This is a genomic window from Oscillospiraceae bacterium NTUH-002-81, from assembly GCA_032620915.1.
Taxonomy (GTDB): Bacteria; Bacillota; Clostridia; order Lachnospirales; family Lachnospiraceae; genus JAGTTR01.
Map to the genome: position 1 here is coordinate 731,083 of CP136052.1, position 115,343 is coordinate 846,425.

118 protein-coding genes, 7 pseudogenes, 1 riboswitch and 1 other annotated feature (1 of these 127 running past the window's edge) are annotated in these 115,343 nt (G+C 47.9%); of the genes and pseudogenes, 110 read left to right on the plus strand and 15 right to left on the minus strand.

The genetic code is table 11. The annotated features are described in order from the left end of the window. Positions 1 to 605: 605 nt before the first annotated feature. From RJD28_03525 to RJD28_03590, 14 genes are all read left to right on the plus strand, one after another. The gene (locus tag RJD28_03525; protein WNV58610.1) at positions 606 to 1,985 is read left to right on the plus strand and encodes an SPFH domain-containing protein; all 1,380 of its coding nucleotides are present in this window, start codon (positions 606 to 608) and stop codon (positions 1,983 to 1,985) included. A 95-nt stretch (positions 1,986 to 2,080) separates the two neighbouring features. Further along, positions 2,081 to 2,488: a hypothetical protein gene (locus RJD28_03530; GenBank protein ID WNV58611.1), complete on the plus strand. Its 408-nt coding sequence runs from the start codon at positions 2,081 to 2,083 to the stop codon at positions 2,486 to 2,488. Between the two features lie 55 nt (positions 2,489 to 2,543). Continuing rightward, positions 2,544 to 3,413: a DUF4428 domain-containing protein gene (locus RJD28_03535; protein ID WNV58612.1), complete on the plus strand. Its 870-nt coding sequence runs from the start codon at positions 2,544 to 2,546 to the stop codon at positions 3,411 to 3,413. 32 nt (positions 3,414 to 3,445) lie between these two features. Further along, positions 3,446 to 3,787: a DUF5640 domain-containing protein gene (locus RJD28_03540; protein ID WNV58613.1), complete on the plus strand. Its 342-nt coding sequence runs from the start codon at positions 3,446 to 3,448 to the stop codon at positions 3,785 to 3,787. A 28-nt stretch (positions 3,788 to 3,815) separates the two neighbouring features. Continuing rightward, complete coding sequence (locus RJD28_03545; GenBank protein ID WNV58614.1) at positions 3,816 to 5,657, plus strand: DUF5067 domain-containing protein; 1,842 nt, start codon at positions 3,816 to 3,818, stop codon at positions 5,655 to 5,657. 308 nt (positions 5,658 to 5,965) lie between these two features. Further along, on the plus strand, positions 5,966 to 6,697 hold the full coding sequence (locus RJD28_03550) for a hypothetical protein (GenBank protein WNV58615.1): 732 nt from the start codon (positions 5,966 to 5,968) through the stop codon (positions 6,695 to 6,697). Positions 6,698 to 6,740: 43 nt separating this feature from the next. After that, the gene (locus tag RJD28_03555) at positions 6,741 to 7,271 is read left to right on the plus strand and encodes a hypothetical protein (GenBank protein ID WNV58616.1); all 531 of its coding nucleotides are present in this window, start codon (positions 6,741 to 6,743) and stop codon (positions 7,269 to 7,271) included. A gap of 33 nt (positions 7,272 to 7,304) precedes the next feature. After that, entirely contained in the window at positions 7,305 to 8,213 is a 909-nt protein-coding gene (locus tag RJD28_03560) for a hypothetical protein (protein WNV58617.1), read from the plus strand. Between the two features lie 26 nt (positions 8,214 to 8,239). Then, on the plus strand, positions 8,240 to 8,419 hold the full coding sequence (locus RJD28_03565; protein ID WNV58618.1) for a hypothetical protein: 180 nt from the start codon (positions 8,240 to 8,242) through the stop codon (positions 8,417 to 8,419). A gap of 24 nt (positions 8,420 to 8,443) precedes the next feature. Next, on the plus strand, positions 8,444 to 9,760 hold the full coding sequence (locus RJD28_03570; protein ID WNV58619.1) for a TPM domain-containing protein: 1,317 nt from the start codon (positions 8,444 to 8,446) through the stop codon (positions 9,758 to 9,760). Between the two features lie 14 nt (positions 9,761 to 9,774). Continuing rightward, on the plus strand, positions 9,775 to 10,959 hold the full coding sequence (locus tag RJD28_03575; protein ID WNV58620.1) for a hypothetical protein: 1,185 nt from the start codon (positions 9,775 to 9,777) through the stop codon (positions 10,957 to 10,959). A 23-nt stretch (positions 10,960 to 10,982) separates the two neighbouring features. Continuing rightward, on the plus strand, positions 10,983 to 12,074 hold the full coding sequence (locus RJD28_03580; GenBank protein WNV58621.1) for a hypothetical protein: 1,092 nt from the start codon (positions 10,983 to 10,985) through the stop codon (positions 12,072 to 12,074). Between the two features lie 10 nt (positions 12,075 to 12,084). Next, a complete protein-coding gene (locus RJD28_03585; protein ID WNV58622.1) occupies positions 12,085 to 13,104 on the plus strand; it encodes a hypothetical protein in 1,020 nt (339 codons plus the stop codon). A 16-nt stretch (positions 13,105 to 13,120) separates the two neighbouring features. Then, on the plus strand, positions 13,121 to 13,609 hold the full coding sequence (locus RJD28_03590; protein WNV58623.1) for a hypothetical protein: 489 nt from the start codon (positions 13,121 to 13,123) through the stop codon (positions 13,607 to 13,609). A gap of 19 nt (positions 13,610 to 13,628) precedes the next feature. Here the strand turns inward: RJD28_03590 and RJD28_03595 are convergent, their stop codons facing one another. Next, positions 13,629 to 14,549 (minus strand): zinc ribbon domain-containing protein, encoded by a 921-nt coding sequence (locus RJD28_03595; protein ID WNV58624.1) that lies wholly within the window; start codon positions 14,547 to 14,549, stop codon positions 13,629 to 13,631. A gap of 242 nt (positions 14,550 to 14,791) precedes the next feature. On the opposite strand from RJD28_03595, the gene rpmG reads away from it, so the two are divergent. The 15 genes and pseudogenes from rpmG (at position 14,792) to tuf (ending at position 34,463) form a co-directional block, all read left to right on the plus strand. Next, positions 14,792 to 14,941 (plus strand): 50S ribosomal protein L33, encoded by a 150-nt coding sequence (gene rpmG / locus RJD28_03600; protein WNV58625.1) that lies wholly within the window; start codon positions 14,792 to 14,794, stop codon positions 14,939 to 14,941. A 26-nt stretch (positions 14,942 to 14,967) separates the two neighbouring features. Further along, on the plus strand, positions 14,968 to 15,174 hold the full coding sequence (secE, locus tag RJD28_03605; protein WNV58626.1) for a preprotein translocase subunit SecE: 207 nt from the start codon (positions 14,968 to 14,970) through the stop codon (positions 15,172 to 15,174). A gap of 47 nt (positions 15,175 to 15,221) precedes the next feature. Then, positions 15,222 to 15,737, plus strand: coding sequence for a transcription termination/antitermination protein NusG (gene nusG, locus RJD28_03610; GenBank protein WNV58627.1), 516 nt, complete (start codon positions 15,222 to 15,224; stop codon positions 15,735 to 15,737). Positions 15,738 to 15,840: 103 nt separating this feature from the next. Further along, entirely contained in the window at positions 15,841 to 16,269 is a 429-nt protein-coding gene (gene rplK, locus RJD28_03615) for a 50S ribosomal protein L11 (GenBank protein ID WNV58628.1), read from the plus strand. A gap of 106 nt (positions 16,270 to 16,375) precedes the next feature. Next, positions 16,376 to 17,068, plus strand: a complete 693-nt coding sequence (rplA, locus tag RJD28_03620; GenBank protein WNV58629.1) for a 50S ribosomal protein L1 — start codon at positions 16,376 to 16,378, stop codon at positions 17,066 to 17,068. Positions 17,069 to 17,277: 209 nt separating this feature from the next. Next, positions 17,278 to 19,032 carry a hypothetical protein gene (locus RJD28_03625; protein WNV58630.1) on the plus strand — a complete coding sequence of 585 codons (1,755 nt, stop codon included), beginning with the start codon at positions 17,278 to 17,280 and terminating at the stop codon, positions 19,030 to 19,032. Positions 19,033 to 19,076: 44 nt separating this feature from the next. Continuing rightward, positions 19,077 to 19,213: a sequence feature (ribosomal protein L10 leader region), on the plus strand. Between the two features lie 32 nt (positions 19,214 to 19,245). Then, positions 19,246 to 19,735: pseudogene (rplJ, locus tag RJD28_03630) on the plus strand (50S ribosomal protein L10). A 469-nt stretch (positions 19,736 to 20,204) separates the two neighbouring features. Continuing rightward, positions 20,205 to 20,579: a 50S ribosomal protein L7/L12 gene (rplL, locus tag RJD28_03635; GenBank protein WNV58631.1), complete on the plus strand. Its 375-nt coding sequence runs from the start codon at positions 20,205 to 20,207 to the stop codon at positions 20,577 to 20,579. 357 nt (positions 20,580 to 20,936) lie between these two features. Continuing rightward, a pseudogene (locus tag RJD28_03640) lies at positions 20,937 to 24,777 on the plus strand (DNA-directed RNA polymerase subunit beta). 15 nt (positions 24,778 to 24,792) lie between these two features. Then, complete coding sequence (rpoC, locus tag RJD28_03645; GenBank protein WNV58632.1) at positions 24,793 to 28,494, plus strand: DNA-directed RNA polymerase subunit beta'; 3,702 nt, start codon at positions 24,793 to 24,795, stop codon at positions 28,492 to 28,494. A 229-nt stretch (positions 28,495 to 28,723) separates the two neighbouring features. Continuing rightward, entirely contained in the window at positions 28,724 to 29,599 is an 876-nt protein-coding gene (locus tag RJD28_03650) for a DMT family transporter (GenBank protein ID WNV58633.1), read from the plus strand. A gap of 300 nt (positions 29,600 to 29,899) precedes the next feature. Further along, complete coding sequence (gene rpsL, locus RJD28_03655; protein ID WNV58634.1) at positions 29,900 to 30,322, plus strand: 30S ribosomal protein S12; 423 nt, start codon at positions 29,900 to 29,902, stop codon at positions 30,320 to 30,322. Between the two features lie 188 nt (positions 30,323 to 30,510). Next, on the plus strand, positions 30,511 to 30,981 hold the full coding sequence (rpsG, locus tag RJD28_03660) for a 30S ribosomal protein S7 (GenBank protein WNV58635.1): 471 nt from the start codon (positions 30,511 to 30,513) through the stop codon (positions 30,979 to 30,981). Positions 30,982 to 31,018: 37 nt separating this feature from the next. Beyond that, positions 31,019 to 33,136, plus strand: coding sequence for an elongation factor G (fusA, locus tag RJD28_03665; protein ID WNV58636.1), 2,118 nt, complete (start codon positions 31,019 to 31,021; stop codon positions 33,134 to 33,136). Between the two features lie 133 nt (positions 33,137 to 33,269). Next, positions 33,270 to 34,463: an elongation factor Tu gene (gene tuf / locus RJD28_03670; protein ID WNV58637.1), complete on the plus strand. Its 1,194-nt coding sequence runs from the start codon at positions 33,270 to 33,272 to the stop codon at positions 34,461 to 34,463. Between the two features lie 209 nt (positions 34,464 to 34,672). Here the strand turns inward: tuf and RJD28_03675 are convergent, their stop codons facing one another. From RJD28_03675 to RJD28_03705, 7 genes and pseudogenes are all read right to left on the minus strand, one after another. After that, entirely contained in the window at positions 34,673 to 36,400 is a 1,728-nt protein-coding gene (locus tag RJD28_03675) for a recombinase family protein (protein ID WNV58638.1), read from the minus strand. Beyond that, a complete protein-coding gene (locus RJD28_03680) occupies positions 36,400 to 36,702 on the minus strand; it encodes a hypothetical protein (protein WNV58639.1) in 303 nt (100 codons plus the stop codon). Before RJD28_03680 ends, RJD28_03675 begins: the two co-directional genes overlap by 1 nt. An 18-nt stretch (positions 36,703 to 36,720) precedes the next feature. Continuing rightward, the gene (locus tag RJD28_03685; protein WNV58640.1) at positions 36,721 to 38,010 is read right to left on the minus strand and encodes a plasmid recombination protein; all 1,290 of its coding nucleotides are present in this window, start codon (positions 38,008 to 38,010) and stop codon (positions 36,721 to 36,723) included. Positions 38,011 to 38,087: 77 nt separating this feature from the next. Then, the gene (locus tag RJD28_03690; protein ID WNV58641.1) at positions 38,088 to 38,273 is read right to left on the minus strand and encodes a hypothetical protein; all 186 of its coding nucleotides are present in this window, start codon (positions 38,271 to 38,273) and stop codon (positions 38,088 to 38,090) included. A 63-nt stretch (positions 38,274 to 38,336) separates the two neighbouring features. Further along, complete coding sequence (locus RJD28_03695) at positions 38,337 to 38,552, minus strand: LLM class flavin-dependent oxidoreductase (protein ID WNV58642.1); 216 nt, start codon at positions 38,550 to 38,552, stop codon at positions 38,337 to 38,339. A 399-nt stretch (positions 38,553 to 38,951) separates the two neighbouring features. Then, positions 38,952 to 40,298, minus strand: coding sequence for a phage/plasmid primase, P4 family (locus RJD28_03700; protein WNV59554.1), 1,347 nt, complete (start codon positions 40,296 to 40,298; stop codon positions 38,952 to 38,954). A 1-nt stretch (position 40,299) separates the two neighbouring features. Next, positions 40,300 to 40,921, minus strand: a pseudogene (locus RJD28_03705) (CHC2 zinc finger domain-containing protein). Between the two features lie 221 nt (positions 40,922 to 41,142). On the opposite strand from RJD28_03705, the gene RJD28_03710 reads away from it, so the two are divergent. From RJD28_03710 to RJD28_03740, 7 genes are all read left to right on the plus strand, one after another. Beyond that, a complete protein-coding gene (locus RJD28_03710; GenBank protein WNV58643.1) occupies positions 41,143 to 42,246 on the plus strand; it encodes a DUF6076 domain-containing protein in 1,104 nt (367 codons plus the stop codon). A 25-nt stretch (positions 42,247 to 42,271) separates the two neighbouring features. Then, the gene (locus tag RJD28_03715) at positions 42,272 to 43,216 is read left to right on the plus strand and encodes a DUF3658 domain-containing protein (protein ID WNV58644.1); all 945 of its coding nucleotides are present in this window, start codon (positions 42,272 to 42,274) and stop codon (positions 43,214 to 43,216) included. Positions 43,217 to 43,280: 64 nt separating this feature from the next. Beyond that, complete coding sequence (locus RJD28_03720; protein WNV58645.1) at positions 43,281 to 44,450, plus strand: hypothetical protein; 1,170 nt, start codon at positions 43,281 to 43,283, stop codon at positions 44,448 to 44,450. A gap of 96 nt (positions 44,451 to 44,546) precedes the next feature. Beyond that, the gene (locus tag RJD28_03725) at positions 44,547 to 45,314 is read left to right on the plus strand and encodes an ABC transporter ATP-binding protein (GenBank protein ID WNV58646.1); all 768 of its coding nucleotides are present in this window, start codon (positions 44,547 to 44,549) and stop codon (positions 45,312 to 45,314) included. After that, positions 45,304 to 47,376 (plus strand): ABC transporter permease, encoded by a 2,073-nt coding sequence (locus tag RJD28_03730; GenBank protein ID WNV58647.1) that lies wholly within the window; start codon positions 45,304 to 45,306, stop codon positions 47,374 to 47,376. Before RJD28_03725 ends, RJD28_03730 begins: the two co-directional genes overlap by 11 nt. Before the next feature lie 19 nt (positions 47,377 to 47,395). Further along, positions 47,396 to 48,073, plus strand: coding sequence for a response regulator transcription factor (locus RJD28_03735; GenBank protein WNV58648.1), 678 nt, complete (start codon positions 47,396 to 47,398; stop codon positions 48,071 to 48,073). A 146-nt stretch (positions 48,074 to 48,219) separates the two neighbouring features. Continuing rightward, a complete protein-coding gene (locus tag RJD28_03740; protein ID WNV58649.1) occupies positions 48,220 to 49,071 on the plus strand; it encodes a sensor histidine kinase in 852 nt (283 codons plus the stop codon). Positions 49,072 to 49,145: 74 nt separating this feature from the next. Here the strand turns inward: RJD28_03740 and RJD28_03745 are convergent, their stop codons facing one another. The 3 genes from RJD28_03745 to RJD28_03755 all read right to left on the minus strand — a co-directional run bounded on the left by RJD28_03745 (position 49,146) and on the right by RJD28_03755 (position 51,675). Beyond that, positions 49,146 to 49,394 carry a DUF6061 family protein gene (locus RJD28_03745; protein ID WNV58650.1) on the minus strand — a complete coding sequence of 83 codons (249 nt, stop codon included), beginning with the start codon at positions 49,392 to 49,394 and terminating at the stop codon, positions 49,146 to 49,148. Positions 49,395 to 49,558: 164 nt separating this feature from the next. Then, on the minus strand, positions 49,559 to 50,959 hold the full coding sequence (locus tag RJD28_03750) for a HAMP domain-containing sensor histidine kinase (protein WNV58651.1): 1,401 nt from the start codon (positions 50,957 to 50,959) through the stop codon (positions 49,559 to 49,561). After that, complete coding sequence (locus RJD28_03755) at positions 50,956 to 51,675, minus strand: response regulator transcription factor (GenBank protein ID WNV58652.1); 720 nt, start codon at positions 51,673 to 51,675, stop codon at positions 50,956 to 50,958. The genes RJD28_03750 and RJD28_03755 overlap by 4 nt, the downstream gene beginning before the upstream one ends. Positions 51,676 to 51,836: 161 nt before the next feature. Between RJD28_03755 and RJD28_03760 the strand changes: the two genes are divergently transcribed. The 3 genes from RJD28_03760 to RJD28_03770 are packed head-to-tail and all read left to right on the plus strand — an operon-like array spanning position 51,837 to position 54,257. Beyond that, positions 51,837 to 52,763 carry an ABC transporter ATP-binding protein gene (locus RJD28_03760; GenBank protein WNV58653.1) on the plus strand — a complete coding sequence of 309 codons (927 nt, stop codon included), beginning with the start codon at positions 51,837 to 51,839 and terminating at the stop codon, positions 52,761 to 52,763. Between the two features lies 1 nt (position 52,764). Then, a complete protein-coding gene (locus RJD28_03765; protein ID WNV58654.1) occupies positions 52,765 to 53,517 on the plus strand; it encodes an ABC transporter permease in 753 nt (250 codons plus the stop codon). 5 nt (positions 53,518 to 53,522) lie between these two features. Continuing rightward, complete coding sequence (locus tag RJD28_03770) at positions 53,523 to 54,257, plus strand: ABC transporter permease (protein ID WNV58655.1); 735 nt, start codon at positions 53,523 to 53,525, stop codon at positions 54,255 to 54,257. Positions 54,258 to 54,324: 67 nt separating this feature from the next. Here the strand turns inward: RJD28_03770 and RJD28_03775 are convergent, their stop codons facing one another. After that, on the minus strand, positions 54,325 to 54,564 hold the full coding sequence (locus RJD28_03775; protein WNV58656.1) for a polya polymerase: 240 nt from the start codon (positions 54,562 to 54,564) through the stop codon (positions 54,325 to 54,327). Positions 54,565 to 54,756: 192 nt separating this feature from the next. On the opposite strand from RJD28_03775, the gene RJD28_03780 reads away from it, so the two are divergent. The 8 genes from RJD28_03780 to RJD28_03815 all read left to right on the plus strand — a co-directional run bounded on the left by RJD28_03780 (position 54,757) and on the right by RJD28_03815 (position 61,670). Continuing rightward, positions 54,757 to 55,728 (plus strand): carbohydrate kinase, encoded by a 972-nt coding sequence (locus RJD28_03780; protein ID WNV58657.1) that lies wholly within the window; start codon positions 54,757 to 54,759, stop codon positions 55,726 to 55,728. A gap of 135 nt (positions 55,729 to 55,863) precedes the next feature. Continuing rightward, a riboswitch (cyclic di-GMP riboswitch) is annotated at positions 55,864 to 55,939 on the plus strand. A gap of 142 nt (positions 55,940 to 56,081) precedes the next feature. Next, complete coding sequence (locus RJD28_03785; protein WNV58658.1) at positions 56,082 to 57,950, plus strand: PAS domain-containing sensor histidine kinase; 1,869 nt, start codon at positions 56,082 to 56,084, stop codon at positions 57,948 to 57,950. Then, a complete protein-coding gene (locus tag RJD28_03790; protein WNV59555.1) occupies positions 57,865 to 58,197 on the plus strand; it encodes a response regulator in 333 nt (110 codons plus the stop codon). The genes RJD28_03785 and RJD28_03790 overlap by 86 nt, the downstream gene beginning before the upstream one ends. A gap of 142 nt (positions 58,198 to 58,339) precedes the next feature. Further along, positions 58,340 to 58,834: a sigma-70 family RNA polymerase sigma factor gene (locus RJD28_03795; GenBank protein WNV59556.1), complete on the plus strand. Its 495-nt coding sequence runs from the start codon at positions 58,340 to 58,342 to the stop codon at positions 58,832 to 58,834. Continuing rightward, complete coding sequence (locus RJD28_03800) at positions 58,831 to 59,127, plus strand: hypothetical protein (protein ID WNV58659.1); 297 nt, start codon at positions 58,831 to 58,833, stop codon at positions 59,125 to 59,127. Before RJD28_03795 ends, RJD28_03800 begins: the two co-directional genes overlap by 4 nt. Next, positions 59,063 to 59,641, plus strand: coding sequence for a DUF3298 domain-containing protein (locus RJD28_03805; protein ID WNV58660.1), 579 nt, complete (start codon positions 59,063 to 59,065; stop codon positions 59,639 to 59,641). The genes RJD28_03800 and RJD28_03805 overlap by 65 nt, the downstream gene beginning before the upstream one ends. A 170-nt stretch (positions 59,642 to 59,811) precedes the next feature. Further along, positions 59,812 to 60,315 carry a hypothetical protein gene (locus RJD28_03810; GenBank protein ID WNV58661.1) on the plus strand — a complete coding sequence of 168 codons (504 nt, stop codon included), beginning with the start codon at positions 59,812 to 59,814 and terminating at the stop codon, positions 60,313 to 60,315. 356 nt (positions 60,316 to 60,671) lie between these two features. Beyond that, on the plus strand, positions 60,672 to 61,670 hold the full coding sequence (locus tag RJD28_03815) for a nitronate monooxygenase family protein (GenBank protein WNV59557.1): 999 nt from the start codon (positions 60,672 to 60,674) through the stop codon (positions 61,668 to 61,670). Positions 61,671 to 61,717: 47 nt separating this feature from the next. Here the strand turns inward: RJD28_03815 and RJD28_03820 are convergent, their stop codons facing one another. Further along, positions 61,718 to 62,653 carry a LysR family transcriptional regulator gene (locus RJD28_03820; GenBank protein WNV58662.1) on the minus strand — a complete coding sequence of 312 codons (936 nt, stop codon included), beginning with the start codon at positions 62,651 to 62,653 and terminating at the stop codon, positions 61,718 to 61,720. A gap of 263 nt (positions 62,654 to 62,916) precedes the next feature. Between RJD28_03820 and RJD28_03825 the strand changes: the two genes are divergently transcribed. The 5 genes from RJD28_03825 (at position 62,917) to RJD28_03845 (ending at position 68,285) form a co-directional block, all read left to right on the plus strand. After that, positions 62,917 to 63,927 carry a M14 family metallopeptidase gene (locus RJD28_03825; GenBank protein WNV58663.1) on the plus strand — a complete coding sequence of 337 codons (1,011 nt, stop codon included), beginning with the start codon at positions 62,917 to 62,919 and terminating at the stop codon, positions 63,925 to 63,927. A 37-nt stretch (positions 63,928 to 63,964) separates the two neighbouring features. Further along, complete coding sequence (locus RJD28_03830) at positions 63,965 to 65,041, plus strand: TRAP transporter substrate-binding protein (GenBank protein ID WNV58664.1); 1,077 nt, start codon at positions 63,965 to 63,967, stop codon at positions 65,039 to 65,041. A 98-nt stretch (positions 65,042 to 65,139) separates the two neighbouring features. Beyond that, positions 65,140 to 65,658 (plus strand): TRAP transporter small permease, encoded by a 519-nt coding sequence (locus RJD28_03835; protein ID WNV58665.1) that lies wholly within the window; start codon positions 65,140 to 65,142, stop codon positions 65,656 to 65,658. Beyond that, complete coding sequence (locus tag RJD28_03840) at positions 65,655 to 66,935, plus strand: TRAP transporter large permease (GenBank protein WNV58666.1); 1,281 nt, start codon at positions 65,655 to 65,657, stop codon at positions 66,933 to 66,935. The genes RJD28_03835 and RJD28_03840 overlap by 4 nt, the downstream gene beginning before the upstream one ends. Positions 66,936 to 66,965: 30 nt before the next feature. Next, a complete protein-coding gene (locus tag RJD28_03845; protein ID WNV58667.1) occupies positions 66,966 to 68,285 on the plus strand; it encodes an L-serine ammonia-lyase, iron-sulfur-dependent, subunit alpha in 1,320 nt (439 codons plus the stop codon). A 98-nt stretch (positions 68,286 to 68,383) separates the two neighbouring features. Here the strand turns inward: RJD28_03845 and RJD28_03850 are convergent, their stop codons facing one another. Beyond that, positions 68,384 to 69,505, minus strand: a complete 1,122-nt coding sequence (locus RJD28_03850; protein ID WNV58668.1) for a DUF3048 domain-containing protein — start codon at positions 69,503 to 69,505, stop codon at positions 68,384 to 68,386. A gap of 278 nt (positions 69,506 to 69,783) precedes the next feature. Between RJD28_03850 and RJD28_03855 the strand changes: the two genes are divergently transcribed. Together RJD28_03855 and RJD28_03860 are read left to right on the plus strand one after the other, a co-directional pair. Continuing rightward, the gene (locus RJD28_03855; GenBank protein ID WNV58669.1) at positions 69,784 to 70,632 is read left to right on the plus strand and encodes an acetoacetate decarboxylase family protein; all 849 of its coding nucleotides are present in this window, start codon (positions 69,784 to 69,786) and stop codon (positions 70,630 to 70,632) included. 264 nt (positions 70,633 to 70,896) lie between these two features. Beyond that, complete coding sequence (locus tag RJD28_03860) at positions 70,897 to 71,934, plus strand: LysR family transcriptional regulator (GenBank protein ID WNV58670.1); 1,038 nt, start codon at positions 70,897 to 70,899, stop codon at positions 71,932 to 71,934. On the opposite strand, the gene RJD28_03865 is transcribed toward RJD28_03860, so the two are convergent. Further along, positions 71,856 to 72,716 carry a class I SAM-dependent methyltransferase gene (locus RJD28_03865; GenBank protein WNV58671.1) on the minus strand — a complete coding sequence of 287 codons (861 nt, stop codon included), beginning with the start codon at positions 72,714 to 72,716 and terminating at the stop codon, positions 71,856 to 71,858. The two genes, RJD28_03860 and RJD28_03865, sit on opposite strands and share 79 nt — an antisense overlap. 689 nt (positions 72,717 to 73,405) lie before the next feature. Between RJD28_03865 and RJD28_03870 the strand changes: the two genes are divergently transcribed. The 56 genes and pseudogenes from RJD28_03870 to RJD28_04145 all read left to right on the plus strand — a co-directional run. Next, a complete protein-coding gene (locus tag RJD28_03870; GenBank protein ID WNV58672.1) occupies positions 73,406 to 74,065 on the plus strand; it encodes an amino acid ABC transporter permease in 660 nt (219 codons plus the stop codon). Beyond that, the gene (locus tag RJD28_03875) at positions 74,046 to 74,720 is read left to right on the plus strand and encodes an amino acid ABC transporter permease (GenBank protein WNV58673.1); all 675 of its coding nucleotides are present in this window, start codon (positions 74,046 to 74,048) and stop codon (positions 74,718 to 74,720) included. The genes RJD28_03870 and RJD28_03875 overlap by 20 nt, the downstream gene beginning before the upstream one ends. Before the next feature lie 6 nt (positions 74,721 to 74,726). After that, positions 74,727 to 75,515, plus strand: a complete 789-nt coding sequence (locus RJD28_03880) for an amino acid ABC transporter ATP-binding protein (GenBank protein WNV58674.1) — start codon at positions 74,727 to 74,729, stop codon at positions 75,513 to 75,515. Positions 75,516 to 75,551: 36 nt separating this feature from the next. After that, entirely contained in the window at positions 75,552 to 76,451 is a 900-nt protein-coding gene (locus tag RJD28_03885) for a transporter substrate-binding domain-containing protein (protein WNV58675.1), read from the plus strand. 146 nt (positions 76,452 to 76,597) lie between these two features. Continuing rightward, on the plus strand, positions 76,598 to 77,185 hold the full coding sequence (locus RJD28_03890) for a helix-turn-helix domain-containing protein (protein WNV58676.1): 588 nt from the start codon (positions 76,598 to 76,600) through the stop codon (positions 77,183 to 77,185). Between the two features lie 217 nt (positions 77,186 to 77,402). Next, a complete protein-coding gene (locus RJD28_03895) occupies positions 77,403 to 78,944 on the plus strand; it encodes a sodium/proline symporter (GenBank protein ID WNV58677.1) in 1,542 nt (513 codons plus the stop codon). A gap of 466 nt (positions 78,945 to 79,410) precedes the next feature. Next, positions 79,411 to 79,728, plus strand: a complete 318-nt coding sequence (gene rpsJ, locus RJD28_03900; GenBank protein WNV58678.1) for a 30S ribosomal protein S10 — start codon at positions 79,411 to 79,413, stop codon at positions 79,726 to 79,728. Positions 79,729 to 79,875: 147 nt separating this feature from the next. Continuing rightward, a complete protein-coding gene (gene rplC, locus RJD28_03905; GenBank protein ID WNV58679.1) occupies positions 79,876 to 80,511 on the plus strand; it encodes a 50S ribosomal protein L3 in 636 nt (211 codons plus the stop codon). Positions 80,512 to 80,539: 28 nt separating this feature from the next. Then, entirely contained in the window at positions 80,540 to 81,160 is a 621-nt protein-coding gene (gene rplD / locus RJD28_03910) for a 50S ribosomal protein L4 (protein WNV58680.1), read from the plus strand. Continuing rightward, positions 81,160 to 81,459 (plus strand): 50S ribosomal protein L23, encoded by a 300-nt coding sequence (gene rplW, locus RJD28_03915; protein ID WNV58681.1) that lies wholly within the window; start codon positions 81,160 to 81,162, stop codon positions 81,457 to 81,459. Before rplD ends, rplW begins: the two co-directional genes overlap by 1 nt. Before the next feature lie 228 nt (positions 81,460 to 81,687). After that, positions 81,688 to 82,531 (plus strand): annotated as a pseudogene (gene rplB, locus RJD28_03920) (50S ribosomal protein L2). Positions 82,532 to 82,542: 11 nt separating this feature from the next. Further along, positions 82,543 to 82,824 carry a 30S ribosomal protein S19 gene (gene rpsS, locus RJD28_03925; protein ID WNV58682.1) on the plus strand — a complete coding sequence of 94 codons (282 nt, stop codon included), beginning with the start codon at positions 82,543 to 82,545 and terminating at the stop codon, positions 82,822 to 82,824. A 29-nt stretch (positions 82,825 to 82,853) separates the two neighbouring features. Further along, positions 82,854 to 83,240 carry a 50S ribosomal protein L22 gene (gene rplV, locus RJD28_03930; GenBank protein WNV58683.1) on the plus strand — a complete coding sequence of 129 codons (387 nt, stop codon included), beginning with the start codon at positions 82,854 to 82,856 and terminating at the stop codon, positions 83,238 to 83,240. Between the two features lie 12 nt (positions 83,241 to 83,252). Beyond that, the gene (rpsC, locus tag RJD28_03935; protein ID WNV58684.1) at positions 83,253 to 83,909 is read left to right on the plus strand and encodes a 30S ribosomal protein S3; all 657 of its coding nucleotides are present in this window, start codon (positions 83,253 to 83,255) and stop codon (positions 83,907 to 83,909) included. Next, positions 83,909 to 84,346, plus strand: coding sequence for a 50S ribosomal protein L16 (gene rplP, locus RJD28_03940; GenBank protein WNV58685.1), 438 nt, complete (start codon positions 83,909 to 83,911; stop codon positions 84,344 to 84,346). The genes rpsC and rplP overlap by 1 nt, the downstream gene beginning before the upstream one ends. After that, entirely contained in the window at positions 84,336 to 84,545 is a 210-nt protein-coding gene (rpmC, locus tag RJD28_03945) for a 50S ribosomal protein L29 (protein WNV58686.1), read from the plus strand. The genes rplP and rpmC overlap by 11 nt, the downstream gene beginning before the upstream one ends. Positions 84,546 to 84,627: 82 nt before the next feature. Next, positions 84,628 to 84,882 carry a 30S ribosomal protein S17 gene (gene rpsQ / locus RJD28_03950; GenBank protein WNV58687.1) on the plus strand — a complete coding sequence of 85 codons (255 nt, stop codon included), beginning with the start codon at positions 84,628 to 84,630 and terminating at the stop codon, positions 84,880 to 84,882. 44 nt (positions 84,883 to 84,926) lie between these two features. Beyond that, positions 84,927 to 85,295, plus strand: coding sequence for a 50S ribosomal protein L14 (rplN, locus tag RJD28_03955; protein WNV58688.1), 369 nt, complete (start codon positions 84,927 to 84,929; stop codon positions 85,293 to 85,295). An 11-nt stretch (positions 85,296 to 85,306) separates the two neighbouring features. Continuing rightward, positions 85,307 to 85,618 carry a 50S ribosomal protein L24 gene (rplX, locus tag RJD28_03960; protein WNV58689.1) on the plus strand — a complete coding sequence of 104 codons (312 nt, stop codon included), beginning with the start codon at positions 85,307 to 85,309 and terminating at the stop codon, positions 85,616 to 85,618. 23 nt (positions 85,619 to 85,641) lie between these two features. After that, positions 85,642 to 86,181, plus strand: coding sequence for a 50S ribosomal protein L5 (rplE, locus tag RJD28_03965; GenBank protein WNV58690.1), 540 nt, complete (start codon positions 85,642 to 85,644; stop codon positions 86,179 to 86,181). Between the two features lie 15 nt (positions 86,182 to 86,196). Continuing rightward, complete coding sequence (locus RJD28_03970; GenBank protein ID WNV58691.1) at positions 86,197 to 86,382, plus strand: type Z 30S ribosomal protein S14; 186 nt, start codon at positions 86,197 to 86,199, stop codon at positions 86,380 to 86,382. 20 nt (positions 86,383 to 86,402) lie between these two features. Further along, positions 86,403 to 86,805: pseudogene (gene rpsH, locus RJD28_03975) on the plus strand (30S ribosomal protein S8). A gap of 271 nt (positions 86,806 to 87,076) precedes the next feature. Then, entirely contained in the window at positions 87,077 to 87,619 is a 543-nt protein-coding gene (rplF, locus tag RJD28_03980; GenBank protein WNV58692.1) for a 50S ribosomal protein L6, read from the plus strand. A gap of 17 nt (positions 87,620 to 87,636) precedes the next feature. Beyond that, on the plus strand, positions 87,637 to 88,005 hold the full coding sequence (rplR, locus tag RJD28_03985; GenBank protein WNV58693.1) for a 50S ribosomal protein L18: 369 nt from the start codon (positions 87,637 to 87,639) through the stop codon (positions 88,003 to 88,005). 20 nt (positions 88,006 to 88,025) lie between these two features. After that, complete coding sequence (gene rpsE, locus RJD28_03990) at positions 88,026 to 88,535, plus strand: 30S ribosomal protein S5 (protein WNV58694.1); 510 nt, start codon at positions 88,026 to 88,028, stop codon at positions 88,533 to 88,535. A 14-nt stretch (positions 88,536 to 88,549) separates the two neighbouring features. Beyond that, the gene (gene rpmD, locus RJD28_03995) at positions 88,550 to 88,732 is read left to right on the plus strand and encodes a 50S ribosomal protein L30 (protein WNV58695.1); all 183 of its coding nucleotides are present in this window, start codon (positions 88,550 to 88,552) and stop codon (positions 88,730 to 88,732) included. Between the two features lie 30 nt (positions 88,733 to 88,762). Then, a complete protein-coding gene (rplO, locus tag RJD28_04000; GenBank protein WNV58696.1) occupies positions 88,763 to 89,206 on the plus strand; it encodes a 50S ribosomal protein L15 in 444 nt (147 codons plus the stop codon). Then, on the plus strand, positions 89,206 to 90,525 hold the full coding sequence (secY, locus tag RJD28_04005) for a preprotein translocase subunit SecY (protein ID WNV58697.1): 1,320 nt from the start codon (positions 89,206 to 89,208) through the stop codon (positions 90,523 to 90,525). Before rplO ends, secY begins: the two co-directional genes overlap by 1 nt. A 174-nt stretch (positions 90,526 to 90,699) precedes the next feature. Beyond that, positions 90,700 to 91,344, plus strand: a complete 645-nt coding sequence (locus RJD28_04010) for an adenylate kinase (GenBank protein WNV58698.1) — start codon at positions 90,700 to 90,702, stop codon at positions 91,342 to 91,344. Positions 91,345 to 91,427: 83 nt separating this feature from the next. Continuing rightward, a pseudogene (map, locus tag RJD28_04015) lies at positions 91,428 to 92,106 on the plus strand (type I methionyl aminopeptidase). A gap of 18 nt (positions 92,107 to 92,124) precedes the next feature. Beyond that, complete coding sequence (locus RJD28_04020; GenBank protein WNV58699.1) at positions 92,125 to 92,394, plus strand: KOW domain-containing RNA-binding protein; 270 nt, start codon at positions 92,125 to 92,127, stop codon at positions 92,392 to 92,394. Next, entirely contained in the window at positions 92,387 to 92,605 is a 219-nt protein-coding gene (infA, locus tag RJD28_04025) for a translation initiation factor IF-1 (protein WNV58700.1), read from the plus strand. The genes RJD28_04020 and infA overlap by 8 nt, the downstream gene beginning before the upstream one ends. A gap of 260 nt (positions 92,606 to 92,865) precedes the next feature. Next, positions 92,866 to 92,980: pseudogene (rpmJ, locus tag RJD28_04030) on the plus strand (50S ribosomal protein L36). Between the two features lie 423 nt (positions 92,981 to 93,403). Continuing rightward, the gene (rpsM, locus tag RJD28_04035) at positions 93,404 to 93,772 is read left to right on the plus strand and encodes a 30S ribosomal protein S13 (GenBank protein WNV58701.1); all 369 of its coding nucleotides are present in this window, start codon (positions 93,404 to 93,406) and stop codon (positions 93,770 to 93,772) included. A gap of 66 nt (positions 93,773 to 93,838) precedes the next feature. Next, positions 93,839 to 94,234: a 30S ribosomal protein S11 gene (rpsK, locus tag RJD28_04040; protein WNV58702.1), complete on the plus strand. Its 396-nt coding sequence runs from the start codon at positions 93,839 to 93,841 to the stop codon at positions 94,232 to 94,234. Between the two features lie 24 nt (positions 94,235 to 94,258). Then, on the plus strand, positions 94,259 to 94,852 hold the full coding sequence (gene rpsD, locus RJD28_04045) for a 30S ribosomal protein S4 (GenBank protein ID WNV58703.1): 594 nt from the start codon (positions 94,259 to 94,261) through the stop codon (positions 94,850 to 94,852). A 62-nt stretch (positions 94,853 to 94,914) separates the two neighbouring features. Beyond that, complete coding sequence (locus RJD28_04050; GenBank protein ID WNV58704.1) at positions 94,915 to 95,877, plus strand: DNA-directed RNA polymerase subunit alpha; 963 nt, start codon at positions 94,915 to 94,917, stop codon at positions 95,875 to 95,877. Positions 95,878 to 95,955: 78 nt separating this feature from the next. Continuing rightward, positions 95,956 to 96,492 carry a L17 family ribosomal protein gene (locus RJD28_04055; protein ID WNV58705.1) on the plus strand — a complete coding sequence of 179 codons (537 nt, stop codon included), beginning with the start codon at positions 95,956 to 95,958 and terminating at the stop codon, positions 96,490 to 96,492. Positions 96,493 to 97,068: 576 nt separating this feature from the next. Further along, the gene (locus RJD28_04060) at positions 97,069 to 98,034 is read left to right on the plus strand and encodes a glycosyltransferase family 2 protein (GenBank protein ID WNV58706.1); all 966 of its coding nucleotides are present in this window, start codon (positions 97,069 to 97,071) and stop codon (positions 98,032 to 98,034) included. Positions 98,035 to 98,257: 223 nt separating this feature from the next. After that, the gene (locus RJD28_04065) at positions 98,258 to 100,120 is read left to right on the plus strand and encodes a nucleoside-diphosphate sugar epimerase/dehydratase (GenBank protein WNV58707.1); all 1,863 of its coding nucleotides are present in this window, start codon (positions 98,258 to 98,260) and stop codon (positions 100,118 to 100,120) included. A gap of 18 nt (positions 100,121 to 100,138) precedes the next feature. Further along, complete coding sequence (locus RJD28_04070; GenBank protein ID WNV58708.1) at positions 100,139 to 101,341, plus strand: DegT/DnrJ/EryC1/StrS family aminotransferase; 1,203 nt, start codon at positions 100,139 to 100,141, stop codon at positions 101,339 to 101,341. A gap of 46 nt (positions 101,342 to 101,387) precedes the next feature. Then, positions 101,388 to 102,038, plus strand: coding sequence for a sugar transferase (locus tag RJD28_04075; GenBank protein ID WNV58709.1), 651 nt, complete (start codon positions 101,388 to 101,390; stop codon positions 102,036 to 102,038). Between the two features lie 11 nt (positions 102,039 to 102,049). Next, the gene (locus RJD28_04080) at positions 102,050 to 103,036 is read left to right on the plus strand and encodes a glycosyltransferase family 2 protein (GenBank protein ID WNV58710.1); all 987 of its coding nucleotides are present in this window, start codon (positions 102,050 to 102,052) and stop codon (positions 103,034 to 103,036) included. 10 nt (positions 103,037 to 103,046) lie between these two features. Beyond that, positions 103,047 to 103,928, plus strand: a complete 882-nt coding sequence (locus tag RJD28_04085) for a LicD family protein (GenBank protein WNV58711.1) — start codon at positions 103,047 to 103,049, stop codon at positions 103,926 to 103,928. A 2-nt stretch (positions 103,929 to 103,930) separates the two neighbouring features. Continuing rightward, the gene (locus RJD28_04090) at positions 103,931 to 105,088 is read left to right on the plus strand and encodes a CDP-glycerol glycerophosphotransferase family protein (GenBank protein ID WNV58712.1); all 1,158 of its coding nucleotides are present in this window, start codon (positions 103,931 to 103,933) and stop codon (positions 105,086 to 105,088) included. Between the two features lie 2 nt (positions 105,089 to 105,090). Further along, the gene (locus tag RJD28_04095; protein ID WNV59558.1) at positions 105,091 to 106,098 is read left to right on the plus strand and encodes a glycosyltransferase family 2 protein; all 1,008 of its coding nucleotides are present in this window, start codon (positions 105,091 to 105,093) and stop codon (positions 106,096 to 106,098) included. A gap of 18 nt (positions 106,099 to 106,116) precedes the next feature. After that, positions 106,117 to 107,625, plus strand: coding sequence for a hypothetical protein (locus RJD28_04100; GenBank protein ID WNV58713.1), 1,509 nt, complete (start codon positions 106,117 to 106,119; stop codon positions 107,623 to 107,625). Positions 107,626 to 107,630: 5 nt separating this feature from the next. Then, a complete protein-coding gene (wzy, locus tag RJD28_04105) occupies positions 107,631 to 108,107 on the plus strand; it encodes an O-antigen polysaccharide polymerase Wzy (GenBank protein ID WNV58714.1) in 477 nt (158 codons plus the stop codon). Next, positions 108,040 to 108,537 carry an O-antigen polysaccharide polymerase Wzy gene (wzy, locus tag RJD28_04110; protein WNV58715.1) on the plus strand — a complete coding sequence of 166 codons (498 nt, stop codon included), beginning with the start codon at positions 108,040 to 108,042 and terminating at the stop codon, positions 108,535 to 108,537. The genes wzy (RJD28_04105) and wzy (RJD28_04110) overlap by 68 nt, the downstream gene beginning before the upstream one ends. A 22-nt stretch (positions 108,538 to 108,559) precedes the next feature. After that, positions 108,560 to 109,000, plus strand: a complete 441-nt coding sequence (wzy, locus tag RJD28_04115; GenBank protein ID WNV58716.1) for an O-antigen polysaccharide polymerase Wzy — start codon at positions 108,560 to 108,562, stop codon at positions 108,998 to 109,000. Positions 109,001 to 109,130: 130 nt separating this feature from the next. Beyond that, positions 109,131 to 109,847, plus strand: a complete 717-nt coding sequence (locus RJD28_04120) for an IspD/TarI family cytidylyltransferase (GenBank protein ID WNV58717.1) — start codon at positions 109,131 to 109,133, stop codon at positions 109,845 to 109,847. Further along, entirely contained in the window at positions 109,835 to 110,869 is a 1,035-nt protein-coding gene (locus RJD28_04125; GenBank protein WNV58718.1) for an NAD-dependent epimerase/dehydratase family protein, read from the plus strand. The genes RJD28_04120 and RJD28_04125 overlap by 13 nt, the downstream gene beginning before the upstream one ends. An 11-nt stretch (positions 110,870 to 110,880) precedes the next feature. Next, positions 110,881 to 111,939: a DUF6077 domain-containing protein gene (locus RJD28_04130; protein ID WNV58719.1), complete on the plus strand. Its 1,059-nt coding sequence runs from the start codon at positions 110,881 to 110,883 to the stop codon at positions 111,937 to 111,939. Then, complete coding sequence (locus RJD28_04135) at positions 111,939 to 112,736, plus strand: hypothetical protein (GenBank protein ID WNV58720.1); 798 nt, start codon at positions 111,939 to 111,941, stop codon at positions 112,734 to 112,736. Before RJD28_04130 ends, RJD28_04135 begins: the two co-directional genes overlap by 1 nt. 43 nt (positions 112,737 to 112,779) lie before the next feature. Further along, the gene (locus tag RJD28_04140; protein WNV58721.1) at positions 112,780 to 114,195 is read left to right on the plus strand and encodes a glycosyltransferase family 39 protein; all 1,416 of its coding nucleotides are present in this window, start codon (positions 112,780 to 112,782) and stop codon (positions 114,193 to 114,195) included. A 14-nt stretch (positions 114,196 to 114,209) separates the two neighbouring features. Further along, positions 114,210 to 115,343, plus strand: partial view of a GBS Bsp-like repeat-containing protein gene (locus RJD28_04145; protein ID WNV58722.1) — the 5' portion only. 3,213 nt of this gene lie beyond the right edge of the window; the window shows 1,134 of its 4,347 coding nt (coding positions 1-1,134); its start codon is at positions 114,210 to 114,212; its stop codon lies beyond the right edge, outside the window.

Below are 115,343 nucleotides of genomic sequence, written 5' to 3' on the forward strand. Positions count from 1 at the left end.
GGCCTGTCCGCGCAGAAACACAGGAGCAGGAAGTAGAAATTGCCTGGGAGGATGCAAGGAAATATTTTAACCGATGCCACAAGTGCGGAAAATGGGTATCAAATGCCATGTATAACGCAGATGTAGCGGAATGTGTGGAATGTGCGCCGTGGGAAAATTTTCCCCGTTACTGCGCCTACTGCGGCAAAGAGATTACTTCCGCAGGAATATTTTGTCCGCGCTGCGGCAAACGGCTTCAATACGGAGGAGATGGGTCATGAGATGACAAGGCAGCAAATGGAACAGATCCGCATGGAGAGCATGAAGCAATACGGATTTGGCCCGGAAACGATGAAGCAGCTGAAAGTCTGTGCCAATTGTGGTGCGATCGTCCCCGCGGAGAAGCAAATCTGTGGAGAATGCGGCAGCCGGCTTCCCCGGAAAACGCTTTACCAGGTATATCTTAATTTGCACCGTCGCTGTCCGGTATGTGAAACTGTACTTTCTGACAACGCAATTTTCTGCCCCCAGTGCGGGACAATGCTCACAGCAAAGCGCAAATGAAAAAATGAAAGCATTTTAAACGTCAATGAAGCAAGATGAAACATGAAAGGAAGGATGCAACGATGGGACTTATAAAAGCGGCATTAGGCTCTGCCGGCGGTGTGCTGGCTGATCAGTGGAAAGAGTATTTTTACTGTGAGGCAATTCCAGCCAATGTGCTGGCAGTTAAGGGACAGAAACGAACATCCAAACGCTCCGTCAATACCAAGGGCAGCGAGAATATTATCACCAACGGTTCTGTGATCGCTGTGGCCGACGGCCAGTGCATGATGATCGTAGAGCAGGGCAAGGTAGTGGAGGTGTGTGCTGAACCGGGCGAATTTACTTATGACACCTCTACGGAACCCAGTATTTTCTCGGGTGATCTGGGTGAGAGTATCGATCAGGTATTCCAGAACATTGGCAAGCGCTTTACCTTTGGCGGTGAGGCGCCCAAGGATCAAAGGGTGTATTACTTTAACATCAAGGAGATCATAGGGAATAAGTATGGGACACCCTCGCCTGTACCCTTCCGGGTCGTGGACCAGCGGGCGGGAATCGACATTGATATCGCCATTCGCTGCTTTGGGGAGTATTCTTACCGGGTGGCAAATCCGCTGCTGTTCTACACCAACGTCTGCGGCAATGTGGAAGCGGATTTTGACCGCGGAACCATTGACAGTCAGCTGAAAACCGAACTGCTGACGGCACTTCAGCCCGCTTTTGCCAGGATCAGTGAGATGGGTATCCGCTACTCTGCCCTGCCAGGCCATACCACGGAGCTGGCAGAAGCACTGAACCAGGAGCTGTCTGCAAAGTGGCGGGATCTGCGGGGACTTGAAATCGTCTCCTTCGGCGTTTCCAGCGTCAAGGCCAACGAGGAAGACGAAAAGATGATCAAGGAACTGCAGCGCAATGTGGCTTTCATGGATCCCACACGTGCGGCAGCCCATCTTGTCGGGGCCCAGGCCGGTGCCATGCAGGCGGCAGCTGCGAATACCAATGCCGGTCCCGCCATGGCCTTCATGGGCGTGGGGATGGCCGGTCAGGCCGGCGGTATGAATGCACAAAGCCTTTTCCAGATGGGTCAGCAGCAGGCGCCGCAGCAACAGATGCCGCCACAGCAGCAGGCACCGCAGCAGCAGATGCCGCCACAGCAGCAGACGCCGCAGCAGCAGTCTGATCCGGCAGGGGGAGGATGGAAGTGCTCCTGTGGGGCTACAGCAACAGGGAAATTCTGTCCGGAGTGCGGGAGCCCCAGACCCGTGGACAGCATAGGATGGACCTGCTCCTGCGGAACGTTGAATAAAGGAAAATTCTGTGTCGAATGCGGCAAGCCCAAGCCGGCCGGGGTACCCCAGTACAAGTGTGACAAGTGCGGCTGGGAGCCGGACGATCCCACCCATCCGCCCAAGTTCTGTCCGGAGTGCGGAGATCCGTTTGACGACGGCGACATCCAATAAAAAGCATAGGGCGCCTGCGGCTGCCGGACGAACAGACATAACACCTGAAACGATCAACCAAACAAACAAAAACATAAGATAGGAGGATATTACATATGAAAGGTCAAAAATTTTTGAAGGTTACTTCTATTCTCATGATTATCTGTGGTGTCATCGGTGCCATTGGGGGTGTCATTGCCATTCTTGGCATCAGCGCCCTGGCGGCGTTCATGGAGAGCACCGAAGGTACCGGCCTGCTCTATGCCAGCGCCCTGATTTTGACACTGGCATCTGTCATCGAATTTATCGCAGGCATCAAGGGCGTCGGAGCCTGTAACGCGCCGCACAAAGCGGCAGCCTGCATCAAGTGGGGCGTGATCATTGCCGTCTTAAGTATCATTTCTATGATCATCGGCGTTGCCGGCGGAGGAAAGTTTAATATCACCAGCCTGATCCTGAACCTGCTTGTACCCGGCCTGTACATCTATGGTGCTGTCCAGATGAAAAATGACGCACAGGTGTGATCATCAGAAAGAAAAGGCGGCTTATACCGTTTCATAAATAGGAGGTAAATTGATTATGGCATTGTTCGGAAAACTGTTTGAGAAAAAGGAATGCGCCATCTGCGGCGGCGAGATCGGGTTGCTGGGCAACCGAAAGCTGGAGGACGGGAACTGCTGCAAGAACTGTGCGGCAAAGCTCTCCCCCTGGTTTAATGACCGGAGGCAGAGTACCGTGGAGGAAATCAAAGAGCAGCTGGCTTATCGGGAAGCGAATAAGGAAAAGGTTGCCGCTTTTCATATCACCCGCACGCTGGGAGAGGACACCAAAGTGCTCCTGGATGAGGACGCAGGGCTGTTTATGGTCACTGCAAGCCGAAATCTGGCGGATGCCAATCCGGATGTACTGGCCTTTTCTGATGTGACCGGATGTAAGCTGGATATCGACGAGAGAAAAACCGAGATTGAGTATAGAGACGCGGAAGGGAAACGGCAAAGCTTTACGCCCTGTCGGTATGCGTATTCCTATAATTTCTATATCGTGATCAATGTCAACAATCCTTACTTTAATGAAATCCGCTTTCAGCTGAACGATTCCGCGGTGGACAATGATGCAGAAACCCTGCTGGATGGACCGGATGCTGTTCGCCCGATGCGCGGCGGCACCCGGCCCGGTATGGCCGGCAGAGCACCTGTGGGTGGCGGTATGAGGGTCGGTGTACCTGTCTCCAACGCAGAAGAAGTACGCGCCAGCGTGGAGTACCGGCAGTATGAGGAGATGGGGCAGGAGATCCGGGATGCCTTGCTCCAGGTTCGGGAACAGGTAAGAAATGAAGCGGCCGCAGCTGCAGCTCCGAAAACGGCAGTAACCTGTCCGTTCTGCGGAGCTACCACCACACCAGATGCCAGCGGCTGCTGTGAATTTTGCGGCGGCGCTGTCAATGGATAAGACACTACAAAACACAAAGGAGGAGGATGACAATGAAAATATCAAAAAAGATGATAGCACTTCTTTTGGCACTCATGATGGTTCTGAGTCTGACGGCCTGTGGAGGCAACAAGGATGCCCTTGCAGGTACCTGGTCAGCTGACCTGGGGGATGACGGCGTTATCACATGGATGTTTGACGGGAAAGGCAAATGCACCATGGAGAATGCCTACATGAAACAGGATGGCACCTATAGCATTGAGGATGACCAGCTTACGGTAACGCTGGAAAGCTGGAGCGATCCGTCTGTTTACACGTTTTCTGTGGATGGCAGCAATCTCACCATGAGCGAAAATTCCGGCTACGGCATCAGTGGAACCTTCGAGAAAAAATAGTGATTTTCTGTAAAATTGGGAGGGAATTATGAGACAAACAAAGAAGAAACTTTTATGTTTGCTTCTTGCGGCACTGCTGCTGTTCAGCCTTGCCGCCTGCGGCAAAAACAAGTCGCCGGGAGACTCGAACCTGATCAAGATCGGCGATTATGAACTGCTTTATAAGAGCGCATGTATTGTGGAGGATTCAGATCAAAATGATGCAGTTGTTCTGACGCTGGACTTTACAAACAACAGCAAGGAAAATGCCTCTTATCTGTGGAGCGTTGATGAAACGGCCATGCAGAATGGTGTTGAACTGGACATTGCGTCTATCGTTACCGACTACGATGCCTTTACTACGGTGATAGACGACCAGTTCAAGGAAATTGCTCCGGGTGCAACCCTGGAGGTGAAGACGGCCTTCGTGCTGAAGGACACGACCAGTGAGATCAAGGTGACCTTCGAGGAGCTGCTCGGCAGCAAAAACGGCAGCATCACCATCGATCCGTCCACACTTAGCCGGGAAACAGCCACCAATATCGGATCGAAAGCTGCGTCATCTGATGGGGATGAGGAGACACTGCTTGACTGGTGGAACGGCGATTGGTACGGCTGGTGGCAGATGACCGGCTGCTCCGGTTATTATGAGAGCATGGAAGGACAGTGGTGGGACGTCTGCGGCGTGATCGACATTGGTGCAGATTCTACCGGTACCGTTACGCTGTGGGACGAGAGCTACACAAAGGCAGAACCCATGGCTTCGGCGCAGGTCAGCCTGAATACGTCCGGAACCGGCGAGCACGGCACGATGATGTCCGAGGGCGGCTGGTTTACCAATGTTGCACTGGAACATGCAGACTGGATTGTTGACCCCGGTCTGATGGAACGGGATAACATGATCTGTATTGACGGCTGGTATGAAGATGGTGACGACGAGTATCACTATGAGATTTATCTGCGTCCGTGGGGACTTTACTGGGATGATGCGGGAGAAGATTTCCTTCCCTATTCTTACACGGACTGGTACCTGCCAATGATCGAGGCAGGCAAGTCTATGCCGGACAGCATCAATGCAGATGCACCCGCGTCGAATCCGGGCACGGATATGGCCGGAGGGGACGGCATCGTGACGGAAGAGCAGGTGCAAAAGGGCTATGTCTGGATGAACGAGGTCAACAGAAATATTTTTGACACTACCTACGAGGAGCTTGTTGCTTACTTCGGCGTGGAAGGTTTGTTTGAAAAGGAAGAGTACAGCGACCATATGAAGGCGAACTACCGGTACTATAAGTGGATCTCTGCGGACAATGACTCACATTTTATCTATGTCAATTTCAAGGAGGAGGAGACTGGCGTTTATGAAGTGAGCGCCTACAACACCAGCGGCTTTTCAAGCGAGGAAGCCATTGAGAAGTATCTTGACATCGTAAAGGCCGAAGCTGCCGAAGCAAATAAGGCCGCCTCCGCAAACGCTGTAATGAAGGACTTTTCTGCAAAGATCGCCATGTTTGCCCACGATGAGATCAATGTAACGGTCAAGACAACCATTCCGGAAAGTGGCTGGTCCTTTGACGAGAGTGGTCGATGTCTGGTGGAAAACGATGATCCCACTGCATTCGGCGCGGGCACCATCCAGTTTGAGGTCAGGGAAAAGGTGGAGGATTTCGATTATTACAAGGAAAAATTCGAAAACTATCAGGATATTGAAGACCGCGTCATCGGCGGCATCACCTTCCATGGACGCACCTATAAGTACATCGGTTATGAATGGATCCAGTATATCGCACAGATTGACGACACCCGTGCCTTTTCCATCGGTCTGCGGAATATGGACTGTGTCGAGGGCACGATGCCGGACATCATTCTTACCAACATGAAATTTCAGTAGTGCAGGTCTTTTGCAGGAAAGAAAACAGGTGACGGTTATATGTGACCGACTCCCGCCCCGGTCAGGGGCGGGAGTGCTATGACGATGATGGGACCGGGAGATGCACAGCGGCAGGGTAGCCGGGAAAAATGAAAGGTGGGCAGACGGTTTTATGAACAATGAAAAAGAAAATGGTATGTAAGATAATGGTTATTGTGTCAGTCCTTTCGATGGTTTTCGGACTTTCCGGATGCAGCGGAAACGAAAAATACACGGTCGATGAGATTGTTTCGTTCCATGCGTCTGATTACGGCACGGAAAGATTCCCTGTGTATTCTTTTGCACTGCAAAAGGAAGATGAGAACTGGTTCTTTTCTGCAAGCTGCTATGTGGGAAGCCAAAAGGAGCATTACACATCGTTTGGTTCTTTCCGCATCCCGGCGGAAGATGCAGAAGGATTTCTTGAAGTCATCCGCGAGGATGGTGAGATAAAACGACTCAGGAAATACCGTGAGCCGAAACACCTTTTTCACATATCTGATGCGCCGATGCGAAGCTCCGGCATAACATTCTCTGACGGAAGCAGGATAGATAAGAAAACCGCATGCGGTGATCAGACGCTTGCCTGTCTCTATGCCCTTGCCGACAAGTACTACGGGGCTGCCGAAAAGGTTGAGATCAGTGGTGTTTCCGTCTATAGCAGCAGTATGGATCAGTTTGGTTCCTATTCGTTTGACATCGAAAAGGAGGGAGATGACTGGTTCTTTTCCTTTGATGCGGTGGTCGATTCCGGTGGGGTCCACACGGAAGTGGAAAACCAACGGATCGGAGAGGAAGATGCAAAGGAAATCCTGCGTATTGTAAAGGAGCAGCGGCTCGTTGCAAGCGTGAGCGAGTATAAAGAACCGCCGGACGATGGGATATACGTCCTTGATGAAACGATATACCGGACGTCCTTTACCTTTACAGACGGCCGCTCTGTCTATGCCCCGATCGATGCGGGGAGTGAGCTGACCGATGCATTTTATCGCCTTGCGGCAGAGGAAGTCCGTGAAGACTAAGCGGACACTGCCATTGTGAAACATTTGATTGAGGAGGTTCAATATGGAACTTTATTTAACGGAAAATGTCCGGTTGGGCTACAGGACGGGGGAACTGATCCGTATGGCGGCATTCGCCCTTTTGGGTGTGCTCATCGGGTCATCGGTTTTCGGGGTTGATCTGGAGTTTGACCTGGGCAGTGTGCTTGCGGAGCTGTTCATGCTTTCCATGGGTGTGCTGTGTATCTGGAAAGGCACGTTTGGTCCGATCTGCCGCCAGAGCGACAGCCGGCTTGCCCATCGGCTGGCAGAATGCTTTTACGCCAGCCCTGAACCGGAGATTTCTTTTGACCGGCTCTCCGGCGCCATCGGCGGAAAGAATGTGGAACGCAAGGTGCGCCATTTGATCCAGAAAAAATACTTAAAGAATATCAGCCTTGATATGTCTAACAAACGTATCATGCTGACAGCCTTTGACAAAGCTACGCAGGAAGAGGAATACAAAACGGTTGTCTGTCCTTATTGCGGCGGGAAGAACGTCATCCGGCCCGGATGGGCTTCGTCCTGCGAATATTGCGGCTCTAAGCTGATCTGAGAAGAAAATAAAACCGGAAAGGGGAGATAAAAGATGCCTTCACAAGTAACAAATTACCAGTGCCCGGCCTGCACAGGCCCATTGCATTTTGTCGGGGAATCCGGGAAACTGGAGTGCGATTACTGCGGGAGCGCCTATGAGATCTCCGAGATTGAGGCGCTTTATCAGCAGAAAGAAGAACAGGCCGTGAAAGCCCATGAGGATGCGCAGGACGAAGAGGCGAAAGCCCGTGACGGCTGGGACACCTCCGGCCTGAACGGTGACTGGGGCGAGGATGCCGCGGGAATGAAAGTCTATAACTGCCCTTCCTGTGGTGCAGAACTGATCTGTGATGAAAGTACTGCTGCCACATCCTGCCCTTATTGCGGAAATCCAAACATAGTACCGGGACAGTTCGGCGGTACACTGCGGCCTGATTTTGTGCTTCCGTTCAGGCTCAGTAAGGAAGATGCGGTCGCAGCTCTGAAAAAGCACTATAAAGGCAAGATTTTCTTGCCGGGATCCTTTACTGCCGGGAACCATATCCAGGAGATCAAAGGGGTCTATGTCCCCTTCTGGATGTTTGATGGTGAGGCAGAGGGCGATGCCCTGTATGCAGCCACCCGTTCCCATACATACCGCTCCGGCAATTATGAGGTCACCGAGACAGAACATTATGATGTTTTCCGTTCCGGTTCTGTCACGTTTGAGAAGGTTCCGGTGGATGCGTCCAGCAAGATGCCGGATGATTACATGGATTCTATTGAACCGTATGACTATTCGGAACTGCGACCTTTTTCCACAGCGTACCTGCCCGGCTTTCTTGCCGACAAGTTTGACGTGACAGTGGAACAGAGCAGGGAGCGGGCTGACAAACGCTGCGAGAACACACTGGCTGCCGCATTGCGGGATAGCGTAAAGGGATACGATTCCTGTCTGCCCAAGGGGGCAGCATCTCCCTGAAACGTGGGAAGGTTCACTATGCGCTCATGCCGGTCTGGATGCTTAACACCAGGTGGAATGGCAAAGATTTTCTGTTTGCCATGAACGGACAGACTGGCAGGCTGGTAGGGGAACTGCCCGTGAGCCGCGGCAGATTCTGGGCGCTGTTCGCCGCCATTGCCGTGCCGCTCTCGGTGGTAAGCTCGGTTTTATTTACGCTTTTGTAGATGAGAGATAAGGGGGGAGCGGCTATGAAGAAATTTACATGTTTTGCGTTGTCAGTGCTGCTGTCGCTGAGCTTCTGTATTCCGGCTGCGGCAGCGGAAGATTACGGCGTGATTTACGATGAAACAGAGCAGTTAGGGTCGGAATCGCTGCAGCATGCAGGAGAGGTCACGCTGCCTGCGCTTACAGAGCAGTATGGTGTTGACCTGCGGGTAGATATTCTGACGAAGAGTGATTATGATACAGTATTTGATGCTGCGGAAGGCATTTACGAAAAGTATGGTTATGGCTATGGGGAATACCATTCCGGCATTACCCTGACCCTGCTGCTTCAGCCTTACAAAGATGGGTATACACTGGCTGAGGATGACTGGTGTGTCTATCTGGGCGGTACGGATGAAAATCTGCTCTACGGGGATTGGCTTTATGATCTTACCGAGGTGATGGAGCCTTATTTGTCAGAGGAATCCGGGGCATGGTCAGGCGATATGGATGTGAGTGCTGTGGCGCTTTCCCACGCTGTGAACATGATGGCGGAATTCGTGGAGGATCTTTTCGGATCGGGAGATGGCAGTTATGGAATGACGGAAGAGTCCTTCGAACAGGATGCAGAGAGCCCGGACAGCATTCTGATGAATTATATCTTTGACATCAGCGATCTGCTTCCCTTTGACCAGTGGCAGGAGCTGGAGCAGCGGGCCGGGAACATTTCCCAGCGGTATAGCTGCGGTGTCTATGCGGTTCTTGTGGACGACTATGAGGATTATGGTTCCGGGGATGTTTATGATGTGACTACCCAGATCTATCATTCCGGAGAAAACAGTTTCGGAATGGGCAGCGGACAGGATGGCATTATGATCCTTCTGAGTATGGAGGAGCGGGATTATGCCATGTTTGTTTACGGTAAAACTGCGGAATATGCCTTTAACAAATACGGACAGGAGCAGCTGGAAGGATGCTTTTTGGGCGATTTCGGAAATGATGACTGGTATGGCGGCATTTCCCACTACCTGGACGCATGCGATGAGTATCTTGCCAAAGCGGATGCAGGACATCCGGTGCGGGCCAACCCCTGGTGGGGGATTGGGCTGATGGTATTTCTGTCCTGTCTGGTGGCACTGGCGATCTGTGTGACACTGAGACGGAAGCTGAATAATGTCCGGCAGAAAGTGCAGGCTAACGAATATATTACCCCGGACGGGCTGTGCCTGGCAGACAGTTATGACCGTTACACACATACAACCCAAACCCGTACCAAAATCGAACGGGAAGGTTCGGATGGCGGCGGCCATACAAGCAGTTGCAGCGGCGGCGGCGGTTCGGGCCGCAGCGGGAAATTCTAAGGAGGAACAAATTCATGAGGAGAATGAGCATGCGAATCGCGACTGCTCTTCTGGCGTTTTTATTCCTGCTGAGCCTTGCCGCCTGCAGCAGTGGGACGCAGGACAACACCGGAAGCGGTGACACAGCGCCCCTGTCAGCCGGTGAAAGTCCCGGCAAGGAAAGCCCCGGCAAGGGGGAGCTGGACGGCAGCGGAGGTCATCAGAAAAAGGCTGAAACGGTCGTGTCAGATGAGGAAAAGGCACAGGAGGCACTGACCTGGCTGCAGGAATATATGGAGGAATATGTACCGCAGGCAGCCATGGCCGCAGCATATCTGGGATATCGGGAGGCAGATGACACCACGCCTCTGACAGAATGGCTGTGGAACCAGGTGCCTGGCTTGATGGAGACGATGCCCTTTATCCGGACGATCCCGCCTGAGAACATTTTGGGTTCCGGCTACGGGGATCTTTATTGCATCGTGCCGCGGGATGACAGGACTACCCTTTCTGTGAATCATGTCACATGGAAATCTACAGGTAACGGCGTCTGGCCGGAATCGGATAACGTGCTCTATCGGGAAGAGTATGCCCGGCCGGTGCTGGTATATGTAGGTTATGAGCAATTTTTCGATGAGCCGGATATAGAGATCATTGCCGGTGACGGCGGTGGCGCGGGAGGCCTGGTAACATGGCATCCGGTGTGGAACGCGATGGACGGAGGCTATATGATGATTCCCTTCGGCGAGGGCGATTTGCCTCTGGTTCTGGATTTTACCTATTTTGACGATGCCGCAAGTCTGAATATATGGGGCGATTCGGACAGTTCGGATCCGAGCGGTGATGGCTGGTGGCTGCCGCCCACGGAGGAAGGGCTGGAGGATAGCTACTGGGTGTGTGACGGATGGTCTGTCAACCTGCTTGGCGGAGGTGGTGAACCGGGTTACGCAGGCATTGCGGAACTGTATTACCAGTTCGAGGACGGGCAGGAATATCAGCTGGTCTATTCCGGCTTCTGGCGGATGGTGGATGATTGTCTGCAGCTGAATGTCTCCACGGGAGTAGGAAATTCTCCCAGCGATGCCAGCGGCATCTTCCCCGTCCTGCTCGACCCGTCCGGGGACTACCTGCTTATTTGGCAGGACAGAGATAACGGCATGTGTCCGCCTTTCTTTGAGGATGGCATGAGTTCTGCGGAGCTGATCCGCTCCTATGGATAAATATACCGGAAAGGGGCAATGACATGAAATATAGATGCACGTTTGTACTTTTGCCCGCGTTGCTCCTGTTCCTTACCGCCTGCGGCGGGAAGCAGGTTCAGTCGGGGAAGCCGGTTCAGCCGGGGAAGGAATCCATGTCGTCCATACAGAACCGGCGAGAAAAGAAATCCGATAAATTGGATGTGCTGCGTGCCGGAGCGCAGGCGGAGGGCTGTATCTGTTCCGTGGCTTTTTTGGGTGCCGCTCTGGAGACAGGGGAAGATCTTGCAGATTTTCTGGCATCAGAGGAGGCGACGCAATATCTGGATGCATACCCATTCATCAGGGAGATACCGCCTGATCGATGGATCATTCATCCGGAGGGAGGATATGAGGTCTATTGCATGGTTCCTACGGATCCCAAAGCTTCCGTTGCAGTCAATACATGGGACATCAATGAGGCCAATGCGTTCCGTGGCGAAAGCGGTCAGGTGCTTTACCGCAGTGACTGTGGAGATCCCATCCTCCTTCTGGGAAACATCAGCGATATCATGCCCAGTATGGATGCAGAGATTGTGGACAGTATGGGAGGGAGTGTGAGCTACCAGCCTTTTCTGTCGCTCTATGACGGTTCTCTGTCTGCCCCTTCCGGGATTTTTGATTTTACCCTGTATCATGAAGCAGACGTTGCTGTTCCTCAAACGGAAAATGGTGCGGGTGGGAGCTATTATTATCAGGATCTGCTCCAGGATGCTTACATGGGCCTCATAAACTGCGCTTATGCCGGCACCGTCGGGGATGGAGAATCCCTGGAAGAGCACGCGGAAAAGAGTGTCGCACGTCTGACGGGCAATAAGACGAAGCCCCAGGATCTTTCTGTAGAAAAGAACAGCGGATACAGTGAAGCGCTGGGATGCCCTGTCTATATTCTGACTTATACAACCGGCAGAAACGAAGATACAAGTGTCTGGAAAGTCTTTATGACGGAGGCGGATGGGTATACCTACCTCTATGCCTTCAGCGTATGGGCTGATGCCTATGCAGATAGAGAGGACACCATAGATGAAGTCTTCGGACAGCTGTGTTTTTCCCAGAAAAGTGGCAAAAGGGTGTTATGCACACGGACGAAAAGATAAGGAGGAAGATATGAGAAGCAGTAAATTTGCGGTGGCGATGCTTTTCCTGCTGTTGCTGCCGCTGGTATCCTGCGGGAGAAAAAAGGCTGAAAGTAACACATATGAGGAGATTTTGTCCGAAAATGTTTCGGGACCGGAATCGGAAAATGCGGAAGATGCGGAAACTCCCGAAGATACGAAAAATGCCGAAGATACGGAAGATCCCGAAGATGCAGAAAATATGGAAGATCCGTGGATGAATACTTGCTGGCAGGCGAACAGGTACACAATAAACAGAGAGGGTCAGATCATGGAGGGAACACTGCCCGAGGAAGATTGGACCATAGAATTATATTTGCTGGAAGACGGAGCTGCCCGGTATCGGGAGTGGAGTCCCCAGACATTTGACTACATCGGTACCTGTCATCTTCTGCTTGGGGTTGCCCCGGACTGCTTCTGGTATCCGGATGGGAGCGGTGGCTTTTTCCTGAGTACAGAGGATGGCGGAACAGAGGAAGATGCGGTTTTTGCCCAGGGGCATATGGCGGAGGGCCAGTTGCTGCTGGACTCCTTTGGTGACCGGTTTTGGATGGGGCAGCAGCCCATGCCGGCCAGGGGAGGGGAATATTGTATGGCAGATCTGTTCGGTCAATGGCGCATGGTTTCCGGCGAGACTGTTACGGAAGGGGATCCGGAGGTCTGGAGCTTTACGGCCGATGAAATGGAGATCAACCGTACATTGACATTTCACAGTTCATGGGATAGCGAGGAACCGAACGGTGTGGATTATTACGATGAGTGGCATCCCGGCTATCTCAGGGAGGCCCGGGACATGACGGCAGACTATCAGGAAACACCTGTTTATGAGGGCTGTGGCAACGAGGCATGGCGCCTTCGCTTATCTGCCGCAAAACCGGTATACCAGAACTATATGGAAGAGGAATTCTATGTTACGGTATTGGATGCGGATACGCTGCTGTTTCAAATGCGTCTCAAAGATATAGATGGCATTCTTACCACCAGTACACAGATTTTCAGTCGTTTGAATTAAGAAAGGGGACAGAAAGATGTCGGTTACATTAAATCAGATTCCCGGTACCTTGCAGGAATTCCGGATGTGTCCGCAGATGGATCTTTCCAGGCCAGAAAACACCTGCGTCATGTTCCTGTGCGCATTACAGCTATACATAAAAGACAGGGAAGCCGGGGCGGCGGCAATGAATATGCTGCGGGGTCCCAGGCCCATGACTCCCTACGACAGCCAATTCCTGCGGGACCGCCTGCGTGATAAGGCTTATCTGCCCATGGCCTATTTTGAAGGGGCAATGCCTCAGAACAATTATACCCCGACACAGCCTTATGTGCTGCATGTGCTTCCAGATCCGCGCCCTCAGGACATAGAGGCCGGGTATATTCGGGTATTCCTGAAAACGGCAGGGGCAGATTCTGCCAGGCCGGTGAAACTCCGGCAAAAGGGCGGTCTGTGGTATCTCTGGGAGTATTCCAGTATTCTCAGCGGGATACGGATCCCCGCGGAATACGATCCCTGGGGCTGAGAATAGGAAACGGCTCCGTTTATGATCCCATCAGCTGTGACAGGATGGCGCTGATGATCTGGTTTATACTCAGGTCAAAGAAAATGATCAGGATGGCGTAGCCCATCTTGCATCCGCCGGCGGCCCGCAGGCTCCGGGCAATGCGCTGGTCGGAGACGGCTTCTCTGCCCCGGCAGGACAGCTGATCCATCATTTTCTTTGCCCGTTTCCAGTACATGGAATCACCGATGAGGCCGACAATGAGGCCAACACAGACAGTGAGTGCCATGGAAAACATGTTCAGCTGCAGGTACGTGGAATCTGAAATCTGCGTACCCAGTGACTGGAACAGTGTCAGGATCAGATAGGAAACGATACCGGAAAAAGCATTCAGGATCAGAGAAAAGATCACAGCCTGGCGGAACATGCCGCGATAGGCCATCCAGCGGTTGGAAAAAACAGCTGCGGCCCAGTTGAAGGAGACATGTCCTTCAGATACACGCTGGAATTTCCTCAGATAGGTGTTATAGTTTGGCCCCACGAACTGGGCGATGTCGTCGGCCAGATAGCCATCGATCCGGGTATTGTTCAGTGGATAGGGGGTGTCCGCAGTCTTCGGGAAATGATAGCCGCACAGACTGCAGAAATTCATGTTGGCCGGTACCTCGTTGCCGCACCGGGGACAGGTCAGCGTCCCACCTGCATACTCCTCAGAGCTGTGGCTGCTCTGGCCGTAAGGATCCTCGTCGCGACTGTTATCGGAAAAACCAGCGCCGCCGTTTTCATCGGAAGCATCCGCATAAGAACCATAGGAATCTGTGCGGTCGGCACGGGTGTCGTTCGCATCGGTGTCTTCTGCGTCCGGGCGGTTGGAAAGGTTTTCCTGTGAGGGTTCCTCGTCCCGGGACGGCTTCGGATAATAATCGTCCACGCTGTGTGTTGTTCGTCTGTTATCTTCCATGTAAAATAATCCTCCTTCTGGGGTTCCCTATCAGTATAAACTTTCCATGCTGTTTTCTCAACCTTCTAAATCATAAAATTTCATAAAAAGAATGAAAAAACGTTGACTGGCGGGGCTTCGTATGATATTCTATACAGGCGAATGGAAGTAGGTCTTTTTTTTATGCCTAAAAATATGGCCGACGGGCCATCCCACAATTAGGCGGGGAAGACCGCAATAGAAATCAAGCGGAGGTGGAAGTTGTGCGTACGAGAATTACATTAGCGTGTACAGAATGCAAGCAGCGTAACTACAATACGACAAAGGACAAGAAGAATCATCCTGACCGGATGGAGACCAAGAAGTATTGCAGATTCTGCAAGAGACACACACTGCACAAAGAGACGAAGTAATTGGATACAGTAAAGGAGTGATTCGAATGGGAGATTCTGCCAAGACGGAAAAAGCCCCGAAGAAAAGCTGGTTTACAGGCCTGAAGTCTGAATTCAAGAAGATCATCTGGCCGGACCGCAAGACACTGGCTACCCAGACAACTGCTGTAGTAGTCGTATCCATTGCTGTAGGAATTCTTATTGCAGTCCTGGATTATATAATCCAGTTCGGTCTTAATTTCCTGATCGGCTGACGGGAATTTCTGTTAAGAGAGAACGTGAAGAGGCAAAGGGTGATTTTATGTCAGAGACAAACTGGTATGTAGTGCATACGTATTCCGGGTATGAGAATAAGGTAAAGGCGAATATCGAGAAGACCATCGAGAACCGGCATCTGGAAGATCAGATCCTTGAGGTCAGAGTGCCGATGCAGGACGTTGTCGAGGTGAAGAACGGTGTACAGAAGCAGGCTCAGAAGAAGATGTTTCCGGGCTATGTTCTGATCAATATGGTAATGAATGACGACACTTGGTATGTTGTCAGGAATACCAGAGGTGTTACCGGATTCGTTGGGCCGGGATCCAAGCCTGTGCCGCTCACGGAAGAGGAGATGAGACCGCTCGGCGTTACACCCGCAGATGTGGTGGTTGACTTCGAGGAAGGCGACAGCATCACAGTCATCGGCGGTGTCTGGAAGGATACAGTGGGCGTGATCCAGTCCATCAATCCTGGCAAACAGAGCGTGACGATCAACGTCGAATTGTTCGGCCGTGAGACTCCGGTCGAGATTGGTTTTACAGAGATCAAGAAGATGTAACACATAAGTGGGAGGGATTCCCCCGTGAATACCACAACACTTTCAGTGCTGCCGCGTTTTTTGAAAAAACGCGCATGATTGAAATTATTTAGGAGGTGCCAAGATGGCAAAGAAAGTTACAGGTTATATTAAATTGCAGATTCCGGCAGGCAAGGCAACCCCGGCTCCGCCGGTTGGTCCTGCACTTGGACAGCATGGTGTCAATATCGTTCAGTTCACCAAGGAGTTCAACGCAAGAACCGCTGATAAGGGTGACCTGATCATCCCTGTTGTTATTACCGTATATGCTGACAGAAGCTTCAGCTTTGTAACGAAGACTCCGCCGGCAGCAGTTCTGCTGAAGAAGGCTTGCAACATCAAGTCCGGTTCTGCAGTTCCGCAGAAGAACAAGGTTGCTACCATCAAGAAGTCCGAGCTTCAGAAGATCGCTGAGACCAAGATGCCTGACCTGAACGCAGGAAGCATCGAGGCTGCTATGAGCATGATCGCTGGTACAGCAAGAAGCATGGGCATCACTGTTGTTGACGACTAATATTCAGTGAACTGTACCCCCAAGGGTGATCGACGGATTGCCTGCGGAAATCATACAAAGATGTGGGAGGGTTTACTCCCGATATTACCACTAGGAGGTTTTTAGAATGAAAAGAGGAAAGAAATACACAGAGGCTGCAAAGGCAATCGACCGCGCAACCCTTTATGATCCGGCTGAGGCTATTGCTCTTGTAAAGAAGTCTGCAGTAGCAAAGTTTGACGAGACAATCGAGGTACACATCAGAACAGGCTGTGACGGACGTCACGCTGACCAGCAGATCCGTGGTGCAGTTGTACTCCCTCACGGAACTGGTAAGCAGGTTCGTGTACTCGTATTCGCAAAGGGCGACAAGGTTGCAGAGGCAGAGGCTGCAGGAGCAGAATTTGTCGGCGGCGAGGAGCTGATGCACAAGATCCAGAGCGAGAACTGGTTTGATTTCGACGTTGTTGTTGCAACTCCTGACATGATGGGCGTTGTAGGACGTCTGGGCCGTGTACTTGGACCGAAGGGCTTAATGCCTAACCCGAAGGCTGGTACCGTAACCATGGATGTTACAAAGGCTGTTAAAGATATCAAAGCTGGTAAGATTGAGTACCGCCTGGACAAGACAAATATCGTTCACGCACCGATCGGAAAGGCTTCCTTCACAGAGGAGCAGTTATCCGACAACTTCCAGACGCTTATGGGTGCAATTAACAAGGCAAAACCTGCCGCTGTCAAAGGTCAGTATCTGAAGAGCGTAACGCTTACTTCTACGATGGGACCTGGCATTAAGGTAAACCCGATCAAATTAGCTTAATTGCGAACCGATATATAAAAGAAGAGGGGGGCCGGACTGTGCTTGACTGCGCAGCCCTGCTCCCCTTTTTTGTACTTTTGTACAAATCATTGGCTGAAACCTTTGTTTTATGGTAAAATGTTGTATGTCTCATACGGGGAGAAGCCGGTGTGGCATTGACGAAAACGAAATGTTTTGAAAAATTGGGAAAATATGGAGAAAACAGGGGTATGAATAAGAAAAATGAGAAGTTCTGGCGGATCGTGTTTGTGCTCTTCCTGCTGGGACTGTTTGGCGCCTTTTTCCTCTGGAGCATGATGCAGCCCTTCGGGGCGCCGCCGGATGAAAAAGAGCGGTTTAAAATTGTGGAATTTATTGTAAAACACGGCAAGCTGCCGCATGGCGGAGACCCGGAGATCCTACTCTATGGATGGGGGTTTTCCTACGGCTTCCAGCCGATCCTTTCCTATATATTCTCGGCGGGGATCGTGAAGGTGGTCAGCCTGTTTTCTGACAGCGAATATATCATCGAAGTGGCAGGTCGTTTTTTCAACGTCCTTCTGGGCGTGATGATGGCGGCAGTCGTCTGGAAATTATCCTCCCGGCTGTTTAAGGAGCGCAGCACCTCGCTGTTGTTCACCTTCCTTGTCTGCCTCCTGCCCCAGTGCATGTTCATGCATACGTATGTGAATGTGGATTCTCTGGCACTTTTGTCGTCGGGCATCATCGTATATGCCTGGATCGAAGGGCTGGAGACCAAGTGGAATCGGCGCAGCTGCTGGATTCTTGGCATTGGCATGGGTCTGTGCGCTATGTCCTACTATGACGCTTACGGCTTCCTGCTGTGTAGCATTCCTGTCTTTGTACAGAGCTTTGTCCATAAGAAAACGGATGGCAAAGGCATTGAGATCGAATGGAAAGAGATGATTCGCAAGGGACTGCTGGCAGGCGGCATCGCCTTTGTCATTGCAGGCTGGTGGTTCATCCGCAGCGCGATCCTGTACGACGGCGATTTTCTGGGACTTCGCACCCGGGACGAGTACGCGGAAATGTATGCGTTCAAATGGCTGAAGCCGTCCAGTGCGCCGACCTGGCACAATGCGGGATTCTCCATGTGGGACATGATGACCCAGACCACTTATTTCTTGCTGCTGGCCCGCAGCTTTGTGGGCATGTTCGAGCACATGAGCCTGGTGCTGCTGCCCTGGATGTATCCGGTGTATTATGCGATTTTCATTATCGGATTTGTTGGGGCGGTCATTGCGCTGGTGCAGCGGGGGATCAGGAAAAAGAAAGCTGCTGTTGGTAATGTACAGAAAATAGAAAGCGTAGTGCCTGGGACAGATTCTGCGGTGGAGCGCTTGGAGAGATCAGATATTGCGAAAACTTCGCAGGGAGAACAGAATCAGGCTGCCGAAAAGACAAGGGCGAACGGCTGTGCAATGACCGACGGCATCCTGGCGATGAAGATCGACCGGCAGTCCTCCATCATTTTTCATATTTGTATGGTGGCCTGTATCATCATCCCCAACATCCTGTGCCTGTGGGCATCCTATGATGTGGATTATCAGCCCCAGGGAAGATACATCCTGCCGATGATCATTCCCTTTATGTACGTGGTGGCCTACGGCATCCGATGCCTGGCATCCGCGGCCTTCCGTAAGGATGAGCGGCTGGGCAACGCCATCATTTTCTGCGCAGCTATTTTTGTGCTGGTGCTGGCACTGCTTGTATATAAGAAGATTGTTTTTACAAAATATTACTTTAACTTCATCAACCTGATCAAATCCGACTGGAAAACCTTTTTCCACTTTTTAGGTAGCAACAGTTCGGTCGCGCAATTCGCAGAATCGTGCTTTCGCACTTTTCGCTGCTACACAGCTACTTTCTGCTCATTTTCTTGCGCTCTGTTCATGCCTGCACTCGATCAGCTATTCGTGCAAGCACGATCGCTGTTCTCGTTTGTCATGATTGAACTGTTGTAAAAAAGTTCTTGACGGACGCGGCTGGATATGCTATTCTGTTTAAGGTCATTTTGACCACACTGCCGAAGACAGCAGGTGCCGAAAGGCATAAGTTGAAAACGCCTGCCGAGGAAACATTCATCATACGGAATGATTTTTGACCTCTTATGTCTGCGGATGTAAGAGGTTTTTTGCGGCGGTACATCATCATTTTAAGAAGGAGGTGCACCTATCATGGCAAAGATCGAACTCAAGAAACCTGTCGTTGAGGAGATTAACGGCAACGTGAAAGACGCAGCATGCGTTGTTCTGGTAAGCTATTCCGGAATCACTGTTGAGCAGGATACTGCTCTGCGTAAGGAAATGAGAGAGAATGGTATCACTTATAAGGTTTATAAGAATACCATGATGAGACTTGCTTTCGATGGTACAGCATGTGAGGCTCTGGACAAACATCTGGAGGGAACAAACGCAATCGCAATTTCCAAGGACGATGCAACTGCTCCGGCCAGAATTCTTGCAAAGAATGCAAAAGAACATTAAGTGTCTGGAGATGAAGGCTGGTATCGTTGAGGGCCAGTACTATGATGCGGCTGGAATCAATGCAATCGCAAGCGTTCCGTCCAGAGAGGAACTTCTCGGAAAACTGCTTGGCAGCATCCAGTCCCCTATCGCAAACTTCGCACGTGTCATCAGCCAGATTGCAGAAAGCAAAGAGGCCTAGAGCACTTAGCGAAAGCAAGACGAATGTCGCAGCTTGAGGTTAGTGCGAAGGCCGTTCGCGAACCTTATCGAGCCCAAACCATCAGGAGCGGGGCGAGGTTAGTTGAGCGAACATACGTGAAGGCACTTAGCGAAAGCAAGACGAAAGTCGCAGCTTGAGGTTAGTGCGAAGGCCGTTCGCGAACCTTATCGAGCCCAAGCCGTCAGGCGACGGGCGAAATTAGTTGAGCGAACACACGAGAAGGCACTTAGCGAAAGCAAGACGAAAGTCGCAGCTTGAGGTTAGTGCGAAGGCCGTTCGCGAACCTTATCGAGCCCAAGCCGTTAGGCACCGGGCGAAATTAGTTGAGCGAACATACGAGAAGGCACTTAGCGAAAGCAAGACGAAAGTCGCAGCTTGAGGTTATGCGGCAACTATATCAGGCAGCTTAAGCAGCTGCACAAATATTATTATAATGGAGGAAAATAAAATGGCAAAGTTAACAACCGCTGAGTTTATCGAAGCTATCAAAGAGTTAAGCGTATTAGAGTTAAACGAGTTAGTAAAAGCATGTGAAGAGGAGTTCGGTGTATCCGCAGCAGCAGGCGTTGTTGTAGCAGCAGCAGGCGGCGCAGCTGAGGCAGCTGAGGAGAAGACTGAGTTCGACGTTGAGCTGACTGAGGTTGGCGGCGCTAAGGTTAAGGTTATCAAGGTTGTTCGTGAGATCACCGGCCTGGGCCTGAAGGAAGCTAAGGATCTCGTAGACGGAGCTCCGAAGGTTCTGAAAGAGGGCGTTTCCAAGGAAGAGGCTGAGGGCATCAAGACCAAACTCGAGGCTGAGGGCGCTAAAGTTACCATCAAATAATCAAATGATGATGACCGATCCCGGGAAGAAAATTCAACTTCCCGGGATTATTTTTTTGAAACAGTTCAGCCATGTTTTCATGCAGACCGGATCCGGGCTTGCACGGAAGGCGGCCTGTGTGAAAATATGGACGGAGCGCCAGGTAATGAGCAAAAATGAGCTGCAAAGCAGCGGAGAGCATCGAAGATGCGGTTTTGCGAATGGCGCGTCTGAACTGTGCGTTGAAAAAGAATTATTTAAACGGTAAAAATAATAGTTGACAAGCATAAACACTGGTGCTACAATGTAGGGTGCACTATTGTGGTGGCATATGCCTACGCTTTAGAATGAACAGAAATGAACAAGGGGTGAACGTCAATGGAGAAAAATAGAATCAGTCCAGTTGCTTCCGGGAAGAGTATGAGAATGAACTATTCCAGACAGAAAGAGGTTCTGGAAATGCCCAATCTTATCGAAGTCCAGAAGGATTCCTACCAGTGGTTTCTGGATGAAGGACTCAAAGAGGTGTTCGATGACATCTCTCCGATTGCAGACTACAGCGGCAATCTGAGCCTGGAATTCGTAGACTTTACATTGTGCGAGGAAGACGCGAAGTATTCCATCGAGGAATGTAAAGAGCGGGATGCAACCTACGCAGCGCCTTTGAAGGTAAAGGTCAGACTTTACAACAAAGAGAATGATGAGATCAATGAGCATGAGATTTTCATGGGCGACCTGCCGCTGATGACAGTGAATGGTACGTTTGTGATCAATGGTGCGGAACGAGTTATCGTATCGCAGCTCGTGCGTTCTCCCGGAATTTACTATGCGATCAGCCATGATAAAGTTGGTAAGACACTGTATTCCTGTACTGTGATCCCGAACCGTGGTGCATGGCTGGAATATGAGACAGACTCCAATGACGTTTTTTATGTCCGTGTTGACAGAACAAGAAAAGTCCCTATTACTGTTTTGATCCGTGCTCTGGGCTTCGGCACCAACGCGGAGATTATAGATTTGTTCGGTGAAGAGCCGAAGATCCTTGCAAGTATCGCAAAGGATACATCAGAAAACTATCAGGAAGGACTCCTTGAGCTGTACAAGAAGATCCGTCCGGGTGAGCCGCTTGCTGTGGAGAACGCAGAGAGCCTGATCACCAGCATGTTCTTCGATCCGAGACGTTACGATCTGGCGAAGGTCGGCAGATACAAGTTCAATAAGAAACTTATGCTCCGCAATCGTCTGCGCGGCCAGGTGCTGGCAGAGGATGTGGTTGATGAGACAACGGGTGAGATCCTGGCAGAGGCAGGCACGACACTGAGCCGTGAGCTGGCTGACAAGATCCAGAATGCAGCCGTTCCTTTTGTGTGGATTGAGACAGAGGAGCGCAAGGTGAAGGTCCTTTCCAATATGATGGTAGACCTGGCTGCTTATGTGGATGTGGACCCGAAGGAAGTCGGTGTTACAGAATTAGTATACTACCCGGCTCTGAGAAAAATACTGGAAGAAAATGAGGATCTCGAGGATATCAAGGCTGCGATCCACAAGAATATCCATGAGCTCATTCCGAAGCATATCACCAAGGAAGATATTCTTGCTTCTATTAACTATAACATGCATCTGGAGTATGGCATCGGCAGCGAGGACGACATCGACCATCTGGGCAACCGTCGTATCCGTGCAGTCGGTGAGCTGCTGCAGAACCAGTACCGGATCGGCCTTTCCCGTCTGGAGAGAGTTGTCCGGGAACGTATGACCACCCAGGATCTGGAGGGAATCTCTCCCCAGTCTCTGATCAACATCAAACCGGTGACCGCTGCCGTGAAGGAATTCTTCGGTTCCTCCCAGCTGTCCCAGTTCATGGATCAGAACAACCCGCTGGGTGAGCTGACCCACAAGAGACGTCTGTCCGCACTGGGACCTGGCGGTCTGTCAAGAGACCGTGCCGGATTCGAGGTTCGAGACGTACACTATTCCCATTACGGAAGAATGTGCCCCATCGAGACACCTGAGGGACCGAACATCGGTCTGATCAACTCCCTGGCTTCTTTCGCACGGATCAACGAGTATGGATTCGTGGAGGCACCGTATCGTAAGATCGATAAATCTGATCCGAAGAACCCGCGGGTTACCGATCAGGTAGAATATATGACTGCGGACGAGGAAGACAATTACCACGTAGCGCAGGCGAATGAGCAGCTGGATGAAGAAGGACATTTCGTCCGTAAAAATGTATCCGGCCGTTACAGAGATGAGACCCAGGAGTACGAGAGAACCATGTTTGACTACATGGACGTATCTCCGAGAATGGTATTCTCCGTCGCTACAGCCCTGATCCCGTTCCTGCAGAACGACGACGCAAACCGTGCGCTGATGGGATCCAACATGCAGCGTCAGGCAGTGCCGCTTCTGATTACAGAGGCTCCGGTAGTCGGAACCGGTATGGAAGCGAAGGCTGCTGTGGACTCCGGTGTATGTGTCGTTGCCAAGAAACCGGGTACGGTAGAGCGTTCCGAGTCCAACCAGATTACCATCAAAAATGATGACGGCACCAGAGATGTTTACCGTCTGTACAAATTTGTTCGAAGCAACCAGAGCAACTGCTACAACCAGAAGCCCATCGTGTTCAAGGGCGACCATGTAGAGGCCGGCGAGGTCATCGCTGACGGCCCGTCCACTTCCAACGGCGAGCTGGCACTTGGTAAGAACCCGCTGATCGGCTTCATGACATGGGAAGGCTACAACTACGAGGATGCCGTTCTGTTAAGTGAGCGTCTGGTGCAGGAGGATGTATATACTTCCGTTCATATCGAGGAGTATGAGGCAGAGGCCCGTGACACCAAGCTGGGACCGGAAGAGATCACCAGAGACGTTCCGGGTGTCGGTGACGATGCGCTGAAGGATCTGGATGAGCGCGGCGTCATCCGTATCGGTGCCGAGGTTCGTGCCGGGGATATCCTGGTAGGTAAGGTAACCCCCAAGGGGGAAACTGAGCTGACCGCCGAGGAGCGCCTGCTGCGTGCCATCTTTGGTGAGAAGGCTCGCGAGGTGCGTGATACTTCCCTGAAAGTACCGCACGGAGAATATGGTATTGTTGTGGACGCAAAAGTGTTTACAAGAGAGAATGGCGATGAGCTGTCTCCGGGTGTCAACCAGTCCGTCCGCATTTACATTGCACAGAAGAGAAAGATTTCCGTCGGCGATAAGATGGCCGGACGTCACGGTAACAAGGGTGTTGTTTCCCGTGTACTGCCGGTAGAGGATATGCCGTTCCTGCCGAACGGCCGTCCGCTGGATATCGTGCTGAACCCTCTGGGTGTGCCGTCCCGTATGAATATCGGACAGGTGCTGGAGATCCACTTAAGCCTTGCTGCCAAGGCACTGGGCTTCAATATTTCGACACCGGTATTTGACGGTGCCAATGAGCTGGATATCCAGGATACCCTGGAGCTGGCCAATGATTATGTCAACATGGAGTGGGAAGACTTCGTTGCCAAGCATGGCGAGGAGCTCAAACCGGAGGTGCTTGCTTATCTGGATGAGAACAAGGCACACCGCGCTCTGTGGAAAGGTGTTCCGATCAGCCGCAACGGTAAGGTTCGTCTGCGCGACGGCAGAACGGGTGAGTTCTTCGACAGCCCGGTAACTATCGGACACATGCATTACCTGAAACTGCACCATCTGGTAGACGATAAGATCCATGCACGTTCTACCGGTCCTTACTCCCTCGTTACACAGCAGCCGCTGGGTGGTAAAGCACAGTTCGGCGGACAGCGTTTCGGAGAGATGGAGGTATGGGCACTGGAGGCTTACGGTGCGGCTTACACCCCTGCAGGAGATCCTGACTGTGAAGTCCGACGATGTGATCGGCCGTGTGAAGACATACGAGGCCATCATCAAGGGCGACAACATTCCGGAGCCCGGTATTCCGGAGTCCTTCAAGGTTCTGTTAAAAGAGCTGCAGTCTCTGGGTCTGGATGTGCGTGTGCTGCGTGAGGACAATACCGAAGTTGAGATTATGGAAACCATTGATTATGGCGAAACCGATCTGCATTCCATCATTGAGGGAGACAGAGATTTCAATTACGATGATAATGAGTCCTATCATGATTACGGATTCTCCAAGCAGGAGTTCGACGGCGACGAGCTTGTTGACGTGGAAGAGGAACCGGATGATGATATGATGACAGATTTCGATGATACGATTGACGAAGAGTAGAAGGGAGTGCCGTAAATGCCGGAAGTAAACAACAATGAAGCATACCAGCCGATGACTTTTGATGCCATCAGAATTGGTCTCGCTTCTCCGGAAAAGATTCTGGAGTGGTCCAGAGGAGAAGTGAAGAAGCCCGAGACGATCAACTACCGGACGTTAAAGCCGGAGAAGGACGGACTGTTCTGTGAGCGTATTTTCGGACCGAGCAAAGACTGGGAGTGCCACTGCGGTAAATATAAGAAAATCCGTTACAAAGGCGTTATCTGTGACCGCTGCGGTGTAGAGGTAACGAAGTCCAACGTTCGTCGTGAGCGTATGGGCCATATCAAGCTGGCAGCGCCGGTATCCCATATCTGGTATTTCAAGGGAATTCCCAGCCGTATGGGACTGATCCTTGACCTGTCTCCGAGAACACTGGAGAAGGTACTGTACTTTGCTTCTTACATCGTTCTGGATCCCGGAACAACAAACCTGCAGTATAAGCAGGTGCTGTCCGAGCAGGAATACCAGAAAGCAAGAGAAGAACTGGGAAGCAGCTTCCGTGTCGGCATGGGCGCCGAGTCCATCAAGGAGCTGCTGCAGGCCATCGACCTGGAGAAAGAGGCTGTGACGCTGAAAGCAGAGCTGAAGAACGCTACCGGCCAGAAGCGTGCGAGAATCATCAAGCGCCTGGAGGTTGTAGAGTCCTTCCGCGGCTCAGGCAACAAGCCCGAGTGGATGATCATGGATGTGATCCCGGTCATCCCGCCGGATCTGCGTCCTATGGTACAGCTGGACGGCGGCCGTTTTGCCACCAGTGACCTGAACGATTTATACAGAAGAATCATCAACCGTAACAACCGTCTGCAGAGACTGCTGGAGCTGGGCGCTCCGGATATCATTGTCCGCAATGAGAAACGGATGCTGCAGGAGGCAGTGGATGCCCTGATCGACAACGGAAGAAGAGGACGTCCGGTAACCGGCCCCGGTAACCGTGCGCTGAAATCTCTTTCCGATATGCTGAAAGGTAAGTCCGGACGTTTCCGTCAGAACCTGCTCGGTAAGAGAGTTGACTATTCCGGACGTTCCGTTATCGTCGTAGGACCGGAGCTGAAGATTTATCAGTGCGGTCTGCCGAAGGAGATGGCCATCGAGCTGTTCAAGCCTTTCGTTATGAAGGAGCTGGTTGCCAACGGAACCTCTCACAATATCAAAAATGCGAAGAAGATGGTTGAGCGCCTGCAGCCGGAGGTATGGGACGTTCTCGAGAACGTCATTAAGGAGCACCCGGTTATGCTGAACCGTGCACCTACACTGCACCGTCTGGGTATCCAGGCATTTGAGCCGATCCTGGTAGAAGGTAAGGCAATCAAGCTGCATCCGCTGGTTTGTACCGCATTCAACGCCGACTTCGACGGAGACCAGATGGCTGTTCATCTGCCGCTGTCCGTGGAAGCACAGTCTGAGTGCCGGTTCATGCTTCTTTCCCCGAACAACCTGCTGAAGCCGTCTGATGGCGGCCCGGTGGCTGTTCCTTCTCAGGATATGGTTCTTGGTATTTACTATCTGACCCAGGAGCGTCCGGGAGACGTGGGAGAGGGCAAGGTATTCAAGAGCATCAACGAGGCGATCCTTGCTTACGAGAACAAGGTAGTTACCCTGCATTCCAGAGTGACCGTCCGCGTGACCAAGACCATGCCGGATGGCACACAGCTGACAGGCAATGTTTCCTCCACCGTTGGAAGATTTATCTTCAATGAGATCATACCCCAGGATCTGGGCTTTGTAGACAGAAGCGTTCCGGGCAATGAGCTGCTGCAGGAGATCGACTTCCTGGTAGGTAAGAAGCAGTTAAAGCAGATTCTGGAAAAAGTCATCAACACCCATGGCGCAGGCAAGACCGCAGAGGTGCTGGATAACATCAAGGCAATGGGATACAAATATTCCACCAGAGCTGCCATGACTGTATCCATTTCTGATATGACCGTGCCGCCGGAAAAACCGGAGCTGATCCAGAAAGCACAGGATACCGTTGACCTGATCACCAAGAACTACAAACGAGGCCTGATCACAGAGGAAGAGCGTTATAAGGAAGTTGTCGAGACCTGGAAAGAGACCGATGATATCCTGACGAAAGCCCTGCTGGACGGCCTGGATAAATACAACAACATCTTCATGATGGCTGACTCCGGAGCCCGTGGTTCCGATAAGCAGATCAAACAGCTGGCCGGTATGCGAGGCCTGATGGCAGATACGACCGGTCACACCATCGAGATGCCCATCAAGTCCAACTTCCGTGAAGGTCTTGACGTACTGGAGTACTTCATGTCTGCCCATGGCGCACGAAAAGGTATGTCTGATACCGCTCTGCGTACGGCTGACTCCGGTTACCTGACCCGTCGAATGGTTGACGTTTCTCAGGAGCTGATCATCCGTGAGACAGACTGCAGCGAGGGCAAGGACGAGATCCCGGGCATGATCGTTAAGGCATTCCGCGATGGCCGTGAGGAGATCGAGGGCCTGAAGGACCGTATCACAGGAAGAGTTTCCTGCGAGGATATCTATGACAAAGACGGCGAGCTCATCGTGAAGAAGAATCACATGATCACACCGAAGCGTGCAGCACGGATCATGGCCACCGGCGTAGAGCAGGTGAAGATCCGTACCATCCTGACCTGCCGCTGCCACAGCGGTATCTGTGCAAAATGCTATGGCGCCAACATGGCCACCGGCGAGGCTGTACAGGTGGGCGAGGCAGTCGGAATCATCGCAGCACAGTCCATCGGTGAGCCTGGTACACAGCTGACCATGAGAACCTTCCACAGCGGCGGTGTTGCCGGCGGCGATATCACACAGGGTCTTCCCCGTGTCGAGGAGCTGTTCGAGGCAAGAAAGCCCAAGGGACTTGCCATTATCACAGAGTTCGCAGGAACTGCTGTCATCAAAGATACAAAGAAGAAACGCGAGATCATCGTTACCAACAACGAGACCGGCGAATCCAAGGCGTACCTCATTCCTTACGGTTCCAGAATCAAGGTTCAGGACGGACAGGAGCTGGAGGCCGGCGATGAGCTGACAGAAGGTAGCGTGAACCCGCACGATATCCTGAAGATCAAGGGTGTTCGTTCCGTACAGGACTACATGCTGCAGGAAGTACAGCGTGTATACCGTCTGCAGGGTGTTGATATCAGCGATAAGCACATTGAGGTGATCGTTCGTCAGATGCTTCGTAAGGTAAGAATCGAGGAGAGCGGAGATTCCGAATATCTGCCGGGTACCCTGGTAGACATCCTTGATTTCGAGGATCTGAACGAAGAGCTGATCAAAGAAGGAAAGGCGCCTGCAGAGGGCAAGCAGATCATGCTTGGTATCACCAAGGCTGCACTGGCAACCAATTCCTTCATGTCTGCCGCATCCTTCCAGGAGACAACCAAGGTTCTGACCGAGGCTGCCATCAAGGGTAAGGTCGATCCGCTGATCGGTCTGAAGGAGAACGTTATCATCGGTAAACTGATTCCTGCCGGAACCGGTATGAAGCGTTACCGCAACGTAAAACTGGATACGGATATGGAAGAAACCGACGAGCTGGAATTTGCCGAGGAGCCGGAAGACGACGAGGAGCTGAATTTCAGCGAGAAAGTGGACGACGATGCACTGGCTGATGAGGATTCTGAAAGCGCAGACGAGGCAGAAACATCTGCTGAGGAAGCTGCTGACGAGGACGAAGAGCCGGAAGCATAAAATCAAGCCGAGATACAGGGGCGGGGCTGCGAAGCAGTCCTGCCCTTTTCGTTGCCCTGAATGCAAAAGGAGACATTGTCAACAGGACAGGAACCTTCGCGAGGATACTGTTTATTATGCATCAATAGAAGGAAAATACAGATGTCTTATGGTAAGGTGGCAAAATATCGAAGAATGATCTGTTACAGGATTCTTTCTGGTTTGTTGTAAAATAGGAGAAGTAGAAGAAATGAACCGAGATAAAAAATACATCGGCGGCATCGTTGCCCTGTTTCTGGCGGCTTTCGCCTGGGGCTCTGCCTACACGGTGATGAAATCCAATCTGGAAATCTTTCCGGCCATGTGGCTGCTGGGCATCCGTTTTGCCATCGCCGGAGCGCTGATGGCGGTGATCTGTCTGCCAAAATGGAAAGAACTGGACAGACAGACGGTATGCCATGGTGTCTGGATGGGCATGCTTTTATATATGGAGTTTTTCTTTTTCACGGTGGGGATCCAGTACACCACTGCTTCCCGGTCGGCCTTTGTGGTGGCGGCCTACATCATCTTTGTACCGGGTGCCTACTGGCTCGTATTCCGGAAACGCCCGGGGAAACTGGATGTGGCGGCGTCGGTCACCTGCCTGCTGGGGGCGGCCATCATTTTGCTGGACAGCGCTGGCGGCGGCATCAACAAAGGAGACCTCCTGACCGTGGGCAGCTCCCTGTTCTATGCGGTACATGTCATGTACGGCTCCGTGTATGCCAAGCAGCACAGTCCCTTATTGCTGAACATGCTGCAGATCGGCACCGCCGGGATCATCGGGCTGGCGGCGGCATTTCTCACCACCCCGTTTCCGACGGGGGTGCAGTTCGCGGACTTTGGCGGTGCCATTTACCTGGCGGTGGGCTCCACCATCATCCCGTATCTGTTAAGCCTGGTGGGACAGCGCTACGTGCGGCCCACCACCAGTGCTGTCATTCTTTCTTTTGAGAGTGTGTTCGGCTGCCTGGCCTCTGTGCTCGTGCTGGGGGATCGGCTGACACCCCGGTTTGTGTTGGGGGCCGCTGTGGTGCTGTTTTCATTCTTTGTGGCAGAAGGGATTGTGCCAGGGATGAAGCGTTGATTTGTTTAAAAAGTTCAGTCGCGCCATTCCCACAGCTCATTTTTGCTCATGAACTGGCGCTCAGCCCATCCGTCCACGTTGCCGCTCTTACGTGCGAGCACGACGCCCGGCAGCATGAGACGGCTGGCTGAACTTTTTTCACAAAGGGGCTTGACAAGAAAATGAGGGATTCGTATAATAACTTAGTGTGCGCAAGAATGCATTTTCTTGGCGCGCACGCAATTCAGCAAGAGTCTGAATCAGCAGCCGCGACACAGAGCAGGAAAACCCTGCAACTGAATATTACAGGAGGTGAACAGGATGCCTACATTTAACCAGTTAGTTAGAAAAGGAAGACAGACATCTGTAAAAAAATCTACAGCACCGGCTCTGTTAAAGAGCTACAACTCTTTAAAGAAGAGAGCAACAGATTCCAATTCTCCGCAGAAGAGAGGAGTTTGCACCGCTGTTAAGACCGCAACCCCGAAGAAGCCTAACTCTGCTTTAAGAAAGATCGCCAGAGTTCGTCTTTCCAACGGAATTGAGGTAACAAGCTATATCCCCGGTGAGGGACACAACCTTCAGGAGCACAGCGTTGTGCTGATCCGTGGAGGAAGAGTTAAGGATTTACCTGGTACAAGATACCACATTGTCAGAGGTACACTGGATACCGCAGGCGTTGCCAAGAGAAGACAGGCACGTTCCAAGTACGGTGCAAAGAGACCGAAAGACGCTAAGAAATAAGCAACTGTAGTTTTTTCGTATCACAAACAGAACTATGATTAGTGCGGTGATCCTGATATTGCCCTGACGGCTGCGGGTTTAATAGATAAAGGTTTACGCGCGAACACAGTAGACACATGTGAGTACCGAAGATTTAATTGAAAACGGGCTTTCATAGTCCGCGAATCATAATTAAGGAGGGAAGTAACGTGCCACGTAAAGGACATACTCAGAAAAGAGACGTATTAGCTGATCCGTTATACAATAACAAGGTGGTTACGAAGCTTATCAATAACATCATGTTAGATGGTAAGAAAGGTGTAGCCCAGAAGATCGTATATGGAGCATTTGACAAAGTCGCTGAAAAGACCGACAGACCTGCTCTTGAGGTATTTGAAGAGGCTATGAACAACATCATGCCGGTACTGGAAGTAAAAGCAAGACGTATCGGTGGTGCTACCTATCAGGTTCCGATCGAGGTTAGACCGGAGAGAAGACAGGCACTCGGACTTCGTTGGATCACTCTGTACTCTCGTAAGAGAGGCGAGAAGACCATGGAAGAGAGACTGGCAAATGAGATTCTCGACGCTGCGAACAATACCGGAGCTTCTGTAAAGAAGAAAGAAGACATGCACAAGATGGCAGAGGCAAACAAGGCTTTCGCTCATTACAGATTCTAATTGTTTGCTATTGTTTTAATTTAAGGAGGAAAATACCTTGGCTGGTAGAGAATATCCGTTAGAGAGAACCAGAAACATTGGTATTATGGCTCATATCGATGCAGGTAAAACTACACTGACAGAGCGTATCTTATACTATACCGGTGTCAACTACAAAATCGGTGATACCCACGAAGGTACTGCTACCATGGACTGGATGGAGCAGGAGCAGGAGAGAGGTATTACTATCACATCTGCAGCAACAACCTGCCACTGGACTCTGGAAGACCACACAAAGGTTAAACCGGGTGCTCTGGAGCACAGAATCAACATCATCGACACACCTGGACACGTAGACTTTACCGTAGAGGTTGAGCGTTCTCTTCGTGTACTGGACGGCGCTGTCGGCGTTTTCTGTGCAAAGGGTGGTGTTGAGCCGCAGTCTGAGAACGTATGGCGTCAGGCTGATACGTACAATGTACCCCGTATGGCATTCATCAACAAGATGGATATCCTGGGTGCAGATTTCTACAACGCTGTAGATCAGATCAAGACAAGACTTGGCAAGAATGCCATTCCGGTACAGCTGCCTATCGGCAAGGAGGATGATTTCAAGGGAATCATCGACCTGTTCGAGATGGAAGCTTACATCTACAATGATGAGAAGGGTGACGATATTTCCGTTACCGAGATTCCGGAAGACATGAAGGAAGACGCAGAGCTGTATCGTACAGACATGATCGAGAAGATCTGTGAGCTGGACGACGATCTGATGATGAAATACCTGGAAGGCGAAGAGCCGACCACAGAGGAGCTGAAAGCAGCCCTGAGAAAAGGAACCTGTGAGTGTACAGCAGTTCCGGTATGCTGCGGTTCCGCATACAGAAACAAAGGTGTTCAGAAGCTTCTGGACGCAATCCTTGAGTACATGCCTGCTCCTACAGACATCCCTGCAATCAAGGGTACCGACCTGGATGGCAACGAGATCGAGAGACACTCTTCTGATGACGAGCCTTTCGCAGCTCTGGCATTCAAGATCATGGCTGACCCGTTCGTAGGTAAGCTCGCATTCTTCCGTGTATATTCCGGTACGATGAACTCCGGTTCTTACGTGCTGAATGCAACAAAGGGCAAGAAAGAGCGTGTAGGACGTATCCTGCAGATGCATGCAAACAAGAGAGCAGAGCTGGATAAGGTTTACTCCGGTGATATCGCTGCCGCTGTTGGATTCAAGTTCACAACAACCGGTGATACCATCTGTGATGAGCAGCATCCGGTAATCCTTGAGTCCATGGAGTTCCCTGAGCCGGTTATCGAGCTGGCAATCGAGCCCAAGACCAAGGCTGGACAGGGCAAACTCGGTGAGGCTCTTGCAAAACTTGCAGAAGAGGATCCGACATTCCGTGCACACACCAACCAGGAGACTGGACAGACCATCATCGCTGGTATGGGTGAGCTGCATCTGGAGATCATCGTTGACCGTCTGCTTCGTGAGTTCAAGGTAGAGGCAAACGTAGGTGCTCCTCAGGTTGCATATAAAGAGACCATCACAAAGGCTGTAGACGTAGACAGCAAGTATGCAAAACAGTCCGGTGGTCGTGGTCAGTATGGTCACTGTAAAGTACACTTCGAGCCGATGGATCCCAACGGCGAGGAGACATTCAAGTTCGAGTCCAGCGTTGTCGGCGGTGCGATCCCGAAGGAGTACATCCCGGCTGTTGGCGAAGGTATCGAAGAGGCTACCAAGGCTGGTATCCTTGGCGGATTCCCGGTAGTTGGTGTATCTGCTAACGTATACGATGGTTCTTACCATGAGGTAGACTCCAGTGAGATGGCATTCCACATCGCAGGTTCCCTTGCATTTAAGGATGCTATGTCCAAGGCTAACCCGATCCTTCTTGAGCCTATCATGAAGGTTGAGGTTTCCATGCCTGAGGAGTACATGGGAGACGTTATCGGTGACATCAATGCCCGTCGTGGTCGTATCGAGGGTATGGAAGATGTCGGCGGCGGTAAGATGGTCAAGGGCTATGTTCCGCTGGCAGAGATGTTCGGATACGCAACAGACCTTCGTTCCAAGACACAGGGACGTGGTAACTACTCCATGTTCTTCGAGAAATACGAGCAGGTACCGAAGAGTGTACAGGAAAAGGTTATCAACGACAAAACAAAATAATAGATTCTGCGTAAAATGGGCTTGAAAATATATCGTAATTGAAATATAATCTAAGATAGCCTATATTGAACAGAAACAAGTAAAACAAAGAAAATGCCCAAAGGCGATATCTATTTAAGGAGGACGTTTAAAAATGGCTAAAGCTAAATTCGAGAGAACCAAACCGCATTGTAATATCGGAACCATTGGTCACGTTGACCATGGTAAGACCACTCTGACAGCTGCTATCACAAAGGTACTGTCTGAGAGAGTTGCTGGTAACACAGCTACAGACTTCGAGAACATCGATAAGGCTCCGGAGGAAAGAGAGCGTGGTATCACAATTTCCACAGCACACGTTGAGTACGAGACAGAGCACAGACACTATGCACACGTTGACTGCCCTGGACATGCTGACTACGTTAAGAACATGATCACTGGTGCAGCTCAGATGGATGGCGCTATCCTTGTAGTAGCTGCTACAGACGGTGTTATGGCTCAGACAAAGGAGCACATCCTTCTGTCCCGTCAGGTAGGCGTACCTTACATCGTTGTATTCATGAACAAGTGCGATATGGTAGACGACGAGGAGCTGCTTGAGCTGGTTGAGATGGAGATCAGAGACCTGCTGAACGAGTATGAGTTCCCGGGCGATGACACACCGGTTATCCAGGGTTCCGCTCTGAAGGCTCTGGAAGATCCGTCCAGCGAGTGGGGCGACAAGATCATGGAGCTCATGGATGCTGTTGACAGCTACATTCCGGATCCTCAGCGTGACACAGATAAGCCGTTCCTGATGCCTGTAGAGGATGTATTCACCATCACAGGTCGTGGTACTGTTGCTACTGGTAGAGTAGAGCGTGGTGTTCTGCACCTGAACGATGAGGTTGAGATCCTCGGCGTTAAGGAAGACAAGAAGAAGACCGTTGTAACCGGTATCGAGATGTTCCGTAAGCTCCTTGACGAGGCTCAGGCTGGTGATAACATCGGTGCACTGCTTCGTGGTGTTCAGAGAACAGAGATCGTTCGTGGTCAGGTTCTTGCTAAACCCGGCAGCGTTACTTGCCACAAGAAATTTACCGCTCAGGTATACGTTCTGACTAAGGACGAGGGTGGCCGTCATACACCTTTCTTCAACAACTACAGACCTCAGTTCTACTTCAGAACAACTGACGTTACAGGCGTTATCAACCTTCCGGAAGGAACCGAGATGTGCATGCCTGGTGATAACGTAGAGATGACCATCGAGCTGATCCATCCGATCGCTATGGAGCAGGGTCTTACATTCGCTATCCGTGAGGGTGGCCGTACAGTAGGATCTGGCCGTGTAGCTACCGTTATCGAGTAAGCAAGCACTGAACACTTAGTGAGCGCGTAGCGCGAATTTAGTGTGAAGGCTGTTCTTTGAGCGTAGTGAGAAGAACTACTTCGATATAATCATTATAATTATATAAGTACCGCAAGGTACATTGTGTCCAAACGTAAGATACCCCGGAACCGCAAGGCTTAATAGTGACAAGTAACTATTTTGTCGCAGAGAACGGTGTGACCCGAAGGTCACGCCGTTTTTCTGTGTTCATAGGTTGTTTGCGTGATGATAGGCTCGGAAATAACGGGAATATCTACATCGTCCACGAAGTTGAAGAAAATCTTCACTTTCTGCTTGCGCTTGCCGCTGGATTTGTCCGGGGCATAGACGATGATTTTCTTGATATACTCGTTCACGATGGTCTGTGTCAGCTCCTCCACATCCACATATTTCTGTGTCAGGGCGATAAAGGCATCCAGACCGTCGTTCATTTCTTCCCGCTGTTCCACCCATTCTTCGATAACTTCAATTTCGAGCTTTAACCGTTCCTGCTCCGCTTCATAGTCCGCAGACATCTTTCTGTATCTGTCCTGATTGAGATTTCCAAGAACATAGTCCTCGTACAGCCGGGCGATGATGACATCCAGATCGGCAAGGCGTTTCTTTGCCTGTTCCAGCTTCTTTTTGTCATCCCGGATGCTGCGCTCCTGGTCAGTCCTGCGGCATTGCAGCCATTCCTCCTGAAAACCGTCCACATCGCTTCGGATATACTCATTGACTGCCCGGATGCGTTCCAGAACGATTTCACGAAGCACATCTTCCCGGATATAGTGGGCAGTACAAGTACCACGGTTGCTCTTGTAGTTGTTGCAGACGTAGTGATCCTGCTTGCCCTCAAAGTTTTTGCTTGTGGCAAAGTGGAGCTTGCCGCCGCAATCGGCACAAAACAGAAGCCCGGAGAACAATCCCTGCCGTTCCGCTTTTGCAGGGCGGCGTTTGTTTTTCCTCAGTTCCTGCACCCTGTCAAACTGTGCCTGAGATACAATCGCTTCCTGTGTGTCCGGCAGATAAAACATATTCTCCGGCTCATTGGGAATCCGCTTTTTCAGCTTGTAGGACTTGGAATAAGTCTTGAAGTTGCAGGTACAGCCTGTGTACTCCTGCCGTTCCAAAATCCCTACAATGGACTGGTTGCCCCAGTGGTACGGTCTTTCCGGCATCGGCTTTTTCTTTCGCTTGGCATAGAGTGCCTTTGCAGTCAGAATCTGCTTTTCTTCCAGAATCCTTGCAATCTGCTCCGGGCCTTTGCTGTCAATGCAAAGGTCGAAGATGAGCTTGACTACCGGAGCCGCTTCTTCATCCAGAATCCAGTGATCCTTGTCCTCCGGGTCACAGCGGTATCCGTAGGGCGGTTTGCCCATGTGCTTCCCACTGGTTCCTCTCTGCCGCAAACTGACACGGACTTTCTTGCTGGTATCACGGGGATACCACTCGTTGAACAGATTACGGATTGCGGCGAAGCCCTCGCTGTCTCCCCGGTTGCTGTCTACGCCATCATTTATAGCGATAAAGCGGACATCATAACTCGGAAAGATAATATCCGTATATTGTCCAACAGTCAGATAGTCACGACCAAAGCGGCTGAGGTCTTTGACCAGCCAGCAGCCCACAAGCCCCTGCTTGACAAGCTCAAAGCCTTCCTGCACACCGGGACGATTGAAGTTCGTCCCCGTATAACCGTCATCCACCAGAATTTTCAGGTTTGTATACCCGTGGTCACGGGCATATCGGGTTAAATACTCTCTCTGATTTGCGATACTGTTACTCTCGCCTTCCTGGGCATCCTCGTTGCTCAGACGGCAATAGAGAATGGTAATTTTCTGCTGATCCAACATAATATCCTCCTTCGGTGGTTGGTCAGCCGACAGTACCGTTGTGCATATTGGAATTATATCATGCTTTTGTGTCGCAGTCATTAACAAATCACCCCCTTGTCAGAAAAAATGAGCCGTTTTACCTTGTCGGTAAGTGGCTCATTTCCGTCACACTCCGTTTCAATCACATACCATGTGTTTCCGATCTTGCACTCAATGGTTTTGCAGAAAGAGGACTGTGCCGCTTCCCAACGCTTGCGGCATTCTTCCAGAAAATCAATAGGCGGCTCAAAAATCGGATCGAAGCAGGAGCAAATATCAATATAGCCGATGGCATCGTTGATTTCTTCCATCGGGGCATCTTCCATAATCATCTTGTTAATTTCCTCTACGGTTTTCTTCATAGGCAAATAGTTCCTTTCTTAAATTTCCATGTCCTGTCCACGATTGCGGGCAGGGTGTTTGTGTTCATACAGTTCCTTTCCCCTGGCGAGGATGGCATTGATAAAAGCCCAGACCTTTTCAGATGCAATCTCAATCGCATCCAGGAAAGGCTGGGCTTTCTGTTTCAGCTCCTCATAGTCTTTGTTCAGTTTTTCAAAACGGTCTTTCCATATCTTTGCGTTTTTATCTGCCTGCTCGAATTTCTGCTTGTATTTCAGCTTCTCAGACTTTTCCGCAAAGCTGCTGACCGCATAATCCTTTAGCGTGCGGCACTCATCCGCCGTCATGGTAACATTTCCCGTAATGGGATTTTTCTTGCCCATCGACTCAATCTCATGTGCAGTCATAGCAACAGACTTAGCAGCCTGAGTTTCCTTTTTCAGAGCTTCCAGTTTCTTTTTCTGCTTCTCCGTGGCAGCTTTGGCATCCGCTAAGCTCTGCTCGGCCTGTGTCACCTGTCCGGTCACAGCTTCCAAACGCTGCTGTTCGGCCTGTACCTTGAACTGTGTCACCGTCAGATGTTCCTCGGTACTGCCACGCTCTCCACGCTCCACATCGGTATATCCGGCGGCTCGCATGAAATTAAAAAAGTCATCCTGCAGCACACTGTAGGACGACTTCAAAATCTTTTTCCCTTTTGCGTTCAACATCGGATTTCCGTTTTCATCAAGAACGGGTTTGGATTCCCACTTCTTACTGCGGCTGACCTGTGTGATCGTTTCCTTTACCGTTCCCCGGAGGGATTCATCCTTGCATCGCTTCGACCACAGGATTTGTTTCTCCACCACCGGGATATAAACCACATGAAGGTGATAGTGGTACACATCCTCACCCAGAGCTTCCGACATTGCCCGGTTGCGCTCGTCGGCATGCATTACAGCGGAGAGGATATACTGCTCACCGCCCACAATCTCCACGGCGGCTTTGTAGGCATCGGCATAGAACTGTTTGGCATATTCATAGCCGCCGTGGTTGTGGAAGTAGGCAGAGTTTACATCAAACAGCAGCTCCCCATATTTCACCGCATCGGCTTTCAGACCACGGGTGGAGATAACACCATCTGCAATCATCTGATCGAACATGGCGGCATAGCTGTCGGTAGGTTTCTTGAAGTGGACATTGCGGTGGGTCTGGGTGGTATCAATATCTTGATTGGAGTAGCTGTCTTTTTCTCGCTCGTTATGCTCCTGAACTTTCGCCACATCGTCGAGGGTGGGCAAGTCCTGGTTACGGGCAAAGGTACGGTCAATTCCATCGTTTCTTGCCATAGGTTTTTTCCTTTCTTTCGAGAGTAGCAGACGGGCGGGGCTGCGGGGATGCACTTCTGCGGAAGTGTAATAACCCACTATAACACTTTCATCCATTCTGGCTGCAAAGTGCCGTGGGCTCTCCCGAGGGGGTGTGCGGTCACTGCGGTGACCTCTGCTGACCAAGGCAAAATGTCTGCAACTTTTCCCATGGTCAGCCCGTCTGCATGAAGCTGTTCTGCGGAACGTTTCTTGCAGACGTTGGCAGCGTCTTTCACTGCCATCCATAGGCAGCACTGCGGTGTGCCTATGGGGACGGGAGATGCGAGGGGCTGTTGCCGGGGGCATCACTTCTCCCGTCTTTGCTGCCATACAATGTCGCATCCCAGCACATCGGCAAGCTCCAATACTTCCTTGTATCGGATGCTTTCCCGCTGTAATTTTGCGGACAGGTTGGAAACGCTGTCGCTCCATCCGTACTCGTCCGAGAGCAGGTCAACAACTTCCTGCATGGTCATCCCAGCACGGATGATCTGTGCCTTGATTTCATTGCGTACATTCATATTGAAAAATCCTCCATAATTCTGTTTGTGGTTCGGTACAATCTCTGCACCCCAAAACGGAGCAGATACACCGAACAGTGAAAAATCTGCAATCTCTGAAATCCGTTCAGAATTTTGCTTGTGATGTCCTGTCCATATATGACCATATCCCGCTTTACTGTTTCGTGTGATTTGGTCTGGAAAAATGAAAACATCTATTGTTCCGTGAACAGGGTACACGGTTCAGAGAAGCACGATTTCGTGAAATAGCTTCGTCCTGCGGTCAAAAACTTTGCTGTTTCCATTGCCATTGATTTTCAATACCCGAAAACAGGTTGTCTCTGAAAGCCGTTGTTTCCTATAATGGGAGAAAACAGGGGTAAATGCTGCGTACATACGTACAGAGCATGACTGGCAAAATCAATCCCGCCATTCCTCCGGTACGTACGTACATGACGAAACATCGTAAAACCCATTTATATGAGGCCTTGCCACAGCTTCCACACCCATAAATCCCCACACCCGCCGTCCGGCAGAGTTGGTGATGTTGTTGCAATGTTCCAGATTGAATCTCCCGGCATTGGCAATCATGGCGTCGCTGAAGCTGCGGGCTTTCAGCGGTGCAAGGGAATTTTCTTCGCACCACATCCGGTAGATTTCATAGAAATCCTTGGAGCTGATGGACGCATCCGCTTTGCACCGGATGTATCCCTCCGATTCCATGAAATCAAAGATATTATTATTGTCACGCTTGACCGCTTCCCGATTTTCACGGATGCGGTCACTCTCCGAAAACTTAAAGTTGTTGGCAACGAGCCGCTGCAATCCTTCGAACGCCCACAGGAAGATGCCCTCAGCTTCGGCTTTCATCTTCTCAGCAAGGTCGGGATCGTCGGCTCTGCCCACGGGCTTTTCCTTGGTAGTCAGTACAAGCTGTCTGCGGTAAAAGCCGTCGCTGCGGTCATACAGGGCTTGCAGATCACCATTGCTGAATGCCAGCAACCGGGCAAACATCCAGCCCTGATAACTCTGCTTGCCCTTGCGTTCCAAGTCCATTTTGCCCTGTGCAGTCACGATGGATTTTACATAGTTGGTCTGACGCAGAGCTTCCATCCGCATATCATCATCCACGCACAGCAGGATGTGTTCCAGATCGGCACGGGCAAAACGGTTTTCAGAAATCTTCCCGATGCTGCCGTCTTTCATATTCGTGCCGAAGATGGTGGACAGCACCGCACCGATTTGGGATTTGCCCTCACCGCCGTTGCCCTTAATCACCATCATGCGCTGACCTTTGTTGGATGGAATCAGGCAGTAGCCAATGAACTCCTGCAAGGTGGGGATGTCCTCTGCATAGAGTAGTCCATCCAGAAAGTTCAGCCAGATCACCGGTGCAGGAGCATCGGGATTATAGCCGACAGGCAGACGGCTTCGCACGATAGCCGGTCTGCCTTCGGTGAAAGTGCCGTTCAAGAGCAGCGTACCGTTGGCAACATGGATGCGATCCTGCTCCGGAGGGAAGTCAGACACCTGCGCTTCCAGTTTCAGCACTTCCAGAATGTTGGTGATCTTCCGTGGGATGTTGTTCACGGCACAAAATTTCAGCTTGTCGTAAATCTCCCCACGCAGAGGAAGGTCATCCGTCACTCGACCATCGGGCGTGAAAAAAGCTCCGTTTGCGAAGATGATTCTGCGCTCATGCAGAAATTCTTCACAAAACAGAGCTTCGTTGATGTTCTGCCCGTCAAACCAGACAGGCAAATTCATATTAGGCGTTTTCCGGTTCTTCGCCACGGTGCGCCACCTCCTTTTTTCTTTCGTGCGGTATACTCTTGCAGAAAAGCAATTTTGTCGTCCTGCATCAGCTTGTCCACCAATGCCACCCGTTCTTCCAGATCACCCACCGTCAGCACATCTGCCATATATTCGATATAGCAGTGCATCTGGCAGGCTTCCACAAAACGGTCATCCAGAGCATCTTCCGGTGTCTTGGGTGCGTATCGTACTTTCCAATCTTCCAGCAGATGCAGATAATCCGTCAGCACCCGGAAACACAGCATTTCATCCTCCCGTAACTGACGGATATAGGGACGCTTCGGCTTGACCATAGCTGCGGCAGTGGGCGGTTTTGGGTCAAGTCCAAAGTCCGCAGCCAGCTTTTGCGCTGCTTCATAGCTGCTCAGATCGAACGACCTTGCCACGAAGTCGATCACATCCCCCTTGACTCCGCAGCCAAAGCAGAAGAAATAATCCTCATTCAGCTTCATGCTCGGATGCCTGTCATTGTGGAACGGGCAGCAAGCCATGCCGTTTCGGTTGACTTTCAGCCCGTAGTGTTCGGCGGCTTGCTTTACGCTGATTGCCACCTTGATGGTTTCATAGATTGTCATAGAAAACCTCCGTTCATAGTATTCAGAAAGCACGAAACACCCGCCGTGATTGGCAGGTGCTTCGCTCCGTCTACTATTGTTATGCCGGATTTTTCAAAAAACAGGCTAATCGGAGGACAACCCCGTTTCAAAAAACAGGACAACTTATGGATAGATGTAGATTTCTTTACATTAGCATGATAGAATTAAGAAAATGAAAAAACAGGACAGGAGGGGCAAGCATGAACCAAGAACTGATGACATTGGATTTTTGGCAGGATACGGTCATATATGAGGGAAAAACACTTCCTGTCGGCGCTCTTGCCTGTGATGCGCTGAATGTCCCTGCGGATACCATCGCAAAGATGAACGAGCAATGCGAGAAAATCAATCTGCTGCTTGGAATATTAAACGCCGGACAGGATGCTTCTGCACTCTGTCCTATTGCAACGGAAGCTGCTCTGACGATGCTTGATATTCTCAGTCAAACACCGCCGTTCTCCTATATGAATATCTCAAAGCACAGAGAACGGATTGAAAAAGTCTTTACTGTGGACAATGCGCTGAAATATGTGGAGTTTGCCATAAAAGCCGCAACCAATTCTTTGCAATTTGAAGAAATCCAGAACTTTGCCGATGCGATGATGCTCCAACGCTATACCGCAGTTTTCGGGCATCTGGCATACTCCCTTGGGGAATACCAAACGACCATGCTTGATTTTGCAGAAAAATCAGACGGCAACGAAGCTGACCGCACCGCAGAGGGCTTTGCCAGAATGTTCGGCAATTATTTCCCGCCGGAGTTTTCCATCACGGAGGGCAATGCCTGGATGTCTACCCTGAACAATTCCGTTCAGTATGTATCCGTCATCCGTCCCGGCGAAAAAGTTGCGAAGCTGGTCAAGCGGATGCACTATGTATCCTTTGTGGGGATGTTCCGGTCTGATCTCTTTGAGGGCCTGTGTGTTGGCCATGCACCGAAAAAATGCAAAATCTGCGGCAAATGGTTTCTGACCACCAATGCAAGGCACACCAAATACTGCGGCGGCTACGCTCCGGGGGACAAGCTGCACCGCACCTGCCGGCAGATCGGTAACCTGAAAGGCAGAGAACAGCGGGAACTTGCGGACGATCATCCGCTGAAACAGATTTATGAGAAGCGACTGAATACCATAAACCGCTATGTGAAGCGTGGCGCTCTGGACGCTGATCTTGCAGAGGTTATGAAAAAACTGGCGAAAGATAAGATGCTTCGGGCGCTGGGCAATGTCGCTTACGCCAAGGGTGATTATGAAAAAGAAATGGGACAGGCTGCGTTGAAGAAAGAAGCAATAAAAAGAATTTGAATTTAGCTAAGAGGTGAGCAACGTTATGTTAGAAGTAGTATTTAGCGACAGTGCCGCAGGGACTATGGCGGTTGCGATTGGACATAAGGGTTTTTTAGGCGGAGCAACCAGTGTAATTATCTCTGATGGGACAGTTTCAAAAGAAGAAATAGAAAAGTTCCAGCATCAAGCAGAAGAACGGGAGCGTTCTGGTTGGGAGAATGCTATACCGTTGGAAGGAAATCGTAAGGACATAGTTAATCTTCCGCTGGCATTGTCTGTGGGCAACATCTCCGAAGCAGGAATTTGTTTGGAGCGTGAGTCGGCATTATCTTTGCTACTAAGCATACTGCCCGATATGGCATCTGAAATCGTAACTGAACTTCTCAATACATCCCGAAAGAACTATGCTACACTACTGGAAAAAGCACAAAACGGAGAGCCGATTCGTGTTTGGGTCGGACGAGACCCAGATGATGTGTGCGGATTGTATTGGCTTCTGGAACAACTACGACCAATCGGCTTTGAAAAATTGGATATTACCATTGTGGAGCTTCCAATGTGGGAAACAAGACCAGATGGATGCATTGTCCAGTATAACGGTTGGGGAGAAGTTGAACCTTATCACTTGGGACGGATGGCATCTCTTGGGAAGAAGTTGCCAACAAATTACCTTCGTAGTTTGGCTAACCGCTGGAGAGAACTCCAACAGGAAAATTCTCCTCTTCGTGCTGTTATAAACGGCAAACTGGTCAGCGTATCAGAAACTCTGTATGATACATTTATTCTTCGAGAATTGGATACACTGGACGACGAGTTTAGGGAAAGCGTGCTTGTTGGACAGGTTCTTGGAAAGAATCAATTAGGGATCGGTGATGGGTGGATTGCTTTGCGTGTGGAACAATTTATCAAAGGGGGACTTCTGCTCCCAATCACAACTCCTGCACCAAATGCACCTATTTATCACCGTATGTTAAAGAAAATAAAGTAATAAATAACCCATTAGTTGATCACGGGATATTTATGAGTATTACTAAACTGGAAGGAGGTGCGCTATGCTGAATGATTTTTCATGGAATATGACCGGATACATACCGAAACACGCTGTCAATCCATCCGATGATGGCATCCCACCCTATGTTGCAGAGCGCATCTTCCAGCTGGAACCGGAACCGCCTGCAGTAGACAATCCGAACGAATATATCCTGTCTGCCCTACGGGAAAAAGACTTGAAATATTTCTCATTCTTTCTCCACCACTACGAGCTGCAACTTAACAAGCGCATCAAAACCTTTCTCGGTGTGGATGGCGGCAATCGATACGACACAGACCGTTTTCTGGATATAAAACTGTCCTGCCGGGAGCAAATGCTCCAAAAGCTGATGGACTATGCTCCTGCCAAAGGTGCGGAGTATGCAACATACATTTTTCCGTTCATTCGGGATGCTATGCTCCGTTTCCGCATGGGCGAAGAAAAATGGTCGGTATCCTCTCTGACCAATTACAAAATGGTGCGGTCAATGGCGTGGCTGTACCATAACACCAAGGATGCGGTCAGTGAATTTGCAAAGAAATACAACTGCGACCTTGCCCTTGCGGAAGGATACCTGAAAGTAGTCCGTGGCATCCGCAATCAGCAGCCATTCTATGTAACGGACGAGGATGGCGAGGAAACAGGTGAAGATGTTGCCCTTGATGATACATGGAACTATACCGACATCCTCTGGAACGGCATACAGGCTGAAAAGGTGCAGCGGGCATTTGAGAAACTGAATTACCGGGAGCAAACCTTGCTTGAAAAGCGGCTGGCGATCTGTATGACCTGTGGGCGTGTCGGCTCATGGAAGAACCGCCCCACCTTTGAAGAACTGGCGGTTATGTTTGAGGGCAGCACAGCCAGCGGTGCAGAGCGAGCCTACCGGAAAGCAGTGGACAAGCTGACGGAGTTTTTGGTTGCCGAGGGTGCTATCCATGCAGTCCGGCTGAAACAGAAATCCAAAACCAAGCGCAAAAAGAAAATCACCGCCGCAATCTACGAATACCAGGCAGACTGCGACGGCGAATGGGGCGAAATGTCAGTTGATTTTGAGAACGGCACAGCAGAAATCATTCGGCTTGCTGATTGGGATACAATTAAAACGAACTGGTTTGCCAATGAGGCGATCCGGTATATTTTATCATTGTCGCCTGATGCTCTTAAAAAATATATGCTCGTCCCCCCTTGAGCCGCCACTTATATCCTGAATCCTTACAACAACTGTAAGTGGTATTTGCTGTGTTCCCATGCTATCATTTTATTACAAATGATAGGAGGTATTCACATGAAACCCATTTTGAATATTGAAAATTTAACAAAAATCTATGGCAATGTGCCAAGTCAAACAAATGCACTGAATGGGATCACCCTCCAGGTGATGCCGGGAGAGTTTCTCGGCATTATGGGAAGCAGTGGTTCCGGTAAATCCACGCTTCTCAACTGTATTGCAACTGTGATTCAGCCCACCGGTGGAAGCATTCAGGTGGAGGGCGATACTCTGCAATCCCTCAGGGGAAAGGCTCTTGCAGAGTACCGTGGCAAAAAAGTTGGTTATCTATTCCAGAACTTTGAATTGCTGGACAACCTGACTGGCAGGGAAAACATCCTGCTCCCGACTTCCTTGCATGGGGTATCCGAAGCAGAAAGCAGCCAGCGGCTGAAGCAGTTGGCTGACTATCTGGAAATCACTGATGTTCTGGATAAGTTTCCGTCCAAGATGTCCGGCGGCCAGCGTCAGCGTGTTGCGGCAGCAAGGGCTCTGATCTTACATCCCCAAATGATCCTTGCCGATGAACCGACGGGTGCGCTGGATTCTAAGAACGCAAGAAGTCTTATGGAGAAGCTGTCCGGCCTGAATCGTGACGAACAAGCTACGATCCTGATGGTAACCCATGATTCCAATGCCGCCAGCTTCTGTAAGCGCATCCTGTTCATCCAGGATGGCGTGATCTTTCATGAGCTTCGGCGTGGAGACGAAAGCCAGCAGGAGTTCTACGGGCGCATCCTGAAGGTGATGGCGCAACTGGGAGGGGGCAGCGCAAATGTTCTCTAATCTCATTCTTCGGAACAGCCGCCGCAGCCGAAAGGAAAACGGTCTGTTTTTCAGCTCCCTGGTGATTTCTATTGTTGCCTTTTACATGATTCTTTCCATCTCCACTCAAGATGTGATGCTCTTTTTGCAGAAAATGGAGAGTGACGCAGTTGACAAACTCCTGCTTCTGATTCCTGCGTTTTATGGAATGACCCTCGGTATTCTGTTCTTTTTGATCTATTTTGCCTGCAAGTATCAGTTCGAGCGCAGACGGCATGAGCTTGGTGTTTATCTAATGTTGGGGATGCGTAGAAGTAAACTGTTTGGTATGCTTCTGGCGGAAGATTGCCTGACCAGTATTCTTGCCATGCTCATAGGCTTACCTGTGGCTGTGGTGCTTTCAGAAATTGTCAGTCTTGTCACCGCCAAGCTGGTAGGCATGGGGATCATCGGTCATCAGTTTTCTTTATCCTGGTCTGCGATTGAATGGACGCTGGCAGGATTTCTGGCAATTAAGCTGACGGCACTTCTGATTTTGAGTGGACGAATCAGCCGCCAGGAGATCGGTACTTTGCTATCCCAGCCAACGAACCGCCCCAAAAAGCAAATGCCATCTGTTATCTATGGACTGGCTGCTATATGCGGAAGTGTGATGTTGGCAGTGGCTTACTACATGGCGATTCAGGGAATTGCATGGACAAAGGTAAGTATGATGGGACTGACTTTGCTGTTGGGCATAGTTGGTACGATGCTGCTTTTCTATGGGATGCGTGCGCTGATTGCTTTGATTGTTAAGAAAGGAAAAGGAAATAAGCAGCTTCATGTATTTACCTTCCGGCAGATTCAGGAGAATGTCATTCATCAGTCAAACTCCATGGCCATCAGCTCCCTGCTGATTCTGGCGGCGCTGTGTTGTTTTGGTGCGGGCGTAGGAATTGCAGGAACGAATAGCCTGTCTTCTGGCCATGTAATCGACTATACTTTTGAAGATCATACTGCAGAAGATTCATCGCAGGTTCTTCCGAATATAAAGGCAGTCCTGAAAGAAAACAGTTTGGAAAATCATTTTTCAGAGCTTTTTGAAATGAGGGTTGGGCGTATTCGCACCACAGAAGATTATGATAATGCCTACAGCATGGACGCTGTTATGGACTCTCTTCGGAGCCTGCCCCAGTCGGAAGACCGGGATGTCCTTCTGAACAATCTTGGTTATGCCACATACCCATATTTGATTTGTTTATCGGACTATAATCGTTTGTTGGAATTGTCCGGCAATCCGGCTCTCCAATTAGGCGAAAAGGAGGCCACTGTCTATATTGATACAGAGTTTACTACGGCAAGCCGTACCGCAATGCTGAACCAAGTATTGGCCGGGCAGCCCAAGGTGGAACTGGATGGTAGTCCGATTCATCTTACAGGAGAGGTTCAGTCTGTGAATTTGGTCACGGACCGTTCTATAACCTTGTCCTTTGCATTGATTCTTCCGGATGAAGCATTCCTATATTATAGTCAGGGAATGTATGATACCTATGTCAATGCGGTGCTCAGTGAGCAAGCTCTGAATGGAAATAGCCTTATGACTGCCTATTCCGATCTGAACGAGAAGCTGGACAAAATAGGTATCGAATATGAAAGCTATCTTCAGAATATGGGCCGCCAGCTTTTCTACACCGTAGCATCCATCTATATTACCCTCTATCTGGCGATTGTGTTCCTGGTGGTTGCCAACACCATTGTGGGTGTTCAGTTCCTGATGAGCCAGCAGAAAACCGGGCGTAGATACCAGACCCTGATCCGCCTGGGAGCCACTTACGAAAGCCTTTGCCAGTCTGCCGGAAAGCAGATTGCGTGGTTTATGGGACTTCCTGTATTGGTTGCAGCTGTCAGCAGTCTGTTTGGAGTCAGAGCGTTGTTTACAGGGATACTCTCGTCCCGAACCCGTGGGACAGTGCCTGAAATGCTGCTTGTATCTGCTACTATGATTTTGCTGCTTTGCGTGATAGAATATATTTATATGAGAGTGGTCAAGCACTCCAGTGATCGGTATTTGCTGACACTGATGCAGCCGCAGAGAGAAGAATAATTTGGAAGGAGGTGCTGTCGTGAAAAGAATTGCTGTTGTGGAAGATGAAGTCTATATGCGGGAAGAACTCTGCAATATGCTCCAAAAGGACGGGTATCTTGCGGAGGCAATCACCGAGTTTGAAGATGCCGCTCGGCTCCTGGCAGCCCTCCGTCCTGACCTTGTGATCTTAGACCTGAATTTGCCGGAGATCAGTGGCTTTCAAATCTGCCAGGAACTAAAGAATAAAACCGCTATCCCCGTCCTGGTACTAACTTCCAGAGATCAGGTAAAGGATGAACTGCAAGCGTTCCACTTGGGTGCCGATGAATATTTGACGAAGCCGTGCAGAAAAGACCGGCTTCTTGCCAGGGTATCCAATATTCTCAAAAGGTATGAAGGCCGTACCAATCTCATAGAGGGACCAGATTTCCTGTTAGACCAGCAGACCTACACGCTTTATATTCATAATACCTCTGTCGTGCTTCCAAAAAATCAGGGAAAACTGTTGGTTGCTCTTTTGTCCGGCGGCGATGCTCTGGTCACGACGGAGCAACTTTGCATAGCACTATGGGGAACCACGGAATACATAGACGAAAATGCCTTGCAGGTTAATCTGACCAGGCTGAAAAAGACGATGTCCGGTCTTGAGATGAAGCAGCGAATCGTTGCGGTTCGTGGGATGGGCTATCGTCTGGAAACGGGGGTGGCTCCATGAAGCAGCTTTGGCGCATAACAGAGCGATACTACCCCTGGCTATTGTTGCTGTTGGGCGTGGATTGCTTTTGTGCTATCATTCTTTGGATTTCTGACATTCAGGCATTTCAACCCTTGATTGGGTTAGTAGTTCTGACAAGCCTCCTTTTGTTTTCAGCGATTCTGTTTGTACTAAACAAGCGGGAGACTACCCGCCGAGAACTGTTCCGGGATTTCCTCAGTGATCCTACCATCTGCAACGAGGAACGGCTGCTCAGTGCCATCAGCCGGGAAGAAGGAGAATCTATCCGGCTTCTGGCATCAGTTTTACAGGAACACAAAACTGAGAGTAACAGTATGGCAGATGCCCTACAGGACTATGAAGAATATGTGGAGGGCTGGGCACATGAAGCGAAAACGCCCCTATCGTTGCTGACCATGCTCTTGGATAACCGGAACGATGAAATCTCTCCTTCCCTGCAAGCAAAGCTGGATTATGTCCGCAGTCAGCTTCAGGAGGATGTCACGCAGATGCTGTACTATGCCCGGTTGAAGAGCAGTACAAAGGATTACCGATTTGAGGATGTCAATTTGAATGACTGCTTGGGTGAAGTTCTGGAGGACTATGCCCCACTTCTTGAAGAGAAGCAGTTTGTCATTCTCAACAAACTGCAATCTGAAACAGTCTATACAGACCGTAGAGGACTTCAGTTTATGTTGGGACAAATCGTTAGCAATGCCATCAAATATAGCAGCGATAGTCCCATGCTTACAATTTCCGTGATACATTCGGAGACCGCAGATATCCTTTCTGTTGAAGATAACGGCATTGGCGTAAAAAAATATAATCTGCCGTACATTTTTCAAAAGGGCTTTACCGGGGATTCTACTGACAGCAGAAAGAAGGCTACCGGTATGGGACTTTACCTGGTTAAGAAGATGGCCGACGATCTAAATCTTCATCTGGAAGCAGCTTCCCAGTGGGGGAAAGGGCTTCAAGATTGTCATCTTCTTTCCTAAATTGAGATCCAACGGAGGGAAATAATATAAACAGAAAAACGCCCGCAGGATTTTCTCCTGCGGGCAGCGTGTTGTCAGCTATCCCAAGGCTTGTATTCTGTTACAGTTTTCAAATAGGTTTCGGGATCGCCGTTCAAGATAAGGTCTGCATACTCCAAAGGAGCGTTGTAGATCAAATAATCCAGCTCTGACCGCTGATACATATTGTCAGCAATCTCGTTCTCAACGGCGATAGTGTCAATCGCAATCATACTGCCGTCGCTGAATTTCACTTCCACACAGCAATTATCCATATTGTAGGCACAAGATATTAAGGTTTTCATGGTATGTCCTCCATAATTCGTAATATAAAGCGAAAATCCCGTCTGACTTCCTGTTAGAAATCAGACGGGATTTGTCCATATGCACCCCGGAAACCGTCAGCTAACAGTTGATAAGTAAATTAGTTCCTTATCACTGTTAAGCCAAGGTTTCCGGGGTTTTTCTGTTATTCCGTCGGCAGTTCTACCACAGCCTTCGCCCCACATGGCGTATTCTGCCCAAACGTGGCCTTTCCACCATGTGCCTCCGCAATCTGCTCTACCACATGTAGTCCCAGAATATGGGGCGTATTCTCTCCTATTTCGCCGGAGGACAGGGCGGCAAGCACCGTTTCCGGATAGCCTTTGCCGTTATCCGCCACGGTCAGATGAAGCATTTCTTCCACCACGTCTATCTGTATGGAAATCCTGACCGGGGCAATGATGTTGTATACGTTTGATTGCGCGCCATTCCCCCCAGAATGCCGTACACTGTTACTGATCAAATTTTCCAGCAGTCGTCCCAGCAGCGCACGATCTACCAGAATCTGTGCATGTTCCGCGGCATCGCTCTGGTGAAGAGAGATTTCACACTTCTCGGCCAGGGGGCTGTCGTACAGCTGAGCTACCAGTTCACGGAAAAGTGGCCCGGCGGTGAAGCGTTCTTTGCGCAGCGGCTGCGCACCGTATTCCAGTTTGCTGGTCAGGTTCAGATCATCAATGAGGGAGCGGAGTTTTTCACTCTGGGTACGGATGCCTGCGGCTTTCTGACGTGCGGTATCCGGCAGCGCAGCGTTTTGTTCTAGCTGTTCGCTCCAGCCCAGGATCAGGGCCAGCGGGGTGCGGACGTCGTGGCTGACGCCTGCGATCCACTGGGTACGGGCGTCATCCCGCCGTGCCAGCATCTCATTTTTCTGTTGCAGATGGGAGCTGGTCCGGTTCAGCTTTTCGGCCAGCTCTCCGGTAAACCCGCTGGTGGGCAGCTGCACAGTCTTGCCCTGGGCCAGGGTATCCAGACCGGCAGCCACTGTTTGAAGCTGTCTGGTGCCCCGCCATCCCAGCCAGAAACAAAAGGCCAGTCCCAACAGCAGAGACCCGGGCAGAATGAAGAAAATGCTGTGCACCAGATCCCGCAGGCCGTCCGGCGAGTTGTACAGGTTGTACCGCCACAGGCTTCCTTTGGGCAGGCCGATGACAAACAGCCCATAATCTGTCACATGGCAGAACACCGGATAATCCCGCAGATACCAGCGGGAGAAGCTGGCAATGTCGCTGGCGGTGTAGGTTTTGTGCAATTCTTCTGGCAGGGCATAGTTCCATATTATATGTCCCTGATCGTCCAGCACCATGGCCCATGCATAGCCATCCATCCATTCTTCCGGCGTGTGTTCTGCGCCGAACATCAGTGTATCCTCCGTTTTTATCATAGCGTCCGCAATAACGGTGGAATCGTAGGTCTGTCGGGGCAGCCGCTGCCCTTCCCGCCATCCTAGCCAGGCGATCAAACCAATGCCGAGAAAAAGCAGTAGCACAACAATGCTTACCGCTGCCAGCACATAGCGGCGGATGAGACGTACAAAGGTTTTCATGCGGATTCCTCCTTTGCCAGCTTGTAGCCGATGCCTCGAACGGTGAGAAGGAGTTGGGGTTGTCCGGGATCTTTTTCGATCTTTTGCCGCAGATGGCGGATGTGGACGCCCAGACTGTTTTCATATCCGTAATAATCGGCACCCCAGACGGATTCGCACAGTGCATCGTAGGTGACAATATGGCCGCGGTTTTCAGCCAGCTTGCGCAGCAGCGCCAGTTCTGTGGCGGTGAGGGGAAGGACACGCCCATCCGGCCATGTGACCAGGGCGTCCTGTAAGTCTGTCCTGCAGGCACCCAGCGTAACCGTTTTGTTCCGGCCAAGGGACAGCTCCGCCCGATAGGCCCGCTGCAGGATATGCTGTACGCGAAGAAGCAGTTCCTGCATGAGAAAAGGCTTGGTCAGGTAATCATCCGCGCCGAGACCCAGCCCAAACAGGCGGTCGGCGTCTGCATCCCGGGCTGACAGAAACAGTGCGGGGATATCTGCTTTGCCCCGCAGAGCCCGGAACAGGGAAAAACCGTCTCCATCCGGTAGGTTGATGTCCAGGATCATCAGCTGGGGGATGTCTGCGGCAAATGCCCTTTTCGCTTCCGCGCAGCTTCGGACTGTCTGAATATGACGGTAACCTGCGTCCGTCAGCTGCTCCTGGAGCAGACGAAGCAGATCCGTGTTGTCATCCACGACCAGAATGCGGATTTCATAAATGCTGTTCATTGACAGGTACCTCCGGTTTTTTGTTTTACTATAGCATACTTTTCTCTCCGGCATCCGAAAACGGCGAAAATTTAAGGGGAAATTAAGGTGGGATTTTCGTGAGATTAAGGCGCGGGGTGTAAGCTGAAATCGTTCTGAAAAACGAGAGAGGAGTGACGGATATGAAATCTGTAATCAAGACCCACGATCTGTGTAAAACCTATGCGGGGATCCCGGTGGTGGATCATCTCCGGCTGACAGTGCCCCAGGGCTGCGTCTACGGCTTTCTGGGCCCCAATGGGGCGGGAAAATCCACCACCATGAAGATGCTGCTGGGCCTGGTGCACCCCACCGCCGGCAGCGTGGAGCTGCTGGGAAAACCGTTAAAAGAAGAAAATCGCATTGCCCTGCTGCGGCAGACGGGCAGCCTCATCGAATCTCCTTCCGGGTATCTCCATCTGACCGCCCGGGAAAATCTTTCCATTGTTGCCAGACTAAAGGACGTACCCCGGAAGGATATCGATCGGGTGCTGGAGATCGTGCACCTGACCGCCGATGCCAACCGGAAGGTGGGACAGTATTCCCTGGGCATGAAACAGCGGCTGGGCATCGCCATGGCCCTGCTGGGCAGCCCGAAGCTGCTCATCCTGGATGAGCCCACCAACGGTCTGGATCCGGCGGGTATGCAGGAGATGCGCGAGCTCATTGCAGCCATGCCGGAGACCACCGGCGCCACCGTGCTGATCTCCAGCCATCTGCTGGGGGAGATGGAGCAGATGGTTTCCCAGGTGGGCATTTTAGATCATGGGAAAATGCTGTTTGAAGGTTCTCTGCAGGAGCTGCAGCGGCACAGCAGAGGAGGCGTCCTGCTGCGGGTGCTGGATGTGTCGAAAAGTGTTGAAGTAGTAAAACGGCGGGGCATCAAAGCGCGGATCAGCATGCGGCAGCCGGATCTTCTTCTTCTGCCTCCGCTGGAGGATGAGCCGCTGGCGGCTCTTGTCAGCGCATTATCGGAAAACGGAGCCGGTGTGGTGGGCGTGATGCCCCAGACAAAAAATCTGGAAGAAATTTTCCTAAGTCTGACAAACCGACAGGGGGAGGTGGCGTAATATGGCAGTATCTTTTGCCGCAGAACTGCAGAAAGCCCGCCGCCGTCATGACCTGCTGCTCTGTCTGCTGGTACCCTGCATTCTGGTCCTGTGGGTGGGCGGCCTGTCCAAGGGGAGTCCGGAGGAGCTGGCCAACGGGTATAGTGAACTGCTCTACAGCGTTCCAGTCATCCATGCCATTATGCTTCCGGTCTTGATGTCCGTTCTGGCCAGCCGCCTGTGGGATATGGAAAACCGGGGAAATATGCAAAAGCTGTTATACACGCTGCAGAGCCGCCGCAGCCTGTTTGTGGGGAAGGTGTTGTTTGGTGGCCTGGAAATTTTCCTGGTCACTTTTGTGGAAATGGCGGCACTGATCTTGCTGGGAAACCTGCACGGATACACGGAAAGCTTTCCCGGCGGCCAGTTTTTGTATCTGGCAGTGTGCACGCTGGATGTGAATCTGATGCTGTTCTTTTCGGCATTTCTCATCGTGCTGTTTGCCGGAAATTCCCTTCCGGCGCTCTGCGTGGGGATCGTGGGGGCTCTGTTGGGCCTGTTTTCCGCCTTTCTGCCGCCCATCGTCAGCTATTTTGTGCCCTGGGGCTACTTCATCCCGCTGGGGGCCTATGAGGTGGCGGACTGGGAGGAGGCCACCCATACGGTTACCTATGGCGTTCGCGGATGCAACTGGGGGCTGCTGGCATTTACAGTGGTCGTCAGCGGACTGCTGCTGTATATATGCTGGCGCAGCGTGCAGAGACAGGAGGTGTGAAAAAGATGCTGAAGCGATGTATTGCTGCAGAGAATCAAAAGCTGCATGCGTCCCCCATCTGGGCCATGTTCTTCCTGCTGCCGGTGATCTCGGCCGGGTACGGCACCTTTAATTATTTACAGAATCTGGAAATTTTGAAGGACGGGTGGTACAGCCTGTGGACGCAGCACACGCTGTTCTATTCCATGTTTTTCTTCCCGGCCATGGTGGCTGTCTATGCGGCCTACCTGTGGCGGCTGGAGCATCAGGGACACAACTGGAATCTGATCATGGCAAGTCCGGTGCCGCCGCTGGATCTGTTTCTGGCCAAATTTGTGGTGGTGGCAAAGCTGGCCCTTCTGACCCACGGGTTTGTGTTTCTGCTGTTTGTCCTGTGCGGAAAAGGATTTGCCCATCTGCCGGGCTGGCCGCCGGTGACGCTGCCCCTGTTTTTGCTGCGGGGCGCATTCGGTGCGCTGGCGGTCATTGCTGCCCAACTGCTGCTGGCCATGGTCATCCGCAGCTTTGCGGTGCCCGTTTTCCTGGGGCTGCTGGGTGGGATCAGCGGGATCTTTGCGGGGGTGAAGGGGCTTTCTCTGCTCTGGCCCTATGCCCTCATGCAGATCGGCATGAACGCCAACAAGGGCACGGATGTCCTGCATGGAAAATACGGGCAGTTTTTTGGAAGCTGTGTTCTCTGGTCGGTGGGATTTCTGCAGCTGGCGTGGTTCCTTTTGAAAAAACGGGACGTGCGGGCGTAGAATTTCAGAAAAATAAAAAAGACTGTCATTTTTCACAGAAAAAAGACAGTCTTTCTGGTTCTGTGGCTTAGTTTCCGTACATGAGGAAAGACATGATCTTCTGGAAATCCTCGGGTTCAGAGAATTTCAGATCCAGTTCTTTGATGTATGCCTCATTGTTGAAAATGCTGGACATGGAAACGAACTGGCAGAGTTTGGATTTCAGGTTAAGGACGTCGCCGTCTGCCGTCACCAGCTCTACAGTGCCTTTGCACTCGTTTACCACATCAAAAAAGCCTTTGACATCTGTGATGTTCTGCAGTTTCATATGTTTCTCCCTCCTGTTTGTAATGTATCCCATTCGCAATCAGCGTAGCATGTTCTGTCAGGGAAAACAATGGATGTTTTTTGCTCTGACATGCAATATCTTGCTCATTTTTCATTGGTGGAATCCTTTACAACCAGAGCGGAAAGGCATACAATATTTTTATAAAAAATGTGAATTGCGGAGGGTACAAGGGTGAAAAAAGAGATGGATATTGTGGCATTGGGGGAACTGCTCATCGATTTTACCGAGGCGGGAACAGGCGCGGACGGCATGAAGCTGTTTGAACAGAATCCGGGCGGGGCGCCGGCCAACCTGCTGACGGCGGCCAGCCATATGGGATATCGCACGGCATTTATCGGAAAGGTGGGCACGGACATGCACGGCGCTTTTCTGAAAAAGACACTGGAAAAAGAGGGCATTGATACCCGGGCACTGGTGGAGGATCCGGCGACGTTTACGACGCTGGCGTTTGTAGAGATCAATGAGAACGGAGAGAGGAATTTTTCTTTTGCGAGAAAACCGGGGGCAGATACCCAGCTGCGCAAGGAAGAGCTGGATCGGGAGCTGCTGTCCGACTGCCGGATTTTTCATTTCGGTTCCCTGTCCCTGACGGACGAGCCTTCCCGGAGCGCGACATGGGAAGCGGCTAGACTGGCGAAAGCGGCAGGGGCGCTCATTTCCTATGATCCCAATTATCGGCCGCCGCTGTGGCGCAGTCAGGAAGAAGCGGCAGAAGGGATGAAATCGGTGGTGTCGCTGGTGGACGTAATGAAGGTGTCGGACGAGGAGAGTCTGCTGCTGACCGGTGAGACGACCTATGAGAAGGCGGCTTTGCGGCTGCTCGCCCAGGGGCCGAAGCTGGTGGCTGTCACACTGGGCGGCGATGGCGTGCTGCTGGCATCGAAGGCGTATCAGGAGATGATTCCGGCCTTTCGGACCGAGGCGGTGGACACCACCGGCGCAGGGGATTCCTTCTGGGGCGGATTCTTAAGCCGTTTCCTTTCCTATGAGAAGGAGCTGGAGCAGATGACCTGGGATGAGCTGAAAAACTGTGCGGTAACGGGAAATGCAGTGGCAAGCCTGTGCGTCAGAAAGCGGGGCGGTATTCCGGCGGTTCCGTCCAGGGATGAGGTGGAAGCCTTTTTGCATAGCACATTGGCCTGAGAAAATTTTCGTTAAATTTCGTAAGAAATCGTCAGAAAATCGTAAGAAATAGGGCGGGAGAATACAGGTCGGGCGGTTGACATCCGAAAATGCAAAGAGTAGAATAGAGGCGGTTAAAGAGAACAAACAATGGGAATATAGATCTGGCAAAGCAGTCGAAAGGCTGTGACGCAAAGCTACAGGGCCTGTGAAATGGCAGCCAGTTGCACGTACAATAAGGAGAGTATCGTGGTAAGTTCGCGGTACTCTTTTTGTTTCCATGAAACAAAATTGTCCGAAGCAAGCTGTGCTGCGGCTGCATGGATGGCCGGATCTTTGGCAGGAAACACCTGTCGGTGAAGAAAGGAAGAAGTATGAATCCAAAAGGAAAGGAAGCGCAGAGACAGGAACAACACGTGTTGGAAACGCTGTGCAGAGAATATGAGATCCTCTGCCAGATCGATCTTTCGGCAGATACGTATGTCTGTGATTACAGGAAACCGCAGGAAAATGCAGACGGGACGGCAGATTTCCCCGGGCAGGGAAAATTTTCGGAGGCACTGGCAGTCTACGTGCAGAGAAGAGTTTGGCCGGAGGACAAAAAGATTTTTGATGCACTGATTTCCAAAAAGATACTGACCAGACAGCTGCGGACGGATGGCACTGTGCGCGTGCGCTATCGGGGCAGTGATGGCAACAGCAGGAAAATGTATGAAATGCAGGTGATCGCCGGAACCCATGGGGAAAATCCGGGAGACACTTGTGGATCACCGGCGGTGATGACGATCCGTCGTGTGGATATTTTCCTGGCAGACGAAGAAAATATCAAAAAAGAGCTGCTGCAGCGGTTTGAAAAAGAGGAACGCCGGGAGCTGACTGTTCTGCATCGGGCACTGCATACCGGGGTATGGACGGCGGTCTTTGATCAGGACAGAAAGCTGGTAAAGCCCGGTGTGGGCGACAGCCTGCGCCTCATGCTGGATATTCCACAGGCGGATCAGCTGCCCCGTACAAAAGAGGAATGGAAGCGCCGGGTGCGGCCGGAGGAAATAGAAACGATCCGGGAGAAGTTCTGTGCCCTGCTTGCATCCCGGGAGAAGGAGCCGTCTCTGGAACTGGAATGTGAGCTTCGGACAGACTGGGGAGAATATCGGTGGTTCCGGGTATATGGCTGCCGTTTCCCGGAGGAAAATGGCGGATACCGGATCACGGGTGTGCTGACGGACATAAACGAAGAACACCGGATCAGAGCGTCAAAGGCAGACGGGATGCATCGGATGCGCAGCCGGGAGGGCGAGCTGGAAGCCGTCATCGCCAGACTGCGGCAGGAAAGCCTGGAGAAATCTGAGTTCCTGACAAGAATTTCCCATGATATCCGCACGCCGGTCAATGGCATCAAGGGGCTGCTGGCCATGGCGAAAACCCATGCCGATGACCGGGAGATGGTGGTGGATACGCTGACCAAAGCGGAGAACGCGGAGCTTCTGCTGGAAATCCTTGTGGATGACATTTTACATATGAGCCAGTCTGTGAAAAATGATCCGTTTTATCACGGGGAGGTCACAGATCTGCTGGAACTGCTGAAAAGCAGCCGGGAGGTTTTTCTCGGGGAGGCACTCCACAAGGGACTTGTGGTACATCCGGGCCGGGTAGAGGTGAAGCATCCGAAGGTGTATGCCAATGGGCATTACCTGAAACGCATCTGGCTGAACCTGATCAACTGCTGTATCAAATACAATCAGGAGGGCGGTTCCATTGAGCGGTGGATCATCGAGACACCCATCAACAGCTCCCATTCCATGTATACGTTCATCCTGCGGGACAGCGGCGGGGAGATCAACAAGGAATTTATGCAGGAGATCGTTGCTCCGCTGACGAGAAGTGAGATCGGCCGGGAGGATATCATACAGAAAACGGGTCTGAGCATGGTGGTGACCCGGGAGCTGGCAGAGCTCATCGGCGGTACGGTGGATGTGCGCAATGAGCCCGGTGCGGGCACGATATTTACATTTAAGATCCCCATGGAAATCTGCCCGGAAGCAGGATCGGAGCCACAGCCGGATGCGGGAACATCGGATGCGGACGATACATGCGAGGGAGAATTGCAGGGGGAAACGCATTCTCATTGCAGAAGACAACGAGCTGAATCTGGAGATCCTGCAGTATTTTCTCGGAAAGCGGGGCGCACAGCTGCTCACTGTCCGGGACGGCAAGGAAGCGGTGGAGGCGTTCAGACGGTCTGAGGAGGGAAGCATTGATCTCATTCTCATGGACATCATGATGCCGGTGATGGATGGACTGGAGGCAACCCGTCTCATTCGTGACATGGAGCGGGCCGATGCTGCCGCTGTGCCCATTCTGGCCATGACAGCCAATGCGTTTGCGGAGGACGTGAAAAATACAAAAGAGGCAGGAATGAACGAGCATCTGTCCAAACCGCTGAACATGCCCAAGGTCATGCAGTGCATGAACCGGTATCTGAAAAAATAACAGATCAGGAAATATGGATTTTTAAGAAAAGACAGGAGACAGCGAAAACTGTGCCTGTCTTTTTGCTTCACGTTGTTGCAACTTTTGGGTTTGCTTTTTCATCTATAATATAAAGACAAAATAAGAGACAGAGGTGAGTTCCATCGAGCAGGATGTTTACGAAATGCTGGTGACGTACATTGTGGAAAATCAGGACAAGTTTTACCGGCTGGCATTCAGTTACGCGCACAACCAGGAAGATGCGCTGGATATTGTGCAGAATGCGGTGTGCAAAGCGCTGGAAAATTATCAGAATCTGAACAACCAGCGGGCCATCCGCACCTGGATGTACCGCATTGTGGTCAATGAAAGTCTGCAGCTGCTGAAAGCCCGGGAGCGGGAGGTGCTTTCCGGGGAAGATCAGCCGGAGGCTAGCTATCAGGAACCGGGCTTTGAAGCACCGGAAGAGGATCTGATGGCGCAGCTGGATCGGCTGGAATGGACGGAGCAGGAGGTGATCCGCCTGCGATATTTTGAGGAGTTGTCGTTGAAGGAGATTGCGGAGATTCTGACAATGAATCTGAACACCGTAAAAGCGAAATTATATCGGGGATTGAAAAAATTGAAAGTGCAGATGCAGGAGGGGGATTGTATATGAAGAGAATGGAAGATGCGAAAAAGCGATATGACGAAATTCCGATTCCGGCGGAGCTTCATGCCCGGGTGCAGCAGGAGATTGCCAAAGCCGATGCCAGAAGAGCGGCGGAGATGGGGCAGAAGCGGAGTGTGCAGCGACAGGCGACGGTGATAGGAGTGGGACAGAAGTGGAGCACACCGGTGACAGACAGTGTTCGGTCACAGACGGCATCGATAGAAGTGGAACAGCTTGGACGAGCTGGCGATTTCTGTGGAAATTCCTTCTGTGGAAACCATTGCGGCGGACACAGATAGCGTCACCGGGCAGGTCAATGAGGACATTTATACGTTTTGTGAGGCTTATGCCGCCGAGGCACAGCAGCGGGCAGAAGAATACAAGGAGGCATTTCTGGCAACCGGCGGCACCCAGGAGGAATGGGCAGCGCATGACATCCGCATTCAGGTGTCCTATGACATTCTGACGCAGACAGAGGATTATCTGTCGCTGGTGGTGTCCGGCACCGAAAGCTGGACCAGTGCGTACAGCGAACTGCGGTATTACACATTGGATATGCATACCGGTAAATGGATCGCCCTGGAGGATGTGCTGGGGGCGGATTATGCAGCGCTGGCAACTGAGCAGGTGCGGCAGCAGGCGGAGGCACTTGCAGCAGAGACAGGTGTCGCTTATGAGCTGGAACAGTGGCAGGGTGTCACGGCAGATACTTCGTTCTATATGAATGCGGACGGTAATCCGGTGGTCGTTCTGGAAAAATATGAGATCGCGCCGGGCGCGGAAGGACGGTTAGAATTTGAGATTACGCAGTGACAGGCATTGTGAGATTGAAGTCAAAGATCAAGGTCAAAAATTGGAACCTTAAATCAGGAATGTAGATGAGAAAACAGGAGTATTCTACATGATGGTGGCATCGGAACGGATGATTTTGAAAATGGAGATAGAAGAGCTTCGAAGAATGGCAGAAAAGGAGACAGAAAATCGTGAGAAGAAAAGGGACCTATGCAGCAGCACTGGTACTGATGCTGGCGCTGGGCGGCTGCGGGCAGAAGCAGGCGGAAAAGGATACAAAGGTAGAGACAACAGAGGTAGAGACAACAGAGGCAGAAGAGGACAGCACACAGAATGTCGTATCTGACGGGGAGGCAAATTTCTCCGTGGACAGTGAAATGGTGACGGAATTTGCACAGAAGGTGCAGCTGCTGGTGGCTTCTGAGGATCTGGAAGGGCTGGCGGATGTGACTGCTTATCCGGTGTATATCGGGTTTGCAGAGGATGGACAGGTCATCGAGTCCAAGGAAGAACTGATAGCTCTTGGCGCAGACAAGATTTTCACGCCGGAACTGAAAACCATGATTGCTGGTGTGGATGTGAAAAATCTTTCCGCCAGCATGGCAGGATTTGTGATGAGTGATGACAGCGGTAAGCCCAATATCACCTTCAGCATGACAGACGGTGCGTTAAAGATTGTGGGGATCAACTACTAAATCGGACAATGGAGAATCATAAAAGAACTGTCCTGGTATTGGAAACATGCCGGGGCGGTTCTTTTTCTTTATGTCCCGAACGATAGAAACAGCTGGTTTGTGTATCCCATCAATGATTGAAATAGAGAGTAGAAACTGCGATAACCTGGGAAACTGGAAAAGTGTGTTTCACAGAGGTGAAAATATATAGTAATAGAAACTATATATATTAGAACTGAAAACTATTTATATTGACATTACAAGGGAAGAAGATTATACTGAAAATAGTTTGATTGTCAAAATAATAGGAGGAATACACAGTGCAGAGTTTGAAGATTGGTCAATGGGAAGTCCAGGTGCCCATCATCCAGGGCGGTATGGGCGTAGGCGTCAGCCTGAGCGGTCTGGCGGGGGCAGTAGCCCGGGAGGGTGGCATCGGCATCATTTCCACAGCGCAGATCGGATTTGCGGAGGAAGGGTTTGAGAGGGATCAGCCAGCGGCGAATCTGCGGGCCATTCGAAAGCATATTGCCAGGGCAAAGGAGATCGCCGGAGGAAACGGCCTGGTGGGCGTCAATGTGATGACGGCCCTGAAACATTACGCGGATCATGTACGGGAGGCTGCCGCGGCAGGGGCCGATGTGATCATCTGCGGGGCAGGACTGCCCACGGATTTACCGGCGCTGATCCAGAATCCGAGGAAAACAAAGATCGCGCCCATCGTGTCCTCTGCCCGGGCAGCGCAGCTGATTCTGAAGCTGTGGGATCACCATTATCACCGGACGGCGGATTTCCTCGTAGTGGAAGGGCCACTGGCCGGGGGGCATCTGGGATTTTCCAGGGAACAACTGGAGCACCTGGAGGAGTATGATTTTGATGAAGAGCTGCGAAAGATCATGGCCTGTAAGCGGGAATATGAAGAGAAGTATGGAACTGCCATCCCTGTCATTGCCGCGGGCGGTATTTTTGACTATAAAGATGTGACCCATGCCCTGTCCCTGGGGGTGGATGGCGTGCAGATCGCCAGCCGGTTCGTGGCGACAAAGGAGTGCGATGTGTCGGAGGCTTATAAACAGGCGTACATCCGGGCAGAGGAGAAGGATATTGCCATCATTCAAAGCCCGGTTGGCATGCCGGGGCGGGCACTACGCAATGCCTTTATCCGGCGGGTGGAGGAGGCGAAGGCGCCCATCCGCAAATGCTACAACTGCCTGAAAAAATGCAATCCGGCGGAAGTGCCCTACTGCATCACCAAGGCGCTCATTGACGCGGTGAAGGGCGATGTGGAAAATGGACTGGTATTTTGCGGAGCCAATATTGGGCGCATCCGGGAAATGACAACCGTGCATGATCTGATAAAAGAATTAATAGGATAGAAAAAAAGAATTGCAGTCATGACAAAAATCATGACTGCAATTCTTTTTTATATATAAGGTGCTGCCTGATATTCTTTCAGGACTTCTTTTACAAATAATTCCATTTCCGGTGTTGTATTGCTTATATGAGAGTTATAGGAGAGATAGAATGGCAGTTTGCAGTCATTTATATGGATTGGGCATAAGGTTTGGGTAATCCTGGGATGGCTATATTTCAATTGACAATGTAAAACACTGGTAAATCCGATACATTGAGAGGTGAGATCCAAAGCAAGGGGCAGGGAAGATGCCTTTATTTCTTTTTCTGGTTGAAAATGTGCTTTTTTAAGAGCTTCTTCTGCAATATAACTCATAATGGCAATAGGCTTACAATGAATAAGAGAAACATTCCGGAGTTTTTCAAAATCCAGAATCAAAGGATGCTCGAGAGTGGCATTTGCAGTATCGTGTGCAATGAGCGCAGGATGGTTTCTGTGTCCTACCAGGTAGATTTTTTCATAAAACAATAATTCAGAACGGATAGCTGCATCTGATATAGGAGAACACACAAAGGCGGCATCTATCTGATGTGCAGTCAGTCTTTTTACCAGATTACCGGCGAGATCCTGTATGGGATCGATCTGAATGTTGGGATATGCATGAATGACCCTGGGGATTATTCTGGAAAGAATGTATTCACCGGTAACATAGGGAACGCCTATCTTTATTGTGTGACCAGAGATCGAAGAGGCCTGTTTGAGTTCAAGCAGTAATTTGTTTTCGAGATCAAGAATGGTATTCGCATATATGCAAAAGCGTTTACCGGCGGGTGTCAGACAGATGGGAGAGGAGGAACGGTCGAATAAGGTTACTCCAAGTTTTTCCTCCAGGGAGTTGATATATCTGCTGAGGGCAGGCTGAGAAACGTATAATAGTTCAGCGGCTTTGCTGATACTGTTACATTTGGAAATAGTAAGTACATAGTGAAAATCTTTATCATTCATATGCCGTCATTCCTTTCCGGTGTTACTGCGAGTAAAAAAGGACAAAAATATAATGATTGAAGGTTATAAAATAACCAAAAAAATGCAAATTTGAAATGCGATTACTATGAGAATATCCTATAGAAACATCATAGAAATCATATCATACCAAAAATGATATGTCAATTATACCCAAAAAGGCTTTGGACTTAAATATAGGGGGATGATATGATAATGACACAAGATACTTTTTGTGAAATATGAAAGAAAAGGGGTGCATGTAAATGCCAAAAATTCAGTTGGATGTAGTAGTATCTCAGAGAAAAAACCGTACAGATGGATTTATCAATTATGGACAGAAAGCAGATTTATCTTTCTATCAGATACCGGTTATTATCATCGAAGGTGGGAAACCCGGAAAAACACTGCTTGTTGATGGAGCCATGCATGGAGATGAGACAGAAGGGTCAGAAGCGATTATAAAGCTTGCGGCAGAATTGGAGGGTCAGGAGTTCAACGGAACATTCATCGGAGTGCCAGCCTTAAATATGGAAGCTTTTACTGTGATCAGCCGTGCAACAATTGTGGATGGCTTCAACCTGAATCGGGTATTTCCCGGACGTAAAGATCAGTATACCACACACTATCTGGCAGCTATTTATATGGAAAGAGTCGTGCAGTATGCGGATGCAGTCATTAATTTCCATGGAGGCGGAGATGTACTTCATCTGGAACCGCTTTGTGCATTTTTGCCGTTTGACGGTCCGGATGATAAACTTGGAAAAGTATGTTATGAAATGGCAAAGGCGTTTAATGTACAGTATCTATGGTCTCAGCAGAATCTTCCATTCGCAGGAATTACTTCTCTGGAATACAAAAAAGCATTTGGTATCCCGACAATTATTCCGGAAGTGGGATCTCAATGCAGTCGTTTACATAATAGATTCCGTGATATTGAAATATGTTATAACGGAATAAAAAATGTTATGGCATATTTTGAAATGATTCCGCCGACAAATCAGAAACCGGTTGAGAACAAAATGCATATTGAATTGAATTATCTGCATTCTCGTAATGGCGGCTTCATGACGCCGATCAAAAAAGAAGGGGAATTATTTGAGGAAGGCGATTTGCTGTGTGTGATTGATGATCTTTTTGGCAGACGGGTAGAAGAAATATATGCACCATGGAAGGGTGTGGTGATAGGATTCTGGAGCGTTCCGGTTATTCATCCGGGTGACTGGTGTTCCCTGGCAGGACGCCTGATCGATCCTCCGGCTGATTATAACGGATAATGAAAATAAAAAGAATTTTCAGAAAGAGGGATGGTTAATGAAAATGAAAAAAATCTGGGCAATTTTGCTGACAACAGCCATGGTTTTCTCCTTATGTGCATGTGGAAATAATCAGAAGAAAGAGCAGGAAACGGATACCGGTTCCGCATCTTCCAAAGAAGCATCAGAGGATAAGATAAAAATCAGCATTGCGACCCCATGTGCGGATGGAAATCCAATGATGGATCTTGTATATTACTGGCAGGAACAGGTCGATGAAATTCTGCCGGGCAGAGTAGAATGGGAGACTTATCCAAATTCTACCATGGGTTCGGAACGTGAGATCGTTGAAATGGTTATGGATGGAACGCTGAGCGGTGCGCTGGTAGGGCCTTCTAATATTACAGCCTTTGCGCCTATGCAGGCGGTGCGCCTTCAGGACATGCCATTCCTTTTTAAAGATGGGGATGAACTGTATGCTGCCGGGGAAGAGTGGATGAACGAGGCAATTAATAAAGAATGTGAATCGTATGGCCTTACAACAATTTTCTATGAATACATTATGGGACAGGAAATTGAAAATACCAAGCGTCCGATTTATACGCCGGATGATGTAAAAGGATTAAAGATTCGCGTGTATGATTCTCCGGGACCGTACAATTTCCTGGAGGCTTGCGGCGGACTTCCGGTAGCAATGGCATTCAGCGAAGTTTATACAGGAGTACAGCAGGGGGCAATTGACGGCCTGTATACAACAACCAGTAATTTTGTTCCACAGAAATTTACGGAAGTATGTAAATATCATACAAAACTGACAATTACAAACCTTGGAATGACAATGTTATTTAATCTTGATACATTGAACAGTTATCCTCAGGATCTTCAGGACGCAATGAAAGAGGCTGGAAAGAGAACCGAAAAATACTGTCAGGAAGTTGTCAGCCCAGATACAAAGACAAAAACTTATGACGATATTGCAGCTGCCGGAGTAGAAATCAATGAGGTTACAGAGGAACAGTATCAGGTATTTGCTGATCAGGTATCAGATTATTGTTATGAGAAACTGCGTGAGGATGTAGGATCTGAACTGTGGGACAAGTGTATAAACTGGCTGGAGGAATATCGCGCCAGATAACGGTGCCTGCGAAAAGATAAAGAAAGGGGCGTCGCACAGATATTGTTTTGTGCGGCTGCCCTGCTGAATAAAGAACGAGACAAAGGAGGACAACAGCAATGAAAAAGATATATGAGGTTTATAATCGTATAGAAAAGAACCTCCTTGGTTTGATCATGTGCGTTTTGATTATCATGGGATTTACGCAGGTGCTCTGTCGATTTGTATTTAAAATGTCCTTAGCCTGGGCAGAAGAAATGATGACGTTTTGTATGATCTGGCTGGCATATCTGGGATCCAGTGCAGCTGCACATGAGAAAAAACATATTCTGGTAAGTATGTTTGTTGATCTGTTTCCGAAGCCTTTGCGAAAAGTGCTTACTGTACTTTCACAGATGCTTTGGCTGATATGCAGTGCAATAATGCTGTATCTTGGAGGTTATGTGACGGTTAACTATATAAATCGAAACGCAGCTACTTTAGGCGGAAAGTATCCATTTTGGATCGCATCTGTTATTATTCCGATCAGTATGTTCCTGATTGGAATCCGGATTATTCTTTTGATCATACAGACCTTTAGGGGAGAAAGTGACACTCGTTCACAGGAAGAGATTGTTCGGGAGGAAATAGACATATGAATACAGTGCTGATACTTGGATTATTTTTTCTGCTGGTAATATTGAAAGTTCCGATTGCATTTTCTTTGCTGTTGTCTTCAATAATCAGTTGTTACATATTGAATCTTGCGCCTCTCACGGCTATTGCATCAGCGGCAATGAATTCTCTGTTTTCTTATCCTCTTCTGGCAATTCCATTCTATATTTTTGCCGGATCGGTTATGACAAAAGGAGGTATCTCCAAGAAACTGTGTAATTGGATAGGAACAGTTTTTTCCAGGTTTACAGGTGGACTTGGGATGGTGACGGTAGTAGCATCTGCTTTTTTTGCAGCATTAAGTGGATCTGCTTCTGCAACAACCGCCTCGATTGGTTCCATGATGGTGCCGGAGATGGAGGAACAGGGATACAGAAAACCTTATGGACTCGCCATTGCAGCAGCTGGTGGTGTTATCGGCCCTATTATTCCGCCCAGTGTTATGTTCGTGTTATACGGGGTAGGAACGGAAACATCTATAGGAAGTTTGTTTTTGGCAGGTGTGATTCCGGGAATTCTGATGGCTGTTTTCTTGTGCGGAGCGGTTTATATGACAGCTAAAAGGGAAGGGCTCAAAGCCAGTGACGGACATTTTCAGTTTTCTGCTTTCCTGAAGGCAATGTGGCTGGCAAAATGGGCTATTCTGGTTCCGGTCATCATCCTTGGAGGGATTTACAGTGGAATGTTTACTCCGACAGAGGCAGGTGCAGTCTGTTGCATTTATGCGGTAATTATAGCATTATTTGTAGATCGCACGCTCGATCTGAAAGGGATTTTGGAATGCGCATCGGAATCTGCCGTGACAGGTGCAACTATTTTTATTCTTCTGGCTGCTGCCGGTGTTTTTGGAAAAGTGATGACGCTGGCGCAGGTTCCGCAACAGCTGTCTGCAGGAATTCTTGCAGTTGCTGACAGTAAATTTATGGTATTGCTTCTTATTAATCTACTCCTTCTTGTTGTAGGGTGCATTATGGATGGAGGCGCTGCGGTTGTCATTCTGGCGCCATTGCTGCTTCCGGTTGTCAGAGCTTTTGGAATTGATGCGATTCAATTTGGTATCATTATTTGTCTGAATTTAAGTGTTGGTGCGATTACACCACCTGTTGGTTCCTGCCTGTTTGTGGCTACGGTAATAGGAGATACTCCTTTGGAAAAAATTGCAAGAGAAATCATTCCTTTTCTTGTGGCAGAGTTGCTTGTACTATTACTTGTAAATGCATTTCCGGCAGTTTCTATGGGCATTTTGGGTTTGACCGCATGACAAAAATAATAAATAAAACGCAGGGATATCATGGTGAAGAAGATGAAACGGGAATTATTCTGTAAAATTTTGAATAGTGAAATGCAGCTTGCAACAGGTTGTACAGAACCGGCAGCAGTGGCATTGTGTGCAGCCTATGCAAGTGAGCAGTTAGGGACAGAAGTGGCTGAAGTACACGTGCTGGCTAGTGTGAATATCATAAAGAATGCAATGTCTGCCGGAATACCGGGAATTTCGAACACCGGGATTAATTATGCAGCAGCACTTGGTGCTATAGGAGGCGTGGTGGAACGGCAACTCCAGGTGATTGACAGCACATCAGAAAAAGAGCGGGAAAAGGCAGTAAAACTGGTAAAAGACGGCCATGTCCATATGGGAATGAAAAATACAGAAGAAAAACTGTATATTGAAGTGGAGGTAAGAAGTGCGGACGGACATCAGGCAAAAGCAATCATAGCAACCGCGCATACGAATCTGGTATATCTGGAAAAAGATGGTGTTTGTCTGTTGAAAAAACAACAGTTAACCGGAACGGAGAAAATATCTCCGGATTTGGTGGAACATACATTGTCCGTAGAATCCATTTATCGCTTTGTCAATGAACTGGATCGCCAGACTGACGATCTTCACATGGTGGAACTGGCAATTGCGGTGAATAAACGAATTGCAGAAGAGGGAGCACAGAAACCATTTGGTCTTACGATCGGACAGCATATTATGAATGCCAGAAGCGAAGGAACTATGGGGAGTGATGTGGTGACTGCGGCAATGGAACGCACAGCAAGTGGAATTGATGCCCGTATGGGAGGAGCTGGTGTGCCGGTGGTTACCAATTCGGGTTCGGGAAATCAGGGAATAACAGCGACAATACCGGTGCTTACTGCGGCGGAAGCCTTTGGGATAGATGACGACAGACTGTTTCGGGCGGTAACCTTGTCGCATCTGATGGCAATCTATATTCATTGTCGTTTCGGGCTTTTATCAGCGCTTTGCGGAGCAACGATTGCAGGAACCGGAGCAAGCTGCGGAATCGTGTATTTGCTGGGCGGGGGTCCGAAAGAAATAGGATATGCCATTAATAACATGATGGGATGCGTGACGGGAATGCTTTGTGATGGAGCCAAGGCAGACTGTGCAATGAAAGTCAGTGCCTGTGTAAACATGGCTTTTTTATCAGCGTTTATGGCAATAAAAGGAACCTGTGTTTCATCCGATGAAGGGATCGTGGAAGAAGATCCTGCACATACAATCCGCAATTTTGTGCGGCTTGGAAATGATGGCTCCCCGGTGATGGACAATATTATTCTTGATATTATGTTTAGCAAGCGTACAGGGAAAACGTTGGAATAATTAGATTATGAAATGAAGAAAAGGTATTCTGATTCCTCTGAAAAGAGTATTCAGAATACCTTTTGTATTTTGTAAAAAAGAAAAGTAATCCTGTAAAATTATTTGATGGTCAGGCCGCTCCAGAACTCATCTGCCACCAGTGCCACATAAGTCTTACCGGTGTTGATGGTGATCTCGTTGCCGTCTTTGTCATAGTAACGGGTCGGATCGGTGTCGCTGGTCTTCTCCCAGGTTACCGGGATTGCCTTGCCGCCTGTGATGTAGTAGCCTTCCCGTCCGCTGTCTACAGAGTAAAAAATCATATAGCCGTTCTCATCAAACTGATGATACCGGGCGTTCTGGATCAGGACATTGGTGAAGCTCATCTGTTTATTGTTATCCAGAGGATCCACATGTGCAGAACCGTACTCGGAATACATATACAGGCCGGTGGAAGCATCATAGTTCAGCTTGGAATTGTTATGCTCAAACGGGAAATCAATCTCTGTGCAGTCAATGGAATCAGATGCAGTGGACAGATCTACCGGGTTGCTTTCGGAAGCAAACTGATAATGCGGGCCAGTGTAGTACTGGTTGTAGTTGCGGTCAATCTTGGAGTTATTCTTGAAGTTCTTCTCCATGTCACCGGTCAGGATGTACTCTGTAAATTCCCTGGGCTTGCCATTATCCACACGGGAGAACGTTCCGCTGAAGTGATCAACATAAGGATTCTCCAGATGTGCATTGATATAGAACGGGCCGCCGTCATGGCAGACGATGGCATTCCACTCCGGAGCAATCTGCAGGTTTGTCGGTCTTACACTTCGCACACTGCCGATCTGCTTGACACTGTCGTAATCCTTGTACAGAGCCATGAAACGGGTAACATGTCCGTTCTTCGTGCTGTTCATCATCTCATAGACAACATCTGCGCTGTTCATGCCGTAATGCGGAAGTGCGGTCTTCTCATTGTCGATCATAACGGCGATGGGACGCTGATCCTTCAGGCTCTCATCGATCCATTCGTTGGTCAGTTCGCTGCGGTACATGCCCTCGCGGGTCTCTTCCTCCACGACAGGAGTCTCCTCCTCTGCAACAGGAGCTTCTTCCTCCTTTTCTTCTTCATCTTCGTCTGCGACAAAGGTATCATTTGAAGAAGCGGGTTCCTCTTTCTTTCCGCAGCCGATAGCCATGATGCCGACGGTCAGCGCAAGAAGGAAAAGTATAGATTTTTTCTTCATTGGTGTTACACCCTCACTCTCTTGATACTGTATTGGGCAGAAATCCTGCCAGAATCCATTATAGCACAGGTTTTCTTATAAGCCCATGGCAATTTGAAAAAAGTAAGAAAAAATTAGGATATAGTTTAAAAATATAACATGCTAAGAAAATACCAATTTTACGGGGAAAAGGGCGCGTGATACGATAAAAACAAACATTACCCACGGCCCCATTGATGTGCCGAAGATCAGTGATCTTCCCAAATAGAACGAGATTGAAAAAAACAGGAGGGACTTTTATGGGATTCAAGAGAACAAGAGAAGAAGTATGCGAGTCATTGAGTGGCGGTATGTGTGATTTTATGGAATCAGAGGTACTGTCGGTATTTTATGAGACAACACCGGAGGCTGTGAAAGAGCTTCTGCCGCCGGGTCTGTTGCCCTACAAGCGTCCGCTGATCTGCGCGGGCTACAATATTTTCCATAAAACCAATTTTGAGGTGCCATATCTGGAGGCGGCGATCTATGTGGCCGCTGTCCATGAGAAAACCGGACTGCCGGGATTTTTTGTACCGGCAATGACACTGAATGTGGATATGGGAACCATCCTTGGACGGGAACTGGGCGGTTATCCAAAGAAAGCAGGACGTCTGGGTTATAATCGCACTGGCAATTCCTTTGTGGGATTTGCGGAGAGACACGGCATCCCGTATTATACCGTAAAGGCGGAGTTTGATGGTATGCCCAACGATTCGGAGCTGATGGCTGCCATCGGCGAACTGCTGACACCGCCGGATCCGGTGAACCATCCAGGAGCAACGATCATTTACAATTATCTGTGGCCCGCAAGCAGCTGGGTGCATCTGAAAGACCTGGATAAAGCACCGCAGCCGATCCTGACAACCGTATGGAAAACCAAGCATCCCGGAACAAAGAAACCGGAGATCGGTAAGGGCGAAGTGATTTTCCAGAAATCGGAAAATGATCCCTGGTATGAGTTCGCACCGGTAAAAACGCTGGGCGCAATTATGTCCTATGACGGTTTGGCGCTGGACGGCAACCGGCAGCCGGAGGACGAATATCCGGTGGATGCAAAGGAATACCTGCCTTATGCTTTCTATAGCTACGATGTAAAACCGCAGGAATAAAAATAAAACGTTTGGGATGGTCTGCTTTCGGGCAGGCCATCTTTTATGATATAATGTGCGCAGGGAAAAACAAGCGGCTGCGTGAGCAGACATTTGTTTTTCACAAGCCATTAACGAAGGTTCCGCCTGCGGTAGCAGGCAACAGAGCACGGCAGTGCGGGGAACCTGAGTCTAAAAGCAGCGTCAAGCACGGGACGTGCGAATCATGATATAATGAGCGCAAAAGAAAAGAAACCTGAGTCTAAGAGGGAAACTTGCATCATCATGCTGGTAATCAAGGAGGGGAAAACGACGAATCTGTGGGCATTGGAATATATTATCGAGGTGGCGAAGACAGGGTCTGTGTCGAAAGCTTCCCAGAAGCTGTATTTATCCCAGCCGCATCTGAGCAATACCATCAAAGCCATGGAGGCAGAGCTGGGAGTGAAGCTGTTCGTGCGTTCCACCAGAGGCATGTGCCTGACTGACGAGGGACGGGATTTTGTGCAGCGGGCGCAGTCCATTCTGGATGAAGTAAAAGATATGGAAGACATGTTTGCGGTAAAGCCGGAAGACAGTGTGCGTTTGCGGATTTCTGTGACCCGTTCTTATCAGATTCATCGCTGTGTCATGGATTTCGTGAACAGCTATTCCCATAAACCGCAGTTTCGGGTATCAGTGAAGGAGACGAATCCTTTTGAGGTGCTGGAAGATGTGCATACCAGAGAGGCCGAGATGGGGGTGCTCCATTGCTTTGGCGCACAGGAGGCATATTTTCTGAATCATTTCAAAACCTATTCTTTACAGTATAAAAAACATTATGAAAAAGAATTTCTGCTGGCCATGTCAGCAAACAATCCGCTGGCATCCAGAGCGCATATCACAAAAGACATGCTGGAAGATCAGCTGCTGGTGATGTATGGGGATTATGAGATTCCATCGGCATCCTATAAGGTTGTGATGGAGGAGAATGGCATCGTTATGCCGTCGCGGCGTTTCTATGTGTATGACCGCGGCGGGGCGATGGAGACGCTGGGCCAGTGTGACAATGCAGTCATGTGGATCACCAGCCTCCACCCGGACACGCTGCGCAAGGAAGGGATCGTGCTGCGCAGATGCGAAGATGTCAATGTCCGGGATATGGGGTATAGTATTTATCCGTCGGAAGAGGGGATCTCCCCGGCGGCCAGAGAGCTGTATGAAAAAATGCAGCAGGTAGACTGGATGATGACTGATCGGGAAGACTATTTTGCTTCCCAGCGCCCGGAGGCACCGCAGGGCAGTACCAGTCCGCTGGTGGTGACGGGCAGGCCAATCTCCTGAGAATCCACTGTTCCGTGGAACTTCTTTAATTCACAGGACAGCATGTACGTCAGAACAGCAGGTGCCAGTCCCGTGGTATAGGAGTTTACGAGGAAAAACAGCGGTTCCGGGGAGAGCAGCTTGGCGCACAGCTGGATAAACGGGTAAATAGAATCCTCGATCTTCCAGATTTCTCCCTTGGGGCCGCGGCCATAAGACGGCGGATCCATGATGATGGCATCGTAGTGATTGCCCCGGCGGATCTCCCGCTCTACAAATTTCATACAGTCGTCCACGATCCAACGGATGGGGGCCTCCCCCAGGCCGGAGGAGCGGGCGTTTTCCTTGGCCCAGGCAACCATGCCCTTGGAAGCGTCCACGTGGGTGACGGAAGCGCCAGCGGCAGCGGCTGCCAGGGTGGCGCCGCCGGTGTAGGCGAACAGGTTCAGCACCTTGATGGGGCGTCCGGCATTTCGGATCTTTTCGGAAAACCAGTCCCAGTTGGTGGCCTGTTCCGGGAACAGGCCGGTGTGCTTGAAACTGAAGGGCTTTAAGTTAAAGGTCAGGGAACGGTAGCGGATCGTCCACTGCTCCGGGAGATCGAAAAACTCCCACTCGCCGCCGCCTTTTTTGTTGCGGTGGTAATGGCCGTTCATCTTCTTCCAGCCCCGGCTCACCTTCGGCGTATTCCAGATAACCTGCGGGTCAGGCCGGACGAGGATATACTGCCCCCAGCGCTCCAGCTTTTCCCCGGCTGACGTATCTATCACTTCATAATCTTTCCATTGATCTGCAATCCACATAGTTAAAAACCTCTTTATCTGATATTTGAAAATGGTGTTCTTTCCTATTATACAGGCTGGGAAGTGGAAATACAATATCTAACAATATCCTATTAAATAAGTAGGAATTTTCTGTTGACAAGGTACGCATTCGATGTTATTATCATACATATATTGAAACAGACAAACGGCGGAAGAAGGAAGAAGTCATGATTTATAGTATCAGAAGAGCTTCTCATAACGGCATGTGTTGTTGTCGGTGGAACGTTTCCCGGGCGGATTTTGCGGCGGGGCTGCACCGATGGTAATGTGTTGCGCCTTTGCTGAGGTCTGAACAGACAGAGAATTCTGTGGTGTGATCCGGGAGCTGATGCTTCCGGTTTTTTTGATTACAGTGCCGAAGGTTCATCTTTGCGTCATGCTCGCATGTAAGCAAAGATGGAACTTTACGGCACGCCCCACAATGAGGAAGAAGAGATGCGAAGCGTCTCGGATTCCGAATGTGGGTAGAATCGCGGGAGCTGCTGTGCAGCGTAGCGATTCGTAATCAAAAAATAAAGACATTTACAATTACGCCCCACAATGAGGAAGAAGAGATGCGAAGCGTCTCGGATTCTGAATGATGGGGCAGAATCGCGGGAGCTGCTGTGCAGCGTAGCGATTCGTAATCAAAAAAATAGGAGTTTTGTGATTTTAGGGAGGATAAAACTTTGAACTGGGAATTTATCATCAAATATCTGCCCACCTACGAACGGGCGGCCTGGCTGACGCTGCGGATCGGCGTGGCGGGGATCGTGGCAGCCATCGTGCTGGGGCTGGTCTGTGCCACGGTGCAGTATTACCGGGTGCCGGTGCTGCGGCAGATCGTGGCGTTCTATATTGAACTGAGCAGAAATACCCCGCTGCTGGTGCAGCTGTTTTTCATTTATTACGGCCTGCCGAAAGTGGGCATCAGTACCAACGCGGAGGTCTGTGGTGTGGCGGGACTGGCATTCCTGGGAGGAAGCTATATGGCGGAGACGTTCCGAAGCGGCCTGGAGTCGGTGGACGCCATCCAGTCGGAGAGTGCCTATAGTCTGGGCATGAGCGCCGGACAGGTGATGCGCTACGTGATCCTGCCCCAGGCCATTTCCGTGAGCGTACCGCCCTTCGTGGCAAACGTGATCTTCCTTCTGAAGGAGACCAGCGTATTCAGCGCCATCAGCCTGATGGATCTGATGTTTACGGCCAAAGACCTGATCGGTCTGTATTACCAGACGACAGAGAGCCTGTTCCTGCTGGTGGTCTTTTATCTTCTGATCTTACTGCCGGTTTCTCTGCTGGGAAGCCTGCTGGAAAGGAGGCTGCGTCATGCCGGATTTGGGGCTTGAGGTATTATTGAAGGGCAAGAACATGATCCGTATCCTGGGCGGCCTCTGGGTGGCGCTGCGGATCAGCCTGCTGGCGGTGCTCATCAGCATTCCACTGGGCATTGTGCTGGGTATTCTGATGACTTCCAGAAACAAGATCATCAAGGTGATCCTGCGCATCTATCTGGAGGTCATCCGTATTATGCCCCAGCTGGTTCTTCTGTTCCTGTTTTATTTTGAAACGACCCGTGCGTTTGGCTGGGATCTGTCGGGAGAGACGGCTTCCATTATTGTATTTACCCTGTGGGGAACGGCGGAGATGAGTGATCTGGTGCGCGGCGCGCTGATCAGCATTCCCCAGCATCAGTATGAGAGCGCGGAGGCGCTGGGCCTGGATAAAAGGCAGACATTTATCTATGTCATCATCCCCCAGACGATCCGTCGGCTGCTGCCGCTGTCCATCAACCTGATCACCCGTATGATCAAGACCACCAGCCTGGTGCTCATGGTCGGCGTGGTGGAGGTGCTGAAGGTGGGACAGCAGATCATCGAGGCCAACCGAATGAGCAGCCCCAACGCGGCGTTTGGTATTTATCTGGTCATCTTCCTGCTGTATTTTGTGGCCTGCTGGCCCATCAGTATGCTGGCCAGATATCTGGAAAAGAAGTGGAGGTAAAAAAGGATGGCAGAACCATTATTGAAAATAGAGCATCTGACAAAAAGATACGGAGACGATCCGGTGCTGGATGATCTGAGCCTGGATGTGCACAAGGGCGAGGTTATCGTGATCCTGGGCCCCAGCGGCTGCGGCAAAAGTACACTGCTGCGCTGTGTGAATGCGCTGGAGGAGATCCAGGGCGGCAGCGTAACGCTGGAGGGACAGCCCATCAGCAAAAACAGTAAAAATCTGACAGAGCTGCGGCAGAAGATCGGCATGGTTTTCCAGAGCTATGATCTGTTCCCGCATCTGAATGTGCTGGACAATATCCTGCTGGCACCCATGAAGGTGCAGAAGCGAAAGAAAGAGGAAGTGACAGCGGAAGCCATGGAGCTTCTGGAGCGGGTGGGCCTGAAGGAAAAGGCAAAGAACTACCCGAGAGAGCTGTCCGGCGGCCAGAAACAGCGTGTGGCCATTGTGCGTGCACTCTGTATGCACCCGGAGATCCTGTTGTTTGACGAGGTGACGGCAGCCCTGGACCCGGAAATGGTGCGGGAGGTGCTGGATGTCATGCTCAGCCTGGCGGAGCAGGGACGGACGATGATGATCGTCACCCACGAAATGCAGTTTGCCCGGGCCGTGGCAGATCGGGTGATTTTCATTGACGGGGGCAAGATCGTGGAGGACACCGATCCCGATACCTTTTTTGATCATCCGTCCAGCGACCGCGCAAAGCAGTTTTTAAATACCTTTACTTTCGATACTGTGAGAACCCACGCCGACAAACAGGCTTCGCCTGCGGCTGAGGAATAGATTGGGTGGCATTCACCCGGAAATGGAGGACATATTATGAAAAAAATCAAAAAGTTTCTCGCACTTGGACTGGCACTGAGCCTGACCTTCGCTCTGACCGCATGCGGCAGCAAGGGAAGCTCCGATGCAGGCAGCGACAGCAGTGATGCAAAGACAGAAGAGAGCGCATCCAATGGATCTTTCCGTACCCTGGACGAGATCAAAGAGAGCGGCACCATCAATGTCGGCGTATTTTCTGACAAGAGCCCCTTTGGCTATGTGGATGAAAACGGCGAGTACCAGGGCTATGACGTGTATTTTGCAAGACGTCTGGCAGAGGATATGGGCGTAGAGCTGAACCTTGTTTCCACCGAGGCTGCCAACCGGATCGAGTATCTGCAGACCGGCAAGGTAGATATCATCCTTGCAAACTTTACCGTAACAGAGGAGCGCGCACAGGAAGTAGATTTCGCACTGCCTTACATGAATGTGGCACTGGGTGTGGTTTCCCCTGACAGCAATGTGATCACCACACTGGATGACTGGAACAAAGACGATTCCCTGATCGTTATTTCCGGAACCACCGCAGAGACCTATCTGCTGAAAGAGTACCCGGACATCCCGCTGCAGAAATATGATTCCTACGCAAATGCCAAGAATGCTCTGGAGAACGGCAACGGCGTGGCATGGGCAAACGACAACACCGAGGTTATCGCTTTCGCCCTGCAGAACGAGGGCTATACCGTAGGTATCCCGACTCTGGGCAGCCAGGACACCATTGCACCTGCAGTGACCAAGGGCAATGAGACCCTGCTGAACTGGATCAACGACGAGATCAAGGCACTGGGCGAGGAGCAGTTCTTCCACAAAGATTATGAAGAGACCCTGGTTGACACCTATGGTGCTGACTACGAGGACAGCCTGGTTGTAGAGGGCGGCGAAGTAGCTGCACAGTAAAAACAGATCAAAGTAAGATCAAAGCATAAGATATGACAGCAGATGCAGGCACAGTCGGACAACCGATCGCCTGCATCTTGTGCGTATGACAGGAAATGATGTCCTGCCATAAACAGTTATACCTGTATGGGGAAAGGATCAGTGAGATGGCGAAGGATAAAAAGCGCAAGACAAAGAAAAATATTGTGAGTGCGGCATGGCGGCTGTTCTACGAGCAGGGCTATGACGATACGACGGTGGATGAGATCATCCGGGCGTCTGGCACATCCAAGGGAACCTTTTATCATTATTTTAAAGGGAAGGATGCGCTTCTGACTTCGCTGTCGGAGCTTTTTGACAACAAATACGAGGAACTGATTCAGGAGATGCCGGAGGAGATGGGGAACTTTGAGAAGCTGCTCTATCTGAATCAGGAATTATTTGGCATGATCGAGACCAGCGTCTCCCGGGAGCTGCTGGCATCCATGTATTCCTCCCAGCTGGTGACGAAGGGCGAGAAGCATCTGCTGGATCAGAACCGGATCTATTACCGGCTGCTGAACGAGCTCATCGCGAAGGGGCAGCGGGACGGGGAGCTGACTACCCGCATGTCGGCCAACGAGATCGCCAAGATCTATGCCCTCTGTGAGCGGGCGCTGCTGTACGACTGGTGCATCTGCAACGGAGAATATTCCCTGCGGGAGTATGCCGGAAAACTGATGCCCATGTTTTTACAGAGCATCCGTGCAGAATAAATGCAGCAAAATATTTCACAAAATTTTTTGACGGTTTTTATAGAATTAAATAAATACGATAAAACGTACAGGCTGAATTCCTTATATTTACGCGGTTTTCTTATGTTTGGTGAGAATACCGTATAGAATTCAGTCTATTTTTTGTTCTCAAATAGCATCTGGGAAAAAACTGTGCTATACTGTCACAATAAATCGTTTCCAGGGGAGGATGTAGAGAATGAGTACATCGGTTATCTGTATTTTACTTACCATTGGTGTATACCTGATCGGCATGCTGGTGGTGGGATTCCGTTTTGCCAAAAAGAATGAGTCGGCAGCCGACTTTTATCTGGGCGGCAGAAAGCTGGGGCCGCTGGTGACAGCCATGAGTGCCGAGGCATCTGATATGTCCAGCTATTTGCTCATGGGTCTGCCGGGCCTTGCCTATCTGTCCGGTGTGGCGGATGTGGGCTGGACGGCCATTGGACTGGCTGTGGGCACCTATCTGAACTGGCTGCTGGTAGCAAAAAGAATCCGTCGTTACACCCATATGACAGATTCCTTCACACTGCCGCAGTTTTTCTCTAACCGGTTCCGGGATGAGAAGCATATCCTGTCCACGGTGGCAGCGCTGATGATCGTTGTATTCTTTGTGCCGTACACGGCTTCCGGTTTTGCAGCCTGCGGCAAGCTGTTCCACTCGCTGTTTGGTGCAGACTACATGGTGACTATGATCATTTCCGCCATTGTCATCGTCGGCTACACGGCAGCAGGCGGATTCCTGGCGGCATCCACCACAGACTTTATCCAGAGCATCATTATGACGTTTGCCCTGCTCTTTGTGCTGGGCTATGCCACCATCAGCGCAGGCGGCATCGGCGCTGTGGCAGAGAATGCCAAGGGACTGGCCGGATACCTTTCCTTCACCTCCACCCATGTGGCAGACGGCAACACGGCAGCTCCGTATTCTCTTTTCACCATCGTATCCACACTGGCCTGGGGCCTGGGCTACTTTGGCATGCCTCATATTCTGCTGCGGTTCATGGCCATTGAGGATGAGGAAAAATTAAGCCTTTCCCGCCGGGTAGCTTCCATCTGGGTAACCATTGCCATGGCCATCGCCGTGTGCATCGGTATTGTAGGAAATGCCCTGACAAAACAGGGCATGGTACCGGAGCTGACCGGTTCCAACACCGAGACCATCATCATCCAGATCGCCAACGTGCTGGCAAGCCACGGCATCTTCCCGGCACTGATGGCCGGACTGGTACTGGCAGGTATCCTGGCAAGCACCATGTCTACCGCTGATTCCCAGCTGCTGGCAGCAGCTTCCAGCGTGTCTCAGAACATTTTACAGGAAGCCCTGCATAAAAAAATGTCCCAGAAGACAAGCATGCTGGCAGCCAGACTGACCGTCATCGGCATCGCGATCCTGGGCGTTATCATTGCCAGAGATCCGTCCAGCTCCATCTTCGGTATCGTATCCTTCGCCTGGGCAGGTTTCGGTGCCGCTTTTGGCCCGCTGGTGCTCTGCTCCCTTTTCTGGAAACGCACCAACTTCCAGGGCGCGCTGGCAGGCATGATCGCCGGCGGTGTGTCCGTCTTCGTATGGAAATACGGTGTAGCGCCCATGGGCGGTGTGCTGGCCGTGTATGAACTGCTTCCGGCATTCGTCATCGGCCTGGTGGTGCTGGTGGTGGTGAGCCTGCTGACCAAGGCGCCGTCCGAGGAGATCGTGAAAGAATATGAGGCCATGGAAGCTTCTTTGAAGAAGAGATAAGTGCAGCCTATATTATATAGAAGAAACACATACAGGGGAGTCCGTTTGACGGCTTCCCTTTCTTCTATTATTTATATAGAAGAGATCGTTCATGATATGGCGCTCCGTTCATCCGTTTTCACAGACAGATTTTCGTGCAAGCCCGAAATCTGCCCGCGAAACGTATGACTGAACTTTTCACAAAAAAATTTAAATTTATACTTGCATATTTCGGAATCTTCTTATATAATAATATTTGCTGTGACATGATAGCGTTGAAGCGCGAGGTTGCTGCCACTGTATTGGCAGGTTTTCCGTGGAGCGAATGTCAAGTTAGGAAACTGGCGACAAGTCACTGTACAATATAGAATAAGGTCCGCAGATTGCGGAAACCACGTGTGGGTATACAGCGACACACACGGAAGAGTGTACAGTCACCGCTTGTCGTACTGAGTTTGAATAGTACGAAAAGGAGGCGACTTTTTTTATGGCAAGTCAAGTAATGAGAATCACACTCAAGGCATATGATCATCAGCTTGTTGATGCATCTGCCAAGAAAATCATCGAAACTGTTAAGAAAAATGGATCACAGGTGAGCGGACCGGTGCCGCTGCCGACAAAGAGAGAGGTTGTTACCATTCTCCGTGCAGTACACAAGTACAAAGATTCCAGAGAGCAGTTCGAGCAGAGAACTCATAAGAGACTGATCGATATCATCGCACCGACACAGAAGACGGTTGATGCACTTTCCAGACTGGAAATGCCCGCAGGTGTGTACATTGATATCAAAATGAAGAACAAATAAGTTCTTCCCCAATTAATTAGTTAGTAATCCTGAAGGGTTGATATAGAAGCAACATGGCTAAAATGTTCCACTTATATCCACTGTTCTAGGATGATTGGGAAGCCACAGGCGACCTAATCCGCTGTAGATTAACAGGAGGTAAAAAGAATGAAGAAAGCGATTTTAGCAACCAAAGTCGGCATGACCCAGATCTTCAATGAAGATGGAGTTCTCACTCCCGTAACCGTACTGCAGGCTGGTCCGTGTGTTGTAACACAGGTAAAGACCGTTGAGAACGACGGATACGCAGCAGTTCAGGTTGGATTCGGCGAGAAGAGAGAGAAGCTTGTGAACAAGCCTATGCAGGGTCATTTCAAGAAAGCTGGCGTAACAAACAAGAGATTTGTCAAAGAGTTCAAGTTTGACAACGCTGAGGAGTATGCACTTGCTCAGGAGATCAAGGTTGACATCTTCGCCGCAGGCGACAAGATCGATGCAACTGCTATTTCCAAAGGTAAGGGATTCCAGGGCGCAATCAAGAGACACAACCAGCACAGAGGACCTATGGCTCATGGTTCCAAGTTCCACCGCCATCAGGGTTCCAATGGTGCCTGCTCCGATCCGAGTAAGGTATTCAAAGGAAAGAAGATGCCTGGACACATGGGAAGCAAGAAGATCACCATCCAGAACCTTGAAGTTGTTCGCGTAGATGCTGAGAAGAATCTGCTTCTGGTGAAGGGCGCAGTACCGGGACCGAAGAAATCCCTGGTAACCATCAAAGAGACTGTTAAGTCTGCGAAATAGGTTTTAACAGGAAAGGAGGAACACACAGATGGCAAACGTATCTGTTTACAATATCGAAGGTAAAGAAGTTGGCACGATGGAGTTAAATGATGCAGTGTTCGGCGTAGAAGTGAACGAGCATCTTGTACACATGGCCGTTGTAAGTCAGCTTGCAAATAATCGTCAGGGAACACAGAAAGCTAAGACTCGTTCCGAAGTATCCGGCGGCGGAAGAAAGCCCTGGAGACAGAAAGGAACCGGTCATGCTAGACAGGGTTCGACAAGAGCTCCGCAGTGGACAGGCGGCGGCGTAGTATTCGCTCCCACTCCGAGAGATTATTCTTTCAGACTGAACAAGAAAGAAAGAAGACTGGCTCTGAAATCTGCTCTGACATCCAGAGTACAGGAGAACAAGTTCATCGTTGTAGACGAGCTGAAGTTCGACGAGATCAAGACCAAGAAGTTCCAGGCTGTATTAGACAGCTTCAAGGTGAAGAAGGCTCTCGTAGTATTAGACGAGAACAATGAGAAGGTTGTACTTTCCGCAAGAAACATCCCGGATGTAAAGACAACACAGATCAACACCATCAACACCTATGATGTGATGAAATACAACACCGTAATTGCTACAAAGGCAGCAGTTGAGAAAATCGAGGAGGTGTACGCATAATGGCAAGCATTCAGTACTATGATGTCATCCTCAAACCGGTAGTAACCGAGAAGAGCATGGGCGCTATGGGTGAGAAGAAATACACATTCCTGGTTCATCCGGAAGCAAACAAGACCATGATCAAAGAGGCAGTTGAGAAAATGTTCGCAGGCACCAAGGTTGCAAGCGTAAACACCATGAATCTCGACGGCAAGAATAAGAGACGCGGCATGACCTTTGGTAAGACCGCTAAGACCAAAAAGGCAATCGTTCAGCTGACAGCTGACAGCAAAGATATCGAGATTTTTGAAGGACTGTAAACACTTGGCGATGACAAGCTGAAAGCGCAGTCAGAGCCTAGTGAGAACGCCGTTCGCGAACCTTAGCGAAAACAAGCGTTAAGCGTAGTTTGAGCTTAGTTGAGCGAACATACCCGTCATTCTGACAGGAATGCGGAATGCACGTCAGCCCCTCAGAGGACTGAATAACCTATGCGCATACAAGCGCGATACGAAATAATTTGAAGAGAATCGAAAGGAGTGACAGTAATGGGAATTAAGGTTTATGGCCCATATACACCTTCCAGAAGACATATGACCAGCGTTGACAACTCTGAGATCACAAAGTCCACACCGGAGAAGTCCTTAGTTGTTTCCTTTAAAGAAAAATGCAGGTCGTAACAATCAGGGAAAGATTACAGTTAGACACCGCGGAGGCGGTTCCAGAAGAAAATACAGAATCATCGATTTCAAGAGAAAGAAAGATGATATCCACGCTACCGTAATCGGTATCGAGTACGATCCTAACCGTACAGCTAACATCGCTCTCATCTGCTACGAGGATGGCGAGAAGGCTTACATCCTGGCTCCTCAGGGTCTGCAGGTTGGCATGAAGGTTATGAACGGTGAGAACGCAGAGGTGAAGGTTGGTAACTGCCTGCCGCTGTCCCAGATCCCCGTTGGTACTCAGGTACACAATATCGAGCTGCATCCTGGAAAAGGCGGCCAGATGGTTCGTTCCGCAGGAAACAGCGCACAGTTAATGGCAAAAGAAGGCAAATATGCAACCTTAAGATTACCGTCTGGTGAGATGAGAATGGTGCCGATCATCTGCCGCGCTTCCATCGGCGTTATTGGCAATGCTGAGCACAACCTCGTGAATATCGGTAAAGCAGGTCGTAAGCGTAACATGGGTATCCGCCCGACAGTTCGTGGATCTGTTATGAACCCGAATGATCATCCGCATGGTGGTGGTGAAGGAAAGACTGGTATCGGTCGTCCGGGCCCGTGCACACCTTGGGGCAAGCCTGCTCTTGGTCTGAAGACCAGAAAGAAAAACAAGCAGTCTAATAAGTTAATCGTAAGAAGAAGAGACGGTAAAACGATCAAATAAGGAGGTATATCATGGCTCGTTCATTAAAAAAAGGACCATTTGCAGATGCAAGCCTGCTGAAGAAGGTTGAAGCAGCCAACGCATCAGGAGATAAACAGGTAATCAAGACCTGGTCCCGTCGTTCAACGATCTTCCCTCAGTTCGTGGGACATACGATCGCTGTTCATGACGGAAGAAAGCATGTTCCGGTATATGTTACCGAGGATATGGTTGGACACAAGCTCGGTGAGTTCGTTGCAACCAGAACTTACAGAGGACATGGAAAAGACGAAAAGAAATCGAAGGTACGTTAGTATCATAATTTGAAAGGAGGTTTCTTCCCATGGCAAAAGGACATAGATCCCAGATTAAGAGAGAAAGAAATGCGAATAAGGATACAAGACCGTCAGCTAAGTTATCTTACGCAAGAGTCTCCGTTCAGAAAGCATGCTTTGTTTTGGATGCCATCAGAGGTAAGGATGTACAGACAGCACTTGGAATTTTAGCTTATAATCCGAGATATGCTTCAAGTATTATAGAGAAATTATTAAAGTCCGCGATCGCGAACGCAGAGAACAACAATGGAATGGATATCAGCAAGCTCTACGTTGAAGAGTGCTATGCGAACAAAGGACCGACATTGAAGAGAATCAGACCGAGAGCACAGGGCCGGGCTTACAGAATCGAGAAGAGAATGAGCCACATCACCATCGTGCTGAATGAGAGATAAGGAGGACAAATCATGGGACAGAAAGTTAACCCGCATGGTTTAAGAGTCGGTGTTATTAAAGACTGGGATTCCAAATGGTATGCAGAAGGCGATTTCGCTGATTGCTTAATTGAGGATTATAACATCAGAAAATTCCTGAAGAAGAGATTATACAGCGCAGGCGTTTCCAAGATCGAGATCGAGAGAGCGTCTGACAAAGTAAAGATCATCATCTACACCGCAAAACCGGGTCTTGTGATCGGTAAGGGCGGCGCAGAGATCGAGAAAGTCAAAGCAGAGCTTGCAGCTTGCACAGACAAGAAGCTCATCGTTGACATCAAAGAAGTAAAGAGACCGGACAGAGATGCTCAGCTCGTTGCTGAGAACATCGCTAGCCAGCTTGAGAACCGTGTTTCCTTCCGTCGTGCTATGAAGTCCTGCATGGGCAGAACGATGAAGACTGGTGCAAAGGGTATCAAGACCGCTGTATCCGGACGTCTCGGCGGCGCAGATATTGCACGTACCGAGTTCTACAGCGAGGGAACTATCCCGCTTCAGACATTAAGAGCAGATATTGACTATGGTTTCGCAGAGGCAGATACCACCTACGGCAAACTTGGCGTAAAGGTTTGGATCTACAAAGGCGAAGTTCTTCCAACGAAAGCAGCAAAGGAAGGGAGCGATAAATAATGTTAATGCCAAAGAGAGTAAAGCGTCGTAAACAGTTCCGTGGTTCCATGAAAGGTAAAGCCCTGAGAGGAAACACCATTTCCAACGGTGAGTACGGTATTGTCGCTTTAGAGCCAGCATGGATCAAATCCAACCAGATTGAGGCAGCCCGTGTTGCCATGACCCGTTACATCAAGCGTGGCGGTAAAGTTTGGATCAAGATTTTCCCGGATAAACCAGTAACCACAAAACCTGCTGAAACACGTATGGGTTCCGGTAAAGGAACACTTGAGTACTGGGTAGCAGTTGTTAAACCCGGTCGTGTAATGTTTGAGATTTCCGGCGTTCCAGAAGAAACAGCAAGAGAAGCTCTGCGTCTTGCGACTCATAAGCTTCCCGTTAAGTGCAAAGTTGTTTCTCGCGCAGAGTTAGAAGGCGGTGAAAACAGTGAAAATTAATAAATATGTAGAAGAGTTAAGAGCAAAATCTGCTTCGGAATTAAATGAAGAATTAGTAGCTGCTAAAAAGGAACTGTTCAACTTAAGATTCCAGAACGCAACCAATCAGCTGGATAACACGAGCAGAATCAAAGAAGTCAGAAAGACGATTGCAAGAATCCAGACAATTATCACTGAGAAGGCAAACGCTGCTCAGTAATCAATAAAATCTTCCATGTTCGCGTGCCGGTATATGACATACCCGGCAGCGTGGAAAGATTTCAGGAAAGGAGATCAGTACCGTGGAAAGAAATCTGAGAAAAACACGTACAGGCAAAGTAATCAGCAATAAGATGGACAAAACCATCGTAGTAGCTGTTGAAGAGCACGTAAAGCACCCGCTTTACAATAAGGTCGTAAAAAGCACCTACAAGTTAAAAGCTCATGATGAGAACAATGAGTGCAGCATCGGTGATACGGTGAAAGTGATGGAGACAAGACCGCTGTCCAAGGACAAGAGATGGAGACTTGTTGAGATCGTAGAGAAAGTGAAATAATTGATCGTGTGTGAGCACGGAATATAATAAGGAGGTACATCCGCATGATTCAGCAGGAAACTAGACTTAAAGTTGCCGACAACACCGGTGCAAAAGAACTGCTCTGCATCCGTGTGATGGGCGGATCCACAAGAAGATACGCAAACATCGGCGATGTCATTGTTGCCAGCGTTAAAGATGCAACACCAGGCGGCGTTGTTAAAAAAGGCGACGTAGTAAAAGCAGTCGTTGTACGTACGGTTAAAGGCGCACGTCGTAAAGACGGTTCTTATATTAAATTCGATGAGAATGCAGCTGTTATTATCAAAGACGACAAGACTCCAAGAGGAACTCGTATTTTTGGACCAGTAGCCAGAGAGCTTCGTGAGAAACAGTTTATGAAGATTGTTTCCTTAGCTCCGGAAGTATTATAGGAGGTACCGGAATGTCTGCAATGAAGATTAAAAAAGGCGACACCGTTAAGGTAATTGCCGGTAAGGATAAAGACAAAGAGGGTAAAGTTCTGGCAGTCAATGCGAAAAACAACACAGTTATCGTTGAGGGCATCAACATGATCACAAAGCATGCAAAGCCCAGCGTTGCCAACCAGAATGGCGGAATCCTGCATCAGGAGAGCCCGCTGGATGCTTCCAACGTTATGTACGTTCATAAGGGAAAAGCTACCAGAATCGGCTACAAGATGGATGGGGACAAGAAAGTCCGCGTTGCAAAATCAACCGGCGAGGTTATCGATTAATTAAGAGAGGAGGTCGCTAAAAGTTGAGTAGATTAAAAGAAATTTACAAGAACGAGATCGTAGACGCTATGATCAAAAAGTTCGGATATAAAAACATTATGGAAGTGCCGAAGCTCGACAAGATCGTTGTAAACATGGGCGTAGGCGAGGCAAAGGATAATGCGAAAGTATTAGATTCTGCTGTTAAGGATCTTGAGACCATCACCGGCCAGAAGGCTGTTCTGACAAGAGCAAAGAAGTCCGTTGCAAACTTCAAGATCAGAGAAGGCATGGCTATCGGCTGTAAAGTAACCTTAAGAGGCGAGAGAATGTATGAGTTCGCTGATCGTCTGATCAACCTGGCTCTGCCCCGTGTACGTGACTTCAGAGGTATCAACCCGAACGCATTCGACGGAAGAGGTAACTACGCTCTCGGTATCAAAGAGCAGCTGATCTTCCCTGAGATCGAGTATGATAAGGTAGACAAGGTAAGAGGTATGGATATCATCTTCGTTACCACTGCCAAGACGGATGAAGAGGCACGTGAACTGCTGACATTATTCAACATGCCGTTTGCTAAATAATAAGGAGGAACATTCATGGCTAAGACAGCAATGAAACTGAAACAGCAGCGTCCTGCAAAGTTCTCCTCAAGAGAATACACACGCTGCAGAATCTGTGGACGTCCACATGCGTACCTTAGAAAATACGGAATCTGCAGAATTTGCTTCCGCGAGTTAGCATACAAAGGACAGATTCCTGGCGTTAAGAAAGCCAGCTGGTAAGAAAGGGAGGAAATAAAATCATGATGATCAGTGATCCGATTGCAGATATGCTTACAAGAATTCGTAACGCGAATACTGCGAAACATGATACAGTAGATATCCCTTCTTCCAAGATGAAAATTGCAATCGCAAACATCCTTGTTGATGAGGGATACATTAAGAAATATGATCTGGTAGAGGACGGCAACTTCACTACCATCCGTGTAACTCTGAAATACGGAAAAGACAAGAACGAAAAAGATTATCACAGGCCTTAAGAGAATCTCCAAGCCCGGCTTACGTGTATACGCTGGCAAAGAGGATCTGCCGAAGGTACTTGGCGGACTGGGTGTGGCTATCATCTCCACAAACCAGGGCGTTGTAACCGACAAAAAGGCTAGAGAGCTTGGCGTAGGCGGAGAAGTTCTGGCATTTGTTTGGTAGGCATTGAGCACTTAGCGACTGCCGAGCCGTCAGGCGAAGGCAGAGGTTAGTGCGAAAGCCCACCTGGACACTTAATGAGCGCCAAGCGAAGCGAGGCGGCGAATTTAGTGACCATGGTGTGCATTGAGCTTTTACAAAAATGAAGATACTTGATATTCTAATATTTATGAAGTGTCTGGAGTGCTATGAACTTAAAAGCTTTTAAAAATTAGTAATCAGAAGACTGAAAACAGGGCACATTCCCTGAGAATTTAAGTAAGGAGGTACGGGCATGTCACGTATAGGAAGAATGCCAATCGCGATTCCGGCAGGTGTAACTGTAGAGATCGCAGAAAATAATAAAGTGACGGTTAAAGGTCCTAAGGGAACTCTTGAAAGAGTATTACCTGCAGAAATGGAAATCAAAGTCGAGGATGGTCATGTAGTTGTTACAAGACCCAACGATTTAAAGAAAATGAAATCTTTACATGGTCTGACCAGAACCCTGATCCACAACATGGTTGAGGGCGTTGAGAAGGGTTATGAGAAGATTCTGGAAGTAAACGGTGTTGGTTACCGTGCTGCTAAGTCCGGCAAGACATTAACTCTGAACCTTGGATATTCCCATCCGGTAGAGATGACCGATCCGGAAGGTATCGAGGCTGTCGTTGAGGGACAGAACAAGATCATCGTTAAGGGTATCGATAAAGAAAAAGTTGGCCAGTACGCTGCTGAGATCAGAGACAAGAGAAGACCTGAGCCTTATAAGGGCAAGGGCATCAAGTATGCTGATGAAGTGATCCGGCGTAAAGTTGGTAAGACAGGTAAGAAATAAATAAGGAGAGTGTGAAAATGGTTAGTAAAGAATCAAGAGCGAAAGTTCGCGTAAATAAACATAGAAAATTACGCAATCGTTTCAGCGGCACTGCCGAGAGACCGCGTTTAGCTGTGTTTAGAAGCAATAATCATATGTATGCTCAGATCATTGACGATACGGTTGGAAATACTCTCGTTTCAGCTTCCACACTGCAGAGTGATGTTAAAGCAGAACTGGAAAAGACCAACAACGTTGAGGCAGCAGCATACCTCGGAACTGTAATTGCAAAGAAAGCTTTGGAAAAAGGCATTACTTCTGTTGTATTCGACAGAGGAGGATTTATATACCAGGGCAAGATCAAGGCTCTCGCTGATGCAGCAAGAGAAGCTGGTCTGAATTTCTAAGGTGAGGAGGAGAAGAACACATGAGACATGAGATCATTGACGCCAGCCAGTTTGAGTTACAGGACAAGGTCGTGACGATCAAGCGTGTAACCAAGGTAGTTAAAGGCGGCCGTAACATGCGCTTCACCGCTCTGGTAGTAGTAGGTGACGGACAGGGTCATGTAGGTGTTGGCCTTGGAAAAGCTGCAGAAATTCCGGAAGCAATCCGCAAAGGAAAAGAGGACGCAGCAAAGAAGCTCATCACAGTAAGCCTGGATGAGAATAACAGTATTACTCATGATTTTATCGGAAAGTTCGGCAGCGCAAGCGTGCTTCTGAAGAGAGCTCCGGAAGGTACCGGTATCATCGCTGGTGGTCCGGCGCGTGCAGTCATCGAGCTTGCAGGAATCAAGAATATCCGTACAAAATCCCTCGGCTCCAACAACAAGCAGAACGTTGTTCTGGCAACCATCGAGGGCCTGCGTCAGCTGAAGACTCCGGAAGAAGTAGCCAGACTCCGCGGAAAATCTGTTGAAGAGATTGTAGGCTAAGGAGGAAGAGCAAAATGGCAGACAAGATTAAAGTTACTTTAGTAAAGTCCCCGATCGGTGCTGTTCCGAAGACAAGAGCTACCGTTGAGGCACTTGGACTGAAGAAAGTCAACGCATCCAATGTTTTACCGAATACCGATGCAACAAAGGGTATGATCCAGAAGGTAAGACATCTGGTAAAAGTAGAAGAGGTTTAATCGGGCAGAATAAGATAAGGAGGTGCCACAATGGATTTATCAAACTTAAGACCGGCAGACGGTTCCAAACAGAGTGATAATTTCAGAAGAGGCCGTGGACATGGTTCAGGAAACGGCAAGACAGCTGGCAAAGGCCACAAAGGACAGAAGGCTCGTTCCGGCGGCGGAAAGAGACCGGGCTTTGAGGGCGGCCAGATGCCGTTATACAGAAGAATTCCCAAGAGAGGTTTCACAAACAGAAATACTGTTGAGATCGTTGGGATCAATGTAAGCGCACTTGAGAGATTTGACAACGATGCAGTTGTAACTGTTGAGACACTTGTTGAGGCAGGCATCGTAAAGAATCCGAGAGACGGCGTTAAAATTCTTGGAAATGGAGAATTAACCAAAAAGCTTACCGTTCAGGCAAATGCTTTCAGTGCTGGAGCAGCTGCTAAGATCGAGGCTCTCGGTGGAAAAGCTGAGGTGATCTAATGCTTAAAACTCTCCAGAGCGCATTTAAAATCAAAGATATCAGACAAAAGATATTCTTTACATTTTTAATGCTGATTGTGATCCGTATCGGATCGCAGATTCCGGTTCCTGGGGTAAACAGCGGTTATTTCGCTGCGTGGTTTGCGCAGCAGTCGGGGGATGCGTTGAATTTCTTTGACGCATTCACCGGGGGCTCCTTCACTTCAATGTCCATTTTCGCATTGAACATCAGCCCTTATATTACATCTTCCATCATCATCCAGCTTCTGACCATTGCGATTCCGAAGCTGGAAGAGATGCAGAAGGAAGAAGATGGCAGACAGAAGATCAACAAGATTACCCGTTACACGACAGTGTTGCTGGCCTTCATCGAAGGTACGGCCATGACCATCGGTTTTGGCGGAAGAGGACTTCTGGAGAAGTACAATTTTGTCAACTGTGTTGTCGTGATCGCTGCATTCATCGCAGGTTCCACATTCCTCATGTGGATCGGCGAGCGGATCAGTGAGAAGGGCATCGGCAATGGTATTTCCATCGTCCTGCTGATCAACATTCTGTCCAGAGTGCCCAGTGATCTGGCTACTCTGTTTGAACAGTTCGTATTCAATAAGAATGTGGCTGTCGGCGTGCTTTGTGCAGCGATCATCATTGCAATCATTCTCGTGGTTGTCGTTCTTGTCATTTTCCTGCAGGACGGCGAGCGCAGAATCCCTGTACAGTATTCCAAGAAAATGCAGGGCCGCAAGATGGTGGGCGGACAGTCCTCCCACATTCCGCTGAAGGTCAACACCGCAGGCGTGATTCCGGTCATCTTCGCATCATCCCTGATGCAGATGCCTGGCATTATTGCAAGCTTCGCCGGTGTGGACGGCGGTACGGGAATTGGCGGACAGATTTTGCGGACGCTGAATTCTTCCAACTGGTGTAATCCTCAGCAGCCGGTATACAGTATCGGACTTGTGATTTATGTAGCCCTTTGTATTTTCTTCGCATATTTCTACACATCGATCACCTTCAACCCGATCGAGGTTGCAGACAATATCAAGAAACAGGGCGGCTTCATTCCGGGCATCCGTCCGGGCAAGCCCACGACTGATTATCTGACAAGCATTCTGAATTACACAGTATTTGTCGGAGCAGTCGGCCTGCTGATCATCGTGGTGATCCCGTTCATTTTCAACGGTGTCTTCCGCGCAAGTGTTTCCTTTGGTGGAACTTCGATCATCATCATTGTGGGTGTCATCCTCGAGACCCTCAAGCAGATTGAGTCCAGCATTCCGGAATACTACTATTCGCATAAGAAATCCATTTTTGGATAAATACGAGGGGGCAATCCCCTTCACAGAGGATGCCTCCGGCCCGCAAAGGGGTTGTGAGGCATCCTTTTTCATTGATAAAAGGAATTTCTTTCCCTATAAAAATGTTTCATAAATGGGAAAAATGGGGTATAATCAAAACAGCAAGACTATATACCAAAGGGAGGAACACAACACATGAAGATTATTATGTTAGGTGCACCTGGAGCAGGAAAAGGAACACAGGCGAAGATGATCGCCGACAAGTACGGCATCCCGCACATTTCCACAGGCGATATTTTCCGTGCCAATATCAAGAACGGAACCGAGCTGGGCAAGAAAGCCAAGGGTTACATGGATCAGGGGCTGCTGGTGCCGGATGAGCTGGTGGTAGATCTGGTGGCAGACCGCATCGTACAGGACGACTGCAAGAACGGTTTTGTACTGGACGGCTTCCCGCGGACTATTCCCCAGGCAGAGGCGCTGGACGAGGCACTGAAAAAACTGGGCACATCCATTGACTATGCGCTGAACATCGAAGTGCCGGATGACAACATCGTGACCCGTATGTCCGGCAGACGTGCCTGCGTATCCTGCGGCGCTACCTATCATTTAGTACATATCCCTCCGAAGAAAGAGGGAATCTGCGACAGATGCGGCGCAGCACTCATCTTACGTGACGACGACAAGCCGGAGACCGTAAAGAAGCGCCTGGCAGTATACCATGAGCAGACACAGCCGCTGATCGATTACTATTCCAAGCAGGGCTGCCTGAAAGAGGTTGATGGTACTGTGGACATGAGCGACGTATTTGACGCGATTGTGAAGATTTTAGGAGCATAAAAATGTCAGTATCAATTAAGTCAACCAGAGAGATTGAACTCATGAGAGAGGCCGGAAGGCTTCTGGAAATTACTCACAACGAGATGGAGAAGGCGCTGAAACCGGGCATGTCCACCATGGACATCAACCGCATCGGCGAGGAGGTCATCCGCAGCTTCGGCTGCATCCCTTCTTTCCTGAATTACAATGGATATCCTGCCTCCATCTGCGTGTCGGTCAATGATGAAGTGGTGCACGGCATCCCCCACAAGGATCACATCATTCAGGAGGGTGATATCGTCAGCCTGGATGCGGGCCTGATCTACAAGGGATACCATTCAGACGCGGCCCGTACCCATTTGGTGGGAGAATGCAGCCCCGAGGCGAAGAAACTCGTCGAAGTGACGAAGCAGAGCTTTTTCGAGGGCATCAAGTTTGCGAAGGCAGGACATCATCTTTTTCGAGATCTCCGCAGCCATCGGCGATTATGCGGAAAGCTTCGGCTACGGTGTTGTCCGAGACTTGGTGGGGCACGGCATCGGCACCCATCTGCATGAGGATCCGCAGATTCCCAACTTCCGCCAGAGAGGCAGAGGCCTGAAGCTGATGCCGGGTATGACACTGGCCATCGAGCCCATGATCAATGCGGGAACGAGAGAGGTGGCCTGGATGGATGACGACTGGACGGTTGTCACCATGGACGGCTCCCTGTCCGCCCACTATGAAAATACGATCCTGATCACCGACGGAGAACCCGAGATTCTTTCTCTGTCCGTGAAATAGCAGGTGAGAGGGGCAGTTATGGAATATCAGACAGGAATGCTCGTGGAATCCCGGGCGGGGCACGACAAAGGAGAACTATACATCATCACGGGGATCACGGACGGCTATGTGGCTTTAAGCGACGGACGGCTGAAACCGGTGGATCACCCGAAGCGAAAGAAACCGATGCATATCGCAAAGAAAGCAGACATCCCGGCGCTTCTTTCAGAGAAGCTGGCGCAGGGAATGCCGCTTACCAATGAAGATATCAAAAGAGTAATTAAATTATGGAGGTCAGAAAATGTCTAAGGCTGATGTTATTGAAATTGAAGGAGTTGTAATTGAAAAGCTTCCCAACGCGTTTTTTCAGGTAGAGCTGGAGAATGGTCATAAGGTACTTGCAACGATCAGTGGCAAGCTCCGCATGAACTATATCCGTATTCTTCCGGGCGATAAGGTGACACTGGAGCTGTCCCCTTACGATCTGTCCAAGGGAAGAATCATCTGGAGAGATAAATAATAAGAAGAGATCCGGCCTGCGGTGTTCCAAAAGAGCACTGCGGGCCTTTTTCTATAGAAAAATGATGAAAAAATCTTTCAAAATCCCGAAAAAACGCTTGCATTTGGGAATCTCTTTTGCTACAATATAAGTCGGACGTTTTTGGATACGTCTATTTTCTACTGGAAAAATTTGCAGTCCGTCTGCATGACACAGAAGAGAAGGCGCATCCGGAATTACCCGTCAGCCGGGAGTCCGAAGATAAGAAAGGAGGGTTTTCCATGAAAGTTAGGTCATCTGTTAAGCCGATTTGCGAGAAGTGCAAGATCATTAAGAGAAAAAGGCAGCATCAGAGTAATCTGCGAAAATCCAAAACACAAACAGAGACAGGGTTAATGAGGCTTGCTGATCATTACCAGTGTTTCAAACTTATTTTGTGCGGCTGCAGTAGAACCACGCGGATGCGTTGTAGCTACTGATCACGGCGGGAACCTGTGTTTTTTCACAGAAGGACCGCAAAACATTCGAGGAAAATTCCGTCTTCGGATGAAGAATATATTCACGTCGGATATCGCTTTCCGACAGTGTGGGAGTTAGCAGACCCACTGAAGATTATTCACAGAGATATTGCTTTTTAATACCGAGAAAGTGGTATCAGTATCGGAAAGATCGGGTAGATACCCGGTTGGGCGTCCACTGGATGCCTCAATTAGGAACAATATGACGCGAAGCTTTCAAAGTGCGCACACATTTCAGGCACTGCCCCGCAAGCAGTGAGCTGCGTGATGGAGATGGCTTAGAAAATGGAGGAATAATCAAATGGCTCGTATTGCTGGTGTAGACTTACCAAGAGAAAAACGTGCAGAGATTGGACTGACTTACATCTACGGAATCGGAAGAGTAAGCGCCAACAAAATTTTAGCAGCAGCGAATGTTAATCCGGACACTCGTGTCAGAGACCTGACTGACGAAGAGGTTAAGAGACTGAGCGCTGTTATCGATGAACAGTACATGGTAGAGGGCGACTTAAGAAGAGATGTTGCCATGAACATCAAGAGACTTCAGGAGATCGGATGCTACAGAGGAATCCGTCACAGAAAAGGCCTGCCGGTTCGTGGTCAGAAGACAAAGACCAACGCAAGAACAAGAAAAGGCCCGAAGAGAACAGTTGCCAACAAGAAGAAATAATCTTCATTGATTTGAGAAACAAGCTGATTTTTATATAATTTGAGAAAGCGTAGGTTAGTTTAGAAAATGGCGAAAAAAGTTGCAAAAAAAGTGACAAAAAAGCGCGTTAGAAAAAACGTTGAACGTGGACAGGCACATATTCAGTCTTCCTTTAACAACACGATTGTTACCCTGACTGATACCGAGGGAAATGCTTTATCCTGGGCAAGTGCTGGTGGTCTTGGATTTAGAGGTTCAAGGAAATCTACCCCTTATGCAGCACAGATGGCTGCAGAGACTGCGACAAAGGCAGCGTTACCGCACGGCTTAAAGACCGTAGATGTATTCGTAAAAGGTCCCGGATCGGGACGTGAGGCAGCTATCCGTGCCCTTCAGGCATGCGGCCTCGAGGTTACAAGCATCAAGGACGTAACTCCGGTTCCGCACAATGGATGCCGTCCGCCGAAACGCAGAAGAGTCTAGTCTTAATAGGAGGTATAGTGTAAAATGGCAGTGAACAGAACACCTGTCCTGAAAAGATGCAGATCCCTTGGTATGGATCCGATCTACTTAGGAATTGATAAAAAATCTAACAGACAGTCCCAGAGAGCTGGTAAGAAGCAGAGTGAGTACGCTCTTCAGCTTCGCGAGAAACAGAAAGCAAAATTCATCTACGGCGTACTGGAGAAGCCTTTCCGTAATTACTACGACAGAGCTGACCGTATGAAGGGTATGACCGGTGAGAACCTGATGATCATGCTCGAGAGCAGACTTGACAATGTTATCTTCCGTCTTGGTTTCGCAAGAACAAGAAGAGAGGCAAGACAGATCGTTGACCACAAGCACGTTCTTGTAAACGGCAAGTGCGTAAACATCCCGTCTTATCTGATCAAGGCTGGCGACCAGATCGAGATCAGAGAGAAGAGCAAAGGCTCTCAGAGATACAAAGATATCCTTGAGGTTACCGGCGGCAGACTCGTTCCGGAATGGTTAGAGGCTGATCAGGAGAATTTAAAGGGTACTGTAAAGGAGCTTCCGAGCAGAGAAGCTATCGATGTACCGGTAAACGAGATGCTTATCGTCGAGTTGTACTCCAAATAATAATTTAGGAGTATAATACCCTCAGTAAATACTAACCCAATCAAATAAGGAGGGGCTTTGTAGTGTTCGATTTTAACAAACCAAAAATTGAAATTGCTGAAATTTCAGAAGATAAAAAGTACGGAAGATTCGTAGTTGAGCCGCTCGAGAGAGGTTACGGCACAACACTTGGTAATTCCCTCAGAAGAATTATGTTGTCTTCCTTACCGGGTGCGGCAGTCAGCCAGGTCAAGATTGACGGCGTCCTTCACGAATTCAGCTCTATCCCTGGAGTGAAGGAAGACGTAACTGAGATCATCATGAACATCAAAAGCCTTGCTATCAAGAACAGCAGTGAATCCAATGAGCCTAAGAAGGCGTACATCGAATTCGAGGGTGAGGGCGTGGTTACTGCGGCGGATATTCAGGTAGATCAGGACATTGAGATCCTGAACAAGGATCAGGTGATCGCAACCTTAAGCGGCGGCGCAGACTGCAAGCTTTACATGGAGCTGACCATCACAAAGGGTCGCGGCTATGTGAGCGCAGACAAGAACAAGACCGAAGATATGCCCATCGGCGTTATTGCTGTGGATTCCATCTATACTCCGGTTGAGCGTGTGAACCTCACAGTTGAGAACACACGTGTCGGTCAGATCACTGATTTCGATAAGCTTACTTTAGATGTGTTCACCAACGGAACACTGGCTCCCGACGAGGCAGTGAGCCTTGCAGCCAAGGTTCTCAGCGAGCACTTAAGTCTCTTTATCGATCTTTCTGAGAACGCCAAGACGGCAGAGGTCATGATCGAGAAAGAGGACAACGAGAAAGAGAAAGTTCTGGAAATGAACATTGACGAGCTGGAGCTGTCTGTTCGTTCCTACAACTGTCTGAAGAGAGCCGGAATCAACACGGTTGAAGAGCTTTGCAACAGAACATCCGAGGACATGATGAAGGTTCGTAACCTGGGCCGGAAATCCCTCGAGGAAGTACTGGCGAAGCTGAAAGAGCTTGGACTTCAGCTGAATCCAAGCGACGAGAACTAAAAATTTATGGACGAAAAGCATTTACCCAGTAAGCCCGAAGAGCATGGATAAGTGTTCCACAAATGGAGGAATTATAAAATGGCAGGATATAGAAAACTCGGAAGAACTTCCAGTCAGAGAAAAGCGCTGCTGAGAAGCCAGGTAACCTCTCTTATCTACAGAGGCAAGATCGTAACAACAGAAGCTAAGGCAAAAGAGATCCGCAGCATCGCTGAGGGCCTCATCGCACTGGCTGTCAAAGAGAAAGACAACTTTGACACTGTTACCGTAACCGCTAAGGTTGCCCGTAAAGATGCTGATGGCAAGAGAGTAAAAGAAGTAAAAGATGGCAAGAAGGTAACTGTATACGATGAGGTACAGAAGACCATCAAGAAAGACCAGCCGTCCAGACTTCATGCAAGAAGACAGATGCTCAAGGTTCTGTACCCGGTAACTGAGGTTCCGACCAAAGCAGCCGGCAAGAAGAAAAACACCAAGGAGATCGACCTGGTGGCAAAATTATTCGACGAGATCGCTCCCAAGTACGCTACACGCAACGGCGGCTACACAAGAATCGTGAAGATCGGCCAGCGTAAAGGTGATGGCGCTATGGAAGTAATCATCGAGCTTGTATAATCTTAACACAATTTAAACTTGAACAATGATGCGGTATGGTATATGATAACTATATCGTTGAAAAGGTTAAAGGAAACTCCCCCGAACACGACTGCAGGCGTGGGCGGGGGAGTTTTCGTGTATACGGAAGTATAAGTTTGAAAGAAAAAATAATTTTGTTGATGAGGCGAAAGAAGGGTGAAGTGAAATACAAAAAATCGGTAGAAAAGAGATTTGGGTTCGGTTATAATAAAGAAAAAATCTATAATTTGCAATATATGCAAAACAGTGATTATCAAAGGTTGGGGAGGAGCAAGTAAATAAAAGTACGCTTTTTGTTTATTGGAGAGCTGACTATATATTTCGTTTTGGATACCTGTTTTTCATTTCGGGCGAGGGAAAATTAATGGATAATCTTCAGCTTATGTGCCTGTATTTTTTGTTTCATGTATCGTATGGTGCCGGGTCACTGGCTGGTATTGCAGGGCAATTCCAAATGGAAAGGAGAACGGATGAAGATACTCTCAGAAGGTGATTTATATTTGTGCATTCTTGCGAAAAAAGCGCTGGCTGTGTGGCGATGAAAGGAGAGAAAACATGATCAGTATCATTATGCCGGTCTATAATGTTGAAAAATATGTAGACCGGGCCATTCGTTCTGTGCTGGCGCAGACCTATCAGGATTACGAATTGCTTCTGATCGATAATGGTTCTACCGACCGCTCCGGAGAAATCTGTGATCGGTGGCAGGGAAAAACCAGAAAAATTATTGTAACGCATCTGGAAAAGCCGGGGGTGAGTGGGGCCAGAAACTGGGGATTACAGCATGCATCCGGAGACTATGTGTGTTTTGTGGACAGTGATGACTGCGTGACAGAGAATTATCTGAAGGCTCTTCATGATGCAATCGAAGAATATCAGGCAGATGTAGTGAAATGTGATCTGGCTCATGATTACGGAAAAGGGGTTCCATGGAGGCCTTCTGCAGAGACGGAGTTGCTGGATCGTGCCGGTGCAATCGCTCATGTATTAAGAACAGATACGTCTATGTGTGACCGGCTTTACCGAAAAAGCCTCTTTGCAGGACTTCGTTTTCCTGAACAGATCAGGCATGCGGAAGATGTCTACACACTGCTGAATGTGCTGCGGCTGAGCAGCAGGATAGTAGTGATCCATAACTGTGCCTATATTTATATGCATCGAAAGGACAGTATCACTACATGTACTTATAACCGCAATGACAGGGATGTCCTTCGGGTATGGCGGAGAAATTACCGGTATATCAGCGAGACCTATCCGGAGCTGGAAGCACTGGCCAGAACACGGATGCTGTGGTCGTACTGTGTCATGCTGGATAAAATGTATCTGACCGGATATGACCTGCATTCGGAGGATGCCCGCATTATTATTTCTGTTTTGCGTAAAAACCGAAAAGTGATTATGAGGAATAATCTGTATACGAAATATAGGAAGCTGTCGATTGCCGCACTTCTGGTAAATAAATATTTTTATTATATATTCGTGTATGTGCAGAAATATTTGTTTTGTCCATTAAACGGCTGAAATATTCAGAAGGAAATAAGATGTAGAGGGGCTGTTTCTTTTTGTGATGAAAGAATATGGTGCAATTTTTGAAGCGGTTCTGTGCAGAAATCCATTCGGAATGTGGTATGCTATATAGTTAAAATCAATGAATATCGTAAGAATTTTTCCCCCAAATACCATAGCTTTTCTCCATCGAATAGAGTATACTTAAAAATAGTATCACAAGAGGAGTATGTGACCAATGAAAAAAATATTTGGTGGAATAAAAAGAATACCGAAGAATCGAATTGTAATGCTGGCGTTTTTAGATGTATTAACCGTAATAATTGCGTCTTTCCTGGCGTTATATATACGCTATGATTTTTCTTTTCGGATGATTCCTACATACTATATGGAATATGTTGCAACCTATTCGGTGATCAATATCCCGTTGACGTTGCTGATTTACCTGGTGTTCCGGTTGTACCAGAGTGTCTGGGCATACGCAAGTGCCTCTGAATTACTGGAAGTTGGGGGGGCTGCAATTGTTTCTATGGCAGAGCAGATGATTGGCATGCAGTTGATGGGTATTCGAATGCCGAGAAGTTATCATGTGATTTATATGATGATGCTGATTGTGGGAACATCGGGGATTCGTTTTGGCTATCGTTTGTTGCGGGTCATTAGAGAGAAGGTTTACGGCGGAGAGCGGGATCGAATCAATACGATGCTGATTGGTGCCGGGGCAGCAGGCAATACAATCTTGAAGGAGATTGAAAGCAATGAGTATCTGCGGATTAAGGTCTGCTGTATTATTGATGATAACCGGGAAAAACAGGGAAAATATTTAAGAGGTATTCCGATTGTAGGTGGAAGAGATGATATTGAGGTTACGGTAGAACAGTATGATATATCGGAAATTATTGTAGCACTGCCCAGTGCGGCTCCAGATGATATAACAGCCATTTTAAATATTTGTAAAGAAACTGGGTGCAGGATTCGCAGACTGCCTGGTTTGTACCAGTTAGTGAATGGCGAGGTCAGCATTTCTAAATTACGGGAAGTGCGCATCGAGGACTTGCTGGGAAGAGAGCCAATCCGGGTGAATATGTATGAGATCACTGGATATTTAAAGGGTAAAGTGGTGATGGTTACTGGTGGAGGAGGCTCTATCGGAAGCGAACTCTGTCGGCAAATCGCCAAGGCAAGACCAAAGCAGCTGATTATCTTTGATATTTATGAGAACAATGCATATGATATTCAGCAGGAACTGGTGCGCGAGTATCCGGATTTGGATCTGCAGGTGTTGATTGGATCTGTGAGAAGCAATCATAGACTGGATGAGGTATTCAGTATGTATCGCCCGGAGATTGTTTATCATGCAGCTGCACATAAGCATGTTCCACTGATGGAAGTCAGCCCCAAAGAAGCGATTAAAAATAATGTGTTTGGAACATACAAAACGGCTGAGACGGCAATTCGTTATGGTGTGAAGCGCTTTGTACTGATCTCTACAGATAAAGCCGTAAATCCGACCAATATCATGGGAGCATCCAAGCGCATGTGTGAGATGGTGATTCAGATGATGAATCAGCGTTCCAGCACAGAGTTTGTCGCTGTACGATTTGGTAATGTGCTGGGAAGTAATGGAAGTGTCATCCCGTTGTTTGAACGGCAGATTGCGCAGGGAGGACCGGTGACAGTAACACATCCAGATATCGTGCGTTATTTTATGACGATCCCGGAGGCGGTATCGCTGGTGTTACAGGCGGGCTCTTATGCCAAGGGCGGCGAGATTTTTGTACTGGATATGGGACAGCCTGTGAAAATTCTGGATATGGCAGAAAATCTGATCAAGCTATCGGGATATAAACCGGGAGTAGATATCAAAATTGAGTTCACTGGGCTGCGGCCAGGCGAAAAGTTGTATGAAGAGCTGTTAATGGACGAAGAAGGGCTGAAAAAGACGGATAATCATCGGATTTATATTGGTCATCCGATTATGTTTGACGAGGATTGGTTTGAAGAAAAGTTACGTCAGTTGGATGCAGATATCAATGGAGATATTGATATCCGAAAACGAGTAAAAGAGATTGTTTCAACCTATCAGTTGAAAGAGGATTAAAAGGAGATATAGATTATTATGAAAATATCATTTTCCCCACCGGATATTACGGAAACAGAAATTGAACAGGTGACAGAGGCACTGCGGTCTGGCTGGATCACAACGGGGCCGAAGACAAAAGAACTGGAGCGGGAAGTGGCGCAGCTGTGTGGTACAAATCGTGCTGTATGTTTGAATTCTCAGACTGCGTGTGCAGAAATGACACTGCGTTTATTAGGAATTTCTGAAAATGATGAGGTTATTGTACCGGCGTATACATATACAGCCAGTGCATCTGTTGTCTGCCATGTGGGGGCAAAACTTGTTCTGGTAGATGTACAGAAAGATTCTCTGGAAATAGATTACGATCAGCTGGAAGCAGCTATCACAGAGAATACAAAGGTGATCATACCAGTAGATTTGGGTGGCGTTCCCTGTGATTATGATCGGATTTTCTCTATTGTAGAGAATAAAAAGCATTTATTTCACCCAGCAAATCAATTACAGAAAGCCATAGGGAGAATCATTGTGATGGCGGATGCGGCACATGCATTTGGCGCAACATGGAAAGAAAAACCAGTGGGAAGTGTCGCAGATTTCTCAAATTTCAGTTTTCATGCAGTAAAAAACTTTACAACGGCGGAAGGCGGAGCAGTTACCTGGAGAGACATCGATGGCATTGACAATGAGGAAATTTATCACCAGTATCAGTTGCTTTCTCTCCACGGACAGTCAAAAGATGCGCTGGCGAAGACACAGCTTGGTGCCTGGGAATATGATGTCATAGGTCCATGGTATAAATGCAATATGACAGATGTTGTGGCTGGCATTGGACTGGCACAGATGAAACGATATGCAGGTTTACTTTCCAGACGGAAACAGATGATCAATAAGTATGATGCAGCGTTCAAACCGCTTGGCATTGAGGTATTACTGCATTATACAGAAGAACATCAATCATCAGGTCATTTGTATATCACAAGGGTGCCGGGAATTACAACGGAGCAAAGACAGGAAATTATTGTAAAGATGGCTGAAGCGGGAATCGCCTGCAATGTCCATTATAAGCCGTTGCCGTTGCTGACAGCTTACAAAAATCTGGGATTTGATATAAAAGATTATCCGAATGCCTATGCACGTTTTATAAATGAAATTACGCTACCACTTCATACAAAATTGACAGATGAAGAAGTTGGCTATGTTATTGAAAATTACAGCCGGATTGTAAAAGCGTATTTGTAGTACAGGAGTAGTTATGCTTAGAAAATGGGAAGAGTTGCCTTCATTTATGCAATGTGAAGAGGTCAGAAAATATTATGACATTCTTTCTAAGAAGAAAACAAGTCTGAGGCTGAAACGGATTTTTGATGTGGTGATGGCAGAAATACTGCTTGCCATATTTGCCATTCCCATGTTGATCATAGCGATGATGATCAAACTGGATTCTCCTGGGCCGGTATTTTATCGGCAGGAACGGGTGACAGCTTATGGTAAAAAATTTAAAATCCATAAGTTTCGGACAATGGTAAACCATGCGGATAAAATGGGAACCGCGGTGACGGTACAGAATGACAGCAGAATTACAAAGGTAGGAGCAAAACTGAGAGATCTTCGAATCGATGAACTTCCGCAGCTTTTGGATGTGTTGAACGGAGACATGAGTTTTGTGGGAACCCGTCCGGAGGCGGTAAAGTATGTCAGAAAGTATACCAAAGAAATGCGGGCAACGTTGCTGCTCCCGGCAGGGATCACGAGTGAAGCCAGTATCCGTTATAAAGATGAGGCAAAACTGCTGGATGAGGCAGAAAATGCCGATGAGGTATATGTGAAAAAGATACTTCCAGAGAAGATGAAGTATAATTTAATGGAAATAAAAAAATTTGGCATTTTAAGAGAATGTTTTACAATATTGAAAACGGCAATCGCCATTTTGGGATAGAAGAGGTTTTTATGGAATTTAGAAAGATAGATGTGTCTGTGATCGTTCCAGTATATATGGAGGAAGCATATATTGAAAACTGTATAAAGTCTTTGATAGAACAAGAGTTCTTGCGAGAGAAAATGGAATGGATTTTTGTGGATGGAGGATCTACCGATAAAACAATAGACATTTTAAAAAGATATCAGAATGAATATCCGTGTTTATTAAAATATTATGATAATCCCAAAAGAATACAGTCTTGTGCAATGAATATAGGAATTAAGCATGCCTTGGGAAGATACATTATCCGTTTAGATGCACATGCAGAATACCCATCAGATTATATCGTAAAATGTGTTTCTTATTTGGAAAACACAGATGCTGATAATGTGGGGGGAATTATAATTACGAAAAGTCGTTCTAAGACAGGAACGAATATTGCTAAGATGCTATCTTCAAAATTCGGAGTCGGAAATTCAAAGTTTCGAACATATGGCAGCAGCGGATATGTAGACACGGTGCCTTATGGAGCCTTTCGGAGAGAGGTATTTGAAAAGTGGGGTGGATTTGATGAACGTCTTGCTCGGGGGGAAGACAATGAAATAAATTACCGGATTCGAAAAAATGGCGGAAAAGTTTTTATGACAAGCGATATTACGAGTACATATTATTGTCGTGATACGTTTAAATCTTTATGCGAGATGGCATTTCAAAATGGGAAATGGAATGTGATCACGAATAAGTATGTCCCAGGATCTATGGGGATAAGACACTTTGTGCCTTTGGCATTTTTGAGTTCTCTTATCGGATTATGCCTAGGTAGTTTTTGGTCAAAAACAATAAGAAAAATGCTTATAGGAGAAATGGGGTCGTATTTGATTTTGGATGGTTACTTTTCCTGCTGTTTGGGAGAAACCATATTTGACAAGCTTCAGTTGATGAGTTTGTATTTCTTGTTTCATCTGTCCTATGGGGCGGGTTCCTTGATAGGGCTGAAAGAATTGCTGAAAAGATAGAGGATATCGTATGGTAAAAATTTCTAGTGATGATTTGCAAAAACTACATGAGTTGACGTTGCAAATGGCAGAAGTATTTGTTGATTTTTGCAGGAAGAATCATTTGACATGCTATTTGTGTGGAGGTGGTTGTATTGGCGCTGTTCGGCATAAGGGATGGATTCCGTGGGACGATGATCTGGATTTCTTTATGCCACGTGAAGATTATGAAAAAGCGGTGAAACTGTGGAAAATACAGATGAAAAATAGCCGTTATAAAATGGAACTTTCTGATCAGGAGCATATTATCGGAAATCTTTTTTTTGTAATTCGCGACAGTGAAACAACATACATTAAGCCTTACCAGAAAGACATGGATATAACACAGGGTATTGTTTTGGATGTTTTGCCGTTAGATGGCTATCCGAATGGTCGGGTTGCTCGTAAGATACAGTGCTTTTGGGCGTTGATTTATTCGTTGTATTGCGCACAGATCGTGCCGGAAAACCATGGAAAAGTGGTAAAAATGATTGGGAAAACCCTGTTAAAATTAGTACCGGGGAAAAAGGCAAAATACAAGTTATATATGTTCGCAAAAAAACAAATGACAAAATATGCGATTCGCGATTGCAAAGGTATTACAGAATTATGTTCAGGTCCGGGATATATGAAAAACTGGTATCCGAAAAGTGCATTTGAAAAAGTAGTTTTTGTGCCATTTGAAGAAACAAAGCTTCCTATTCCTGTCGGGTATGATGCTTATCTCAGAATTGCTTTTGGAGATTATATGAAATTGCCGCCACAGGAAAAACAAGTGGCTTCTCATGATGTCATTTTCATGGATTTAGATCACTCTTACAGGAAATACAGAGGAATCAAATATTTGAAAAATCAGAACACGAGGAGAAAATAAAGTTGAAAGATGAAGTAAATATTTTGGTGAGAAAGGGGATTCGTTTCGCATTTCACCTGTTTTTTGTATTTCCCATCAAAAGAAATCGGATCATGTTTGAAAGCTATAAAGGGAAGTCTTATTCATGTAATCCGAAATATGTTTCAGAATATTTATATAATAATCATAAGAATGAGTTTGAACTGGTTTGGGTTTTCAGAGAGCCTGAAAAACATAGAGATATAAAAGGAATAACAAGTGTTAAATATAATAGTTTGAAGTACTTTTATTACCGTTTTACATCCAAAATCATTATCTGTAATATGACAGATGAAGTATATCTGCCTAAAAGAAAACAGCAGGTTGTTATCAATACCTGGCATGCGGGAGGGGCATATAAGCGGGTAGGATTGTCATATTCTGCGACATTTTCCAAGGCGACACAATGGCAGGATGAGATTGTGCGGAAAGAAACAAGTTATTATGTTTCAAGTTCAGCATTATTTACAAAATATAATATCCAAGAGGCATATCATTATGACGGAGAAGTGCTGAATATTGGAATGCCAAGAAACGATTGTCTGTTTGACAGGAGTAAGATTGAACTGTTATCGGATAAGGTCCGGGATTCATTTAAAGCGCAGGAGAAAGTAATTGTTTTATATGCGCCGACTTTTCGCGGGGATTTTAGCCATGCAGAATCATTGAAAGTAAGTCTGCCTTTTGAAACTGTAATCAGAGAAATGGAAAATAAATATGGTAAGGAGGCTGTGATATTTAATCGCTCTCATTATACAAGCAAAGATGTATATACAGGTGATAATAAAAAAGTGATAGATGTGACATCTCACGAGGACATGCAGGAATTGCTGGCCGCAGCAGATTTGCTGATCACAGATTATTCTTCCAGTATTTGGGATTTTGCAATTTTAGGGAAGCCCTGCATATTGTACATTCCAGATTTTGATGAATATATGGGTGACAGAGGAACTTACACGCCGGTAGAAAAATGGCCTGGAATTATTGCAAAGAATGAAAGTGAATTAGAAAATGTGATCAGAGATGTTTCTGAGGAGAAATGTCGCCAGATGGCAGATCAGCATTTGAAACTATTTGGTTCGTATGAAAATGGCAATGCGTCTGCACTTTTGTATAAAAAAATCAGAGAGGTAATCAGTTGATTATGGGAGAAAGTATAAAGAACAATCCACTGGTTTCGGTTATTGTTCCGGTATATAATGTGGAAAAATATATAGATAAATGTATCGAATCTATTCAAAAACAGACGCTTGATAATATAGAGATTATTCTTGTAGATGATGGCTCTACAGATCTATCAGGAAAAAAATGTGATGCATATTTAACGGATAATAGAATTAAAGTGATACATAAGAAGAATGGAGGGCTAAGTGAAGCTCGTAATTTTGGAATTCGAGCTGCAACAGCGCCGTATGTAGGGTTTGTGGATAGTGACGATTATATAGCGGCAGATATGTATGAGGTATTATATAAAAGAATTACAGAAGAGAATGCAGATATCGCATTCTGCGGGATGTATGACTGCTATGCAAATAGGACAAAGCCTTCTTATGAGAAAACGGAAGGAAAATTTGTAACAGATGCGGAGGAAGCCATTAAACTTGTTATGCATGGGAAAATGGCATCTGTAACAGCGGTTAATAAATTATATAAAAAAGAACTGCTGGATGAGAATTGTTTTTTGGTAGGAAAGACCTCTGAGGATGCACATTTTATTATTCCTTTTTTGACGAAGATAAAAAAGGCTGCGTTTGATATGACTCCAGAATATTACTATGTACACAGAGGAGGGACAATTACAACCAAACCATTTATAGAAAAGGATCTTAGTATCTGTGAGGCGTATTTAAACAATAGGAAAATAATAGAAGAGAAATATCCGTCATTGACAGAACTTGCTGATTTTCGTGTCTACTGGAGCTGGTTTTATGTATTGGATAAAATGCTTCGAATAAAAACCAGGGACGATTCCGTGTGGAAGAAGAAGATTATTTCGTGCATCAGAAAAAACTATAGAAAAATAATGAAAAATCCATTTGTTGGGAAAGGAAGAAAGATAGCAGCAACGGGACTGATGCTGAATGAAAAATTCTATCTGGTGTGTCTTAAATTGTACACAAAACGAAATAAGCAGTTGATTGGGCAGGAATAGAAAAGCTGGAGGTTGTTTTTGCGAACAAAATATTCAATTATCAATGCCATTACGGCAGTGGTTTTTCAAATTATTAATATTTTAATTGTATTTCTTTCAAGAAGAATCTTCTTGGCGGAGTTAGGCGCGACTTGTTTAGGGATTAACAGCCTGTTTACACAGATGCTTTCTATGCTGTCACTTGTGGAATTGGGAATCGGACAGGCAATCGTGTTCAGTTTGTATAAGCCGTTGGCTGAAAATGATGAGGAGCAGATTTCCGCAATTATGCAGTTGTATCGCAAAGTTTATACAGCCGTTGGGGGAATTATTTTCCTCATAGGAGCAGGCTTGACACCTTTTATAAAATTGTTTATTTCAGGAGATATATCGGAAATAAATAATATTTATCTAGTATTTATGCTGTATGTGATCAATACTTCGCTGACATATTTTTCTGCATACAAACAAAATCTGTTTATTGCGGATCAAAGAAAATATATTACCATATTTTATCATGGTGGGTTGTTTATATTAACCAATCTATTTCAGATCGTAGTCCTTTTGACTACACGTGATTTTATTGCATATCTTTTACTGCAGATTTTTTTTACTATTTTAGAAAGTGTTCTGTTGTCCAGAAAAACGAAAAAGGCGTATCCGTATATTGAAAAGAATAAAAAAGTAATTGTTCATGCGGAGACGCTTCAGACAATGAAAAAAAATGTGGGAGCATTAATGGCTCATAAAATAGGCGGCGTTGTCGTGAATTCCACGGATGCATTGATTATTTCCATGTGTATAGGGATTGTAACGGTAGGAAAATATACGAATTACGCCTACGTAGTAAATGCATTTTTGACATTGGCATCACAGCTTTTTGGGTCAGTTACAGCAAGCGTGGGCAATTATAATGTGAACAACCCAGATGAGATAGAGACAATATTTGATCATTTTAATTACTTTAATTTTGCGTTGTTTGGAGTTATTTCCGTTTGTTCATTCGGCCTGTTTAATGATTTTATTGGTGTGGTTTATGGGAAAGAAATGTTATTGGAAAGTGGCGTTGTATTTTTGATGGTAGTACGGCTGTATGTGAATGGCATGCGATATTCGCTGACCACGTTTAAATCAGCGGCAGGTATTTATTATCCGGATCGGTATAAACCATTGCTGGAATCGGCCATCAATCTGATCGTATCGGTTGTTCTGGCAAAAAAGTGCGGGTTGGCCGGGGTTGTGATAGGAACGATAGCCTGTATGGTATTGGCAGATTTAACCATAGAACCACATGTAGTATATAAATATATTTTTCATAAAAGATCAATGGATTATTATAAAAAATATTTGTTATTCGCCTGTGCAATTATGGTAATGATGCCGCTGAGTTATAGGTTTTCTTTGCACACAGTTGCATCCTTCGATAAAATGTTTATAAAGGGAATTTGTTTACTTTTGATTTCTACGATATATGTTTTTATGATTGGCTGGATCTTCTGTAGAGAAGATTTAAAATACTTTTTAAAACTGTTCCACAGGAGTGCATAGTAAAAATGGTGGCTGATAGATATAGAAGTTTTATGAGAATTGTGCGGATATTGAGTATTATTCTGGCTGTTTTGGGAGTCGTGAAAGGCTGGGAAAATCTTCTCTTTGGAGCAATCTTGATTTTATGGGGACATAATATGATGTTTTCTTTGAAAAATCAGGAGGGAAGGCTGCCTTTTTTACTTTTTCATATAACCTTTTTTACATTTTTATTAGGGCGTCCTTTACTGACTATTTTACACAGTGACGGATTGATTTTGTATGAAGTAAAACGATATCAGGCAACGGCGGAATCTGTAATGCTGGCACTGGAACTGATTTTCCTTTCTTTGATAGGGTTATGGATGGGGGCGCAGCTTAGCCTATATTTAGAAAAAGCAGAAAAGCAAACATATGAAGCTTCTAAAATGAAGGATGCTTCAAAAAACAAAATATGGGAAACAAGCGGCTTTGATTGTGTTTATAGCAAGCTATTTATGTGAAGTTGTGGTGATAATAGAAAAGGTCATGTTTATTATTTCCCATTCTTATGTATCATACTATGTCGATTTTAAAAGTAGCTTACCTTATATTATTTACGTGGGCTCTACATTTATGTTTTTTAGTTTATGTATCTGGCTTGCGTTCTTACCAAGTAAAAAAGAGGCATATATAGTCCTGGGATCATATGTAATATTGCGATTGCCAATGGCAATTTGTGGTGCTCGTACAGATTTTGTTTTAGCAATTTTGTTTTCGATGGTTTATTTTTTCTTCCGGGATTACCTGGAGCGAAAGCATGAATGGGTTGGAGCATGGGAAAAACGGTTCATGATTATTGGTGCAACGGTTGGGATTGTTCTGCTGGGAATTTTAAACTATATTCGGGAACAAAAAACGGTAGTTTCGTTTTTCTCCGTTTGTCTTATTTGAAGATTTTTTCTTTAAACAAGGGGTGACTTTTTCATGGCTGTGCGCGGGATTGGCCAAAGCAGAGCAGTTGAGAAACCGGGGCGTTGTATCTTATACGTTTGGCCCCCTGATTGATTGGCTGCGCCATGGGACGATTGCGAGATTGCTGGGAGCGGATGCATTGACGGAAAGCAACTCTATACAAAATGCAACCGAAAGTAATATATTAGCACATCATTTGTCCTGGATACTTCTTGGAAAGAAAAAATATCTGCAAGGGCATGGAACGGGTTCTTGTTATATCTTGGAACTGTTTCTTGATTTCCGTTTCTGGGGTGTCTTTTTAGTGGGAATCTTATTGGGGATGTGCTTGTTTGCTTTTTTTCCGTTTGGCTGGGAAAAGTGTAGGGATCTGTTCATTTCTGTTTATGACGATCAATGGCTTTTTATACATGCCCAGGGCGTGTGCGTTGAAAGCAATTGATTTTGTATGGCGACTGCCATTCTGGTTTTCGTATGCTGGAATATTTATATTAGGAAGAATTTTAGAAAAACGAAGCAGAAGAAAAGGAATTTCTGATCAACATGATTTTTAAGGAAAGGATGAAAGAACGATGAATATAGCAATTATTATAGCAGGCGGCAGTGGACATCGGATGAAACAGGATATCCCGAAACAATTTATCAATGTATATGATAAGCCGATTCTTGTATACACATTGGAAGGGTTTCAGAAACATCCTGAGATAGACGAGATAGAGGTTGTCTGCCTAGACGGCTGGCAGGAATTGGTATGGGCATATGCAAATCAGTTTAATATTACGAAGTTGAAATGGGTGGTACGCGGAGGAAATTCTGCCCAGGAGTCCATACGGAATGGTGTATATCATTTGGAAAGTGTATGTACTGAAAAGGATATTATCGTGATACATGATGGAATACGTCCGATGATAGATGATACGGTACTTTCAGATGTGATTGTCACATGCAAAAAATATGGAAATGCAGTGTCGTCCCTGCCGTATAATGAGCAGATTTTCAGAACAGAGGATGGTGAAACCAGCTGCGAGTATATTCCAAGAGATACTTTGCGCCGTGTGTCAACGCCGCAGGCCTATTATTTTGGAAAACTTGATCAGGCCTATCACGAAGCTTTTGAAAAAGAGATTGGAATCTATGGTTCGTCCTATACCAACACAATGATGGTCGATCTGGGTGAAAAGCTTCACTTTGCAGCGGGATCGGATCGAAATATAAAACTGACAACCAAAGATGATTTAGAGATGTTTAAGGCTTATATGAAGATGGAGAAAGATGTATGGTTAAAATAGAAAAATATGCAGAGGATGTTTCATGTGTTTCTAATCTTTCCCTGGATTGGGAGATGCTGAAGGGAAAAACGGTTTTGATTTCCGGTGCCAGCGGATTGATCGGAACATTTTTGATTGATGTATTGATGGAAAAAAAGATCGGAATCCAAATTATCGCATTGGGAAGAGATGAGGAACAGGCCAAAATACGTTTTGCAAGATATTGGGATTGCCCGGAATTTTTGTTCGTGAAAGGTGACATTAATAAGACATTAGAACTGGAAATGCTCACACATGTGGACTATGTGATTCACGCCGCAAGCAATACACATCCATTGATGTATTCTTCAGATCCGATCGGAACCTTGATGACCAATTTGACGGGAACGAAAAATTTGTTGGATGTGGCTGTACAAAAGAAATGCAAGCGTTTTGTTTTCTTGTCCAGTGTGGAAATATATGGAGAAAACAGAGGCGATGTTGATTATTTTGATGAAGCTTATTGCGGGTATATTGACTGCAATACGTTAAGAGCAGGATATCCGGAGGGGAAAAGAGCGGGAGAATCCCTTTGCCAGGCTTATAGAAAAATGTATGGCATAGAGGTTGTGATTCCAAGACTTGCAAGATGTTATGGACCGACAATGAAATTATCGGACACGAAAGCGATTTCTCAGTTTATAAAGAAGGGAATTGCGGGAGAGGATATTGTCTTAAAAAGCGAGGGAAATCAGCTTTACTCGTACACATATGTGGCGGATGCAGTATCAGGTATTCTCACAATTCTTATGAGGGGAAAGGATGGAGAGGCGTATAATATCGCTGATCCGGAATCTGACATTACGCTAAAAGATTTGGCCAATATGATTGCTGCTTATGTGGGGAAAAAGGTGGTATTTGAAATACCGGATGTACAGGAATCTGCCGGATATTCCAAAGCAACCAAGGCATTGATGTCTTCCCATAAATTAAAAACACTGGGCTGGAAAGCGGGCTGGACAATGGAAGACGGAATATGCAGAACTTTAGAAATTTTAAAATAGAAAGATAAAATATGATAGATATATTAAAAATAGTTACAATAATATCTTTGAATCTTTGTATATATTATTTTTGCGGCGAATGGGTATGTAAAGGTGCCAAGATTGCCGGTAATATATTAGAAAAAATGATAATAGGTTTCTTTCTGTATTTTGCCCTTTTTCAAATGGTCGTGTTACCTGCGATATTGATGCAGGGCAGGATGCGTATCGTGGTGGATATCTGGAAAATCGTGATCCTGCTCATATTATGTGCGGGCATATATTTGCTGAAACAAAGAAAAAAGGGAATGCAACTGAAAATGAAGAGAAATTTTAATTTCTTTTTAGTTGTCTTTACTGGATTACTTATTGTACTGCAGATATATTATATGGTGCGTAATGGATATAACGGTTGGGATACTGCTTATTATGTGGGTACAATGAACACAACCATGCAGACAGATACGATGTATATTTATAATGGTAATGACGGGATAAAAGAGTCGATTATTGATTTTAGATATGCGCTTTCGGGTTTTTATATGTATGGTGTTGTGATGTGCAGAATATTTAAAATCCATGTTCTTTTATATTGTCGATATGTCATTCCGACGATTTTATCCATTCTTTCTAATGCAATACTATTTGAAATGGGAATGTTTTTTTCAAAGGATTGGAGTACAACTTATGCTTTGGAATTTGTACTGTTTGCAGATGTTCTGAACTTTGCTTTTGTTTCTACATACAGTACATCAGAGTTTTTGCTGACAAGGGGAATGGAGGCAAAAGGATATTGCAGTAACGTGATTATTCCAGCGATATTTTTGATTGTACTTCATCTTAATGAAGAATGTAAGTCTAAAAAATACTGGGTTTTTTTATTCATAATTGCTATCGCCTGTAATGCAGTTTCTTTTTCTGCAGTATTGTTGGCACCCGTCCTTATGTCGATTACTATTTTGACGCTATTTTTTATGAAGCGGGAAATAGGAATTTTGTGGAGATATGGAGTGGTTATGATAGTTCCTTCAGTATATGCGATTGTCTACTTCTTGTTTTCTAAAGATATTTTAACAATAAAGGTGAGATAATGTACGGTGCAGATACGATAAAAGAAATGATTCAGAAATACGGAAATGGGACTGGCCTTGTTATTATTTTCTTGTGCTGTGTCATTTGGATCTGGGGAAATTGTGAAAATGAAAAGAAAAAATATTTGATGTGCTATGCACTGGGGGCGGCTGCACTATTAAATTCAAAATCTATGCAGTTTTTGAAAAATTTGGGTTCTAGAGGAACGTTATATCGTTTTATATGGTTGCTGCCAATGATTTCGGTAATGGCATATGTTTTGACTGAGCTTTTTATAAAACAGAAAAAAACAAGCGATAAGATATGTTGGATGCTTTTCCTTATATGCTTACTGTATTTCTGTGGCGACACATATCTAAAGCCGGATAAATTGCAATTGCCGGAAACTGTCTATGGAATTTCTCAGGATACGATAGATGTTTCAGATATTATTGAACAGGAAAAACAAGAAGAATATGTGATTGTTGCCATGGAGAAACCATTGCAGCTTACCATTCGTCAATGGAATGCGTTTGTCATCTGCGGAATCACCAGAGAATCGTACATTACAGGAATTGTAGATGATGGCTGGTTTAATGTGATGTCGGATCGGGAAAAAGAAGAACAGATGCTGATGCGTATGGTTAGCAATGGAGAGGCATTTGACAGGTCTGCAATGAAACAATGTATTCAGGATAGACAGATAGATTTTATTGTAATGAATAAAAAACTTGAAATGGAGGGATATATGCAAGAACTTGACTGCAGGCTGGTTGGAGAAAATCAGGCATACGAAGTATATGCAACGGGAGTTTAGCTCCTTCAGGAGGGTAATATTTTTGCAATAGGAGTGGTGTTTGATGAGAGTGGATAGAAATTTTATAGAACAATTATCAAAGTGGGTAGTTTGCATCGTGTTTTCAGCAATCCTATTTATAAGTATCTGTGTTGCAGCATTTCATTCAAAAATTTATCTGGGTGAGGTTATTGGAGGTATTGCTTGTGGTGGAATTATTTACGGAACAATGCGGGTGGTATTTACCAAGGAAAGAAAGCTTTCAGAAATGCAAAGTTTTATCATGCTACTTGCTTTGACAGTAATTGTAAAGTTTTTGGTTGTCTTATTGATAAAACCAGTGCCTAACCAGGATGATTTAAGAATATTTCAGTATTGCGGAGAATTGTTGAAAAATGGAAGAATGGTAGATAATGCCCGATTCATAGCACTGTTTCCGCACTTGCTTGGGTATGTTAGTTTCTTGGTTCCATTGTTTAAAGTATTTGGGTATTATACGGCCGTGGCGCGACTTGCAAATGCTTTTTTGAGCGTGATAGCAATGGCTGCTATTTACGGTATAGCAAGAAATTTGTCAAATAGAAATGGTGCTTCGGCGGCAGCACTTCTTTGGATAATATCTCCGATGCAAAGCCTATGGAATTGTTTTGTTTTGTCGGAGACATATTACACAACGTTATTGTTACTGATATTTTTACTTATTATTCGCGGACTAAAAAAGGAATTTGAAAAAAGGATAGAGATTTTCAGATGGGTAGCAATAGGAATTCTACTGTCGTTGTTCAATATGACTCGTCCGGTTGCGATTGTTGTTATTTTGGCGTTGATTCTGACAATTATTTTCATTTACAATAAAAAAGTGAACTTTAAAAGTCTGTTAATACTTATAATAGTTGGAATAAGTTTTCTGACATGCCAGAGAATCCTGGGAATATATACAGTACATATTTTAGGACAATCTCCGGCAGGTCTTCCGTGGTATAGCATAGCTGTGGGTAGCAATGAGAAATACGGAGGATTGTGGAATATAGAAGACTGGAAACTACTGTTCCAATATTCAAATGATCCCGATATCACAGCATCAGATGTTCAAATGAAAATGTTGCCGATTGCAATTTCTCATATTAGAAATATAACAAATTTAGGGAAATTTCTGGTGACAAAAATATGGAATCTGGTAGGAAACGGAAAAGCTGTTGTACAGTGGTTGTTGATAGGAAATGTTGACTTCTCTGTAAAAATAGTTAACTATTTGAAAGCTGGTATAAATATATTCTTTTATGGCATTTCCATATTAGGATTTTGGGGAGGGATCCGATCAAAGAAAAATAAGGATATCTATATTTTGTATGTAGCTTATATCGGTTTATTCTTATCATACATGTTGGTAGAAGTACAGGGACGATATAATTATCCGTTGTTTGCTATTTTAATACTCTTGGCGGGAGTGACAGTTGGTACTGCTAAAGACGAAATATGAAAGGAAATATATTTATGAAAAAAGACAGAAAGATGGTTGCTTTATTATTGGCAGCAACTGTTTTGAGCATGCAGATTTGTGAGCCTGTGTATGCGGAAGAATTAAATACGGGACAGGAATATATGTCTCTGGAGACAGAACAGGAAATAAATGGTGTTGAAACAGATGCTGAAGAAGACAAATATACAGATGGCATGCCGGCAAATGAGGCGGAAAGTGAAAATCAGGATGAAATGGTTCCGGAATCTGAAAATGAGGATGTTTCAGAGGATCATGATCTTGAGGCGTTCGTGGAGAGTGATTCAAATGAGGAAGATGATACGGATGTCATAGGGGAAGAAAGAGCGCAAAATGCCTGGGAGGTACAAATGCGCAGGCAGGCATTTCTTGATCATGGACCAGATTATCTGGATGCAGGAAATGATATTTCTGTAGCATCAAATGAGATAGATGTTTTCTCTTCGCGGTCATCTGATCCAAAAAATATAAATAATATTTTGGTTCTTGTACGGTTTCAAGGCCAGGATGAATATATGAATGATGAAAAGAGTATTCTCCTGAATCGGACATACAATACGATGGAAGGATCTATGCTGCAATATATTTCGGAAATGAGTTATGGAGAATTGAACGTTAATACGCAATTTTTTCCACAGTCAAGTTCTTCTGTATATTACAGTATTGAAGTAGATCATCCAATTGCGTATTATCTGGCTGCAACTGCAGAGAATACGGAAGGATATTTTACCTTCTCGGAACGGATGGTAAGAGAAAAAGCCTTATGCGATGAAATATTAAGAAAACTAAAGATTGAGAATAGAAGTGAATTACAGCAATATGATTTTGACAGCAATGCGGATGGATATATGGATTCTATCAGTTTTGCTTTTGACACGGCTTCGGCCATTTATCCGATTAACCATAATGATTTATTATGGCCGCATAAAACATCTTATGTGAGTAGTGAAACTATCAATGGAATAAGCATGTATTCTTACAATTTTCTCAGCAGAGGAACAGATTCTTGGGGAATTATGGGATCAGAGGTTTCCTCTAGTGCAACAGCCATTCATGAATTCATGCATACATTGGGATTGCCGGACTTATATCGTTATACAAGAACAGGGACGCCGGTGGGATGCTGGGAT

Bases quoted from the DNA above. Each gene is read 5' to 3' on its own strand.
- RJD28_03525 (WNV58610.1), top strand. From the start codon at position 606: ATGGGACTTATAAAAGCGGCATTAGGCTCTGCCGGCGGTGTGCTGGCT.
- RJD28_03530 (WNV58611.1), top strand. From the start codon at position 2,081: ATGAAAGGTCAAAAATTTTTGAAGGTTACTTCTATTCTCATGATTATC.
- RJD28_03535 (WNV58612.1), top strand. From the start codon at position 2,544: ATGGCATTGTTCGGAAAACTGTTTGAGAAAAAGGAATGCGCCATCTGC.
- RJD28_03540 (WNV58613.1), top strand. From the start codon at position 3,446: ATGAAAATATCAAAAAAGATGATAGCACTTCTTTTGGCACTCATGATG.
- RJD28_03545 (WNV58614.1), top strand. From the start codon at position 3,816: ATGAGACAAACAAAGAAGAAACTTTTATGTTTGCTTCTTGCGGCACTG.
- RJD28_03555 (WNV58616.1), top strand. From the start codon at position 6,741: ATGGAACTTTATTTAACGGAAAATGTCCGGTTGGGCTACAGGACGGGG.
- RJD28_03560 (WNV58617.1), top strand. From the start codon at position 7,305: ATGCCTTCACAAGTAACAAATTACCAGTGCCCGGCCTGCACAGGCCCA.
- RJD28_03565 (WNV58618.1), top strand. From the start codon at position 8,240: ATGCCGGTCTGGATGCTTAACACCAGGTGGAATGGCAAAGATTTTCTG.
- RJD28_03570 (WNV58619.1), top strand. From the start codon at position 8,444: ATGAAGAAATTTACATGTTTTGCGTTGTCAGTGCTGCTGTCGCTGAGC.
- RJD28_03575 (WNV58620.1), top strand. From the start codon at position 9,775: ATGAGGAGAATGAGCATGCGAATCGCGACTGCTCTTCTGGCGTTTTTA.
- RJD28_03580 (WNV58621.1), top strand. From the start codon at position 10,983: ATGAAATATAGATGCACGTTTGTACTTTTGCCCGCGTTGCTCCTGTTC.
- RJD28_03585 (WNV58622.1), top strand. From the start codon at position 12,085: ATGAGAAGCAGTAAATTTGCGGTGGCGATGCTTTTCCTGCTGTTGCTG.
- RJD28_03590 (WNV58623.1), top strand. From the start codon at position 13,121: ATGTCGGTTACATTAAATCAGATTCCCGGTACCTTGCAGGAATTCCGG.
- RJD28_03595 (WNV58624.1), bottom strand. From the start codon at position 14,549: ATGGAAGATAACAGACGAACAACACACAGCGTGGACGATTATTATCCG.
- secE (WNV58626.1), top strand. From the start codon at position 14,968: ATGGGAGATTCTGCCAAGACGGAAAAAGCCCCGAAGAAAAGCTGGTTT.
- nusG (WNV58627.1), top strand. From the start codon at position 15,222: ATGTCAGAGACAAACTGGTATGTAGTGCATACGTATTCCGGGTATGAG.
- rplK (WNV58628.1), top strand. From the start codon at position 15,841: ATGGCAAAGAAAGTTACAGGTTATATTAAATTGCAGATTCCGGCAGGC.
- rplA (WNV58629.1), top strand. From the start codon at position 16,376: ATGAAAAGAGGAAAGAAATACACAGAGGCTGCAAAGGCAATCGACCGC.
- RJD28_03625 (WNV58630.1), top strand. From the start codon at position 17,278: ATGAATAAGAAAAATGAGAAGTTCTGGCGGATCGTGTTTGTGCTCTTC.
- rplL (WNV58631.1), top strand. From the start codon at position 20,205: ATGGCAAAGTTAACAACCGCTGAGTTTATCGAAGCTATCAAAGAGTTA.
- rpoC (WNV58632.1), top strand. From the start codon at position 24,793: ATGCCGGAAGTAAACAACAATGAAGCATACCAGCCGATGACTTTTGAT.
- RJD28_03650 (WNV58633.1), top strand. From the start codon at position 28,724: ATGAACCGAGATAAAAAATACATCGGCGGCATCGTTGCCCTGTTTCTG.
- rpsL (WNV58634.1), top strand. From the start codon at position 29,900: ATGCCTACATTTAACCAGTTAGTTAGAAAAGGAAGACAGACATCTGTA.
- tuf (WNV58637.1), top strand. From the start codon at position 33,270: ATGGCTAAAGCTAAATTCGAGAGAACCAAACCGCATTGTAATATCGGA.
- RJD28_03675 (WNV58638.1), bottom strand. From the start codon at position 36,400: ATGACTGCGACACAAAAGCATGATATAATTCCAATATGCACAACGGTA.
- RJD28_03680 (WNV58639.1), bottom strand. From the start codon at position 36,702: ATGAAGAAAACCGTAGAGGAAATTAACAAGATGATTATGGAAGATGCC.
- RJD28_03685 (WNV58640.1), bottom strand. From the start codon at position 38,010: ATGGCAAGAAACGATGGAATTGACCGTACCTTTGCCCGTAACCAGGAC.
- RJD28_03690 (WNV58641.1), bottom strand. From the start codon at position 38,273: ATGGCAGTGAAAGACGCTGCCAACGTCTGCAAGAAACGTTCCGCAGAA.
- RJD28_03695 (WNV58642.1), bottom strand. From the start codon at position 38,552: ATGAATGTACGCAATGAAATCAAGGCACAGATCATCCGTGCTGGGATG.
- RJD28_03700 (WNV59554.1), bottom strand. From the start codon at position 40,298: ATGAATTTGCCTGTCTGGTTTGACGGGCAGAACATCAACGAAGCTCTG.
- RJD28_03710 (WNV58643.1), top strand. From the start codon at position 41,143: ATGAACCAAGAACTGATGACATTGGATTTTTGGCAGGATACGGTCATA.
- RJD28_03715 (WNV58644.1), top strand. From the start codon at position 42,272: ATGTTAGAAGTAGTATTTAGCGACAGTGCCGCAGGGACTATGGCGGTT.
- RJD28_03720 (WNV58645.1), top strand. From the start codon at position 43,281: ATGCTGAATGATTTTTCATGGAATATGACCGGATACATACCGAAACAC.
- RJD28_03725 (WNV58646.1), top strand. From the start codon at position 44,547: ATGAAACCCATTTTGAATATTGAAAATTTAACAAAAATCTATGGCAAT.
- RJD28_03730 (WNV58647.1), top strand. From the start codon at position 45,304: ATGTTCTCTAATCTCATTCTTCGGAACAGCCGCCGCAGCCGAAAGGAA.
- RJD28_03745 (WNV58650.1), bottom strand. From the start codon at position 49,394: ATGAAAACCTTAATATCTTGTGCCTACAATATGGATAATTGCTGTGTG.
- RJD28_03750 (WNV58651.1), bottom strand. From the start codon at position 50,959: ATGAAAACCTTTGTACGTCTCATCCGCCGCTATGTGCTGGCAGCGGTA.
- RJD28_03755 (WNV58652.1), bottom strand. From the start codon at position 51,675: ATGAACAGCATTTATGAAATCCGCATTCTGGTCGTGGATGACAACACG.
- RJD28_03760 (WNV58653.1), top strand. From the start codon at position 51,837: ATGAAATCTGTAATCAAGACCCACGATCTGTGTAAAACCTATGCGGGG.
- RJD28_03765 (WNV58654.1), top strand. From the start codon at position 52,765: ATGGCAGTATCTTTTGCCGCAGAACTGCAGAAAGCCCGCCGCCGTCAT.
- RJD28_03770 (WNV58655.1), top strand. From the start codon at position 53,523: ATGCTGAAGCGATGTATTGCTGCAGAGAATCAAAAGCTGCATGCGTCC.
- RJD28_03775 (WNV58656.1), bottom strand. From the start codon at position 54,564: ATGAAACTGCAGAACATCACAGATGTCAAAGGCTTTTTTGATGTGGTA.
- RJD28_03785 (WNV58658.1), top strand. From the start codon at position 56,082: ATGAATCCAAAAGGAAAGGAAGCGCAGAGACAGGAACAACACGTGTTG.
- RJD28_03800 (WNV58659.1), top strand. From the start codon at position 58,831: ATGAAGAGAATGGAAGATGCGAAAAAGCGATATGACGAAATTCCGATT.
- RJD28_03815 (WNV59557.1), top strand. From the start codon at position 60,672: ATGGGCGTAGGCGTCAGCCTGAGCGGTCTGGCGGGGGCAGTAGCCCGG.
- RJD28_03820 (WNV58662.1), bottom strand. From the start codon at position 62,653: ATGAATGATAAAGATTTTCACTATGTACTTACTATTTCCAAATGTAAC.
- RJD28_03825 (WNV58663.1), top strand. From the start codon at position 62,917: ATGCCAAAAATTCAGTTGGATGTAGTAGTATCTCAGAGAAAAAACCGT.
- RJD28_03830 (WNV58664.1), top strand. From the start codon at position 63,965: ATGAAAATGAAAAAAATCTGGGCAATTTTGCTGACAACAGCCATGGTT.
- RJD28_03835 (WNV58665.1), top strand. From the start codon at position 65,140: ATGAAAAAGATATATGAGGTTTATAATCGTATAGAAAAGAACCTCCTT.
- RJD28_03840 (WNV58666.1), top strand. From the start codon at position 65,655: ATGAATACAGTGCTGATACTTGGATTATTTTTTCTGCTGGTAATATTG.
- RJD28_03845 (WNV58667.1), top strand. From the start codon at position 66,966: ATGGTGAAGAAGATGAAACGGGAATTATTCTGTAAAATTTTGAATAGT.
- RJD28_03850 (WNV58668.1), bottom strand. From the start codon at position 69,505: ATGAAGAAAAAATCTATACTTTTCCTTCTTGCGCTGACCGTCGGCATC.
- RJD28_03855 (WNV58669.1), top strand. From the start codon at position 69,784: ATGGGATTCAAGAGAACAAGAGAAGAAGTATGCGAGTCATTGAGTGGC.
- RJD28_03860 (WNV58670.1), top strand. From the start codon at position 70,897: ATGCTGGTAATCAAGGAGGGGAAAACGACGAATCTGTGGGCATTGGAA.
- RJD28_03865 (WNV58671.1), bottom strand. From the start codon at position 72,716: ATGTGGATTGCAGATCAATGGAAAGATTATGAAGTGATAGATACGTCA.
- RJD28_03875 (WNV58673.1), top strand. From the start codon at position 74,046: ATGCCGGATTTGGGGCTTGAGGTATTATTGAAGGGCAAGAACATGATC.
- RJD28_03880 (WNV58674.1), top strand. From the start codon at position 74,727: ATGGCAGAACCATTATTGAAAATAGAGCATCTGACAAAAAGATACGGA.
- RJD28_03885 (WNV58675.1), top strand. From the start codon at position 75,552: ATGAAAAAAATCAAAAAGTTTCTCGCACTTGGACTGGCACTGAGCCTG.
- RJD28_03890 (WNV58676.1), top strand. From the start codon at position 76,598: ATGGCGAAGGATAAAAAGCGCAAGACAAAGAAAAATATTGTGAGTGCG.
- RJD28_03895 (WNV58677.1), top strand. From the start codon at position 77,403: ATGAGTACATCGGTTATCTGTATTTTACTTACCATTGGTGTATACCTG.
- rpsJ (WNV58678.1), top strand. From the start codon at position 79,411: ATGGCAAGTCAAGTAATGAGAATCACACTCAAGGCATATGATCATCAG.
- rplC (WNV58679.1), top strand. From the start codon at position 79,876: ATGAAGAAAGCGATTTTAGCAACCAAAGTCGGCATGACCCAGATCTTC.
- rplD (WNV58680.1), top strand. From the start codon at position 80,540: ATGGCAAACGTATCTGTTTACAATATCGAAGGTAAAGAAGTTGGCACG.
- rplW (WNV58681.1), top strand. From the start codon at position 81,160: ATGGCAAGCATTCAGTACTATGATGTCATCCTCAAACCGGTAGTAACC.
- rpsS (WNV58682.1), top strand. From the start codon at position 82,543: ATGGCTCGTTCATTAAAAAAAGGACCATTTGCAGATGCAAGCCTGCTG.
- rplV (WNV58683.1), top strand. From the start codon at position 82,854: ATGGCAAAAGGACATAGATCCCAGATTAAGAGAGAAAGAAATGCGAAT.
- rpsC (WNV58684.1), top strand. From the start codon at position 83,253: ATGGGACAGAAAGTTAACCCGCATGGTTTAAGAGTCGGTGTTATTAAA.
- rplP (WNV58685.1), top strand. From the start codon at position 83,909: ATGTTAATGCCAAAGAGAGTAAAGCGTCGTAAACAGTTCCGTGGTTCC.
- rplN (WNV58688.1), top strand. From the start codon at position 84,927: ATGATTCAGCAGGAAACTAGACTTAAAGTTGCCGACAACACCGGTGCA.
- rplX (WNV58689.1), top strand. From the start codon at position 85,307: ATGTCTGCAATGAAGATTAAAAAAGGCGACACCGTTAAGGTAATTGCC.
- RJD28_03970 (WNV58691.1), top strand. From the start codon at position 86,197: ATGGCTAAGACAGCAATGAAACTGAAACAGCAGCGTCCTGCAAAGTTC.
- rplF (WNV58692.1), top strand. From the start codon at position 87,077: ATGTCACGTATAGGAAGAATGCCAATCGCGATTCCGGCAGGTGTAACT.
- rplR (WNV58693.1), top strand. From the start codon at position 87,637: ATGGTTAGTAAAGAATCAAGAGCGAAAGTTCGCGTAAATAAACATAGA.
- rpsE (WNV58694.1), top strand. From the start codon at position 88,026: ATGAGACATGAGATCATTGACGCCAGCCAGTTTGAGTTACAGGACAAG.
- rpmD (WNV58695.1), top strand. From the start codon at position 88,550: ATGGCAGACAAGATTAAAGTTACTTTAGTAAAGTCCCCGATCGGTGCT.
- rplO (WNV58696.1), top strand. From the start codon at position 88,763: ATGGATTTATCAAACTTAAGACCGGCAGACGGTTCCAAACAGAGTGAT.
- secY (WNV58697.1), top strand. From the start codon at position 89,206: ATGCTTAAAACTCTCCAGAGCGCATTTAAAATCAAAGATATCAGACAA.
- RJD28_04010 (WNV58698.1), top strand. From the start codon at position 90,700: ATGAAGATTATTATGTTAGGTGCACCTGGAGCAGGAAAAGGAACACAG.
- RJD28_04020 (WNV58699.1), top strand. From the start codon at position 92,125: ATGGAATATCAGACAGGAATGCTCGTGGAATCCCGGGCGGGGCACGAC.
- infA (WNV58700.1), top strand. From the start codon at position 92,387: ATGTCTAAGGCTGATGTTATTGAAATTGAAGGAGTTGTAATTGAAAAG.
- rpsM (WNV58701.1), top strand. From the start codon at position 93,404: ATGGCTCGTATTGCTGGTGTAGACTTACCAAGAGAAAAACGTGCAGAG.
- rpsK (WNV58702.1), top strand. From the start codon at position 93,839: ATGGCGAAAAAAGTTGCAAAAAAAGTGACAAAAAAGCGCGTTAGAAAA.
- rpsD (WNV58703.1), top strand. From the start codon at position 94,259: ATGGCAGTGAACAGAACACCTGTCCTGAAAAGATGCAGATCCCTTGGT.
- RJD28_04055 (WNV58705.1), top strand. From the start codon at position 95,956: ATGGCAGGATATAGAAAACTCGGAAGAACTTCCAGTCAGAGAAAAGCG.
- RJD28_04060 (WNV58706.1), top strand. From the start codon at position 97,069: ATGATCAGTATCATTATGCCGGTCTATAATGTTGAAAAATATGTAGAC.
- RJD28_04065 (WNV58707.1), top strand. From the start codon at position 98,258: ATGAAAAAAATATTTGGTGGAATAAAAAGAATACCGAAGAATCGAATT.
- RJD28_04070 (WNV58708.1), top strand. From the start codon at position 100,139: ATGAAAATATCATTTTCCCCACCGGATATTACGGAAACAGAAATTGAA.
- RJD28_04075 (WNV58709.1), top strand. From the start codon at position 101,388: ATGCAATGTGAAGAGGTCAGAAAATATTATGACATTCTTTCTAAGAAG.
- RJD28_04080 (WNV58710.1), top strand. From the start codon at position 102,050: ATGGAATTTAGAAAGATAGATGTGTCTGTGATCGTTCCAGTATATATG.
- RJD28_04085 (WNV58711.1), top strand. From the start codon at position 103,047: ATGGTAAAAATTTCTAGTGATGATTTGCAAAAACTACATGAGTTGACG.
- RJD28_04095 (WNV59558.1), top strand. From the start codon at position 105,091: ATGGGAGAAAGTATAAAGAACAATCCACTGGTTTCGGTTATTGTTCCG.
- wzy (WNV58714.1), top strand. From the start codon at position 107,631: ATGGTGGCTGATAGATATAGAAGTTTTATGAGAATTGTGCGGATATTG.
- wzy (WNV58715.1), top strand. From the start codon at position 108,040: ATGCTTCAAAAAACAAAATATGGGAAACAAGCGGCTTTGATTGTGTTT.
- RJD28_04120 (WNV58717.1), top strand. From the start codon at position 109,131: ATGAATATAGCAATTATTATAGCAGGCGGCAGTGGACATCGGATGAAA.
- RJD28_04125 (WNV58718.1), top strand. From the start codon at position 109,835: ATGGTTAAAATAGAAAAATATGCAGAGGATGTTTCATGTGTTTCTAAT.
- RJD28_04130 (WNV58719.1), top strand. From the start codon at position 110,881: ATGATAGATATATTAAAAATAGTTACAATAATATCTTTGAATCTTTGT.
- RJD28_04135 (WNV58720.1), top strand. From the start codon at position 111,939: ATGTACGGTGCAGATACGATAAAAGAAATGATTCAGAAATACGGAAAT.
- RJD28_04140 (WNV58721.1), top strand. From the start codon at position 112,780: ATGAGAGTGGATAGAAATTTTATAGAACAATTATCAAAGTGGGTAGTT.